Annotated in this window: 95 protein-coding genes, 4 tRNA genes and 1 other RNA gene (1 of these 100 cut by a window edge); 54 read left to right on the top strand and 46 right to left on the bottom strand. The window is 67.2% G+C overall.

The features are described 5' to 3' along the window. Positions 1 to 2,164: the 3' portion of a hybrid sensor histidine kinase/response regulator gene (locus tag ASF22_RS20440; RefSeq protein WP_082483883.1), read on the top strand. It extends 791 nt beyond the left edge of the window; only the last 2,164 of its 2,955 coding nucleotides appear in the window; its start codon lies beyond the left edge, outside the window; it ends in the stop codon at positions 2,162 to 2,164. 86 nt (positions 2,165 to 2,250) lie between these two features. Here the strand turns inward: ASF22_RS20440 and ASF22_RS20445 are convergent, their stop codons facing one another. From ASF22_RS20445 to ASF22_RS20470, 6 genes are all read right to left on the bottom strand, one after another. After that, complete coding sequence (locus tag ASF22_RS20445) at positions 2,251 to 2,721, bottom strand: YidB family protein (RefSeq protein ID WP_056267771.1); 471 nt, start codon at positions 2,719 to 2,721, stop codon at positions 2,251 to 2,253. Between the two features lie 99 nt (positions 2,722 to 2,820). Beyond that, positions 2,821 to 3,204: a CsbD family protein gene (locus ASF22_RS20450; RefSeq protein WP_056267773.1), complete on the bottom strand. Its 384-nt coding sequence runs from the start codon at positions 3,202 to 3,204 to the stop codon at positions 2,821 to 2,823. An 83-nt stretch (positions 3,205 to 3,287) separates the two neighbouring features. Continuing rightward, the gene (locus ASF22_RS20455; protein WP_056267776.1) at positions 3,288 to 3,491 is read right to left on the bottom strand and encodes a CsbD family protein; all 204 of its coding nucleotides are present in this window, start codon (positions 3,489 to 3,491) and stop codon (positions 3,288 to 3,290) included. A 229-nt stretch (positions 3,492 to 3,720) separates the two neighbouring features. Then, positions 3,721 to 4,065 (bottom strand): CsbD family protein, encoded by a 345-nt coding sequence (locus tag ASF22_RS20460; protein WP_056267942.1) that lies wholly within the window; start codon positions 4,063 to 4,065, stop codon positions 3,721 to 3,723. Between the two features lie 57 nt (positions 4,066 to 4,122). Next, entirely contained in the window at positions 4,123 to 4,308 is a 186-nt protein-coding gene (locus ASF22_RS20465) for a CsbD family protein (protein ID WP_056267779.1), read from the bottom strand. Between the two features lie 96 nt (positions 4,309 to 4,404). Then, the gene (locus ASF22_RS20470; RefSeq protein ID WP_056267783.1) at positions 4,405 to 5,862 is read right to left on the bottom strand and encodes a helix-turn-helix transcriptional regulator; all 1,458 of its coding nucleotides are present in this window, start codon (positions 5,860 to 5,862) and stop codon (positions 4,405 to 4,407) included. A gap of 415 nt (positions 5,863 to 6,277) precedes the next feature. On the opposite strand from ASF22_RS20470, the gene ASF22_RS20475 reads away from it, so the two are divergent. Continuing rightward, positions 6,278 to 7,360 (top strand): acetylhydrolase, encoded by a 1,083-nt coding sequence (locus tag ASF22_RS20475; RefSeq protein ID WP_244474362.1) that lies wholly within the window; start codon positions 6,278 to 6,280, stop codon positions 7,358 to 7,360. A gap of 95 nt (positions 7,361 to 7,455) precedes the next feature. Here the strand turns inward: ASF22_RS20475 and ASF22_RS20480 are convergent, their stop codons facing one another. After that, positions 7,456 to 8,190, bottom strand: coding sequence for a Crp/Fnr family transcriptional regulator (locus ASF22_RS20480; protein ID WP_056267786.1), 735 nt, complete (start codon positions 8,188 to 8,190; stop codon positions 7,456 to 7,458). Positions 8,191 to 8,341: 151 nt separating this feature from the next. On the opposite strand from ASF22_RS20480, the gene ASF22_RS24580 reads away from it, so the two are divergent. Beyond that, entirely contained in the window at positions 8,342 to 8,707 is a 366-nt protein-coding gene (locus tag ASF22_RS24580) for a hypothetical protein (protein ID WP_200918890.1), read from the top strand. 55 nt (positions 8,708 to 8,762) lie between these two features. Next, positions 8,763 to 11,294 (top strand): CheR family methyltransferase, encoded by a 2,532-nt coding sequence (locus ASF22_RS20490; protein ID WP_056267788.1) that lies wholly within the window; start codon positions 8,763 to 8,765, stop codon positions 11,292 to 11,294. A gap of 272 nt (positions 11,295 to 11,566) precedes the next feature. On the opposite strand, the gene ASF22_RS24260 is transcribed toward ASF22_RS20490, so the two are convergent. The 6 genes from ASF22_RS24260 to ASF22_RS20515 form a co-directional block, all read right to left on the bottom strand. Continuing rightward, positions 11,567 to 11,740 (bottom strand): hypothetical protein, encoded by a 174-nt coding sequence (locus ASF22_RS24260; RefSeq protein WP_156647882.1) that lies wholly within the window; start codon positions 11,738 to 11,740, stop codon positions 11,567 to 11,569. A 76-nt stretch (positions 11,741 to 11,816) separates the two neighbouring features. Further along, on the bottom strand, positions 11,817 to 12,221 hold the full coding sequence (locus ASF22_RS20500; protein ID WP_056267793.1) for a hypothetical protein: 405 nt from the start codon (positions 12,219 to 12,221) through the stop codon (positions 11,817 to 11,819). Positions 12,222 to 12,266: 45 nt separating this feature from the next. After that, positions 12,267 to 12,572, bottom strand: coding sequence for a helix-turn-helix domain-containing protein (locus ASF22_RS24265; RefSeq protein WP_156647883.1), 306 nt, complete (start codon positions 12,570 to 12,572; stop codon positions 12,267 to 12,269). A 74-nt stretch (positions 12,573 to 12,646) separates the two neighbouring features. Further along, positions 12,647 to 14,035, bottom strand: a complete 1,389-nt coding sequence (locus tag ASF22_RS20505) for a methyl-accepting chemotaxis protein (RefSeq protein ID WP_056267796.1) — start codon at positions 14,033 to 14,035, stop codon at positions 12,647 to 12,649. A 306-nt stretch (positions 14,036 to 14,341) separates the two neighbouring features. Next, on the bottom strand, positions 14,342 to 16,642 hold the full coding sequence (locus tag ASF22_RS20510; RefSeq protein ID WP_082483889.1) for an HWE histidine kinase domain-containing protein: 2,301 nt from the start codon (positions 16,640 to 16,642) through the stop codon (positions 14,342 to 14,344). Further along, positions 16,639 to 16,941 carry a SelT/SelW/SelH family protein gene (locus ASF22_RS20515; protein ID WP_056267799.1) on the bottom strand — a complete coding sequence of 101 codons (303 nt, stop codon included), beginning with the start codon at positions 16,939 to 16,941 and terminating at the stop codon, positions 16,639 to 16,641. The genes ASF22_RS20510 and ASF22_RS20515 overlap by 4 nt, the downstream gene beginning before the upstream one ends. A 214-nt stretch (positions 16,942 to 17,155) precedes the next feature. Here ASF22_RS20515 and ASF22_RS20520 point away from each other — a divergent pair, with 214 nt between their 5' ends. The 13 genes from ASF22_RS20520 (at position 17,156) to ASF22_RS20580 (ending at position 33,658) form a co-directional block, all read left to right on the top strand. Further along, positions 17,156 to 17,785, top strand: coding sequence for a LemA family protein (locus ASF22_RS20520; protein WP_056267801.1), 630 nt, complete (start codon positions 17,156 to 17,158; stop codon positions 17,783 to 17,785). Positions 17,786 to 17,791: 6 nt separating this feature from the next. Then, complete coding sequence (locus ASF22_RS20525) at positions 17,792 to 18,556, top strand: TPM domain-containing protein (RefSeq protein ID WP_056267804.1); 765 nt, start codon at positions 17,792 to 17,794, stop codon at positions 18,554 to 18,556. Continuing rightward, on the top strand, positions 18,546 to 19,172 hold the full coding sequence (locus ASF22_RS20530) for a TPM domain-containing protein (protein ID WP_056267807.1): 627 nt from the start codon (positions 18,546 to 18,548) through the stop codon (positions 19,170 to 19,172). The genes ASF22_RS20525 and ASF22_RS20530 overlap by 11 nt, the downstream gene beginning before the upstream one ends. A gap of 142 nt (positions 19,173 to 19,314) precedes the next feature. After that, a complete protein-coding gene (locus ASF22_RS20535) occupies positions 19,315 to 21,381 on the top strand; it encodes a carbon starvation CstA family protein (RefSeq protein WP_056175991.1) in 2,067 nt (688 codons plus the stop codon). A gap of 5 nt (positions 21,382 to 21,386) precedes the next feature. Further along, positions 21,387 to 21,611 (top strand): YbdD/YjiX family protein, encoded by a 225-nt coding sequence (locus ASF22_RS20540; RefSeq protein ID WP_056097260.1) that lies wholly within the window; start codon positions 21,387 to 21,389, stop codon positions 21,609 to 21,611. Between the two features lie 161 nt (positions 21,612 to 21,772). Then, a complete protein-coding gene (locus ASF22_RS20545) occupies positions 21,773 to 24,997 on the top strand; it encodes an efflux RND transporter permease subunit (protein WP_056267810.1) in 3,225 nt (1,074 codons plus the stop codon). Beyond that, the gene (locus ASF22_RS20550) at positions 24,994 to 26,271 is read left to right on the top strand and encodes an efflux RND transporter periplasmic adaptor subunit (protein WP_056267812.1); all 1,278 of its coding nucleotides are present in this window, start codon (positions 24,994 to 24,996) and stop codon (positions 26,269 to 26,271) included. Before ASF22_RS20545 ends, ASF22_RS20550 begins: the two co-directional genes overlap by 4 nt. Positions 26,272 to 26,363: 92 nt before the next feature. After that, the gene (locus tag ASF22_RS20555) at positions 26,364 to 27,536 is read left to right on the top strand and encodes an MFS transporter (RefSeq protein ID WP_056267815.1); all 1,173 of its coding nucleotides are present in this window, start codon (positions 26,364 to 26,366) and stop codon (positions 27,534 to 27,536) included. Between the two features lie 106 nt (positions 27,537 to 27,642). Continuing rightward, complete coding sequence (gene rpmG / locus ASF22_RS20560) at positions 27,643 to 27,810, top strand: 50S ribosomal protein L33 (RefSeq protein ID WP_018044575.1); 168 nt, start codon at positions 27,643 to 27,645, stop codon at positions 27,808 to 27,810. Positions 27,811 to 27,962: 152 nt separating this feature from the next. Then, entirely contained in the window at positions 27,963 to 29,345 is a 1,383-nt protein-coding gene (gene gor / locus ASF22_RS20565; protein WP_056267819.1) for a glutathione-disulfide reductase, read from the top strand. A gap of 126 nt (positions 29,346 to 29,471) precedes the next feature. Beyond that, on the top strand, positions 29,472 to 31,763 hold the full coding sequence (locus ASF22_RS20570; protein WP_056267947.1) for an FdhF/YdeP family oxidoreductase: 2,292 nt from the start codon (positions 29,472 to 29,474) through the stop codon (positions 31,761 to 31,763). Between the two features lie 67 nt (positions 31,764 to 31,830). Continuing rightward, positions 31,831 to 32,130: an RNA polymerase sigma factor region1.1 domain-containing protein gene (locus ASF22_RS20575; protein WP_056176006.1), complete on the top strand. Its 300-nt coding sequence runs from the start codon at positions 31,831 to 31,833 to the stop codon at positions 32,128 to 32,130. A 127-nt stretch (positions 32,131 to 32,257) separates the two neighbouring features. Next, entirely contained in the window at positions 32,258 to 33,658 is a 1,401-nt protein-coding gene (locus ASF22_RS20580) for a 3-deoxy-7-phosphoheptulonate synthase class II (protein WP_056267822.1), read from the top strand. A gap of 232 nt (positions 33,659 to 33,890) precedes the next feature. On the opposite strand, the gene ASF22_RS20585 is transcribed toward ASF22_RS20580, so the two are convergent. The 9 genes from ASF22_RS20585 to ASF22_RS20625 form a co-directional block, all read right to left on the bottom strand. Further along, on the bottom strand, positions 33,891 to 34,586 hold the full coding sequence (locus tag ASF22_RS20585; protein ID WP_244472980.1) for an NUDIX domain-containing protein: 696 nt from the start codon (positions 34,584 to 34,586) through the stop codon (positions 33,891 to 33,893). 16 nt (positions 34,587 to 34,602) lie between these two features. Next, positions 34,603 to 35,082, bottom strand: a complete 480-nt coding sequence (locus ASF22_RS20590) for a DUF983 domain-containing protein (RefSeq protein ID WP_056267825.1) — start codon at positions 35,080 to 35,082, stop codon at positions 34,603 to 34,605. A gap of 48 nt (positions 35,083 to 35,130) precedes the next feature. Then, positions 35,131 to 37,440, bottom strand: a complete 2,310-nt coding sequence (gene rnr / locus ASF22_RS20595) for a ribonuclease R (protein WP_056176019.1) — start codon at positions 37,438 to 37,440, stop codon at positions 35,131 to 35,133. Between the two features lie 158 nt (positions 37,441 to 37,598). After that, positions 37,599 to 37,925 (bottom strand): hypothetical protein, encoded by a 327-nt coding sequence (locus ASF22_RS20600; RefSeq protein ID WP_056176023.1) that lies wholly within the window; start codon positions 37,923 to 37,925, stop codon positions 37,599 to 37,601. A gap of 63 nt (positions 37,926 to 37,988) precedes the next feature. Continuing rightward, entirely contained in the window at positions 37,989 to 38,567 is a 579-nt protein-coding gene (locus ASF22_RS20605) for an NAD(P)H-dependent oxidoreductase (RefSeq protein ID WP_056267828.1), read from the bottom strand. Between the two features lie 29 nt (positions 38,568 to 38,596). After that, entirely contained in the window at positions 38,597 to 39,142 is a 546-nt protein-coding gene (locus ASF22_RS20610) for a lipocalin-like domain-containing protein (RefSeq protein WP_082483892.1), read from the bottom strand. Positions 39,143 to 39,226: 84 nt separating this feature from the next. Further along, complete coding sequence (locus tag ASF22_RS20615) at positions 39,227 to 40,390, bottom strand: PepSY-associated TM helix domain-containing protein (protein WP_056267831.1); 1,164 nt, start codon at positions 40,388 to 40,390, stop codon at positions 39,227 to 39,229. Between the two features lie 229 nt (positions 40,391 to 40,619). After that, entirely contained in the window at positions 40,620 to 42,032 is a 1,413-nt protein-coding gene (gene glnA, locus ASF22_RS20620; protein ID WP_056176032.1) for a type I glutamate--ammonia ligase, read from the bottom strand. 255 nt (positions 42,033 to 42,287) lie between these two features. Next, complete coding sequence (locus ASF22_RS20625) at positions 42,288 to 42,626, bottom strand: P-II family nitrogen regulator (protein ID WP_003600526.1); 339 nt, start codon at positions 42,624 to 42,626, stop codon at positions 42,288 to 42,290. 258 nt (positions 42,627 to 42,884) lie between these two features. On the opposite strand from ASF22_RS20625, the gene ASF22_RS20630 reads away from it, so the two are divergent. Beyond that, a complete protein-coding gene (locus ASF22_RS20630; RefSeq protein WP_056267835.1) occupies positions 42,885 to 44,390 on the top strand; it encodes a bifunctional ADP-dependent NAD(P)H-hydrate dehydratase/NAD(P)H-hydrate epimerase in 1,506 nt (501 codons plus the stop codon). Between the two features lie 9 nt (positions 44,391 to 44,399). On the opposite strand, the gene ASF22_RS20635 is transcribed toward ASF22_RS20630, so the two are convergent. Beyond that, positions 44,400 to 45,887: a multicopper oxidase family protein gene (locus ASF22_RS20635; RefSeq protein ID WP_056267837.1), complete on the bottom strand. Its 1,488-nt coding sequence runs from the start codon at positions 45,885 to 45,887 to the stop codon at positions 44,400 to 44,402. A 213-nt stretch (positions 45,888 to 46,100) separates the two neighbouring features. Between ASF22_RS20635 and ASF22_RS20640 the strand changes: the two genes are divergently transcribed. From ASF22_RS20640 to ASF22_RS20670, 7 genes are all read left to right on the top strand, one after another. Further along, positions 46,101 to 46,185, top strand: a tRNA-Leu gene (locus ASF22_RS20640). Positions 46,186 to 46,359: 174 nt separating this feature from the next. Further along, positions 46,360 to 47,802 (top strand): trigger factor, encoded by a 1,443-nt coding sequence (tig, locus tag ASF22_RS20645; RefSeq protein WP_056176040.1) that lies wholly within the window; start codon positions 46,360 to 46,362, stop codon positions 47,800 to 47,802. Between the two features lie 133 nt (positions 47,803 to 47,935). Then, entirely contained in the window at positions 47,936 to 48,562 is a 627-nt protein-coding gene (locus ASF22_RS20650; protein WP_026176059.1) for an ATP-dependent Clp protease proteolytic subunit, read from the top strand. Between the two features lie 223 nt (positions 48,563 to 48,785). Next, a complete protein-coding gene (clpX, locus tag ASF22_RS20655) occupies positions 48,786 to 50,057 on the top strand; it encodes an ATP-dependent Clp protease ATP-binding subunit ClpX (protein ID WP_056176043.1) in 1,272 nt (423 codons plus the stop codon). A 251-nt stretch (positions 50,058 to 50,308) separates the two neighbouring features. Further along, the gene (lon, locus tag ASF22_RS20660; RefSeq protein ID WP_056267839.1) at positions 50,309 to 52,735 is read left to right on the top strand and encodes an endopeptidase La; all 2,427 of its coding nucleotides are present in this window, start codon (positions 50,309 to 50,311) and stop codon (positions 52,733 to 52,735) included. Between the two features lie 122 nt (positions 52,736 to 52,857). Next, positions 52,858 to 52,933, top strand: a tRNA-Val gene (locus ASF22_RS20665). A 41-nt stretch (positions 52,934 to 52,974) separates the two neighbouring features. Beyond that, positions 52,975 to 53,232, top strand: coding sequence for a hypothetical protein (locus ASF22_RS20670; RefSeq protein ID WP_056267841.1), 258 nt, complete (start codon positions 52,975 to 52,977; stop codon positions 53,230 to 53,232). A 6-nt stretch (positions 53,233 to 53,238) separates the two neighbouring features. Here the strand turns inward: ASF22_RS20670 and ASF22_RS20675 are convergent, their stop codons facing one another. The 4 genes from ASF22_RS20675 to ASF22_RS20690 form a co-directional block, all read right to left on the bottom strand. Then, on the bottom strand, positions 53,239 to 53,625 hold the full coding sequence (locus ASF22_RS20675) for a CAP domain-containing protein (RefSeq protein WP_244474365.1): 387 nt from the start codon (positions 53,623 to 53,625) through the stop codon (positions 53,239 to 53,241). Between the two features lie 253 nt (positions 53,626 to 53,878). Then, positions 53,879 to 54,094, bottom strand: coding sequence for a hypothetical protein (locus ASF22_RS20680; protein WP_056267845.1), 216 nt, complete (start codon positions 54,092 to 54,094; stop codon positions 53,879 to 53,881). 177 nt (positions 54,095 to 54,271) lie between these two features. After that, positions 54,272 to 54,348 (bottom strand) — tRNA-Asp (locus ASF22_RS20685). A 77-nt stretch (positions 54,349 to 54,425) separates the two neighbouring features. Further along, positions 54,426 to 54,502 (bottom strand) — tRNA-Asp (locus ASF22_RS20690). Between the two features lie 223 nt (positions 54,503 to 54,725). On the opposite strand from ASF22_RS20690, the gene ASF22_RS20695 reads away from it, so the two are divergent. Together ASF22_RS20695 and ASF22_RS20700 are read left to right on the top strand one after the other, a co-directional pair. Then, complete coding sequence (locus ASF22_RS20695; protein WP_056267952.1) at positions 54,726 to 55,244, top strand: DUF2937 family protein; 519 nt, start codon at positions 54,726 to 54,728, stop codon at positions 55,242 to 55,244. A gap of 125 nt (positions 55,245 to 55,369) precedes the next feature. Then, positions 55,370 to 56,599 (top strand): hypothetical protein, encoded by a 1,230-nt coding sequence (locus tag ASF22_RS20700; protein ID WP_056267849.1) that lies wholly within the window; start codon positions 55,370 to 55,372, stop codon positions 56,597 to 56,599. A 42-nt stretch (positions 56,600 to 56,641) separates the two neighbouring features. On the opposite strand, the gene ASF22_RS20705 is transcribed toward ASF22_RS20700, so the two are convergent. Both ASF22_RS20705 and ASF22_RS20710 read right to left on the bottom strand, forming a co-directional pair. Beyond that, positions 56,642 to 57,016: a metallopeptidase family protein gene (locus tag ASF22_RS20705; RefSeq protein ID WP_244474366.1), complete on the bottom strand. Its 375-nt coding sequence runs from the start codon at positions 57,014 to 57,016 to the stop codon at positions 56,642 to 56,644. Between the two features lie 101 nt (positions 57,017 to 57,117). Then, positions 57,118 to 57,846: a pyrimidine 5'-nucleotidase gene (locus tag ASF22_RS20710; RefSeq protein ID WP_056267852.1), complete on the bottom strand. Its 729-nt coding sequence runs from the start codon at positions 57,844 to 57,846 to the stop codon at positions 57,118 to 57,120. A gap of 408 nt (positions 57,847 to 58,254) precedes the next feature. On the opposite strand from ASF22_RS20710, the gene ASF22_RS20715 reads away from it, so the two are divergent. Genes ASF22_RS20715 through ASF22_RS20730 form a run of 4 tightly spaced genes read left to right on the top strand, consistent with a single transcriptional unit; the run spans position 58,255 to position 61,779 of the window. Then, complete coding sequence (locus ASF22_RS20715; protein WP_056267854.1) at positions 58,255 to 58,806, top strand: SiaB family protein kinase; 552 nt, start codon at positions 58,255 to 58,257, stop codon at positions 58,804 to 58,806. A 14-nt stretch (positions 58,807 to 58,820) separates the two neighbouring features. Then, positions 58,821 to 59,207, top strand: coding sequence for a DUF1987 domain-containing protein (locus ASF22_RS20720; protein ID WP_056267856.1), 387 nt, complete (start codon positions 58,821 to 58,823; stop codon positions 59,205 to 59,207). Then, positions 59,204 to 60,088: a diguanylate cyclase gene (locus tag ASF22_RS20725; RefSeq protein WP_056267858.1), complete on the top strand. Its 885-nt coding sequence runs from the start codon at positions 59,204 to 59,206 to the stop codon at positions 60,086 to 60,088. Before ASF22_RS20720 ends, ASF22_RS20725 begins: the two co-directional genes overlap by 4 nt. Before the next feature lie 11 nt (positions 60,089 to 60,099). Beyond that, a complete protein-coding gene (locus ASF22_RS20730) occupies positions 60,100 to 61,779 on the top strand; it encodes a SpoIIE family protein phosphatase (protein WP_082483896.1) in 1,680 nt (559 codons plus the stop codon). 46 nt (positions 61,780 to 61,825) lie between these two features. Here ASF22_RS20730 and argB read toward each other — a convergent pair whose 3' ends face one another. After that, a complete protein-coding gene (argB, locus tag ASF22_RS20735; RefSeq protein ID WP_056176076.1) occupies positions 61,826 to 62,722 on the bottom strand; it encodes an acetylglutamate kinase in 897 nt (298 codons plus the stop codon). A gap of 142 nt (positions 62,723 to 62,864) precedes the next feature. Continuing rightward, positions 62,865 to 63,434, bottom strand: a complete 570-nt coding sequence (locus ASF22_RS20740) for a hypothetical protein (protein WP_056267864.1) — start codon at positions 63,432 to 63,434, stop codon at positions 62,865 to 62,867. A 276-nt stretch (positions 63,435 to 63,710) separates the two neighbouring features. Between ASF22_RS20740 and ASF22_RS20745 the strand changes: the two genes are divergently transcribed. Further along, positions 63,711 to 63,920 (top strand): hypothetical protein, encoded by a 210-nt coding sequence (locus ASF22_RS20745; RefSeq protein ID WP_056176079.1) that lies wholly within the window; start codon positions 63,711 to 63,713, stop codon positions 63,918 to 63,920. Between the two features lie 202 nt (positions 63,921 to 64,122). Next, positions 64,123 to 64,398, top strand: coding sequence for a hypothetical protein (locus tag ASF22_RS20750; protein WP_056176082.1), 276 nt, complete (start codon positions 64,123 to 64,125; stop codon positions 64,396 to 64,398). A 110-nt stretch (positions 64,399 to 64,508) separates the two neighbouring features. Here the strand turns inward: ASF22_RS20750 and ASF22_RS20755 are convergent, their stop codons facing one another. Continuing rightward, the gene (locus ASF22_RS20755) at positions 64,509 to 65,291 is read right to left on the bottom strand and encodes an MOSC domain-containing protein (protein WP_056267865.1); all 783 of its coding nucleotides are present in this window, start codon (positions 65,289 to 65,291) and stop codon (positions 64,509 to 64,511) included. Positions 65,292 to 65,530: 239 nt separating this feature from the next. Here ASF22_RS20755 and clpB point away from each other — a divergent pair, with 239 nt between their 5' ends. Both clpB and ASF22_RS20765 read left to right on the top strand, forming a co-directional pair. Continuing rightward, complete coding sequence (clpB, locus tag ASF22_RS20760) at positions 65,531 to 68,158, top strand: ATP-dependent chaperone ClpB (protein ID WP_056176087.1); 2,628 nt, start codon at positions 65,531 to 65,533, stop codon at positions 68,156 to 68,158. A gap of 202 nt (positions 68,159 to 68,360) precedes the next feature. Further along, the gene (locus ASF22_RS20765; protein ID WP_056176091.1) at positions 68,361 to 68,738 is read left to right on the top strand and encodes a hypothetical protein; all 378 of its coding nucleotides are present in this window, start codon (positions 68,361 to 68,363) and stop codon (positions 68,736 to 68,738) included. A 65-nt stretch (positions 68,739 to 68,803) separates the two neighbouring features. Here the strand turns inward: ASF22_RS20765 and ASF22_RS20770 are convergent, their stop codons facing one another. Both ASF22_RS20770 and phaZ read right to left on the bottom strand, forming a co-directional pair. Continuing rightward, a complete protein-coding gene (locus ASF22_RS20770) occupies positions 68,804 to 69,538 on the bottom strand; it encodes a SprT family zinc-dependent metalloprotease (RefSeq protein WP_056176093.1) in 735 nt (244 codons plus the stop codon). Between the two features lie 70 nt (positions 69,539 to 69,608). Further along, positions 69,609 to 70,877, bottom strand: a complete 1,269-nt coding sequence (gene phaZ, locus ASF22_RS20775) for a polyhydroxyalkanoate depolymerase (RefSeq protein WP_056267868.1) — start codon at positions 70,875 to 70,877, stop codon at positions 69,609 to 69,611. Positions 70,878 to 71,173: 296 nt separating this feature from the next. On the opposite strand from phaZ, the gene ASF22_RS20780 reads away from it, so the two are divergent. The 5 genes from ASF22_RS20780 (at position 71,174) to purQ (ending at position 74,554) form a co-directional block, all read left to right on the top strand. Further along, positions 71,174 to 72,568 (top strand): ActS/PrrB/RegB family redox-sensitive histidine kinase, encoded by a 1,395-nt coding sequence (locus ASF22_RS20780; RefSeq protein ID WP_056267958.1) that lies wholly within the window; start codon positions 71,174 to 71,176, stop codon positions 72,566 to 72,568. 30 nt (positions 72,569 to 72,598) lie between these two features. Then, complete coding sequence (locus tag ASF22_RS20785) at positions 72,599 to 73,201, top strand: ActR/PrrA/RegA family redox response regulator transcription factor (RefSeq protein WP_056176100.1); 603 nt, start codon at positions 72,599 to 72,601, stop codon at positions 73,199 to 73,201. A 108-nt stretch (positions 73,202 to 73,309) separates the two neighbouring features. Beyond that, complete coding sequence (locus ASF22_RS20790; protein WP_056176103.1) at positions 73,310 to 73,549, top strand: hypothetical protein; 240 nt, start codon at positions 73,310 to 73,312, stop codon at positions 73,547 to 73,549. A gap of 85 nt (positions 73,550 to 73,634) precedes the next feature. After that, positions 73,635 to 73,874, top strand: coding sequence for a phosphoribosylformylglycinamidine synthase subunit PurS (purS, locus tag ASF22_RS20795; RefSeq protein WP_056267870.1), 240 nt, complete (start codon positions 73,635 to 73,637; stop codon positions 73,872 to 73,874). Beyond that, on the top strand, positions 73,874 to 74,554 hold the full coding sequence (gene purQ / locus ASF22_RS20800; RefSeq protein WP_056176109.1) for a phosphoribosylformylglycinamidine synthase subunit PurQ: 681 nt from the start codon (positions 73,874 to 73,876) through the stop codon (positions 74,552 to 74,554). The genes purS and purQ overlap by 1 nt, the downstream gene beginning before the upstream one ends. 114 nt (positions 74,555 to 74,668) lie before the next feature. Here the strand turns inward: purQ and ASF22_RS20805 are convergent, their stop codons facing one another. The 8 genes from ASF22_RS20805 to gap all read right to left on the bottom strand — a co-directional run bounded on the left by ASF22_RS20805 (position 74,669) and on the right by gap (position 81,961). Next, positions 74,669 to 75,214 carry an adenine phosphoribosyltransferase gene (locus ASF22_RS20805; RefSeq protein ID WP_056267873.1) on the bottom strand — a complete coding sequence of 182 codons (546 nt, stop codon included), beginning with the start codon at positions 75,212 to 75,214 and terminating at the stop codon, positions 74,669 to 74,671. A 43-nt stretch (positions 75,215 to 75,257) separates the two neighbouring features. Continuing rightward, the gene (locus tag ASF22_RS20810) at positions 75,258 to 76,052 is read right to left on the bottom strand and encodes an inositol monophosphatase family protein (protein ID WP_056176116.1); all 795 of its coding nucleotides are present in this window, start codon (positions 76,050 to 76,052) and stop codon (positions 75,258 to 75,260) included. A 112-nt stretch (positions 76,053 to 76,164) separates the two neighbouring features. Then, entirely contained in the window at positions 76,165 to 77,205 is a 1,041-nt protein-coding gene (locus ASF22_RS20815; RefSeq protein WP_244472950.1) for a tetratricopeptide repeat protein, read from the bottom strand. A gap of 14 nt (positions 77,206 to 77,219) precedes the next feature. Further along, positions 77,220 to 77,879 carry a thiamine phosphate synthase gene (locus ASF22_RS20820; protein WP_056267879.1) on the bottom strand — a complete coding sequence of 220 codons (660 nt, stop codon included), beginning with the start codon at positions 77,877 to 77,879 and terminating at the stop codon, positions 77,220 to 77,222. A 27-nt stretch (positions 77,880 to 77,906) separates the two neighbouring features. Beyond that, positions 77,907 to 78,980 (bottom strand): class II fructose-bisphosphate aldolase, encoded by a 1,074-nt coding sequence (gene fba, locus ASF22_RS20825; protein ID WP_056176123.1) that lies wholly within the window; start codon positions 78,978 to 78,980, stop codon positions 77,907 to 77,909. Between the two features lie 182 nt (positions 78,981 to 79,162). Continuing rightward, complete coding sequence (locus tag ASF22_RS20830; protein WP_056267881.1) at positions 79,163 to 80,365, bottom strand: phosphoglycerate kinase; 1,203 nt, start codon at positions 80,363 to 80,365, stop codon at positions 79,163 to 79,165. 82 nt (positions 80,366 to 80,447) lie between these two features. Further along, positions 80,448 to 80,897 (bottom strand): hypothetical protein, encoded by a 450-nt coding sequence (locus ASF22_RS20835; protein WP_056267884.1) that lies wholly within the window; start codon positions 80,895 to 80,897, stop codon positions 80,448 to 80,450. 56 nt (positions 80,898 to 80,953) lie between these two features. Next, positions 80,954 to 81,961 (bottom strand): type I glyceraldehyde-3-phosphate dehydrogenase, encoded by a 1,008-nt coding sequence (gene gap, locus ASF22_RS20840; protein ID WP_056176130.1) that lies wholly within the window; start codon positions 81,959 to 81,961, stop codon positions 80,954 to 80,956. 402 nt (positions 81,962 to 82,363) lie between these two features. Between gap and ASF22_RS20845 the strand changes: the two genes are divergently transcribed. The 7 genes from ASF22_RS20845 to ASF22_RS20870 all read left to right on the top strand — a co-directional run bounded on the left by ASF22_RS20845 (position 82,364) and on the right by ASF22_RS20870 (position 86,784). After that, positions 82,364 to 82,687: a DUF4164 domain-containing protein gene (locus ASF22_RS20845; RefSeq protein WP_056267888.1), complete on the top strand. Its 324-nt coding sequence runs from the start codon at positions 82,364 to 82,366 to the stop codon at positions 82,685 to 82,687. 10 nt (positions 82,688 to 82,697) lie between these two features. Continuing rightward, positions 82,698 to 83,057 carry a cell division protein ZapA gene (gene zapA / locus ASF22_RS20850; protein WP_056267892.1) on the top strand — a complete coding sequence of 120 codons (360 nt, stop codon included), beginning with the start codon at positions 82,698 to 82,700 and terminating at the stop codon, positions 83,055 to 83,057. A 49-nt stretch (positions 83,058 to 83,106) separates the two neighbouring features. After that, positions 83,107 to 83,263, top strand: a non-coding RNA gene (gene ssrS / locus ASF22_RS23500) — 6S RNA. Beyond that, on the top strand, positions 83,253 to 83,843 hold the full coding sequence (locus ASF22_RS20855) for a 5-formyltetrahydrofolate cyclo-ligase (protein WP_056267894.1): 591 nt from the start codon (positions 83,253 to 83,255) through the stop codon (positions 83,841 to 83,843). Before ssrS ends, ASF22_RS20855 begins: the two co-directional genes overlap by 11 nt. Before the next feature lie 10 nt (positions 83,844 to 83,853). Then, the gene (locus ASF22_RS20860; protein ID WP_056176143.1) at positions 83,854 to 84,675 is read left to right on the top strand and encodes a TIGR00282 family metallophosphoesterase; all 822 of its coding nucleotides are present in this window, start codon (positions 83,854 to 83,856) and stop codon (positions 84,673 to 84,675) included. 134 nt (positions 84,676 to 84,809) lie between these two features. Next, on the top strand, positions 84,810 to 85,769 hold the full coding sequence (locus ASF22_RS20865; protein ID WP_056267897.1) for a MotA/TolQ/ExbB proton channel family protein: 960 nt from the start codon (positions 84,810 to 84,812) through the stop codon (positions 85,767 to 85,769). A gap of 1 nt (position 85,770) precedes the next feature. After that, positions 85,771 to 86,784 carry a peptidoglycan -binding protein gene (locus ASF22_RS20870; protein WP_056267899.1) on the top strand — a complete coding sequence of 338 codons (1,014 nt, stop codon included), beginning with the start codon at positions 85,771 to 85,773 and terminating at the stop codon, positions 86,782 to 86,784. Here the strand turns inward: ASF22_RS20870 and ASF22_RS20875 are convergent. Together ASF22_RS20875 and ASF22_RS20880 are read right to left on the bottom strand one after the other, a co-directional pair. Beyond that, entirely contained in the window at positions 86,771 to 87,808 is a 1,038-nt protein-coding gene (locus tag ASF22_RS20875; RefSeq protein WP_056267902.1) for a D-cysteine desulfhydrase family protein, read from the bottom strand. The two genes, ASF22_RS20870 and ASF22_RS20875, sit on opposite strands and share 14 nt — an antisense overlap. A gap of 8 nt (positions 87,809 to 87,816) precedes the next feature. Further along, entirely contained in the window at positions 87,817 to 89,658 is a 1,842-nt protein-coding gene (locus ASF22_RS20880; protein ID WP_056267905.1) for an ABC transporter transmembrane domain-containing protein, read from the bottom strand. Positions 89,659 to 89,861: 203 nt separating this feature from the next. On the opposite strand from ASF22_RS20880, the gene rpmE reads away from it, so the two are divergent. From rpmE to ASF22_RS20910, 5 genes are all read left to right on the top strand, one after another. Next, a complete protein-coding gene (gene rpmE, locus ASF22_RS20890; protein ID WP_018045309.1) occupies positions 89,862 to 90,116 on the top strand; it encodes a 50S ribosomal protein L31 in 255 nt (84 codons plus the stop codon). 196 nt (positions 90,117 to 90,312) lie between these two features. After that, positions 90,313 to 90,834, top strand: a complete 522-nt coding sequence (locus tag ASF22_RS20895; protein ID WP_056176159.1) for an invasion associated locus B family protein — start codon at positions 90,313 to 90,315, stop codon at positions 90,832 to 90,834. A gap of 40 nt (positions 90,835 to 90,874) precedes the next feature. Beyond that, the gene (locus ASF22_RS20900; protein WP_056267910.1) at positions 90,875 to 91,519 is read left to right on the top strand and encodes a hypothetical protein; all 645 of its coding nucleotides are present in this window, start codon (positions 90,875 to 90,877) and stop codon (positions 91,517 to 91,519) included. Continuing rightward, positions 91,494 to 93,605, top strand: a complete 2,112-nt coding sequence (locus tag ASF22_RS20905; RefSeq protein WP_244474364.1) for a glycosyltransferase — start codon at positions 91,494 to 91,496, stop codon at positions 93,603 to 93,605. Before ASF22_RS20900 ends, ASF22_RS20905 begins: the two co-directional genes overlap by 26 nt. A gap of 10 nt (positions 93,606 to 93,615) precedes the next feature. After that, on the top strand, positions 93,616 to 95,259 hold the full coding sequence (locus tag ASF22_RS20910) for a glycosyltransferase (RefSeq protein ID WP_056267913.1): 1,644 nt from the start codon (positions 93,616 to 93,618) through the stop codon (positions 95,257 to 95,259). A 3-nt stretch (positions 95,260 to 95,262) separates the two neighbouring features. On the opposite strand, the gene purC is transcribed toward ASF22_RS20910, so the two are convergent. Continuing rightward, complete coding sequence (gene purC, locus ASF22_RS20915) at positions 95,263 to 96,057, bottom strand: phosphoribosylaminoimidazolesuccinocarboxamide synthase (RefSeq protein ID WP_055955211.1); 795 nt, start codon at positions 96,055 to 96,057, stop codon at positions 95,263 to 95,265. A gap of 225 nt (positions 96,058 to 96,282) precedes the next feature. Then, the gene (nth, locus tag ASF22_RS20920; protein ID WP_082483893.1) at positions 96,283 to 97,017 is read right to left on the bottom strand and encodes an endonuclease III; all 735 of its coding nucleotides are present in this window, start codon (positions 97,015 to 97,017) and stop codon (positions 96,283 to 96,285) included. A gap of 20 nt (positions 97,018 to 97,037) precedes the next feature. On the opposite strand from nth, the gene ASF22_RS20925 reads away from it, so the two are divergent. Both ASF22_RS20925 and ASF22_RS20930 read left to right on the top strand, forming a co-directional pair. Beyond that, positions 97,038 to 97,559 carry a DUF2244 domain-containing protein gene (locus ASF22_RS20925; RefSeq protein ID WP_056267915.1) on the top strand — a complete coding sequence of 174 codons (522 nt, stop codon included), beginning with the start codon at positions 97,038 to 97,040 and terminating at the stop codon, positions 97,557 to 97,559. A gap of 2 nt (positions 97,560 to 97,561) precedes the next feature. Next, positions 97,562 to 98,059, top strand: coding sequence for a DUF3016 domain-containing protein (locus ASF22_RS20930; RefSeq protein WP_056267918.1), 498 nt, complete (start codon positions 97,562 to 97,564; stop codon positions 98,057 to 98,059). Positions 98,060 to 98,276: the final 217 nt, after the last annotated feature.

Here is a 98,276-nt window from a genome sequence, read left to right on the forward strand (position 1 = left end):
TACGGGGGAACTCCGCTGGATCGCCCGCCGGGGCGAGATCGAGCGCGACGGCACCGGCCGTCCGGTCCGCTTCTCCGGCGTGGCGCGCGACATCACCGAACAGCGCTATGCCCGCGATGCGCTGGCTACGAGCGAGGCACGGTACCGCGCGCTGTTCGAGGCCATCGACGACGGCTTCTGCATCATCGAGTTCTTCGACGGGCCGCACGGACCTGCGAGCGACTACGTCCACGTCGAGGCGAACCCTGGCTACGAGCGCCATACGGGCATCCCGAACATCGTCGGCCGTACCCTGCGCGATCTTGCGGCCGCCGAGGCGGATGGCTGGCTCGACCTCTACGGAGGCGTCCTGCGGACGGGCGAATCGATCCGGTTCGAGCGCGCCTTTCCGGCCGCCGGGCGCCACATCGAGGTTTCCGCCGCCCGGATCGAACCGCCGAGCCGGCGCCAGGTCTCCGTGCTGTTCCGGGACATCTCGGCACGGCGCGCGGCCGAGGACGCCCTGCGCGCCAGCGAGGCCGTGGCCCGCGAGAACGTCGAGCGCGTGCAACTGGCGTTGGCCGCCGGTGCGATCATCGGGACCTGGGTTTGGGATCTCGCCGCCGACCGCTTCAGCGTGGACGAGGCCTTCGCCCGCAGTTTCGGCCTCGATCCCACCGTGGGACGCGAAGGCCTGAGCCTCGCCCAGGTCATCGAGACCGTGCACCCGGACGACCGAGACGCCCTGACGGCGGCGATTGGCACGGCGTTGGCGCAAGGCGGGCCCTACGCGCACCAATACCGCACCAAGCGTGCGGACGGGCTCTACTACTGGCTGGAGGCGAACGGGCGTGTCGAGCATGCTCCGGACGGCACGCCGTTGCGGTTTCCGGGCGTCCTGATCGACGTCGAGGAGCGACGCGCCGTCGAGGCCGAGCGCGAGCGCGTCACCGAGCAGCTCCGCAGCCTCAACGAGACCCTGGAGCAGCGCGTCGTCGAGCGGACGGCCGAGCTGATGCGGACCGAGGAGGCCCTGCGCCAGTCCCAGAAGATGGAGGCCGTCGGGCAATTGACCGGGGGCCTCGCCCACGACTTCAACAACATGCTCGCGGGCATCGTCGGTTCGTTGGAGCTGATGCAGACCCGACTGCTCCAGGGCCGGGTCGGCGATATCGAGCGCTACATCGCCGCCGCACAGGGCGCGGCCCGCCGCGCCGCCGCCCTGACCCATCGTCTTCTGGCGTTCTCGCGTCGTCAGACCCTGGCCCCGAAGCCCATTGATGCGAACCGTCTGGTGGAGGGCATGGAGGAGCTGGTGCGCCGCACCGTCGGGCCGGCGGTCTCCGTCGAGGTCGTGGGGGCGGCAGGACTGTGGTCGACCCATGTCGATCCGAGCCAACTGGAGAACGCGCTCCTCAACCTGTGCATCAACGCGCGCGATGCGATGCCGGACGGCGGGCGCATCGTCATCGAGACCGGCAACCGCTGGCTCGACTCGCGCAGCGCCCGCGAGCGGGACCTGGAGCCGGGCCAGTACATCTCCCTCTGCGTCTCGGACAACGGCACCGGCATGACGCCGGACGTGGTCGCGAAGGCCTTCGACCCGTTCTTTACCACCAAGCCCATGGGGGAGGGCACCGGCTTGGGGCTCAGCATGATCTACGGATTCGCCAAGCAATCGGGCGGGCAGGTGAGGATCTATTCCGAGCCCGGCGAGGGCACCATGGTGTGCCTGTACCTGCCCCGTCATCTCGGGGAGGCGGAAGGGGTGGAGGTGGTCCCGGACCTGTCCGAGGCGGCACGGGCGCGGGCGGGCGAGACGGTGCTGGTGGTCGACGACGAACCGACCATCCGGATGCTCGTCACAGAAGTGTTGGAGGATCTCGGCTACGCGGCCATCGAGGCGGCCGACGGCGCTTCCGGGCTGCAGGTGCTGCAATCGGATGTGCGCATCGACCTTCTGGTCAGCGATGTCGGCTTACCCGGTGGCATGAACGGCCGGCAGATGGCGGAGGCGGCGCAACTCTCGCGGCCTGGCCTGAAAGTTCTCTTCATCACCGGCTACGCCGAGAATGCGGCCCTCAACCACGGCCACTTGGCACCCGGCATGCAAGTCATGGTCAAGCCGTTCGCCCTCGAAGCACTGGCCGCCCGAATCCGCAACCTCATCGAAGGCACGGGTTGAGAGGCAGGTCCGTCGCGTCGGCGTGACCGTCCCGCGTGAAGGGCCGGCACGCTTCTGCGCCGGCCCTTCACGCGCCCTGCGGGACGTCAGGCCGGCTGGCGGCCGTCCTGGGCGTAGCGGTCGATGGCCGAGGGCAGGTCGCGCGACAGGCGCGAGAGAATGTCGGCCCGGCTCAGCCCGGTCTGCTTCTGCAGCCCATCGAGGGTCTCGGCGCCGATGGCTTTCTCGAGGTCCGCTTCCGGGATGTCGCGGTTCTGGCCCTGGTTGATCCAGGAATTGGCCGTCTCGCCATGGCCGCCCTTGGTGAAATGGTCGACGAGTTCGCTCAAGCCGCTGGCGATGAGGCCACCGACGCCGGCCGTACCGACTCCGCCGAGCAGGCTGCCGAGATTCCCGAGGTTGCTCGACCCGCTGCCCTGTGGAACGTGCGGAACGGTGCCGTGCGCGGCACCGGCGCTGCCGCTCTTCAGCAGCTCGGCGATCTTGTCACGGTTCTGGTAGCCGGCGACAGCCAGCAGACCCAGAAGGGCGGTCATCGAGGGGTAGCCCTTGCTCATGGTGGTGTCCTTTTCGTCTGAACGGGATCGTCTCGGTGGCACGTCGGGCCCGAAAGGGGCGGGCGACGACGAGACCTTGGACTAGGATGGAGGACTGGATCAGCGAGACGGGCGCAGCAGCCAACCGGCGGCGAAGGCCAACGCGGCCAGGGCCAGCACCGTTGCGCCGCGATTGGCGTCGGCGTAACCGACCGCCTGTCGCCCGTAAGCCTCACCCCGGCGACGGGTCTCGCGGGCGTAGCGGCTGCCGTCGTCGAGAAGGCGCTCGCCGCGGCGGCGTGCCTCGTGAGCGAGGTGGCTGCCGTCCTCGATCCAATCCTTCGCACGGTCGTGGGCCTGTCCGTAGGCGTATTGCGCACCTCCGGCTACCTGATCGACGGCGCCGCGCACCTGACGCGCGGGATCACCCGTGATGCCGCCGAGGGTCGATTGCGCCCGACCCTTGAGATGGCGCGTGGCGCCTCGGAACTGGTCGCTGTTCATGGTCGGCTCCTATCGGGACAGGCAACTTCAATGGGCAAATCGTAAGGGCGGGACGGCGCGATGCCGTCCCGCGAGGCGCACGATCAGATCTTGCTCTTGACCTTGTCGGCGAGGTTCTGGGCGCCGTCCTTGACGTCGCCGACGGTCTTCTGAGCTTCGCCCTTCAGTTCCTGGGCCTTGCCTTCCGCGACGAGCTTGTCGTTGCCGGTGACGTTGCCAGCGGCCTGCTTGACGTTGCCGACGGCCTCGTTGGCCAGGCCCTTGATCTTGTCGGTGGTGCTGCTCATCGAAAAAAACTCCTGTGCTGCGAGGGGGGTGAACGGACCGGTCGATCCCAACCGGCGGAGGGTCCGGCCCCGGGGAACCGAGGCCGAAGGGATCAGGCGCGACGCGCGTCGTAGCGGTCGGCCACGGCGCCGTCGTCCTGGTTCTGGTCGTCGTCGGTCTGCGTCTTTGCCTGATCGCCCGGGATGCCCCGCCTCTTGCCGAGGGCGTCCCACGCGGCGGCGCCGGATATCAGCGACGGGAATGGATCAGGAGGGCGAGGCCGTAGCCGACGGCGCCGGCGATCAGGAGCGCGACGAGTGGGCTTTCCTCGACTCGGTGGGCCACGGCACACCGGCCTTCGCGAAGGTAGTGGCCGGAATTCTCGTAGGCGTCCTCGGCGTAAGCCTGCGCCTGGTCGGCTGCATGCCCGACGCTATCCTTCGCCTGGTCGTAGAGATTTTCGGCGCTACCCTGCGCTTCGCGGAAGCGGCCTTCGACGGAGTCGCTCTGAGACCCGATGAGATCACCGATGGTGCCCTGAGCCTTTCCGGCGAGTTCCCGGGCAGCACCCGTCACGCGGTCCGTATCGACCATGATGTTCATCCTGTTGGTTGTTGTTGCGTTGGAAGCATTCGCTTCTGGCGGTTCGGGCTACGACGAGCGCGCCGAGCCGGACTTTCCCTCGGGCGTCCCCTCGGGCTCGGAGGAAGTCTTTTCGGCCTTGCCCTCGGCTTCGACCTTCACATCACCGGTCAGCTTGCCGATGGCCTCCTTGATGGACGCCTTGGCGACGGAATTCTTCTCCTCCTCAGAGGTCGGCTTGCGCGTATCGGTCATGTCCGTCCCCAAGGGCGATGCACTGGTCACGATGGTCAGATGGACCTCTGTGGATTTGGCGCAATAATACGGATGTACTGGTATCTTGGCTTTTTGTTACGGTGCGGTGGGGTTCGGAAATCCGTTGTCGCGCCCCCACACGATTACCTCCGAGCGCTTGTGAAGACCGAGCTTGCGGTAGAGCGCGGCGGTGTGGTTGCGGACCGTGTTGCGCGAGAGGTTCAGGCGCTTGGCGATGGCGTCGTCGCTCAGTCCGGAGCAGACGAGGCCGAGCATCTGTCGCTCTCGGACCGTGAGGGTGAGGGTCGGATCGTCCCCAGTCCGCTCACCCGGCTGGCGCAGGTTCGCGAGCTTTTCGATGAGTCCGCGGCTGAACCACGACGTGTCGGCCATCACCGCCTCGATGGCGGTGAACAGATCGCGCTCGGAGCGTTTGCGCTCCGTGATGTCCTGCAGGACGATGAGCACGAAAGCCTCGTCGGCGATGGTCACCCGCTCCGCCGAGATCATGCAGTCGAGTTCGCTGGGCTCCTGGGAGCTCAGGCAGGTCTCCAGCCCGACCACGTAACCGGTTCGGGTCAGTGCCGCCTCGAATCGGACGCGGGCGGCTTCGTTGACCCAGAGGCCGATCTCCTCGGGGGTGCGGCCGGTGACCTTGTCCTGTCCGTAGCCGAACACCCGGCTGAAGGCTTCGTTGACGCCCGTGATGGAGAAGCCATCGGCCCGGCACAGCATGGTCGGAACGGGCGTGAGCTGGAATGCCTTGGCGAAACGCTCCTCGCTCTGCCGCAGGGCGGTCTCGGCTTTCTTGCGCAACTCGAGGTCCGCGAAGGTGAACAGCATGCAGGGCTCGTCACCCATCTCGATGGGCTGCCCGGCGACGATGACGAAGCGGGTCCCGCCATCGGGCAGGGTCAGGCACGCTTCCATCTGCGGAATGGTGCCGCCCGCGTTGAGCCGGGCAATGGCGAGGTCGCGGCTGCGGGCACCGGCCAACACGTCGACCTCGTAGACGTTGCGGCCGATCACGGCGTCGCGGGTGTGCCCGGTCATTTCGAGGAACCCGGCGTTCACCTTGACGTGGCGCAGATCCGACAGCCGGGTGATCACCGCGGGCGCCGGATTGGCATTGAAAGTTTTCTCGAATCGTTCCTCCGCCTCGAACTGATCGGACACGTCCTTGAGGATCAGGGCGAGGCAGCTCGGACGTCCCTCCCGGTCCGTGGCCACGAGGCTTCGCAGGGAGTGCACGAAGGCGACGTCCGGACGGTCGGTCCGCTTCACGTCGACCACGACATCATGGAACGTCTCGCCCGAAACGACGCGCTCCATCGGGTAGTGCTCGGGTGCACGGTTGTTGCGATAGCGGAGGGAGAAGCGCTCGCGGTACGCGTCCACGGTGGCGCCGAGTTCTTCCAGGGCGTCGGCGCCGTGCATCGCCAACGCGGCCTCGTTGGCGTAGGTGATCGACTGATCTGGCTCGACCAGGATCACGCCCTCGCTGAGGCCGGCGATGATCTGCCGGAGTTCATGTCTGTCGACGCCAGACGTCACGGGTCCGCTTCGCTCCCCGCCGCCAGGGTGGCAGCGGGCGTCCAACGGACCGCACCCGGGCAAGTTCCGAATCGCCTCAAGGAAATCTGGTACCTACGTATCAAACGCTTAGGACGCCTTGACGAAAGCGCCTCCGGCATCGGCCCTGTGCACCGTGGAGTTCCGGGGCTGGCGGACCGGCTCGGACAGACGGTTTGCCGGTCGCGCCGGGGTTGCGCTCGCCGGCCTGTCACCCGTTTCCGACACAGCCGGTGCGGGAGCACACCGCCCGGCACCGGCGGCTGTAGACCGCGTCGCCTTCGGCGTTCACCTTGGCCGTGAGGTTGACTGAATCCCTTCCGCGGATCCGGCCCCACCATTCCGCCGCCGCGAGGGTTTCGGAAGAGGCCAAGCTCGTTACAGGCCCGAGGCTAACGTGACCCACGCCGACGATGTCGCCCCCGTATCGCCGGCCGGTCCCGTGGGCCCACGCACGGGCAACGGGGGCCTGACGCGCCGTCGCGTCGGCGCCATGCTGCTCGGTGCCGGTGCGGGAGGGCTGCTCTCGGGGCTTCCAGCCGTGTCGGCGCCGGCATCGGACGTGACCCGGTTCGTCGATTTCGAATGGGTCGATCCCGCACGCGGCCGCGTGGTACCGGCGCGGCTGTACTGGCCGGGCGCCTCGGCCCGAAAGGGGCCGGTGCCGCTCATCGTGTTCTCCCATGGCCTCGGTGGCTCGCGGATGGGCTACAGTTACCTCGGCGAAGCATGGTCGGCGCAGGGCACGGCGAGCCTTCACATCCAGCACGTCGGAAGCGACCAGACCTTGTGGCAGGGCAACCCGATTCTGCTCCTCGACCGCCTCGACAGCGCGGCCGACGAACGCGAGGCCATCGAGCGGACGCACGACGTGAGCTTTGGCCTCGACCAGTTGCTCCAGCGCGGCAATCCCTTCCACGCCGCCATCGACCGGAAGCGCATCGTCGCGGCGGGGCATTCCTACGGGGCCAACACCACGCTGATCCTCACCGGCGCCCAGGTGGTGCGCGATGGAAAGCTCCTCGGCTTCCGCGACCCGCGCTTCTCGGCCAGCATCGTCATCTCGGCCCCGCCCTTCTACGGCGAGACCGACCTCGCGGCAGTCCTTGCCTCCGTCGACGTTCCCACGCTCCACGTGACCACGACGGAAGACACAATCCGCATTCCCGGTCGCTACTCCCCCGTCCAGGACCGCCTCGACGTCTATGCGGCGATCCCGACGCAGCAGAAGGCCCTCGTGGTGTTCCAGGGCGGCTCGCACAGCGTGTTCACCGACCGATCGTTGAGGAACGGTGGACCGCTGAACCCGCTGGTGAAGCGTGCGACGGCGGAGGTCGGCCTAGCCTTCCTCGATCTGGTCCACCGCTCCGCTCCCGTTCCGCTCGAAGAATGGGGTGCCACGTGGAAGCCGATCCTGGCGGCGGCACCGACGCCGTTTCCGGTTGCCGCACAATTGGCGAACCATAAGCGCCGGGCCTGAAGCGAGGTCGGATGCCGTCCCCGCGTTGCGGACGGAAACGGGAAACCCACTCACCGACGCGAAATCCACGCGCGCTCGATCACCCGGCCGCCCATTCAGGCATCGAACCGCGCGCCGACCCGGTCGAGATGCAGGTAGTTCGGGTTGAAGGACGCGACGCGTTCCAGGGCCGGCAGGTCCGGGATGGTCAGGCGGCGCCCCCTCAGTTCGAGCAGCCCTTGCCGACGCAGGGACTGCAGGGTCCGGTTGACGTGGACGGGTGTGAGGCCGGCGACCTCGGCGAGATCCGTCTGCGTCAATGGTAGATCGCAGCCTCCGTCCTGCATGTGGCCGATCCCGCGCAGGCGATAGAACAGCTCGCAGAACAGGTGGGCGAGGCGCTCCACCGCGTCCCGCCCGCCGAGGTTGAGGATCCACTCGCGTTGCGTCGCCGCGTTCACGAGGGATTCCCACCACAGCGCCCGCGTGACCCGTGGACGGGCTGTCATCATCTCCTCGAACGCGGGCGGCGGAATCTCGACGAGCGCGACGGGGCTCAGTGTTCCGATGGAGTGATCCATCTCGGACAACACGAAGACGTTGTGGTCGCATAGGTCGCCGGGCAAAAAAAGCGCCACGATCTGGCGACGTCCGTTGGGGAGTTGCTTGTAGCGGCAGGCCCACCCGGACAGGATGAGGCGCACTGCCCGCGGGGCCTCACCTTCGCGGACGATGTCCGCACGCGAGGCGAAGCGGCGAACCGGGCCCTCGGTGAGGATCTCGAGTGTCCGCCGATCTTCGTTGGACAGGCGACTGAACTGCTCCAATTTGGCGATCAGAGGGTGATCCACGGTCCGGTCCTCCGTTTCCGACTTCCATCCATGTGCGGAACGCGGACACTGCGCCGCACCTGATCCAGGTAAGGTCATCGAGCCATCACCTGTGTTAGCATTCTTTTGCCGTAACGCCGCCCGTGCGGCTCAGACCATCGCGAGCCCGCTCTTGCCACAGTTCCACTTCCACCTGCGTACGCCGGCCGGCCTCGACCCCGACGATGACGGCCTCGCCCTGGCCGACCTCGACACCGCTTACCTCGAAGTCTGTGCTTCGATTCCCGACATGGCGGCGGAATTCGCGCGCAAGGGGCTCAGTCCACTGCCCTACGCCTTCGTCATCGCCGATGCCGCCGGCATTCCCCTGATGGAAGTACCCTTCGCGGAGCGTTTGAACAGCCTGCGCAAGTCGGCCCGGCCCGGGCAACTGGCACGGGCGCGCCAGTTGTCGGGCGAGATCGCCGAAGTGATCCGTGCGGCGCGTGAAACCACGGAACGGTCGCGGGAGATCCTTGCCCGGTCGCGGGCGTCATGATGGCGCCCCGGTCGAGGGTGCCCGGCGAGCACGTGCCCCCCGTCGGAGACGCGTGATGATCGGGCCCGCGCGCTTCCCTGTGGTCGGCATCGGCGCTTCGGCCGGTGGAATCGAGGCGCTGGAGACGCTGTTCTCCGGCCTCGGCCTCGACGGCGACCTTGCCTACGTGGTCGTCACCCATGTCAGCCCGGACAGAGAAAGCTTGCTGCATGAGGTGCTTGGCCGCTTCACCAAACTCCCGGTGATCGTGGCGGAGGACGGGATGCCGGTGGAGCCGGGGCGCATCTATGTGCTTCCGGCCAGGATGCTGCTCGGCATCGCCGATGGCCGTCTCAGACTGCGCGAGCACGACCCGGTTCAGCGCGAGCGCAACCCCATCGACCTGTTCTTCAGCGACTTGGCACGGGCCTACGGCGAATACGCCGTCGGCGTGGTCCTCTCCGGCGGTGGCACGGACGGGACCCTCGGCATCAAGGCGATCAAGGAGCGTGGCGATTTAACCTTCGCGCAAGGATCGGACGGCACGGTGCCGCGTCATCCGGACATGCCGGCCAGCGCCATCGCCACCGGGCTCGTCGATTTCGAGTTGCCGGCCGACGCCATCGGCGCCCAACTCGCCGAATACGCCCGCAGCTTCGGTGTGATCGAGGGGTTGGAGACGGCGGCCGCCGAGGCGGCCATGTCCGAGATCCACGCTTTGCTGCGCGATCAAGTCGGACACGACTTTTCTGGTTACAAGCCGAAGACCTTTGCCCGGCGGGTCCAGCGCCGGATGCAGGTGGCCCGCCTCCACCGAATCGAGAACTACGTCGAGCGTCTGCGTGCGGACGGGACCGAAGTCACCGCGCTGTTCCGCGACCTGCTCATCAACGTCACCAATTTCTTCCGCGACGGCGACGCGTTCGAGGCCCTGAAGCTGCGGGTGTTGCCCCGCCTGTTCGAGGGGCGCGGAGCAGGCGACACGATCCGGGTTTGGGTGCCCGGATGCGCCACGGGCGAGGAGGTCTACTCCATCGCCATGTTGATGCGCGAGCACATGGACGGCCTGCGCGCCGTGCCGCGCGTACAGATCTTCGCCACCGACATCGACGATCCGGCCCTGGCCGTCGCCCGATCCGGACGCTACCCGGAGGCGCTTCTCGACACCGTCTCGCCCGAACGCCGTCGCCGGTTCTTCTCGGCCGAGGGCGGTTCCTACGTCGTGGTCAAGGCGGTACGCGAATTGTGCGTTTTCTCGCCCCACAGCGTGATCCGCGATCCACCGTTCTCACGTATCGATCTCGTCTCGTGCCGCAATTTGCTGATCTATTTCGGCCCGGTCGTGCAGGCGCAGGTGATCCCGATCTTCCACTACGCTCTGCGCCCGCGCGGGCACCTTTTCCTCGGTACGGCCGAGAACGTCAGCCAGTTCGGCGACCTCTTCACGCCGATCGACAAGAAGCACCGCATTTTCCAGGCACGCGACACCGAGCGGTCCGGCGCCGCGCTGCCGCTCGCGATCAGCGGCACGCAACTCGCCCCGTTCGCGCGGCGCTCCGGCCAAGCCGTGCGCCCGCCTCCCTTCAATCCAGAATCCGGCGCGTCCGTGCGGCAGGCGGTCGAGAGCCACGTCGTCGAGCGTTTCGCCCCGGCCCACGTCGTCGTCGACCGCGAAGGCGACGTGGTCCACTACTCCACCCGCACCGGAAAGTATCTGGAGGCGCCCGCCGGGCTGCCCAGCCGCCAGCTCCTGACCCTGGCGCGCCGGGGCCTGCGTCTCGATCTGCGCTCGGCCTTGCGCGAGGCGATCGAGTCGCACGGCCCCGCCTTCCGCTCGGATATCGCCGTCGAGGGCGAGGAAGGGCGTATCCAGGTCGTCTCGATCACCGTCGAGCCGCTACCCCTGCGCGAGGGTGCCGATCCGCTCCTCGTCGTGCTGTTCCACGATCAAGGGCCGTCCTTGAGCCGGAGCGACGCCGAGCAACGCGACGCGCGGCCGAAGCCCGGCTCGGACGCGCTGCAACTCGAACATGAGTTGCGCGACACCCGCGAGCGCCTGCAGACGCTGATCGAGGAATACGAGACCGCCCTCGAGGAGCTGAAGTCGTCGAACGAGGAGCTGGTTTCGGTCAACGAGGAGCTGCAATCGACCAACGAGGAACTGGAGGCCTCCAAGGAAGAGCTGCAATCGCTCAACGAGGAACTGCAGACGGTCAACCACGAATTAAGCGGTAAGATCGACGTCCTGGACCGGGCGAACAGCGATCTCCGCAACCTGTTCGACGCCAGCGGCCTCGCCATCGTGTTTCTCGACCGCGACCTCATCATCCGCACGTTCACGCCGGCGGTGGCGCGGTTCATCCCGATCCAGGACGGCGACCGCGGCCGGCACCTGACCGACTTCGCCGTACGTCCGGCCTACCCTGACCTTGCGGAGGACCTCGCCCGCGTCCTGACCGACGGCAAGGAGATCGAGCGCGAGATCGAGCAGCCCACGATCCGTGACGGCAACCGTCGCCACGTGGTGCGGATCTCGCCGTATCGGGCCTTGAATGCGGCGATCACGGGCGCGGTGGTGAGTTTCGTGACCGTCCCGGCCGTGGGGTAAGGAGCGAGCAGGATCCGCGCCATCGAAGCGCAACCGCCCTCCGTTTCGACCGGAAGAATTCCGACGGGCTCGTGAGCGCTTCGGATCGTGCGAGATCGCGCAGCCAACGCCGCACAGTCCTGCGGAAAGATGAAGCCAGGATGGTATCGGAGGATGAGTGGATCGCCCTCGATTGCCACACGGAACCGGTGCCAGCCGCGGTCTTGGTGTTGGAACGGAGCGCGCGCAGCAGGTGTGATCAACCTGTCGGCGCGTGCGCGCTGGAACGGATATCAGGCGAGGAACGCAATCTGACAGCTACGGCCCGCGGTCCTTTCAGGATGCTGGCGACGACCGGGCTCGTCATCAATGGCGATGGGTTCGTCGCCGAGCCTCCAGAGATGCTCGGCGGGCTGGAGTTCGAGCGCGTAGGGCGGCAGGTAGATCAGGCGTAGGCCTCTGGTCACGCGCAGACCGGGCTCCGAGTGCCAGCCGGCCCCGTCGAGAAGTGGGATAACGGTGCGTCGCTCGCCCGCCCAGACCTCAAGGGCGAACAGCGCCAGAAGGCCCTGAGAGCGGCTTGGAGACGCCGTTGCCGACGTACCAGTGGCTCTCGCCGCTGGCGGGCGCTGCGAAGGCGGTGACGTAGAGCCATTCGTAGCGGTGACGGCCGGGTTCGATCGGCCGTCGTCCGCGCGGCGGCCAGACCCGGCGCGTGATCGGCTTCAGCTCGACACGGTGCTCGTCCGTGCAGAAAAGCGCGACCGGCCGGCCGGGGTGGCGTGCCTCTTCCTCGGCGAGGGTGGCGGCGAGTTTCTTGAGGGTGGTCTGTGACTCGGAGCCGGGTTCCTCGGCCGTGGTGCCTGGATCGACCAGCCGATCGCCTGCAGCGCCTCCCAGGCGCGCTGCGGGTAGACCGAGATCAACCCGAGTTCGGTTGCCATCCACGCTGCGATCGTGGGCTTACTCCAGGGCCCACCATCGGGCGGAGGCCTAGCGAGGCCTACGCGACAGCTTGTCCAGAAGATCAGGGGGCAGAAGTCGCGGGGCCGTTCCCTTGCGGCGCCGCCGGTCGCCCAGCGCATCAGGACCGAACTGATTGTAGCGTTTTGCCAACTGTTCCAGCCAACGCTGCACGAAGCCGGTCGTGGCCGCGACATCCGCCAACGGCTTGCTCTGCGCCAGAAGCCAGATCGCCTGGTAATGCCGTGCCGCGCGCGGGTCGTCGCTGGTTCGAGCACGCCGACCCAGTTCCGCAAAACATAGATGATCGACGATGTGAGCTGGGTTCGCCTCCATGAGACATGACCCAAACCCTAACCATCACTCCGCTCGGCGAGAATCCCCGCCGCGTCAATCAGACGGAAACAGTTTTACGCGGTCTCGGTTTCTCCGAGCATGGTCCGGGTGGTGGCGAGCATCGCCTTCATCGCATCCGTCGCACCCCGATACGCCGGCGTCCCCACGTCCCAATTCTGCGTCGCGAGGGCTGCGATCATCCGTTCAGCCTCCTCCAGGGCTTTGGCTTCGGACTTGAGAAGGTCCGATAGAGCGGGGTGAGCGGCGAGGGGACCGGTCCGCAGGAGCGCGCCGAGGCTCGCTCCATTGTTCCACGGCAGCTTTGCGAGTCCGCGGTCGGGTTCGGCGAGTCCCACCAAGACTCGGGCCAGTTTGCGCTTCCAGGCTCCGATATCCGCCGGGAGGCGTACAAGTGCATAGGTGGACGGCTCATGACCGCTCGATGCCAGAGCCGTCTGCCCAAGGGCTTCGGCCTTCACCAGGCGATTGGTGATCAGCTCGATTTCCTCGTGGGTCTTCGAGGCCTTGCCGGCGATGTTCTGGACGCTGCTGGAGATTTCGGCCGTGGCCTGACGCTGCTGTCCGAGCATGTGTGCGATGGCTCGGTTGAGGTCGCTTGCCTCACCGATCCGTTCGTTGGCCTGCGAAACCCGTGTCTCGAGACCATCGACAATGTTGCGGCCCGTCGCGACGGCGACGCGGCTCTCGCTCACCGCCTGGGCGATGGAGCCCATCTCGACCGTGAGGGTGTTGAGCAGGGAGCGGATCTCGCCCGTGGATTTTGCGGTCTGGGCCGACAGCGACTTGACCTCGGCGGCGACGACCGAGAATCCGCGACCGGCTTCCCCGGCCCGTGCCGCCTCGATGGTCGCGTTGAGGGCGAGCAGGTTCGTCTGGCTCGAAATCGCCGCGATGGCGGTGGCCATCACCTCGATCTGGGCAATTGCGCGTTCCAGCACCACGACGCGGTCGGCGATCTGGACGGTCCGACCCTCGATCTCCTGCATCGCGTTGCGGGCTTGGCTGCCGTCGGTGATGCAGGTCTGCATGGCGGACAGCGCGTCGTCGGCGACCCTGACCACGGTGTCGGAGGTCTGGGCGACCTCGGCGATGGAGGCGGCGAGTTCCTCCGTCGCACCCGCGATGGTCTGGGTCGCGCGGGCCACTTCGCCGACGTCGTAGGTCATCCACCCCGTGTTGGTGGCGGCTTCGGACGCCTCCCGTGCCAGGCGGGCCGTGCTGCCGAGGGCACGGAGCGTGGCTCGATCGGCATCGACCCGGACCTGGCCCAAGGCGGTCTTCAGTAGACCGTCAGGGAGATCGATGGCATCGCGGTCCTGCGTCGTCATCAGGCGCTCGACCGCGCGTACCAGACGGGCATCGTCCGAGGCCGGCATCGCGGCCACGGGCTCTTCGGACGCGGCTCGGGTCTTCGTGGACCTGGCGAGGGGAAAACCGAGCATCGTGGGCGTCCTGTTGGTGGTGCCTAAAAATTAGTGTCCCCCAGTTAAGAAACGCTGAAGGCATGGACATCAATCGACTTGCATTCGAGTCCGGCATCTATCCTTGAGTTGTGCTTAATCTTGCGATGCAGCGCTCAGAACGTATTGGCAGGTTGTGTATCGCTACCATTGTGCGGTGCAAATCGAATTGCGATAGGGCGAGGTAAATACCGATAAACCATTTCCCCAAGCCTTTGCGATGCAATGGCATCACGGCGTCGCTTCGGAGCCGTACAAGAATCGTAGGAATGTGATCGACCCTCGGGGTCACGCCCGTGCTGCGATGCCGCCCGCGTCCGTTCCGACAGGGCCGGGCAAGGGGATGTCGACGGCCGGAAGAACAAGTCCGGCCTTGCGCTCCATGAGCGTCGGGGATGGCACCGGTGCCTCGATGGTGCAGACCACGCCGTCCGAGGCGTAGTGAAGCTTGACCTCTCCGGCGAGATCACGGGCGAGGCTGCGCTCGATCAGGCGGGAGCCGAATCCCGTCCGGGTCGGCGGCACGACGGGCGGACCGCCGCTCTCGCTCCAACGGAGGTGAAGGCGCAGCTCCGGATCCCGGATCGCCGACCAGGCGATCGCGACACGGCCGCCTTCGCGGGACAGTGCCCCGTACTTGACCGCGTTGGTCCCGAGTTCGTGAAGCGCCATGGCGATGGAGAGGGCGAAGCGCGGCGGTAGGCGCAGGGGTGGTCCGGTGACGCGGAAGCGGGAAGATTGCGGATCGCCATTCGGCCCGTACGCATCGAGCGGTGCGATGGCGTCGGCCACCACCGTGGCGAGTTCGGCCCCTTCCCAACTCTCGCGGGTGAGCACGTCGTGAACCCGCGCCAGGGCGAGGAGGCGTGCCTCGAACGCGGCACGGGCGGCGGCCGCGTCCTCACCCTCGAGCCGGCGCAGGGACTGGCCGGCGATGGATTGCACGGTGGCGAGGGTGTTCTTCACCCGGTGATTGAGTTCGTGGATCAGGAGCAGGAGATGCTCCTCGGCGCGCTTGGCGTCGGTGATGTCGACATTGCATCCGGTGTAGCCGAGGAACGTCCCGGTATCGTCCTGGCGCGGCACGCCCTCGCAGCGGAGCCAGCGGATGCGTCCCGTGCGGTCAATGACGCGGACCTCGCCACGGAACGGCTGGCGAGCCTCGAACGCCTCTCGGAACAGGGCCGAGAATCCGGGCAGGTCGTCGGCATGGACGATCCGGTGCCAGCCGTCGCCCGCGAGGGTGTGGGCCGCCGCACCGAAAAGATGCTCGAAATGCATGTTGGTGAAGCTGATCTCGGCCGACGCGTCGGTCATCCAGATCAGGGCCGGCGCCGAATCGGCCATGTGCCGGAACCGCGCCTCGCTTTCCCGCAAGGCGCTCAAGCCGCGTTCGGTCTCGGCCAGGGCCCGGTCACGTTCGGTAATGCGGGTCCGCAGGCGCTCGGAGGCCTCGGCGAGGACCTCGCCGAGGCTGCGGATCTCGTTGATCGGCGAGGTGATGCGCGGGATCGCCTCGCCGCGCGCCAGGGCCGGCCCCGTCGCCGCCAGGCGCCGCAGGGGGCGCGCCACCCGAGACCACAGGCTCACGGCCAGGACCGACGAGGTCGCCAGGACGAGGAGCCCGAAGCCGCAGAACGCCCAGATCCAGCCGTGCAGGCGTGCCTCGACGAGGGATTGCGGGATGACGGCGCCCACCGTCCATCCGGTGAGCCGGGCGCGGGCCTCGACGACGGTGACGGGCCGCATCGCCCGGTCCTTGCCCTCCCAGACCCCCGGGGTACCGGTCTGCTTCTGCCGCAGGGTCGCCAGGCGTGGCTGACCGACGATGGCGTCCGCATCGGGAATGCGTGTGAGCACGATCCCGTCCCGGTCGGAGATGCCCGTGGTCCAGCCGACGATGCTCTCCCGGGCGGTGAGGGCCTGCAGACGTCCCACGGGCGCGGTGAAGCTGAGGATGTAGGCGACTTCGGTGTCGAGCATCACCGGAACCGCAATGGCGTAGGTGGCCGCCCGCGGAGTCGCTCCGTGCAGCAGCCCGGACACGACGGCCCGTTGCCCGCCCGCCGTGATCTCCCGGTCGAATGGCAGGCTCCCCTTCGGCATCGGTGCGCCAATGGGAACCGCCGTGTTGACGAGTTGCTGCCCGTCGGGCCGGCGCAGGAGGAGGTCGAGACCGACGGCGTCGCGGACGAGGCGCGCCTGCGTGTCGAAATTCGCGAACTCCGAATCCCTCAGGCGTGGCGAGGTCGCGAGGGTCTGGAGCACGGAAACGAGGCCGGCCGTATCCCGGTCCACCGATAGGGCGATGCTCCGGACGTTCTCGCGGGCATCCTGTTCGAAGCGTGCCCGCTCGGTTCCGGCGTAGCGAACGAGCAGGATCGCGGTGAACAAGAGGCCCGGCCCGATCAGCGCGACGACGAGGGCGATGAGGTAGACCTGTGTCGAGACGTCCCGGCGCCAGAGATCGGGAATGAGCCGGCCGAGACGCTTCGAGCGCCGCCGGAATCGTCCGAACCGCGTTCGCTCGGGTGGGAAGCCACCGGGCACGTGCGTGCCATCGCCGGAATGCGGCTCGGGCTCCCTCATGGGCGATCGACGTGACCGAGATCGCGCGCCGGACTGACCCGGTCCCGCACCCGTTGCTTCAGGGCCTTCACGTCCGGAAAGCCGCCATCCAGCGTTCGGTCCCAGATGGTGTCGGGGCCGCAGGCGATGATGAATACGCCTCCGGTTCCGGGAATCAGGGCGACCTCCCCGATATCGTCCCGGAAGGAGGAGAGCAGTTCCTGGGCCATCCAGGCTGCACGCAGGAGCCACTGGCACTGCGTGCAGTAGGTAATGGAGACCCTCGGCTTCTCTTGCGGGGCGAGTGCAGTACCGTCCATGCCCGGCACAGCGCACCGAACCTCCCTGCCTTGTCAACAGCGCGACGGCGGCGGCGCGGAGGTCCGGAGGAGGTATTTTCGAGGTCGTACCGAGGCCTCCGGCACGCGTTTCCCGTGGCGTATGTCGGGCCGGGCCCTTCCCGTGCCTAAGGTCATGCCTATCTGTCGCAGGGTAGTGCGGTTCCGCACGTCGTTGCCCCCGGGAGTCTCGTTCATGCAGCCTGGCGCCGCCCTTTCGGCCGGACCCTCCGTCTTCGGTCGGATCCGCACGGCTTTCGTCGCCTTGGCGCTCGCGACCTCCCTCGCGGGATGCGGCGCCATCAACCGGGTGCCGACCCTCGAGGAGAGTGCCAAATCGTCGTGGAGCGAGGTGCAGAACCAGTACCAGCGCCGGGCCGACCTGATCCCCAATCTCGTTGAGACGGTGAAGGGCTACGCCCAGCAGGAAAAGGACGTGCTCGTCGGCGTCACCGAGGCGCGGGCCAAGGCTTCCAGCGTCAAGGTCGACGCCTCGACGGTGACCGATCCGCAGAAGTTCAAGGAATTCCAAGATGCCCAGAACCAGCTTTCGGGTGCCCTCGGACGCCTGCTGGTGACGGTGGAACGCTATCCCGACATCAAATCGAACCAGAACTTCCTTGCCCTGCAGTCGCAGCTCGAGGGCACCGAGAACCGGATCGCCGTGGCGCGCCGCGACTACATCGGCGCGGTGCAGGCCTACAACACCGAGGTCCGGACGATTCCCGGACGCTGGATCGCGGCGTGGTTCTATCCCGAAGCCAAGCCGATGGAGACCTTTACGGCGACGCCGAATTCCGAGCGGCCGCCGAACGTGAAGTTTTAGACGTTCATGCCGGTGATCCCGGGGCGAGGATTGCGTGCCGTCCTTCTTGGGCTCGCCCTCGTGTTCCAGGCGGGACTGGCGCTCGCGGCCGATCCGTCCTTCCCAGCACTGACTGGACGGGTCGTCGATGCGGCTGGTATCCTGAAACCGGAGGATCGCGCCGGCCTCGAATCGAAGCTCAAGTCCTACGAGGACAAGACCTCCGATCAGGTCGTGGTCGCCACGGTGCCGGACCTCCAGGGCCTGACGGTGGAGGATTACGCCAACCGGCTGTTCCGGTATTGGGCCCTCGGCCAGAAGAAGACCGACAACGGCGCTTTGCTTATCGTGGCACCCAAGGACCGCAAGGTTCGTATCGAGGTCGGATACGGTCTCGAGGGAGCCCTGACGGATGCCCTGTCGAAGGTGATCATCACCACGGCGATCGCCCCACGCTTCAAGGATGGGGATTACGTCGGTGGTCTGAACGCCGGCGCCGATGCCATGCTGTCGATCCTGTCCGGAGATGCCGAGACATGGCATCGCAAGGCCGAGATCCGCCGCGACGAGGCCGACCCCGGCCAAGTCATCGTCTTCATCGTCATCTTCCTGGTGATCCTGTTTCTCGCCTACCGGATGAATCGCGGGCGGCGCGGCGGCGGTTTCGTCATTCTTCCCGGCCCGTCCTCCGGCGGGTGGAGCGGCGGCGTTTCGGGCGGCTTCGGCGATGGTGGCGGATTTTCGGGTGGGGGCGGTTCGTCGGGTGGCGGAGGAGCCTCGGGTGACTGGTAAGCCGATCCTGGACTGCGCGGAACGGACGCGGATCGCCGAAGCCGTCAGCCGTGCGGAAGCCGCGACATCGGGCGAGATCGTCGTCCTGGTCGCGGCCCGCGCGGGATCCTACCGGTCGGCGCCCTTGGCTTTCGCCCTGGTCTGCGGCCTCCTCGTGCCCTGGCCGCTGATCCTGCTGACGCCGTGGAGCGCCGTCTCCATCGCCCTCGGGCAGGCCGTCGTCGTTCTCGCGGCCCTGGCGGCCGGTTTGCACCCGCGCCTGCGGATGGTTCTCGTGCCGCGCGCGATCCGCCGGGCCCGGGCGCATGAGGCGGCGCGGCGGGAATTCTGTTCGCGGGGGCTGGCACGGACGCCGGAGCGCACCGGGGTGCTCATCTTTCTCGCCTGCGCCGAGGGGCATGCCGAGATCGTAACCGATTCCGGGATCGCCGCTCGGGTTCCGTCCGCCGCCTGGAACGCTTCCATCGGTGCGCTGCTCGGAGCCCTGCGCCGGGGTGAGATGGAGGCTGGTCTCATCGCCGCCGTGGCGGATGTCGGGGCGATTCTCGCGGCCGAACTGCCGGAGCGCGGCGGCGGACCTGACCTCCTGCCGAACCGGGTGATCGTGGTCGATTGATCTGCCGGCCGTGGGCGAGCTGGTGACACTCTGCAAATGATGTTTGCGGATCGCGCGAGATGTCTGGCCCTCGCCGTCGAATTGCGTAACAAGGGGGCTTGACGATCTGCCAGCAAGGACAGGTCGCAGGAGCGAGACGTCGATGAGTGCGATCACCAAGCACGGGCCATGGGCCCTCGTCGGAGCGTTGGGCGCGGCCGCCCTCGCCATCGTTGCCACGACCCGGGGCGAGACGGTCAACGCTCTCTGGATCGTCGTGGCGGCGGTCTGCACCTACCTGATCGCGTACCGCTACTACTCGCTCTTTATTTCCAGCAAGGTCATGCGCCTGGACGATACGCGCCAGACGCCCGCCCACGTGCACAACGACGGTCTCGATTACGTCCCCACGAACCGCAACGTGCTTTTCGGGCACCATTTCGCCGCCATCGCGGGCGCCGGGCCCCTGGTCGGCCCCGTGCTCGCCGCGCAGATGGGGTACCTGCCTGGCCTGCTCTGGATCCTCGCGGGTGTGGTTCTCGCCGGCGCCGTGCAGGACTTCATGATCCTGTTCATCTCGATGCGCCGCGACGGCCGCTCGCTCGGTGAATTGATCCGCGCCGAACTCGGCACCATTCCGGGCGTCATCGCCCTGTTCGGCACCTTCATGATCATGGTGATCCTCCTCGCCGTGCTGGCGATGATCGTCGTGAAAGCTCTGGCCGAGAGCCCATGGGGCACCTTCACCGTCGCGGCGACGATCCCGATCGCTATGATGATGGGCCTCTATGCCCGCTACATCCGCCCCGGGAAGGTCGGCGAGGTCTCGATCCTCGGCTTCGTGTTGCTGATGCTCGCCATCGTGTACGGCGGCAACGTCGCGGCCGATCCGTATTGGGGCCCGTTCTTCACCTTCACCGGTACCCAGCTCACTTGGATGCTCATCGGCTACGGCTTCGTCGCTTCGATCCTTCCAGTCTGGCTGCTCCTCGCCCCGCGCGACTACCTCTCGACCTTCCTCAAGATCGGTACCATCGTCGGCCTGGCGCTCGGCATCGTCTACGTCGCCCCGCACATGAAGATGCCGGCGGTCACCAAGTTCGTCGACGGGTCCGGTCCGGTCTGGGCCGGCACGCTGTTCCCGTTCCTCTTCATCACCATCGCGTGCGGCGCGGTGTCGGGCTTCCACGCCCTGATCTCGTCGGGCACCACCCCCAAGCTCATCGAACGGGAATCCGACGCACGCTTCATCGGCTACGGCGGCATGCTCATGGAGAGCTTCGTGGCCGTCATGGCCCTGGTCTCGGCCAGCGTCATCGAGCCGGGTATCTACTTCACTATGAACTCGCCCGCCGGCCTCGTCGGCACGACGCCGGAGAGCGCCGCCGCCGCGGTGACGAAACTCGACCCGGCCTTTGCGATCACCGCCGAACAGATCGCCCAGACTGCAGTCGACGTCGGCGAGCACTCGATCATCTCCCGCGCCGGCGGTGCGCCGACCCTCGCGGTCGGCATGGCGCACATCATCTCCTCCGCCATCGGCGGCAAGGCCATGATGGCGTTCTGGTACCATTTCGCCATCCTGTTCGAAGCCTTGTTCATCCTGACCGCCGTGGACGCGGGCACCCGGGCCGGCCGCTTCATGCTGCAGGATCTTCTCGGGCTGATCTCACCGACGTTCAAGGACACCACGGCCTGGGCGCCCAGCATCCTGGCCACCGCGCTGTGCGTCGGCGCCTGGGGCTACTTCCTCTACCAGGGCGTCACCGATCCGCTCGGCGGCATCTACACCTTGTGGCCGCTGTTCGGCATCTCGAACCAGATGCTGGCCGCCGTGGCCCTGACGCTCGCCACCGTGGTGATCTTCAAAATGAAGCGCGAGCGCTACGCCTTCGTCACGATCATCCCCACCGTGTGGCTGTGCATCTGCACCCTCACCGCCGGCTGGCAGAAGATCTTCTCGGCGGACCCCAAGATCGGCTTCCTATCGCATGCCGACCGCTTCTCGGCGGCGATCGCCGAGGGCAAGGTGCTGGCTCCGGCCAAGAACATGGCCGACATGCACAAGATCGTCTTCAACGACCGCATCGACGCGGCCCTCGCGGTGATGTTCGTCGGGCTGGTGGTGGCCATCGGCGTCTTCGGCATCAAGGCTTGCGTGAAGGCCTATCGCGCCGATCGCTGGACAGCCCTGGAGAGCGGCGGCCCCGCCGCCGTCGCAGCGGAGTAGGCACCATGGCGCTGTCGTCGATGGAGTTGCGGGACCGTCTCAAGACCTTCTCGAAATGCGTCTGCGACGGCGCCCGCCTCATGGTCGGGCAGGGCGATTACGAGGCCTATGCCAGCCACATCCGCAGGACGCATGCGGATCAGGAGCCGATGAGCGAGCGGGAATTCTTTCGGAACCGCGAGAATGCCCGCTTCGGAGTGGGGAACCGGAACGGCTTTCGTTGCTGTTGAGACACCCCACCCGATCCGTATCTAGCGTACGGGCGCCCGATCGGGCGCCTGTGTCGCGCCGGTCAGCATTCATCCCGAAACAAATCCCCTGCATCCAGTATCCATGGGTCCCGGCTGGCAGCCTGTGCGACCACGGCTGAGCGCTCGTTCGTGGAGACGGCATGGGTCTCGTTCAATACGCGCTGAAGTTCCGGATCACGATCTACGTGCTCGCCGTGCTGATGATGCTCGGCGGGGCGGCGGCTGTGGTGGTGGCGCCGAAGGACGTGCTGCCCACCGTGGATATTCCGGTGGTCGTGGTGGTGTGGACCTATAACGGGCTCTCCACCTCCGAGATGGAACGGCGCATCACCACCTACGCCGAGTTCTCGCTCTCCAACAACGTCAACAACATCGCCCGTATGGAATCGACCACCCTGCAGGGTACGGCGATTCAGAAGATCTATTTCGACGGGGCCGTGAGCATCGATCTCGCCATCGCCCAGACCGTCTCGGCGATGAATTCCATCCGCGCGACCATGCCGCCTGGTGTTCAGCCGCCCATCGTCCTGCGATTCTCGGCCTCCTCCGTACCGGTCATCCAGCTCTCCCTCGCCTCCGACCGCGAGAGCCTGACCAAGGTCTACGACTACGCACAATACCGCATCCGCCAACGCCTGACCCAGGTGCCGGGCTCGACCCTTCCGTCGCCCTTCGGCGGCACGCCGCGCCAGATCATGGTCGATCTGGACCTTCACGCGCTCCAGGCGCTCGGGCTCACGGCACTCGACGTCACCAACGCCGTCACCGCTCAGAACCTCACGGTGCCCTCGGGCCTCGCCAAGATCGGCGAGCAACAATACCCGATTCAGCTCAATGCCTCGCCCGACGCCATCGACGCCTTGAACCAGATCCCCATCCGTGTGGTGGGTGGCCAGCCGATCCTGGTGCGCGACGTGGCTCACGTCCGCGACGGCGGTCCGCCGCAGGTCAATATCGTGCGCGCCGACGGTGTGCATTCGGTGCTGATGCGGATTTTCAAGAACGGAACCGCCTCGACCCTCGACGTCGTCAACAACGTCAAGAAGGCGCTCCCCGATATCCGCGCCGCCGCCCCCCAGGGCATGACCCTCAAGCCCCTGTTCGACCAGTCGGTCTTCGTCTCTGCCGCCATCGAGGGGGTGATCCACGAGGCGGTGATCGCCGCGGCGCTGACGGGCCTCACCATCCTGCTGTTCCTCGGCTCCTGGCGCTCCACCATCGTGGTGCTGGTCTCGATTCCCCTCTCGATCCTCACGTCGCTCGCCATCCTCGCCGCACTCGGCGAGACCATCAACGTGATGACGCTCGGCGGCTTGGCGCTGGCCGTCGGCATCCTCGTCGACGACGCGACGGTGGCCATCGAGAACACCTATCGGCTGTTCGAGGAGGGTGAGCCGTTCCGGAAATCCGTGGTCGAGGGTGCGGCCGGCATCGCCAAGCCGGCCTTGATCTCGACGCTGTCGATCTGCGCCGCCTTCGTGTCGGTCTTCGCGCTGACCGACACGCCCAAGTACCTGTTCACGCCCCAGGCGCTGGCGGTCGTGTTCGCGATGCTGACCTCCTACGTCCTGTCGCGCACCCTGGTGCCGGTGCTCATCGATGTCCTGGTGGCGCGCGAATACGCCGAGCGCCACGGCGGCGGCGCGCCTCCGCGCCGGGGCCGCATCGCTCGCGCCCTCGCTTGGCTCGGCCGTCCTTTCCTGCGGCTCGCCGGCTGGATCGGCCACGGGTTCGAGGCGCGTTTCACCCGCTTCCACCGCGGCTATGTCGGCCTCTTGCACGTCGTGCTGGCCCGGCGCGTCGCGACTCTCGCGGTGGTCGCCGGCGTGCTCGCGGGCTCGGCGGGCCTGTTCACCTTCGTCGGCCAGGACTACTTCCCGCAGGTGGCGTCGAGCCAGATGACCCTACATTTGCGCACCCGCCCGGGCATGCGGATCGAAACGGCGGAGCAGGTGTTCGCCGACGTCTCGCGCGTGGTCCGGGAAGTGATTCCCGAGGGTGAGATCGATCAGATCCTCGACAACATCGGCCTGCCGTCGAATAACTACAACTTCGCCTTCTCGGATGGTTCGTTCGTCGCCTACAACGACGGTCAGATGTTGATCAATCTCAAGGAAGGTCATGGATCCGTCGCCGATTATACGAAGCAATTGCGCGAGGTGCTGCGCGAGCGTTTTCCCGACGTGGTGTTCTACTTCCAACCTTCGGACATCATCACCCAGATTCTCAACTTCGGTACCCTGGCGCAGATCGACATCCAGGTTTCCGGTCGCAACACCGCGAAGGATCTGGAGGTCGCACAGAACATCGTCCGTCGGCTCAGGGCGACGCGCGGGGCCGTCGACGTCCATCTCCATCAGATCGTCGGTACGCCGCAATTCTTCGTCGACGTCGATCGCAAGCTCGCCTCGGAGCTCGGCCTGACCCAGCAGCAGATCGCGCAGGGGCTCAACGTCTCCCTATCGGGCTCTTTCCAGGTGACGCCGAACTTCTGGACAGACCCGAAGACCGGCATTCCCTATCAGCTCTGGGTCCAGACCCCCGAATTCCGCAACGACTCCCTCACCGCCCTCGAGAACACACCGCTCCTCGTTCAGGGCGGTCCGGAGGCGCCCGGCGTGCTGACGCTGCTCTCCAGCGTCTCGACCATGCGTCGCGAGGGCACACAGACGGTCATCAACCACGTCAACACCCAGCCGACCTTCAACGTCTACGCGGCGGTTCAGGATTCGGATCTCGGGTCCGTGGCAAAGGAGATCCGCGCCATCGTGGCGGACGAACAGAAGGGCCTGCCGGCGCCGGACAAGATCACCGTCCGGGGCCAGATCGAGAGCATGCAATCGGCCTTCACGCGGCTTCAGGTCGGCCTCGCCATCGCGCTGGTGGCCGTCTACCTGCTGATGGCCGTGAACTTCCAGAGCTGGGGCGACCCCTTCGTGGTGCTGGCGGCCCTGCCGCTCGCCTTCTGTGGTATCGTCGCCAGCTTGTTCATCACCGGGACGACGATCTCGATTCCCTCGCTGTTCGGAGCGATCATGTCGGTCGGTATCGCGTCGGCCAACTCGATCCTCCTCGTCACCTTCGCGAAGGAACACCGGGAAGCCACGGGATGCAGCGCGGTCGAGGCCGCGCTCATCGCCGGCGAGACCCGTCTGCGCCCGGTGCTGATGACGGCGGGCGCCATGTTCCTCGGCCTCATCCCCATGGCGCTCGGCACGGGGGAGGGCGGTGAGCAGAACGCGGCCCTCGCCCGCGCCGTGATGGGGGGCATCGCCGTCGGTACCCCCTCGACGCTGCTGTTCGTGCCGTTCCTCTACGCGCTCCTGCGCCGGGGCGAGGTTCGGCCCCTGGAGGATTACGCGTGACCTACAGCCCCCGCGACCCGTCCGACGTGCCGCCGCCGCCGCGCGCCGGCCCGTTCGTCCTCGTCGGCCTCGGGATCGCCGGGCTCCTGGCCTGGGGCGGCTACGGCCAGTGGCAGCAGCGCGCCGCCGCCACGGAAACCCAGCGCAGGATCGACACCCACGTGCCGCGCCTGCGCACGGCCACGGTGGATCGGGCCGACAAGCCCATGGAGATCACCCTGCCGGGCCAGACCGATGCCTTCGCGCGGGCGGCGCTCTACGCCCGCGCCACCGGGTACATCGCCGAGCGCCGCGTCGACATCGGCTCCCGCGTGCGCAAGGGCGACATCCTCCTGCGAATCGCCGCACCCGACCTCGACCAGCAGCTCGCGCAGGCCGAGGCGCAGGTCGGGCAGCTCGAGGCGCAACTCCTCCAGGCCCGCGCCATGGTCGATCAGGCCAAGGCCAACGTCGGCCTCGCCAACGTCACCAATTCCCGAACCTCGACCCTCGCCGGCCAGGGCTGGGCCTCGAAACAGAACGCCGACAATTCCCAGGCGAGCGTGCTGAGCCAGACCGCGACCCTCGCCTCGGCCCAGGCCGGCGTGAAGGTGGCCGAGGCCAACATCAAGGCGCAGACCGCCACGGTCGACCGCCTGAAGGCGCTGACGGGTTTCAAGGATATCGTCGCGCCCTTCGACGGGGTGATCACCACACGGGGTGTCGATGTCGGCGACCTCGTCCACGCCGACGGCACCGGGACGGCCCTTCTCGCCATGGACCGCGACGACGTCCTGCGCGTCTCCGTCAACGTGCCCCAGAGTGCGGCGGGGGGGATTCGCGAGGGATTGGATGCCGCCGTCCGCGTACCGCAGATGCCCAGCCGCGTGTTCTCGGGCAAGGTCGAGCGCAGCTCCGTCGCCCTTCTGTTGTCGTCGCGCACCCTCACCACGCAGGTCGACGTCCCGAACGCCGATCTGACGCTTCGCGCGGGCCTTTATGTCTCCGTGACCTTCAAGGTGCCGCGCACGCAATCCGTCGCGGTGATCCCGGCGGAGGCCATGGTTTTCAATCAGCGCGGCACCCAAGTGGCGATCGCGGGCGCCGACGGGCAGGCGCGCTGGCGCAACGTCCATGTCCAGCGCGATCTCGGCACGGTCCTGGAGATCGACCGGGGGCTGGAGGGTGGTGAGCAGATCGTCCTCAGCCCACCCGCCGACCTGCGCGACGGCCAGAGAATCGAGCGGCAGGTTCCCAAGACCGACGACAAGCCCGTGACGGCGGCGGCGCGCTGACGCGGCTCTGGCGGTTGCGCTCGTCCACCTCGGCGTAGAGAAAGCGGTCCCGAGGCCGCGGCGCGGCCCGCCCAGGACCGATTTCGCCGATCATGCTCGTTCAGGACCCGTCGCAGCCCGACGATCGCGCCCGTTTCGCCTCCATCACCGCCGCCATCGTCTGTGTCGCCGTCGTCGGCATCGGCCTCAGCCTCACCATCCCGCTCCTGTCCATCGAGATGGCACGGATGGGTGCGTCGAGCACTCTGATCGGCATCAACACCGCCGTGGCCGGCCTCGCCAGTATCCTCACGGTTCCGTTCGTGCCGCGCGTGGCCGCGCGCATCGGCGTGGTCCGTTTGCTGGTCCTGTCGTTGGGGCTCGGCGCTCTCATGCTCACGGGCTTCAAGCTGTTCCAGGACATCGCCTGGTGGTTTCCCCTGCGGTTCGTGTTCTCGGCCACCCTCGGCGTCCTGTTCGTCCTGTCCGAGTTCTGGATCAGCGAGGCCGCCCCGCCGGCCCGGCGCGGGTTGGTGATGGGCATCTACGCCACCGTGCTGGCCCTTGGCTTCGCCGTCGGCCCGACCCTGCTCGCCCTCCTCGGCACCGAAGGTTACGCGCCCTACCTCGCCGGGTCGTGCCTGTTCCTCGTCGCCATGGTCCCGCTGCTGCTGGCGCGCGGCCTCTCGCCGGAGATCGGGCACGGCGGCAGTCGTTCGATCCTGGCGTATCTGCGCCTCGCGCCGGCAGCGACCGGGGCCGCCCTGGTCTACGGTGCCGTCGAGACCGGGGGCTTCGCGATCCTGCCGCTTTACGGCCTGCGCCTCGGCTACGACGCGCAGACGGCGGCCGGTCTCGTCTCGGTCCTGGCCCTCGGCAACGTCGTGTTCCAGATCCCGTTCGGCTGGCTCGCCGACCGCATCGACCGGCGCATCGTCCTCCTGGCCTCGGCCCTGTGCGGAGCCGTCGGCTCGATCCTGATTCCCGTCGCCTCGGCGTCCTTTCCGACGCTCTTGGTGCTCCTCTTCGTCTGGGGCGGCTTGGCCGGCACGCTCTACACCGTGGGGCTGGCTCAACTCGGCGCCAGTGTGCGCGGGCCGGAACTCGCCGGGGCCAACGCGGCTTTCGTGCTTCTCTACAATGTCGGCCTCATGGTCGGCCCCCCGATTATCGGCGGCGGCATGGACCTCGTGCCGCCCCAGGGCTTCGCCTACAGCCTCTGCGTCCTGTTCCTCGCCTATGCGGGACTCGTGGCTTGGCGCCTGCAAGGCTATCCCCGGCCTTGACGAACCCGGTCCGATGGGGCAATCACGCGCCGGTATTCAGCCGGCTCGGGCCGGCCCTTTTGCGTTTCGCTGATGCGGAATGCCGCCATCACAGGAGCGCCGCGCCATGGCCAAGGCCGTCACCGTCAAAGTCAAGCTGATCTCGACCGCCGACACGGGCTACTTCTACGTCACGAAGAAGAATTCCCGCACGCAGACCGAGAAGCTCTCCATGAAGAAGTACGACCCCGTCGTGCGTAAGCATGTCGACTTCAAGGAAACCAAGATCAAGTAAGCCGATCGCCGCATCGCGCCGGCCATCGGGCCGCTTCCCCGCGAGGGGAGGCGGCCTTTTTGTTGGGCCGTGGCCAGACTGTCACGGTTGAAGCCGGGCGAGGTTCGGGCGATGGAGGGCGCACAACGCTGCCATTGCCGGAACCCGCATCCATGACTCAGGAATTCGACGTCGATCTGTTCGTCATCGGCGGCGGCTCCGGCGGTGTGCGAGCCGCCCGCATCGCATCCGGCTACGGCGCGCGGGTCCAACTCGCCGAGGAATACCGGGTCGGTGGCACCTGCGTGATCCGGGGCTGCGTCCCGAAGAAGCTCATGGTCTATGCCAGCCGATTCCGCGACGAGTTCGAGGATGCCGCCGGCTTTGGCTGGACCGTGCCCGAGCCGCGCTTCGACTGGAGCGTGATGAAACGGCGGCGCGACGCCGAGGTCCTGCGGCTGGAGGGCATCTACGGTACCAATCTGGGCAAGGCCGGCGTCGAGATCGTGCATGAGCGTGCGGTGATCGAGGATGCCCACACGGTGCGCCTTGCCTCCGGGCGGCGGGTGCGGGCGAAGGTCATCCTCGTCGCCGTGGGCGCGCATCCGGTGAAAGTCCCGGAGGTGCCGGGCTGCGAGCTCGCCATCACCTCCAACGAGGTCTTCGAGCTGGAAAGCCTGCCGGAACGCATCCTCGTTGTCGGTGGCGGCTACATCGCGGTGGAGTTCGCCGGCGTGTTCGCGGCGCTCGGCTCGAAGACCACCCTGGCTCATCGCGGCGACCGGCTCCTGCGCGGCTTCGACGACGAGATCCGCGACGCCCTCGACGAGGCTTACGCCAGGCGCATGGACTTGCGCCTCGGCATCAGCGTCGAGCGCCTGGAGCGCGTCGCTGGCGGCCTCGGCGTGACCCTGAGCGACGGCACGACGCTCGAGGTGGATCAGGTTCTCTACGCCACGGGCCGGCGCCCGAAGGTCGAAGGCCTCGGGTTGGAATCCGTCGGGATCACTCTCGACGAGGCCGGGGCGATCCCCGTCGACGCGTTCTCCCAGACCTGCGTGCCTTCGATCTACGCCGTCGGCGACGTGACCGACCGCGCGGCGCTGACCCCCATCGCCATCCGCGAGGGCCACGCCTTCGCCGACACGGTGTTCGGGGACAAATCGTGGGCCGTCAATCACGACCTCATCCCCACGGCCGTGTTCTCGACGCCGGAGATCGGCGTCGTCGGCCACAACGAGAGCACGGCGCGGGAGCGCTACGGAAAGATCGACGTCTACCGGTCGAGCTTCCGCCCGATGAAGGCGACGCTGTCGGGCCGCGATGAGAAGGTCCTGATGAAAGTGATCGTCGATTGCGCCAGCGACCGAGTGGTCGGCGTCCACATCCTCGGGCACGATGCCGGCGAGATCATTCAGGCGGTGGGCATCGCGGTCACCATGGGCGCCACCAAGGCTGATTTCGATCGTACCATCGCGGTCCACCCGACCGCCGGCGAGGAACTCGTCACCATGCGCTCGCCCGTGGTCACCAAGCATCCGGAAGCGGTCGGTTAGCGGGGTCGGCGCGCACCCGGCGTCGCAGCCGGGAACAGGTCGGGTCCGGGGCCGGTTCCCGATAGCGCTTTCGAGGGGCGCCTCCCCAGGGCGACCGCGCGAACCGGATATCCCATGACCGACAAGATGGCCGACCCGAAGATCGAACCCTATACCGGTCCGGCGGGCGGCTGGGGCTCTGCGTCGTCGCTGGCGGAGATCCTGCTGCGCGAGGAGATTCCCGTATCCGGCGCGGCTTTGCTCCTAAAGCAGAACAAGCCCGACGGGTTCATGTGCACGTCCTGCGCTTGGTCGAAGCCGAAGAAGCCAGCCGCCTTCGAGTATTGCGAGAACGGCGCCAAAGCGACCGCCTGGGAGCAGACCACGAAGCGCGTCGGACCGGATTTCTTCGCCGCGCACACGGTCACGGAACTCCTGGGATGGACCGACTACGCGCTGGAGGAGAAGGGCCGTCTCACCCATCCCTTGCGCTACGATCCCGTGAGCGACCGCTACGTTCCGGTCGAATGGGCCGAGGCCTTCGCCGAGATCGGGCGGGAGTTGCGCGCCTTGGATCCGAAATCCGTGGTCTGCTACGCCTCCGGCCGGGCATCCCTGGAAACCTCGTACATGTACGCGCTGTTCGCGCGGATGTACGGCAACAACAACCTGCCCGACTCGTCCAACATGTGCCACGAGCCGACTTCGGTGGGCCTCAAGGCCTCCATCGGTTCGGCCGTCGGCACCACGGTGCTGGAGGATTTCGAGAGCACCGACCTGATCCTGTTTTTCGGTCAGAACGTCGGCTCAAACGCGCCCCGGATGCTTCACCCCCTGCAGGATGCGCGCAAGCGCCGGGTGCCGATCGTCACCTTCAACCCGTTGCGCGAGCGCGGACTGGAGCGGTTCACCAACCCGCAATCGCCCGTCGAGATGGTGACCCGCAGCGAGACGCAGATCTCGACGCAGTACCATCAGGTCAAGGCCGGCGGTGACATCGCCGCCATCACCGGCATGTGCAAGGCCCTATTCGCCGCCGACGACGAAGCCCGGGTCGTGGGTCGTCCGCGAATCCTCGACGTGGCGTTCATCGAGGAGCACACCCATGGGTACGATGCGTTCAAGGCCTATTGCGAGCGCAAGGATTGGGCGACCCTGGAAGCGCATTCCGGGCTGACGCGAGACGCCATCGAGGCAGCGGCCGCGGCCTACGGCCGGGCGCGCGCCGTCCTTGGCGTCTACGGCATGGGCCTCACCCAGCACCGCAAGGGCACCGAGGCGGTGCAGATGCTCGTCAACCTCATGCTGCTTCGTGGCAATGTCGGACGTCCCGGCGCTGGCCTCTGCCCGGTACGCGGTCATTCCAACGTCCAGGGACAGCGCACGGTGGGCATCACCGAGAAGCCCGAACTCGCCCCCCTCGACGCGCTCGCCACCCAGTACGGTTTCGAGCCGCCGCGCGAGAAGGGTCTCAACACCGTCGAGGCCTGCGAAGGCATCGTCGACGGGTCGGTGAAGGCGTTTCTGAGCCTCGGTGGCAATTTCGTCCGCGCCATCCCGGATACGGTCCGGATGGAGGAGGCGTGGCGGCGCATGCGCCTGACCGTGCAGATCTCGACGAAGCTCAACCGCTCCCACCTCGTCAACGGGAAGGTCGCCTACATCCTACCCTGCCTCGGCCGCATCGAGATCGATGCGCAGGCCTCCGGCCCGCAGGCCGTGTCCATGGAGGATTCGACCTCGTGTTTCCATGGTTCGCGCGGCGTGACGAAGCCCGTCAGCGCGCATGTCCGTTCCGAGCCGTGGATCGTCGCCGAACTCGCCAAGGCGACGCTGGCTTCCAATCCCAAGGTGACCTGGGATGCCTGGGTCGGCGACTACGCCAAGATCCGCGATGCCATCGAGACGACCTATCCGACGGTGTTCCACGACCTGAACGGACGGATGTTCGACCCGGGTGGTTTGCACAAGCCGATCCCGGCCCGCGAGCGCAAGTGGGAGACGGAGACGGGCAAGGCCAACTTCATCGTGCCGGAGGGCCTCGACGAGAACCCGGACATGCCTTCCCGCGGCCCCGACATCCTCGATCTGATGACGCTTCGCTCCAACGACCAATTCAACACCACGATCTACGGCTACGACGACCGCTTCCGCGGCGTGAAGGGCACGCGCGCGATCCTGTTCATGAATGCCGGAGACATGGCCCGGATCGGTGTGAAGGATGGCGAGACCGTCGATCTGTCGACGCCGTCCGATGACGGCTTCGAGCGATCGGTGAAGGGCCTGCGGGTGATCCAGTACGATATTCCGCCGGGCAATTGTGGTGGTTATTACCCGGAGCTGAACCCGCTGATTCCGCTCTGGCACCACGACGAACAGGCGAAGACCCCGGCGGCCAAGGCGATCCCAGTGCGGGTCGCGCGCGCTGCCGCGTCTTGAGGCGCTCACGCATCCGGCCTAACCCTTACCCCTCGACGCACCGCTTGGCCGACCCATAACAACCCCCATGGAACAGCACGACGACGCGCACGATCGCCGTCAGGTGATCATCGACCGGATGCTGGCGGAGGCATTGCATCCGGTCGACGACTATCGCCTGCCGAGCCACGATGCCCTGCCGCCGGACATGCGCAAGGCGGTGGATACGCTTCTGGCCAAAGCGGAGGCGCAACGCATGCGCCGCCTGACCTACGAGGATCTCGAGGAGGCTTTGCCACCGCGCGACGTGACGTCGGAGGATCTCGAGGCGATCTTCTGGATCCTCTCGGAGCACGGAATCGCTATCGAGGACGGCGACGTCGCCTGATCCTCAAGCAGGGCAGACTGGTTCCCGGGCTAACTCGCCTCCTGCGGAAAACCTCTCTATAAGCCGCGCTTTCCACGCAGCATCGTGTTGCGCGTGAAAGCCGGCCAAGGGGTGGCGGGAGACGATCATGGGTGAGCGTTGGACATCGAAGACTGGTTGGACGCCGAAATCTTGGCGCAACCTGCCGATCCAGCAGGTACCGGCCTATCCGGACGCGGCGGCTCTCGAGACGGTCGAGACCCAACTCGCGAGCTTCCCGCCCCTCGTTTTTGCCGGTGAGGCGCGCAAGCTGAAGTCGGCCCTGGCGCGCGTCTCCACGGGCGAGGCCTTCCTTCTCCAGGGTGGCGATTGCGCCGAGAGCTTCGACGAGCATTCAGCCGACAATATCCGCGACTTCTTCCGCGTGTTCCTGCAGATGGCCCTCGTCCTGACTTTCGCGGGCGGATCGCCCGTGGTGAAGGTCGGGCGCATCGCCGGGCAGTTCGCCAAGCCGCGCTCGTCGCCGACCGAGACCCTGGGCGGTGTCAGCCTGCCGAGCTACCGCGGCGACATCGTCAACGGCCTCACCTTCACCGAGGAGGCGCGCATTCCCGATCCGCGCCGGCAGTTGGAGGCGTACCGCCAGTCGGCGGCGACGCTCAACCTGCTGCGCGCCTTCGCCACCGGCGGCTACGCCAACTTGGAGAACTCGCACCGCTGGATGCTGGGCTTCGTGAAGGATTCGCCGCAATCCGCGCGCTACGCCGATTGCGCCGAGCGGATGACCGAGACCCTCGACTTCATGCGAGCCATCGGAATCAATCCCGAGACGCACCAGGAGGTTCGCACCACGGACTTTTACACCAGTCACGAGGCCCTGCTGCTTGGCTACGAGGAGGCGCTGACCCGCGTCGATTCCACGAGCGGCGACTGGTACGCCACGTCGGGCCACATGCTGTGGATCGGCGACCGGACCCGTCAGGCCGACCACGCGCACATCGAGTACGCCCGCGGCATCAAGAACCCCATCGGCCTGAAGTGCGGTCCGTCGATGACGGCCGAGGGTCTGATCGGACTCATCGACCAATTGAACCCGGGCAACGAGGCCGGTCGCCTGACCCTGATCTGCCGCTTCGGCGCGGACAAGGTCGGCGATCACCTGCCGGGGCTGATCCGGGCGGTGGAGCGCGAGGGCCGAAAGGTCGTGTGGGTGTGCGATCCCATGCACGGAAACACCATCTCGGCCGGCGGGTACAAGACCCGTCCGTTCGAGCGGGTGATGCAGGAAATCGAGAGCTTCTTCGGCATCCATCGCGCCGAGGGGACCATCGCGGGCGGTATTCACCTGGAGATGACCGGCAAGGATGTCACGGAGTGCACGGGCGGCGCCCGGGCGCTGACGGCCGACGACCTGCAAGACCGCTACCACACCTATTGCGACCCGCGGCTCAACGCGGAGCAGGCCCTGGAAGTGGCGTTCCTCACCGCCGAGTTGGTGAAGCGTGAGCGCGCCGAGATCGAGCGGCCACGGCTCGACGCGGCCGAATGAGAAAAGGCCCCGCCGGTGAAGCGGGGCCTTCTTATTTTTTCCCGGTGCGAAATCTTCAGTGCAACCAGCCGGTGAAGAAGTAGATGATCAGAATGATCGGCAACGGAATGCCGATCAACCAAAGCAAACCACCTTTTAGCATGATGCGACTCCCGAGAAGATATCCACTTTTCAACGGGCTGGATCGGGACTCAGTTCCGGAATCGGCGTCGAGGGGTGGGGAAGGGTGGCGTTAAAGCACCTCTCGCTGTCCCTTGCCCCGACGCTCGTAATAAAAGGGTATCGGCAGGTACGGGGCGAGATTGCCTGCGACCTGCGCTTCGACATCGGCGAGCACGAGGCTCGTGATACGCGGCAGATCGAGGGCACGGGCTTCCGCGAACGTGACCCATACGATTTCCACCAGTTCTGAATCCGCCGTCACGACGCCGGGTGCCTCGCCCGCCACAGCCCTGCGGTCGACGGCGAAGAAGCGGGTGTCGAACCGGCGGGGCCGGTTCGGTGGGGTGATGGCGCGGGCCACGAGGTGCAGGGCTTCGAGGTCGGGCATGATCCCGGCCTCCCGGAACAACTGCCAAACCCCTTCGGGTGCCGAATCCGGTGGCCCGTACTCGCGAGTGCCGAGCATCAGGCCGGTTTCTTCGTAGGTCTCCCGGATGGCCGCGAGTGCCAAGGCGCGGCCGAGGCCATGCGAGGCACGCGGCACCTGTGCAGCCAGAGCGTCGCTGGCACGGGCCGAGAGCGCCCCGGCGACGGGCATGTGCCGGTCACCCGGCTCGATGCGCCCCCCGGGGAACACGAACTTTCCGGGCATGAACGCCAACGACGCGTGGCGCCGGCCCATCAGGACCTTCGGCGTCTTCTTCGAGCGATCGAGGATGATGAGGGTGGCAGCGTTGCGGGGCCGCAGGGCGGCTTTCTTCGCAATCCCCGACCTCGGGGCGTCAGGTTCGTCCGAGGCCGTGCTCGCGAGTGTCGCTGGGTCCACGCTGAAGCTCCTTCGGCGCCGAAACGGCCACGCTCGACCCCACGGGTAGCGTGGCGAACCCCCCCATGCCAAGGGCGTATTGCAGGCCGACGACGGCTCCCTTCACCGGCTGGAGCAACGCCAGGGCCGAGGCCAAGGTGATGAACGGCCAGAAGGTTAGCTGAAACCACAGCGGCACGTCGTAATTCGTCTCGAGTTCGAGGATGAAGTACCCGACGATGTGGCCGATGATGAAGATGACGACGTATGGCGGCAGGTCGTCGGCCCGATGGCTGTGCAGAGCAAGGCCGCACGTGCCGCATTCCGGCTGAACCTTGAGGAAGCGCCCGAAGATTCGGCCCTCCCCACAATGGGGGCAGCGGCCGACAAAGCCGCGCCCCATCGATCTCACGAGGCCCTTGCGTTCGCCAGGGAGGGTCTCGACGCGCGCGGTCATGCGGATTCCATCCTGTGCCTCGGGTCCCCCCAATTTACCCCACCCACCCTAGCGGCGCGACCCGCGGTGACGCGACCCGGTGTTGCGGATGCCGGGGGGACGCCCCGGTGCCCCGGACTTGCGGGCGGTCCGAGGCTTGCCCCCGGGCGATGACCGCTCCGGCCTGGCCTGGCCTTCCGAGAGCAGCTCGAACCGCAGAGCACCCGCCACGGCGGCCGCCTCCACAAGGCGCACCTCGACGCGGTCGCCGAGACGATGGGTCTCACCCGAGCGCTCACCCACGAGGGCGTGCCGGGCCTCGTCGTGCCGATAGAAGTCGGCGCCGATGGTCGAGATCGGCACGAAGCCGTCGGCCCCGGTCTCGTCCAGCTTGATGAACAGCCCCGAGCGCGTGACACCCGAGATCTGTCCGGTGAAGGTCGCGCCGACGCGGTCGGCGAGGTGGTGGGCGATGAGCCGGTCGATGGTCTCGCGCTCGGCCGCCATGGCACGGCGCTCGGCGGCCGAAATCTGCTCGCCGATCCCATCGAGCATCCCCACGGTGACCTCGGAAGACAACCCGTCGCGCCCGAGGCGGCAGGCCGCGATCAGGGCGCGGTGGACGATGAGGTCGGCGTAGCGCCGGATCGGCGAGGTGAAGTGAGCGTAGCGGCGCAGGTTGAGGCCGAAATGCCCGAGGTTCTGCGCAGCGTAGACCGCCTGGGCCTGGGACCGAAGCACCACCTCGTTGATGAAGATCGCATGTTCGGTCTCGGCCACTGAGCTGAGGATGCGATTGAACAGGGCGGGACGGAGTTTAGCTTCCTGGGGGATCTTGATGCCGATGGAGGCGAGCACTTCGCCGAGCGCGCGCATCTTCTCCAGGGCCGGCTCGTCGTGGACCCGGTAGATCAGGGGCTGCTTGGCCTGCTCCAGGGTCTCGGCGGCGGCGACGTTCGCCTGGATCATGAACTCCTCGATGAGCCGGTGCGCGTCGAGACGCGCCGGCACCACGACGCGATCCACGGCGCCCTCGGCCGTGAGCAGCACCTTGCGCTCGGGCAAGTCGAGGGCCAGCGGCCCGCGCGCGTCGCGGGCCGCCTTCAGGGCTTCGTAGGCCGCATAGAGCGGACGCAGCACAGGCTCGACCAGCGGCGCGGTGGTCTCGTCCGTGAACCCGTCGATGGCCGCCTGCGCCTGGGCGTAGGAGAGCTTCGCCCGCGAGCGCATCATCACACGATGGAAGCTGTGGCGGCGCTTCGTGCCATCGGCCGTGACGACCATGCGGACGGCGAGCGCCGGGCGGTCCTCGTTCTGCCGCAGGGAACACAGATCGTTGGAAATGCGCTCGGGCAGCATCGGCACCACCCGGTCGGGGAAATAGACCGAGTTGCCCCGCATCAGGGCCTCGCGATCGAGGGCCGAACCGGGGCGCACATAGGTCGCCACATCCGCGATGGCGACGGTGATCACGAAACCGCCTGTGTTGGCCGGATCGGGATCCGGGATCGCCATCACGGCGTCGTCGTGGTCCTTGGCGTCCGGCGGGTCGATGGTCAGCAACGGCTCGGCGCGCCAATCCTCGCGTCCGTCGAGCCCTACGGCTTCTACCGCATCGGCTTCGGCGAGGGTCGCTGCGGCGAAGACGTGGGGAATGTGGTGTAGGTGGAGCGCGATGAGGCTCACGGCCTTCTCGGAGCCGAGCGAGCCGAGGCGCTCCTTCACCCGGCCCTGGGGCAGGCCGAACTGGGTCTCGCGCTGCAGGCTGACGCTGACGAGGTCGCCGTCTCGGGCCTCGCCTTCTTCGCCCGCCGGGATCGCGATCTCGCGGCCCTGCGCCCGCTTCTCCACCGGGATGATGCGGCCGCCATCCTTGCCAGCGCGGTAGACCCCGATGATCTCGGCCTTGTTCTTCCCGACGACCTTGATGACCCGGCCGGAATAGCGCCCGGTCTCGCCCTCGGTGGGCTCGACGCGCAGGAGCACCCGGTCGTTGACGCCCGGTGCTGCGAGCCCTGGCTTCCGGCCGGGGCGTGGCGCGATCACGGTGATTTTCGGAGGTGGGCCCTTGGCTTGATCCCACTCGACCGGAATCGCCAGGAAATCGCCGTCGCGATCGCGGGACTTGATGTCGGCGAGCACCACCGCCGGCAGGCGTCCAGCCTCCGTCAGGCCGCCCTTACCACGCTCGATGGCCCCGTCCTCCTCGATTTCCTTGAGGATGCGCTTGAGGCCGATGCGGTCGGCGCCCTTGATGTTGAAAGCCGCCGCGATCTCGCGTTTGCCGACCTTTTCCGTCGCCGAGGCGATGAAGCCGAGAATCTCTTCGCGGGAGGGGAGGGCGGGACGTGCTGGATTCGGATTGATGCGTTTGGCCAAAGGCTCGGGCTCGCGGCGCGGGCGAAGGGCCCGACACTATAAGGTCTCGGCCGATCCCGGCGCGGGATCACGGCCTGTGCCCGTAACATGGGCCCGACTCCGCATTCGGGCAACGGCACGGTCGCGCCCCTCAACACGGTTTCGTCGGCCGCAGGGAATCAGCCCGTGGCGGCCGATCCGCGGATGCGCTCCACCGCCGCGTCGATGTCGAGATCGGGGGCGGCGATTTCCCTGAGGGTGAACGGGCATAGGGCCGGCAATCCGAACTCGACTTGACCCTCCGCCTCCCGAAACTCCGGCGCCTCCGCGTCACCCACGGCCAGGGTCCACATTCCGTCGATCTTGAGGTTTGCGACGGCGGACGGGTCGGCGAGGATACGGGCGTGGCTCTGGCGCGCCTCTTCGCGCCACAGGAGACTGGCGCGGTCGTCCCCCATCAGGGCCGCCTTCACGAGGCTGGAAAGGAGCGGTCTGACATCGTTCATGGGGCTCGTCCGTTGGCGAAAGCGGGTGCCGGAGGAGGGCAAGCCCCGCGCCAGACCGCGATCTCAATACGGCGTACCGCCCGCTCGCTTGGCCTGCAGCGCTTCGGCGTACCAGACCAATTCGTCGAGGAAGCGCGAAGCCGCCCGGGTCAGCCACGCCTCCTGCGGATTGCCCTCCGCGTCGAGGGCCTTGCTGATGCGCGGGATCGGCAGGAGCGACGGGATGCTCGACGCACCGAGTTCACCCATCATCGCCCGCAACTGCATCGCCGCCCGCACGCCGCCGTACTGCCCGGCCGAGTAGCAGCAGATCGCCGAAGGCCGCCAGGAATACTCCTCGAGGAAATGGTCGAGGGTGTTCGACAAAGCCGGTGGGATCGAGTGATTGTACTCGGCCGAGACCACCACGAAGGCATCCGAGCGGCGATAGAGCGTCGCCAGTTCCTCCAGAGCCGGCGGCGCCGAACCTTTGGGGTATTCTTTGTACATCTTGTCGAGGAGCGGCAGTTGCAACTCGGCCGGATCGACCAGGGGCGCCTCGACGCCGCGCGCCTCCAGTTGCGTCACCAGGAACCGCGCGGCGCGCAGGCCCTGGCGTTCGGTGCGGACGGAGCCGAGGATCACGGGTATCACGAGGGTCATGGCGTGCTCCGGTGTTGGGTTGGTCCAGGTCAGCCGTCGGTGGCGCGCTCGAAGGTGACGATGCTGCGGGTCTCGCCCTGCTTGGCCCAGTTCGGCATGATCCGCCACGGGGTGAGCACTGTGAGCCGCTTGCCGTCGAGCTTGAACGTGCGGGTCTGATCGGTGCCGATCCAGTCGGGATTCCAGGCTGTGTCGATGCGGGTCGTCCACTGGTCGCCGGTGGTGGTGAACTTGCCCGTGTAAGCCACGATGGTGTCGAGGAGGCGCGCCTTGCTCTCGGGGTCCTTGGCCGGCTTGCGATCCTCGCCCGTGAGGTTGAAGAACACCCGGCCCTCGGGCGTGAAATAGGCGTAGCCCGTGGGGTGCGCCCCCATCACCGGGTCCTTCTCGCCGCTGGAGCGCACCTCGACCTCGTAGGAGACGAGCTTCCACAGGCCGGTGATGCGGGCGTCGCCCTCCGCCCGGACGCCGGTCGCCGCGAGGCTCGTGAGAGCAAGGCTCGCGACGGCGCCAAGGAGCAGCGTACGGCCGCACCTGTAGGCGGTGACGGTCGGGGCGGAGAAGATGACGGGCATGGCGGACGGTCTCCCAGGCGGTGGGCATCTGCGGCCCGTTCCGCTCAATCTACGCGCGGGGGAGCGCGCCGCCAGCCCCTTCTGTCAAACCTTCAGAGGTCGAGCGGTTTCGAGACCGGGACTTGCGGATGTCGCGCGCCGGCGAGCGCTGCGTCGGCGCAGCGCGTAGAGGACGAGGCCACTCACCGCCAGGACCGGCATCAGCAGCGAGGCCGCGAAGAACACGAACGCGACGATCCCGCCGAAGAAGCGTCCGCGATGGACCTCCAGCATGTTGTCGGCCATGCGCTGGCCGAGGGGCTTGTCGGCGTCGCGGCTCACCGAGGCTTGCGCGCCGGTGGCCGCATCGAACGTGATGTCGTTGCGCGCTCTCGAATCGGGGGCGTCGCGGGTGAGGTAGCGGATGCGGATCGCGGTGGCGTCGGCGGCCGGAAGGGTGACGATGGCGAGGGTGGCACCGGCGCCTTCCCCGGCCTGGAACGCCGCCCAGGCCCGGTCGAGGGCAAGCGGTTCCGCCGGTCCGCTGCGGCCGGGCATGCGGCTAGGCCGCGTGCGCGGAGCCTCGCCGGTCAGCGCCCAGGTGGCGACCGTCCGGTACCCGTCGTAGGACCACCACAGGCCCGAGAGTGCGATCAGGGCATAGGCCGGCAGGAGCCCGGTTCCCGCGATGGTGTGGAGCGACCACCAGCGCGCGCGGCCCGGACGTGCGAGGCGGGGCCTCAGCCAGACCCGCCAGGAATGGATCTGCGGCCAGCGCAGGTAGAGGCCCGTTGCGAGAAACACCAGCAAGGCGATGGTGCTGGCGCCCGTGACGCTGCGGCCCCAGCCTTTGCCGTCGCCCGGCACGAGGAGCCAGCGATGCAGGTCGCGGATCGTCGCGAAGGCGGATTCGAGGCGCGGCGGGCCGAGGTCGCGTCCGTCGTAGGGATCGAGGTAGGCCGAGGGCGGCCGCGCGCCGGTCTTGGCGTCCGTGCTGAATCGGGCCCGCTGTGTGCGTTCCGGGTCGCCCGAAAGGGTGAGGGTACTCACCCTCGCGCCCGGTCGCTGCGCCTGCAGCCGTGCAACCATGGCCTCCGGACCGAGGCGGACAGCATCCTGAACCGGCATGAAGGCCCTGTCGCGGTCGGCCCATTCGCCGATCGCCTCCTCGTAGCTCATCAACGCCCCCGTGACACCGAGGACGACGAGGACGAGGCCGGCGGTGAGGCCGAGAGCCCAGTGAAGGCGAAAGAGGATCGTGCGGACCATGGGCACCCGCCCTATCAGATCGGACACGTCGAGACGATGAGCGGTGACGGAGAGCCCGCACTCGACCACGGATCGTCCGCGCAACCGGGCGGACATGTCCGATTGGACCGGACGCGGCCCGTTCGGTTCCGGTCGCCGCGGCGTCTCCGACGCGAAACGCCGGAGCCCCCTTCAGGGCTCCGGCGTCACGGTCGTCCGAAGGCCGGGCATCATGCCCGGCCGGCTCGTTTCAGAGCGAATAGTACATGGTGAACTCGACGGGATGGGGGGTCATCTCGTAGCGCATCACTTCCGTCATCTTGAGCTCGATGAACGAGTCGATCTGATCGTCGGTGAAGACGTTGCCCATCTTGAGGAAGGCGCGGTCGCGGTCGAGGTTCTGCAGGGCTTCACGCAGGCTGCCGCAGACGGTGGGGATCTTCTTCAGCTCGCGCGGCGGCAGGTCGTAGAGATCCTTGTCCATGGCCGGGCCCGGATCGATCTTGTTGAGGATGCCGTCGAGGCCGGCCATGAGCAGGGCCGAGAAGGCGAGGTAGGGGTTGGCCATCGGGTCGGGGAAACGGACCTCGACGCGCTTGGCCTTCGGGTTCGTCGTCCACGGGATGCGGCAGGAGGCCGAGCGGTTGCGGGCCGAGTAGGCCAGCAGCACGGGAGCCTCGTAGCCCGGCACCAGGCGCTTGTAGGAGTTGGTCGACGGGTTGGTGAAGGCGTTGAGGGCCTTGGCGTGCTTGATCGTGCCCCCGATGAACCACAGGCATTCCTGGCTGAGGTCGGCGTACTTGTCGCCGGCGAAGAGCGGCTTGCCGTCCTTCCAGATCGACTGGTGCACGTGCATGCCCGAGCCGTTGTCGCCGTAGACGGGCTTCGGCATGAAGGTCGCCGTCTTGCCGTAGCTTTGGGCGACGTTGTGGATGCAGTACTTGTAGATCTGCATGTGGTCGGCGAGCAGGGTGAGCGTGTCGAACTTCATGCCGAGCTCGTGCTGGGCGCTCGCCACCTCGTGGTGGTGCTTTTCCACCTTCACGCCCATGGACTGCATGGCGGCCAGCATCTCGCCGCGCATGTCCTGCGCCGAATCCTGCGGCGGCACCGGGAAGTAGCCGCCCTTCATCGGAATGCGGTGGCCGAGGTTGCCGCCTTCGTAGTCGGTGAAGCCGTTGATCGGCAGCTCGGTGGAATCGAGCTTGAAGCCGGTCTGGTACGGCTCGGAGGCGAACTTCACGTCATCGAACACGAAGAATTCGGCCTCGGGGCCGACATAGATGGTGTCGCCGATGCCCGTGGACTTCAGGTAGGCCTCGGCGAGCTTCGCCGTGCTGCGCGGGTCACGGCTGTAGGGCGCACCGGTCGAGGGCTCGAGCACGTCACAGACGATGGACATGGTGGAGGCCGAGAAGAACGGGTCCATGCAGGCGGTGGCCGGATCGGGCATGAGCAGCATGTCCGACTCGTTGATGGCCTTCCAGCCGGCGATGGACGAGCCGTCGAACATGGTCCCGTCGGTGAAAATCTCGTCGTCCACGAGGGAGACATCGAACGTCACGTGCTGCCACTTGCCGCGCGGGTCGGTGAACCGGAAGTCCACGTACTTGACGTCGTTGTCCTTGATCTCTTTCAGGACTTCGGCTGCAGTCTTGGCCATCCTCGGGGGTCTCCTTCGTGTCGCGGCATTCAGCCGTGGTTTTGCCGCCGGCCGCCAAAGGGCGGCCCGCGGTTGGTTCGGGTTTATAGGGTTTTCGCGCGGGGTGGACCCAGGCGGCGAGAAGAAAACGCCATCGCCGTGCAACTGGTCGACGATTCCGTCATCATGCCCGGGTCCGCGCAATCGACGCGCCGGGACTGGAAGGCGATGACACCTTCTTGTCGTACGGTTTCGCTGGACGTCAGGGGACGGACTTCAGATCGCGTCGGTGCCGGTCTCGCCGGTGCGGATGCGGATCGCTTCCTCGATGGTCGAGACGAAGATCTTGCCATCGCCGATGCGGCCGGTCTGGGCCGACTTGCGGATCGCCTCGACGGCGCCTTCCACCAGGGCATCCGACAGAACGATCTCGAGTTTCACCTTCGGCAGGAAATCGACCACGTACTCGGCACCGCGATAGAGCTCGGTATGGCCCTTCTGGCGGCCGAAACCCTTCGCCTCGATCACGGTGATGCCCTGCAGGCCGACCTCCTGAAGGGCTTCCTTCACCTCGTCGAGTTTGAAAGGCTTGATGATCGCTTCGATCTTCTTCATGCCGGGCGGGCCTGACCTCGATGCTGCTCTGAACCACTTTGGTATCATCGCCGCCGGATCGCCGCCACGCCGTTTTGACGATGGCAGGCGGAAATCTGCACAACGAATGTGCATGCCCTGCATATCGTTCGCGCCTTCGTCCCTCTTTGGTACGATCGAGGGCACGGCTGGGCGGGATGCGGGCAGGTTGCCAGCCGAAGCTTCGACGGCCAACTCGTCTTTCGCCACCTCCTTTTCGCGAACTCTTGGGGACTCCCGATGGACACGACGCGCCTGCTCACCGTCGAGGCGATGCGCCGGGTCGATGCCGCCGCGATTCTCGGCGGAACGCCGAGTTCCACCTTGATGGAGCAGGCCGGTGGCGCCGTCGCGGCGCGGGTGCGCGCCCATCTCCCGGAGGGCGGATGCGTGCTCGTCCTGTGCGGACCGGGCAACAACGGCGGTGATGGATTCGTCGCGGCCCGGCATCTCGCGGAGGGTGGAGTCCGCGTCGAACTCGCCGTACTCGTACCCGTGGCCGACCTCGCGGGCGATGCCGCCGGCGCAGCGGCCGGATGGACGGGCGCGGTCATGACGCTCGCCGATGTCGAAGATTTCGCGGCCTACGCCCTCGTCGTCGATGCCCTGTTCGGCGCCGGCCTGTCGCGCGACCTCGATGGGGAGGCCGCCGCGTTCGTGCAGCGCCTGGCGCGAGCGGCCGTACCGGTGATCGCCGTCGACGTCCCGAGCGGCATCGACGGCGACACCGGGGCGGTGCGCGGCGTCGCCGTGCGCGCCGTCGAGACCGTGACCTTCGTAGCGCTCAAGCCGGGGCATCTGCTTCAGCCGGGGCGCGCCCATTGCGGAGCCCTGCACGTCGCCGGGATCGGTACCGGCCCGGACGATCTGGCGGCCGGATTCGCAAGCGAGGCTCCGCTCTGGCGGAACGGCCCCGCTCTGTGGGGATCGACGTTCCCCCGCCTGGACGCGTCGAGCCACAAGTACACGCGGGGGCACGCCCTGGTCCTGTCCGGTCCGGCGCACCGCACCGGCGCGGCGCGGCTCGCCGCGCGCGGGGCGCTGCGGATCGGCGCCGGCCTCGTCACCGTGGCCTCACCCCCGGCCGCCCTGGCGGAGAACGCCGCCCATCTCACCGCGATCATGCTGCGCCCGTACGAGAGCGCGGACGATCTCGATGACCTCCTCGTGGACGAGCGCCTGAACGTCGTTCTGGCCGGGCCCGGTCTCGGGATCGGCGAGGCCACGCGCGACCTCGTCGCCGTGGCCGCCGCTGCCGGGCGCAGCCTCGTTCTCGATGCCGACGCGCTGACGAGCTTCAAGGCGCAGGCCCGGCTCCTCGCCGCCCACATCGCCGACGGCGACGCGCAGGCGGTGCTGACCCCGCATGACGGCGAGTTCGCCCGGCTGTTCGAGGGGACGGACGCGGTGGCCGAGGATCTGTCGAAGCTGGAGCGCGCCCGTCGGGCCGCGGCGGTGGCCGGGGCGGTCGTGGTTCTCAAGGGGGCGGACACGGTGATCGCCGCGCCGGATGGCCGGGCGGCCATCAACGACCACGGCACGCCCTATCTCGGTACGGCCGGTTCGGGCGACGTGCTGTCCGGCCTCATCGCGGGACTGCTGGCGCAGGGCATGGATCCGTTCGAGGCGGCGGCCGCAGCCGTCTGGATGCACGGCGATGCCGGCCGCCGCCACGGCCCCGGCCTCATCGCCGAGGATATGCCGGAGTTGATCCCGGCAGTGCTGCGGGGGCTGATCGAAGCCTGACCGAACGGTTCAGGTCACCTCGAACCAGCCCCACAGCCCGGTGTCGAACCGCTCCAGCACCGTCGCGCCGATCACCCAGCGGCCGGGATTGTCGGCCTTGAATGCGATGCGGGCGGTACGGCCTTCCAAAAGCTGGAAGGTGTCGAGCCAATAGGGCTCCCAGCCATCGTCGAGGGGGTGGAGCAGGCGGAAGGAATGGCCGTGCAGATGGAGCGCCTGGGGAAAGGCGGTGTCGTTGCGCAGGGCCAGAACCACCACCTGGCCGCGCTTCACCGTGAACAGGGGCGCCACGCCGGCATTGCCCCACGCACCGTTGACCGCCCAGACCTTCCCCGCATCACCCGTGTAGGCCGGTTCGGCCGCGGGCTTGTCCTTGTCGATGCGGGCGCCGCCCGTCAGCACCACGTCCCGGCGTAACGCGTTCTGGAGTCTTACCTCCGCCGGCAGGAGCTTGTTCTCGCCGATGGGCCCGATCGCCCCACGCTTGCCCGTGACCGGTTCGCCACTCGTCGTGAGGGTGGCGAGCGCCAGGCCGTTCCCAACCAGCGCGGTGATGCTGCCCGAGGCGCCGGCCTCCGCCGGCATGTCGAGCATGAGGTCGTAGCGCGTGCCGGGCGGGAACGGGAGGGTGGCGCGCAGCGGCTCGAAGGTGTCGGTCGGTTGGCCGTCCACGGCCGCAACGTAGACCTTGAGGTTGTCGAAGCGGATGCGGGTGCCGCGCGCATTGCACGCGTTGGCGAGGCGCAGGCGGACCCGGCTACCCGGGCGGACCGTGATGGCGTCGGGCACCGGCTTCCCGTTGACCGTGACGAGATTGCCCAGCCGTCCCGAACTCGCCGCGAATGCGGTCTGGCCGAAGGGCAACAGCGTTCCGTTGTCGGAAAGACGCCAATCCTGCATCAGGACCGTGAAGTCGTGGTCGACGGGGGGCGGCACGACCTCCTCGACCACCAGCATGCCGGCGAGCCCTCGGCCCGATGGCTCGCTCGATCCGCCCACCACGAGGGGCCGAATCAGGAAACTGCCGGCGTCGGGAGGCACGAAGGTGTAGGTGAAATCGCCGCCCGGCGGGATCGGAGCCTGGGTCAGGCCGCCGACGCCGTCCATGGGATTCTGGTTGCGCACACCGTGCCAATGCAGGGAGAGCGGCCTGTCGGTCTTGTTCTCGACCCGCAAGCGCACGGTCTCGCCGAGCTTCACCCGAACCACCGGGGGAACGGCCGCGCTGTCGAAGGACCACACCGGGGTCGCGACGGCCGGCTCGGGCTTCAGCCGCGTCGTACCGGGCACGGCGCTCAAAGTGCGGACTGGGGTTTCCGGTTTGGCATCGGGCTTGACCTCGGGGGCGGATTTTGCCGGCACAGCCGGGCGCGCCGGCGCCTGCGCGACGGCTTCCGTCGATCCGAGGGCGAAAGCCGCGACGCCACCGAGCAGGGTCCGGCGTGAGACGGCCGGGTCGGAGACCAACCCGATACGCGACGAGCGACGATGCGGCATGACACCTCTGGCGGAGGACGGAAGCGGTCCGTCGAACGGATCCGCGCTGCTTGTAGACTCAGGGCCAAGACCCGCCAACCGGTGTGCCGATCGCCGCCGACGGAGCCTTCCACGCGGAAATCGCACACCCCGACTTTTTTTGCTGCGGCCCGTTGCGCCCGTGCTATAGGACCGCGCTCTGGCGGTGGGATTACGCGCCGGAGGTCGTCGCTTGCGGGCGTGGCGGAACTGGTAGACGCGCTGGTTTTAGGTACCAGTGTCGCAAGACGTGGGGGTTCGAGCCCCTCCGCCCGCACCAGTCCATCGCCGTCGGAACGGATTGGCTCACCGCGAATGGCCGGCCGGGCCGTTCGTCGCGATTCGGCCTCTGGTTTTCGCGTGATATCCTGGCGCCGACCTTCCCCGGCCCCGACGGGTGGCGGGGAGCGAACGAAATTTGCGCCAACATACGCACGACAGCGGAAAGACGACCATGCAGGTGACCGAGACACTCTCCCAGGGGCTGAAGCGCGAGTTTCAGGTATCCCTTGCCGCGCATGAGCTCGAGGAGCGCCTGAACAGCGAGCTGTCGACCCTCAAGGACAAGGCCCAGATCAAGGGCTTCCGCCCCGGCAAGGTGCCGGTGGCCCACCTGCGCAAACTCTACGGCCGATCGGTGATGGCCGACGTGCTGCAGAACGCCGTCAACGAGGCCAACCAGAAGATCGTCCAGGACAACAACCTCAAGCTCGCCCTCGAGCCCAAGGTCGAGTTCCCCGGCGAGCAGTCCGTTGTCGAGCGCGCCCTCGACGCCAAGGCCGACCTGCAGTTCAACGTCGCCCTGGAAGTGCTCCCGACCTTCGAGCTCGCCGATCTCTCCGACGTCAGCCTGACCAAGCTCGTGGCCAAGCCCTCCGACACCGAGGTCGACGAAGCCATCACCCGCATGGCGTCGTCCAACCGCAGCTTCACGGCGCGCGACGAGGGTGCCGCCGCCGAGACCGGCGACCGCGTCACCATCGATTTCGTCGGCCGCATCGACGGCGTCGAGTTCGAGGGCGGCAAGGGTGAGGGCGTCGACCTCGAACTCGGGTCGGGCCAGTTCATCCCCGGCTTCGAAGAGCAGCTCGTCGGCGCCAAGGCCGGTGAGAGCCGCGTGGTGAAGTCGACCTTCCCCGAGGGCTACGGTGCCGAGGCATTGGCCGGCAAGGAGGCCGAGTTCGACGTCACCGTCACCGCCGTCCAGGCGCCGGGCGAGACCAAGATCGACGACGAACTCGCCAAGGGCTTCGGCATGGAGTCCCTCGATAAGCTGAAGGAGGCCGTGTCCACCGCCATCGGCGGCGACTTCGAGGCGCAGTCCCGGCGCAAGCTCAAGAAGGAACTCCTCGACGCCCTGGACACCAAGTATGCGTTCGAGCTGCCGCCCAGCCTCGTCCACCAGGAGTTCGCCGCCGTGTGGGCCCAGGTCGAGCAGGACCTGAAGACCCGCGAGAAGACCTTCGAGGACGAGGGGACCACGGAGGAGAAGGCCACCGCCGAGTACCGCAAAATCGCTGAGCGTCGCGTGCGTCTCGGCTTGGTGCTTGCGCAGGTCGGTGAGACCGCCGATATCAAGGTCAGTGACGACGAGGTCAATCAGGCCCTGATCGCCCGGGTCCGGCAGTTCCCGGGTCAGGAGCAGCAGGTCTGGGACTTCTACCGTAAGAATGCCCAGGCGCTCGCGGAACTGCGTGCGCCGATCTTCGAAGAGAAGGTCGTCGACCACGTGCTCGCGCAGGTGAAGCTCGTCGAAGAGCCCGTCTCCAAGGAGGCGTTGTTCGCCGACGAGGACGAATCCGAGGCGTCCGACGGGGCCTCCAAGACCGCGTCCGATAAGGACGAGACTGTTTCGACCGGCGACGAGGCCCTGCCTGCCGTCGCCAAGGCCGACTGAGCCCGGTGCTCCCTTCGTGGGCGGCGGGCCGAGAGTAGAGGCGACGTTCACCGTCGTCGGAGTTCGCTGAAATGTCCGGCCCGCGCCCGATTCGCGGCGCGGCCGGACCCCTCGAAGCCTGGGGCACGTGATGATGAGAGATCCGGTCGACTATTATAACTCCGCGCTCGTGCCCATGGTGGTCGAGCAGTCGAGCCGCGGCGAGCGTGCCTTCGACATCTATTCGCGCCTGTTGCGCGAGCGGATCATCTTCCTTACCGGCCCGGTGGAGGATTACGGCGCCTCGCTCATCGTGGCGCAGTTGCTCTTCCTCGAAGCCGAGAACCCGAAGAAGGAGATCTCCTTCTACATCAACTCGCCCGGCGGCGTGGTGACCTCGGGTCTGTCGATCTACGACACCATGCAGTTCATCCGTTGCCCGGTGACGACCCTTTGCGTCGGCCAGGCCGCGTCGATGGGTTCGCTTCTGCTCACCGCCGGCGAGCCCGGGCATCGCTTTGCCCTGCCGAACGCTCGCATCATGGTGCACCAGCCGTCGGGCGGCTTCCAGGGTCAGGCCACCGACATCCTGATCCATGCCCGCGAGATCGAGGCCCTGAAGAAGCGCCTCAACGAGATCTACGTGAAGCACACGGGACGGGACTACGACACCATCGTCCAGGCGCTCGAGCGCGACAATTTCATGACGGCCGACGCCGCCAAGGAGTTCGGCCTCATCGACGAGGTGATCCAGAAGCGTCCGGAACCGGCTGCCGCCTGATCCCGCCCGTAGGTGCCGGACCCCATTCCGGGGTCCGGCCGCGTCGTTTCGAGGCGGAGCGTCGTCTCTGCCTTGATCCGGCCGCGGCCGCGTGCTTGCATCGTCAGTCTGATCCGAAACCGGCAGATGCGCGCAGGTGACTGTTTCTTTAGGCCGATGCCATTAAATTCGAAGGATGCGTGTGCGCCCCGGACCGGCGCCATGCCCGCGAACGGAGACCGATATGAGCAAGACTGGCGGCAACGACTCGAAGAGCACGCTGTACTGCTCGTTTTGCGGCAAGAGCCAGCACGAGGTCCGCAAGTTGATCGCGGGCCCGACGGTGTTCATCTGCGACGAGTGTGTCGAACTGTGCATGGACATCATCCGTGAGGAATCCAAATCCTCCCTAGTGAAATCGCGCGACGGCGTCCCCACGCCGAAGGAAATCCGCCGCGTCCTCGATGACTATGTCATCGGTCAGGATTTTGCGAAGAAGGTTCTCTCCGTCGCGGTCCACAACCACTACAAGCGCCTCGCCCACGCGTCGAAGCACAACGACGTCGAGCTGGCCAAATCCAACATCATGCTGATCGGGCCGACGGGCTCGGGCAAGACGCTGCTCGCTCAGACGCTCGCCCGCATTCTCGACGTGCCGTTCACCATGGCGGACGCGACCACCCTGACGGAGGCGGGCTACGTCGGCGAGGACGTCGAGAACATCATTCTCAAATTGCTCCAGGCCTCCGACTACAACGTCGAGCGGGCGCAGCGCGGCATCGTCTACATCGACGAGATCGATAAGATCTCGCGCAAGTCCGACAATCCGTCGATCACCCGCGACGTCTCCGGCGAGGGCGTGCAGCAGGCGCTCCTGAAGATCATGGAAGGCACCGTCGCCTCCGTGCCTCCGCAGGGCGGCCGCAAGCATCCGCAGCAGGAGTTCCTGCAGGTCGACACCACGAACATCCTGTTCATCTGCGGTGGCGCCTTCGCAGGCCTCGAGCGGATCATCTCGGCGCGCGGCAAGGGGACCTCAATCGGCTTCGGCGCCACGGTTCAAGCTCCCGACGATCGTCGCACGGGCGAGATCTTCCGCAACGTCGAGCCCGAGGATCTGCTGAAGTTCGGCCTCATCCCCGAGTTCGTCGGCCGCCTGCCTGTGCTGGCGACCTTGGAAGATCTCGACGAGACCGCCCTCAAGCGGATTCTTCAGGAACCTAAGAACGCTCTGGTCAAGCAGTACCAGCGCCTGTTCGAGATGGAGAACGTCGACCTGACGTTCCAGGACGAGGCCCTGTCCATGGTTGCCCGCAAGGCCATCGAGCGGAAGACCGGTGCACGTGGCCTGCGCTCGATCCTCGAGACCATTCTCCTCGAGACCATGTACGATCTGCCGGGTCTCGAATCCGTCGAGCAGGTGGTGATCGGCCCCGAGGTCGTCGAGGGCAAGTCGCGTCCTCTCTACATCCATGGGGACCGCAACAAGGAAGCCCCGGCCAGCGTCAGCGCCTGAGCGCTGCCTGACCCTGTCCGGCTCGCGTCATGATGGCCGGCCTCGGGGCGGATGCTTGAAAACATCCGCCCCCGCTTCCATCTGAATTCAGACGCGCGATGGCCGCACGCTCGCCTTTCGAGGTGCGGTGTCCCGCCGCCAGCCGCTTCTCCGATAACACTTCCGACCCCTTCGCGGCCCGGTCGGCCCCTGGCAGGTTGCTTGCTCCCCGGAGGAGCGACTGCCCGGCGTCCCTCATGAGGAAGTCCGACATGACTCAACCGAAATCGCGCCAGCCTGTGGTCCCGGGCTCGACGGGCTCTTATGCCGTCCTGCCGCTTCGCGACATCGTCGTGTTTCCGCATATGATCGTCCCGCTCTTCGTCGGTCGCGAGAAGTCGATCCGCGCCCTTGAGGAAGCCGTGCGGACGGATCGCCACATTCTTCTCGCGACCCAGATCAACGCCAGCGACGACGATCCGGCGACCGACGCGATCTACAAGATCGGAACGCTCGCCAGCGTGCTCCAACTCTTGAAGCTGCCTGATGGTACCGTGAAGGTGCTGGTCGAGGGGGCTGGTCGCGCCAAGATCACCCATTTCAATAAGTCGGACTCTTATTATGAGGCCGAGGCCGAGACTCTCACCGATGAGCTCGGTGACAGTGTCGAGGCGGAGGCGCTCGCCCGCTCGGTCATCGCCGAGTTCGAGAACTACGTGAAGCTCAACAAGAAGATCTCGCCCGAGGTCGTCTCCGCCGTCACACAGATCGACGAGCCCTCGAAGCTCGCCGACACAGTCGGCTCCCACCTGGCGGTGAAGATTGCCGACAAGCAGGCGATCCTGGAGATTCCCACGGTCGCGCAGCGCCTGGAGCGGGTGCTGTCGCTGATGGAGAGCGAGATCTCCGTGTTGCAGGTGGAGAAGCGCATCCGGACCCGCGTGAAGCGGCAGATGGAGAAGACTCAGCGCGAGTACTACCTGAACGAGCAGATGAAGGCGATCCAGAAGGAGTTGGGCGATTCCGAGGACGGCAAGGACGAACTCGCCGAACTCGAAGACAAGATCGAGAAGACCAAATTCACCAAGGAGGCCCGCGACAAGGCGGTGGCGGAGCTGAAGAAGCTGCGTCAGATGTCGCCCATGTCGGCGGAAGCCACCGTCGTGCGCAACTACCTCGACTGGATGCTCGGCATCCCGTGGGGCAAGCGCTCGAAGATGAAGAAGGATCTGCTCGGCGCGCAGGTGATGCTCGACGAGGATCATTTTGGCCTCGACAAGGTCAAGGAGCGCATCGTCGAGTATCTGGCCGTGCAGCAGCGGGCCAACAAGCTCACCGGACCGATCCTGTGCCTCGTCGGTCCCCCCGGCGTCGGCAAGACTTCGCTCGGCAAGTCCATCGCCAAGGCGACGGGCCGTGAGTTCGTTCGTATGTCGCTCGGCGGCGTGCGCGACGAGGCCGAGATCCGCGGTCACCGCCGGACCTATATCGGTTCGATGCCCGGCAAGATCGTGCAGTCCATGCGCAAGGCCAAGACCTCGAACCCGCTCATCCTCCTCGATGAGATCGACAAGATGGGCATGGATTTCCGGGGCGATCCCTCGGCCGCCCTGCTCGAGGTCCTCGACCCCGAACAGAACTCGACCTTCAACGACCACTACCTCGAGGTCGATTACGACCTGTCGAACGTGATGTTCGTCACAACCGCCAACACGCTGAACATCCCCGCGCCCCTCATGGACCGCATGGAGGTGATCCGCATCGCCGGCTATACCGAGGAAGAAAAGCTCGAGATCGCGCGGAAGCACCTGATCCCGGGCGCGGTCAAGAAGCACGGCCTCGACGCAAAGGAATGGCAGATCGACGACGCCGCGCTGCTGATGCTCATCCGCCGCTACACGCGGGAAGCGGGCGTCCGTAACCTGGAGCGCGAGATCTCCAACCTCATCCGCAAGGCGGTGAAGGAGATTCTCATCACGAAGGTGAAGGCGGTTGCCGTTACCGAGGAGAACCTGCCGGTGTTCCTCGGTGCTCCGAAGTTCCGCTACGGCGAGATCGATGAGGAGGATCAGGTTGGTGTGGTCACGGGCCTCGCGTGGACCGAGGTCGGTGGTGAGTTGCTGACCATCGAAGGCGTCATGATGCCCGGCAAGGGCAAGATGACCGTGACGGGCAACCTGCGCGACGTGATGAAGGAGTCGATTTCCGCTGCGGCGAGTTACGTCCGCTCGCGGGCCGTCGATTTCGGCATCGAGCCGCCGCTGTTCGAGCGTCGGGACATCCACGTCCACGTTCCCGAGGGAGCGACCCCGAAGGATGGCCCGTCCGCCGGCATCGGCATGGCCACCGCCATCATCTCCACCCTCACGGGCATCCCCGTGAAGAAGGATGTGGCGATGACCGGAGAAGTGACACTCCGTGGCCGGGTGTTGCCCATCGGCGGTCTGAAAGAGAAGCTGCTCGCGGCTCTTCGTGGAGGCATCAAGACGGTGCTGATCCCCGAGGAGAACGCCAAGGACATCGCCGAGGTGCCCGATAGCGTTAAGAACGGGATGGAGATCATCCCGGTCTCGCGGATGGATCAGGTTCTCAAGCATGCCCTGGTGCGGGTACCCGAACCCATCGAGTGGGAGGAGCCGGCCCCGCCGGTCCGCCCGGTGATCGGTGAGGACGAGACCGCCACGGTCATCGCGCACTGAACCGCTGACAGGCGAAGAGGCCCCGGAGGAAACTCTGGGGCCTCTTTCTTCGTGCGGCTTCCCATCCTCGTGAGGCTACGGGTTGCGTGCCGACGGCCGCTTCGGTACGACACGGCGCGCCTGGGCGGTTAGCTCAGTTGGTAGAGCGTCTCCTTTACACGGAGAGGGTCGGCGGTTCGAGCCCGTCACCGCCCACCAGGCCCTGTCCCGTCTCGCGGGACGACATCGGATCGCCTGACATGACCGAGCCACGCGGATTTCCCACCCCTTGGCTCGTCGTCGAGAAAGCGGAAAGCTTCTGCGTCGAGGATGCCGCCGGCGTGGCCGTCGCGTGGACCTATTGCTCGGACGATGAGGCTTCGCGCACGGCAACCGGCGCGATGACCCGTGACGAGGCGCAACGGATCGCGAAGGCGATCGCGATGATCCCCGAGATGCGAACCATCATTCGAACCCTGCAGGACGGCCTGGCCGAGGCCGACACCGGCGAGAGCTGACGGCACTCAGCCGCCGGCGAGGACCAGGGCCCAGAAGCGCTTGTAGCGAGTGCCCGGCGCATCGACGCGGGCGATGCCGACGCGCTTCAGTTGCGGCATCAGCATGTTCTTGTTGTGCTCCGGCGAAGACTTCCAGCGCGCCAGCACCTCGTCGAAGGTGTTCGAGCCTGCACTGAGATTCTCCGCCGCGTAGGCGCGGCCGAAGCCCGCCTCCGCCATGCGTGCATCGAAGGTGCCGCCGATCTCGTGGCTGAGACGGCCGGCCTTCGCATTGGAAGCCGCCTGATACGACGCGGCCCGGATCAGGCTGGTGTCGATCACCACCGGCCCGAGACCGTGCTGTGCCCGGTAGCGTGAGATGGCAGCGGCCGCTGCCTGCTCATCGAGGATCATGACGCTGGTCGGCGTATCGGGACCGAGGAAGGTGGGTGCGCTGCAACCGGCCAAAGTCACCGCGACGGATGCGGCCACGACGTAAGCGAAGGCGCGTGAGGATAACTTGGGCATCGGCTCATGGGCTCGGGCGGGATCGGCTCCATGCTTTTCCCGGTTCCATGCCCCTTGCGGCCCCATGCGGCGAAAACGCGGCAACGGTCCCACGCCGATCCGTTCGCTCGTCACCGTGGCATGCTGGGCACGCCCCGGCTCAGATCCGCGTACCCGGATCGCGTAACGGCGCACCGCAGCGCCATCCGGTGATGCGATAGTCCGGATGCGTCCCGACCCAGCGCGCCAGCTGCGGCTGTGCCACGTGGTGGCAGGCACGCGCGTCGGCGACGTCGAGGGCGAGCCGCCGCGCTTCGCAGGTGTCCGGCGCGTTGGTCATGCAGGCTGTGAAGTAGAGGAAGAAAAACCCCGGCATCGTTCACCCTCCGCAAGCCTTGACCGACGACACGAGCATCTTCCGGCCGGTTGCGTTCGATGAGCTTAGGATTCCCACAAGCGAAAGCGAGCCGGCGCAACGTCGCCGCCGCGGGCAGGCGGGACCTTGGGGACGCGAAGTCCTTGCAACACAATGCAGATTGTCGGGGAATAAAAATGGCGCGGGCGACGGGACTCGAACCCGCGACCTCCGGCGTGACAGGCCGGCACTCTAACCAACTGAGCTACGCCCGCGTGGCGTGGAAAGCGATCCGCACAAGACACGTTTCGCGTCACGCGAGATCGGACTTTCGGAATGGTAGGCTTGTAAATGGCGCGGGCGACGGGACTCGAACCCGCGACCTCCGGCGTGACAGGCCGGCACTCTAACCAACTGAGCTACGCCCGCGTGGCGTCCCGCCTCGTCTCCGCTGCGGTGTCGGGGGTTTATGTTCGGCCGCCCGGGCTGTCAAGCAGCCTGCGGCGGCATCCCGCAAGATCGTTCGAGCGTACACGTGACCGCTTCTGTGGCCCCCTCCGGACGAAGCCGACGTCGCGCCTCGATCGAGGGCGGGGAACACCGGGGCCGCCCCGCGGCTTGTCCGAGCGTCGAACCCGTGTGGGAGGTGCCCGTGTTTCGTGTCCTCCGCACCTTGGGCCTCGCAATGGGCGTGCTTGCGGGCATCGTTGGGGCGCAGGGACCTGAGTTCGCTCAGCAGTATGGCCAGCGGTTGGCTGGGACCGTCGAGGAGTTGGGCCGCGTGGTCGCCGGGTTCGAAGCCGATGCACAGGCGACGGGACATACCCGTGACAGTGCCATTGCGCGGCTGCGCGGCGATTCCGATGCTCTTGTTTCTCGACGTGGGGCAGCCGCGCGAGCGGATCTCGACCGGCTCGCCACCCTAACGGCACGCCGCGCCGCCCTCGACACCGCCGGTGGTCCTCTCGGCCGACTTGCGGCCCTGATCCGCGACCCCGACCTCCATCTCGCGCGGGCGACCTACGAGGACTATCGCCCCGCGATCCCGACGACCGCCGATGGCTTGGTGGCCGGGCTCCTCGGGTTCCTCGCCGCGTGGGCGGGATGGCGGGTTCTGTGCGACTTCGGGCGGCGTCTGATCCATCGACCGTCCGTCTCGGTCACCGCCTGAACCGTGTCCGCCAGGGCACAGGTGTTGCACGGCATCTACAGCCCGACCAGGACGAGTGCACTACGACTGACGCCGTAGCGCGCGGGTCAACTCGTGGCGCCGGTTCACGGTCGACAGTCGCAATCATGGCGCGTGCGTCCCACCCTTCTGTCGATCCGGCCCTCGATGCCGCCGCGCTCCTGCGGCGCATCGGGTTCTTCGGCCTGTTCGTCCTCGTGCCGGTGACGACGCAGATGGGTCGCCGCGCGGCCGTCATTCTGGCGCCCATCGCCGTGGTGCTGCTTGTGCTGGCCAGCGCCATCGACGGCAAATCCGGGCCCTGGAGGCCAGCCGCTGGGCGCCTGCTGCGGATGCCGGCCTTCCTCGCCGGGCTCCTCGTCATCCTGTGGGCGGCTCTGTCCCTTGTGTGGACGCCGTTCCTCGATCTTGCCGCCGAGCGGTTGCTCAACCTGATCGCGACGATCCTTCTGACCTTCGCGGGCTATCTCGCCCTGCCGGAGCGGATGCGTTCGGCTAACCTCTACCTCCTGCCCGTGGGCACCGCGGCCGCCGCCCTCGTGGCGATTCTGCTCGGCCTGTTCGGGCATCGTCTCCCCGGAACGCCAACGGAGATCGATGGAACTCTGGACCGTGGATTGACGCTTCTCGCGCTCCTGGTCTGGCCGGCCGTGGCGTGGCTGCGCTCGCGCGGGCGCGACCTCGAATCCCTAGGCCTCGCGCTCCTCGTGGCCGTGGCCCTGGTGGTTTCGCCGAACGCGCTTCAACTCGCAGCCTTGGCGGTGGGCGCCGCCACCTTCGCCCTCACCAGTCTCCGGCCGTTCCTCGGCGTACGCGTCGCAAGCCTCGGTGCGGCAGCCCTCTTGGTGGGGGCGCCCCTGCTGCCGTTCCTCGCTCGACCCGTCGCCTCTACCCTGCTCGGCCCGGCTTCGCCCGGCGCCCTGTCGCTCAAGACCTGGCAGAAGATCGTCACCACGGAGCCGTTGCGCCTCGTCACGGGGCACGGTTTCGAGACGGCGCTGCGGGGCAGGATCGTCAATCTCCTCCCGGCCAATGCGCCCACCACGCTGCTGTTCGAGTTGTGGTACGAACTGGGCGTCGTCGGCGCAGTCGCCGCGGCGTTCGCGCTTCAGGCCGCGATCCGCCGCAGCGGACGGGGGACGCCCGTCCTCGTCCCCGGCGCCATGGCGGCCTTCGCCGCCGCATTCACCATCACCTGTATCGGTGTCGGCCTGACGGTGATGTGGTGGCTCACCACCCTGACGGTCGTGATCCTGGCCTTCGTCGCCGTGGCACGCGGCCAGTTCCGCACCCGCCGCCCGAAGGCGAGCCAGATCGGTCACCCGGAGACACTCTGAGCCTCCGGCGCGGCGCCTGTTTCGTAGGCCACCGCTCCAGGCTCAACCGTCGGAACGTGCCTCGATGCCGGTCATGTCGTCGTCCGACAGGCCGAAATGGTGCCCGATCTCGTGGACGAGGACATGGGTGACGAGGTGCCCGAGGGTTTCCTCGTGCTCGGCCCAATAATCGAGCAAGGGCCGGCGGTAGAGCCAGATCTGGTTTGGCATCTGGCCGGTCGTGAACTCGCCCGATTGCGCCAGTCCGATGCCCCGGAACAGGCCCAGCAGATCGAATTCGCTGGCGCAGTCCATCTCGATCAGAGTGTCGTCGTCGGGAAAGTCGTCGACATGGATGACGATCCCCGGGCAAAGGGCACGAAACGCAGCCGGGAGATCTACGAACGCCGCATGAGCGAGCGCTTCGATGTCGTCCAGGGACGGAGCATGACGTTCGGCCCAAGGCTCTTGCCGTGTGTCCTCTTGCCGTGTGTCCCCCTGCTGCGTGTCCTCCAGACTATGGTCGTCCTGCAGGCCGCTCACCGGATCACCGGTAGGACGCGGTGCGTGAGGAAGCCCGCGAGATCGCTCGTGATGTGGTCGATATGCGCTTCCTGCACCGCTTCCTGCTCGAACGCCTCCCGGAACGGATCGAGGGTTCGGGGCACGACCAACACCGTCGCCATGCCGATCTCATGCGGCACTACGAGATTGCGGGCGATGTCCTCGAACAGAACCGAACGGCGCGGATCGACCCCGTGGCGGAGGAGAAAACGCTCATAGGTCGAGCGTTCGGGTTTGGGCACGAAATCCGCGTCGGCGATATCGAACACGTCTTCGAAATGGTCGAGGATTCCGAGTTTTCGCGCCACGCTCTCGGCGTGCCGACGCGATCCATTGGTGAGGATGAGCTTGCGGCCGGGCAACTCGGCGATGGCGGTCCCCAGGGCCGGGTGGAGGCTGATGCTCGAATGGTCGATGTCGTGAGCGAAATCGAGAAAATCGTGCGGATCGATGGCCGCCTCGATCATCAGCGCTTTCAGGGTGGTGCCATAGCGATGGTAGAAATACTTCTGCAGGGCACGCGCCGAGAGCCCATCGAGACCGTAGAGGCGCATCACGTAGAGGGTGATCCGCTCGTCCACCTGTGGCCAAACCCGTGCGTCGCTCGGGTAGAGCGTGTTGTCGAGATCGAACACCCAGGTGTCGACATGATCGAACCCACGGGATCGGACGGAGGTGAAATGGTTTTCGCCGGGAAGGAACAAGGCGCTTCGACTTAAGGGTTGGGCCGGATGATCCGGCCGGGACGGCTAAGATGGGGCATGGCGCCGAAATTGGAAGCGCCAAGGTTCGCCAATGGCCCGAATGGTGCATCACGGTCTGATATGGGACAGGGCCATCGTTCACCCTGGAATCTATCGAAGCCTCGTACGTCGAGTTTGTCTTCGACTTGCGCATTCGCGCGCCAAGGATGCTGTTTATTTCGTCACCACCTTCCTGTATTCGCTCATGGACACGAAGACCAAACCCCTGTCTAGCGTTTGTCGATCCGGCGCAAATGGGTAGGCTTGGCGCTGTTTTTAAACATTCATATACGACCCCAGTCTTAGGTTGGGTTCAGCCCGTCTCACGACGATCCCAATCGACACGTCGAACCCTTTGGGAGGGATGCATTGCTCGCCCGAGATTTTCGGAGCTTCTTCAACGCGTCGCGACGTGAGGGCGTGATCCTGTCGTTCGGCGGTGATCTCTCGGAGAACGTTCTTTTTTCCCTCGGGGAAGTGCTGAAATTGCGCATGGGCCAAGATGCGACGCATTCGAGTGTCACGAAGCGCGTCTTCGGTATCTTCGTCGAGCAGGCGCAGAACATCATCCGCTACTCGGCCGACAAGGTCGCCGAGCCAACGGGTTCCCGCGGTCTGATCAGCGCCGGCATGATCGTCGTCGGGGTCGCTGGCGAGCGGTTCTACGTGGTGTGCGGCAACGAGGTCCCGGACAGCGATGTACCGACCCTGCGCGCGCGCCTCGATCACTTGACCACGATGACAGGTGACGAGTTGAAGGCGTTCTACCGTGAGAAACTCCGTCAGCCGCCCGACGAGGGAAGCCTCGGCGGTAGTATCGGCCTCATCGAGATCGCCCGCCGGTCGAGCGCGCCCGTCGAGTACGATTTCCAGGAACTCGGCGATGGGCGGAGCTTCTTCTGCCTCAAAGCCTACATCTGAACGGCGCCGGACCGATGGATACCATCAGCCTTCCCGCGACCGAGCGGTCGCCGCGCATCGATTTCGATTTCGGGCGCGGCCACCTCGCCTTGCGCGGCGAATCCTATCCCGAGGACGCCGCGGCGTTCTACGGACCGCTTCTTCAGGCCCTCCGGGGATATCTCGCCGAGGCCGCCACCGATCCCATCGTGTTCGAAGTCGGGCTCGCCTACTTCAATTCCTCGAGTGCCAAGGCGCTCATGAATCTGTTCATGCCCCTGGAGGATGCCGCCGCCGAGGGTCGGCCGGTGACGATCCGCTGGTTCTACGCCGATGGCGACGAGACAATCGCGGAAGCCGGTGAGGATTTCGCCGCCGATTTCTCCCATGCCCGCTTCGAGATGGTCGAGGAGCTCGCATGACGTCGGTGCCCAAGGCCGCGCCCCGTGCCGCCACGGCCCGCCCCGCGAGCGACGCCTTCAGCCTCTACGATGCCGAGGAAGCCGTGATCCGGCAAGCTGAGACGATGCTGGCTGGGCTTTCCGATGCCGCCGCCGGCGTCAACGCCTTGGCGGAAGCGTACCGCCGCGGCTACCGCGAGCAGCAACGCCTCGTCCGCATGAGCGACCGGATGCAACTCGATTTGCAGAAGGCCAATCACTGCCTCGCCGAGCAGCGTCGCGATCTCCAGGCGCTCAACGAAGCGCTCTCCAGGGAGATCGAACACCGCTCGCGCCTCGAAGCCGAACTACGCCGCCTCGCCGACACCGACGACCTGACGGGTGCCCTGGCCCGGCGGCGCTTCATGGAGATGAGCGTCCGCGCGTGGCAGCGCCATGCGACCGACGGCACGCCGATCACCGTCATGATGCTCGATCTCGACCGCTTCAAGCTCGTGAACGACAGCTTTGGGCACGCCGCCGGTGATGCGGCTCTCGTCGCTTGTGTGGCGGCCTGCCTGGCGAACCTGCGTCCACACGATATCATCGGCCGCACCGGCGGCGAGGAGTTCGCCGTTCTGCTTCCGAACACCGCCCTCGACGCGGCCCTGGCGATCGCCGAACGTCTGCGGGTCGCGGTCGCATCGGCCGCGATCGAGACGCCGGGCGGGACCGTCATCCTGTCCGTCAGCATCGGCGTCGCCGAGGCCCGACCCGGTGAATCCCTCGAAGCCGCCATGCAGCGCGCGGACGCCGCCCTCTATACGGCCAAGGACAGCGGACGCGATCGTGTGCGCAGTGCCCCCGATGCATTGGGCTCCGCCCCCGGTCGACCGATCCGCATGACCCCCGAGGGCCCATGATTCCCGAGGGCATGCCGAGCGCCGAAGCTGCGCCGGTTCGGCGCGGCGGTTCCCTGAGGGGTGCCGGCCCACGCCGTAGCAGCGACTTCCTCGAAGCCGCCGGGTTCACCGATATGCCGCTGGCCGAAAGCGCCGCCGGCCCGACCATGAGGCCCGGATCCCTGCGCGGGTCTGCCCGAGGGCGCGACCTCGATAGTCTCGCCCATACCCTGTTCCTGCGGATCTACCCGGTCATCGCCGTCGTCGTCCTGGTGACGCAGATCGGCATCGCCTGGGTGAACTACAGCGACCAGATCCGGCTCTACACCGAGCGGGCAAAGCTGCTCGCCGCCCTGACCGCAAGTGCCGTCGCTCGGCCAGATTGGAGTACCCGGCCCGAGATCTACCGGCATCAGGTCCAGGCCCTCACCCTGGATCCGGCGTTCCGGGCGGTGGTTCTGCGCAATGCAGCGGGGGCCGTGGTCATGTCGCTGGGTGACATGCCGCGTGGTCGGTCCTGGGACATGGTCGTCGCGCAGGCTGATCTCTCCCTCCCATCCGAGCCCAAACCCGTTGGACACCTCACCCTGGCCATCTCGGCCGAGGCGTTGCGCGGCAACGCCGAAAAGCAGGCGATTCTGGCCCTCGTGACCAGTCTCATCCTGATGCTCGCCTTCGTGTTGACCCTCCACGCCAATGTACGGGCGCACGTTCTGGCACCCCTCAAGCGCCTGCTCCTCGCCATGCGCGAGGTCGAGCACAAGAACTGGGTCACCGTCGAATCCGGTGCCCGTTTCAGGGCCAGCAACGAAATCGACGTGATCTCTCAGGCGTTCAACCGCATGGTCGAGGGTCTGCGAACGGGCGACGAAGCGAAGCGGCTGCTACAGGAACTCGAGACGGCGCATGCCAAGCTCGCCGAGGCCAACGGCCTCGTCATGGAGAGTATCGGCTACGCACGACGCATCCAGAGTTCGGTTTTGCCCGACCGCGCGGCGCTCGTGAGCACCGGCCTCGAGGTCGGGGTCCTGTGGGAGCCGCTTCACGTCGTCGGCGGCGACTACTTTTGGCTCGAGAACATCGACGGGCTCGGCATCATCGTGGTGGCGGATTGTACCGGTCACGGCGTCCCGGGGGCCTTCCTCACCCTCATCGTCGCCACGGCCCTCGACCGCATCCTGCACGAGCGGCGCCTGCGCGACCCCGTCGAGGTGCTGCGTGCCCTCGACTCCATGGTCCGGGTGCAATTGCGCCAGGACGGTCGGGGCGCGGTTTCCGATGACGGCCTCGATTGCGGGATTTGCATCTGGGATCGGCAAACCGCGACCCTGCGCTTCGCCGGGGCCGGCCTCTCCCTCACGAGTGTCACGGATGGGACCGTCACGCGCATCCGTGGCGCGAAGAACGGCCTCGGCTATCCTCGGCGGGCAGGGGAAATCTTTGCGGTGGACGAGATCGTCGTCCCGACCTCGGTGGAGACGACGTTCTACCTCATGACCGACGGGATCACCGACCAGATGGGCGGAGAGAGGCGTCGACTGCTCGGTCATCGCGGTGTCGCCGACATCCTCATGGCGCGATCGCATGACGGCCTCGGCGATCAGGTTGCGGCCCTGCAGCAGGCCCTTGCCGATTACCGTGGCAGCGAAGCGCGCCGGGACGACATGACTCTGGTGGCGTTTCGACCGATCCCGCAATCGCTGTCCGCGTGACTGCCCTCGTCTCGGTTCGCCCTGCCGGGCGAACCGGGTCACGGTGTCAGCTCCGGCGGATCAGGGTCCCGGCACCGTAATCGGTGAACAGTTCCAAGAGCACGGCGTGGCTGACCTTGCCATCGAGGATGACGACCGCCTCGACGCCCTGCTCCAGGGCGTAGATACAGGTCTCGACCTTCGGGATCATGCCGCCTGTGATGGTGCCGTCGGCGATGAGCCGGCGGCAATCCTCCAGAGTGAGTTCGGGGATCAGCTTCTTGTCCTTGTCGAGGACGCCCGGTACGTCGGTGAGCAGCAGCAGGCGCTTGGCCCGCAGCGCCCCCGCGATGGCGCCCGCGAAGGTGTCGGCGTTGACGTTGTAGGTCTGTCCGTCGGCGCCGAAGGCCACAGGAGCGAGGACCGGGATGAGTTCGGCCTTGAGCACCGCATCGAGGACGCCGCGCTCGACGTGATCCGGTTCGCCGACGAGGCCGAGATCGACCTCTTGCTCGGTCTGGCTCTCGGGATCGATGATGGTGCGTGTGGCCTTCTTGGCCCGCACCATATTGCCGTCCTTGCCGCACAGGCCGATGGCCCGTCCGCCCTCGGCCGAGATCCAGCCGACGATCTGTTTGTTGATGGAGCCGGCCAGGACCATCTCGACCACCTCGACGGTGGCTTCGTCGGTGACCCGCAAGCCGCCCTTGAACTCCGACTCGATGCCGAGCCGCCCGAGCATCCGGCCTATCTGCGGGCCGCCGCCGTGGACCACGATGGGCTTGAGGCCGGACTGCTCCAAGAGCACGATGTCCTCGGCGAAATCCTCCGCCGCGGCACGGTCGCCCATGGCGTGGCCGCCATACTTGATGACCACGATCTCCTGGTCGTAGCGCTGCATATGCGGCAGGGCCTGAACCAGGACTTCGGCACGCACGTGCACGTTCGGCAACGGGTCTTTCATCGTGGGGCTCGTTCCTCGATGCGTGCCGGGCGGTCGTGCACGGCGCCGGGCTTCTACCGCAGGCATGTGACCCTGCGAAGCAGGCAGCGGGCAATTTTTGCGCCCAGCCACGCGGCAGCGGGCGCAACCGCCGGTCTGTCCGTCAGATGACGGCCTCGATCAGGCCGAGGCCGCGGGCCTCTTCGGCCTCGATGTACCAGTTCGAGGGGGCGCGGGTCAGCACTTCGTCGAGGCTCACCGTCGATCCCGCGACGAGGTTGGCGAACCCTTCGTTCTGAATCTCGATGGAGCATTCGAGTTCGTGCAGGGCCGCCGTCACCGTGGCGATGCAGGTGGTGAGCGGACCGTCGATGTGCAGCTTCTTCGAGATCTTGCGCTCGTGGATCATCAGGCGGGTGCCGCGCGTCAGGTAGCGGTTGGAGCGGGCGAAGAAGCTCATGAAGGTGGTGCCGGCCGAGTAGATCGCTGCTTTTCCGAGAAAGACGATCCGCCGGTGCGGATCGACCTCGCTGGCGAAGCGGATGTCCTCGCCCATCATCCGAGCCACTTCCGGATCACCGCCAAGGGTCGAGAGTTCGACCACGACGAAATCCTGATCCGACGCCGCATCGAACTGCTGGCGGAAATCCTTGTACATCGACTGGTCCACGGGACCGGAGAGCAGGATGGCGGGAGCCTTGAAGGCCGGGGCGGGAAGCGGCGTCGTGTCCATGGTGTCCTTCGGGGGAAACGTCATCGGCCGCGTCCGGGAAGGCGTCGCGGGACCGGCTTGTGAGACGCTCACCGTCCCCCTGGAGTTCCGCGCTCCGATGCGACGACGGGCCGATCTTCATCTGCGGGTGCGACCGCATGCCGAAACACAATCCATCGGACACTCCCGGAAGCGTGATGATTGGAGGGAACTGATTTCCGCTGGAGGCACCGGGCCTTTAACGTCCGCTTAACTTTGAATCGTGATCCTGGGTCCCGTCGATCAGGGACTAAGCCGTTGTCCAACTCCGATTCTTTCACCCCCCGCCAGACCCTGACGAATCCGGGCCTGCTTGCCAGCGCGCTGCACCGGATCGGCACCGAGGCCGCCTCGACGGCCGAGGTCTGGCGCCGTCTCACCGAGCATTACATCGTCGATCTCGACGCCGTGGCGGCGCTGCTGCCGCGCGCCGAGCCCGAGCCTCTCTGGCTTCAGGGCCGGGACTGAGGGTGGCCCAAGCGTCACACACGGGCGCGATGCGTCTCGAGAATCCGCCCCTGGCATACGGTGTGCGTGGGGAGGATGAACACCAAGACCAATAACCCGAAACCAGATCTTCGAGGAACGCCCCAGACAACAATCACGCGGCCGCTCGAACGCCAGAGCCACTCCGCGGACCTTCTTCGCCATCTCGAACAAGAGGTCCGTCATGTCCGAATTGCTGTCCGTCGCCCTCGTCTGCATGCAAACCATGCTGGTTCAGAACTGCTCCCGCCAAACTGCCCTCGACGTGATCATCGCGCCCGCGAGAACACCGATGGAATGCCTGATCCACGGACAGGCCATGGCGGCGTCGGCCGGGTTGCCCGGAGGCGACGATCGCTACCTCAAGATCACCTGCGAGCGCCGCCACGCCGATCTGCGCCATCTGAGGCGCGCCGGCTACGCGGCAGCCGTTGTCCTGGTCCCCCGCGACGCCATCTAACGCCGAAGGGGCCGATCGCGAACCCGGTCGATCCCCACTTCGTCGCATCACTCGCAGCACGGCTGCTCCGTCGACGCACGGTTTCGGCTGGCGTCGGACGGTCGGCCTACTCAGACGTTCGCCGGCTCGAGCGTGAGGCGATCGCCGGTCCGCAAGGTGCCGCCGGCCACCACCTCTGCGTAGACTCCGCAATCCGTGTGGCCAAGGTGCTGCGACAGGGCGCGGGGGATCGTGAGGTCGCGAATGCCCGTGACCGGATCGACGTTGGTCGCCGCGCAACGCTCCGTGCGTTTGAGAACGCGCAGCGCGACCCCGCCGTGCGTGACGAGCGTGCGCCCGACGAGGTCGAGTTCGGCCCAAGGCGCCAGACCCGAGACGTGGAGATTCGCTCGGAACCGCAGGGGATCGACGGCAGCACCCGTCAGGGTCTCGACCGCCGCGACGCTGGCGAGATTGAGGAGCGAAACGAAGCCACGAGGCGAATCGGTGAAGCGGAAGCCGTCGGGCGCGCCCAGCACCTTGGGCGGGCCGCGTAGGGCGTCGGGCAGGTACCCGGCCAGGAAGCTTTCGATGGCGCCGCGTCCTTCCGCCGTGCCGAGATCACCCTGCGCCGCGACGCCGCCATCACCGTGGATCGTCAGGACGTTCGTATGCCCCTCGTAGCGTGCGTCGAGGCGGGCCAGGGCTTCGTGGCGCATGAGCATCAGGAATTTGATCTTGGGCTGATGCACGGGTGCCGCCGGATCGAAGCCGGACGGGCCGTTCTCGACGGCGAACAAGCGATCGCCGGGAAAGTAGTCGCCCGCCTCCAGATCGACGCTGTCGAGCCGTTCGGGCGAGAGGCCCTTCACGGGGTAGCGATGGAGAGCGTCGAGGTGCAGTTCGTTCGTCATCGGAAGAGCATGGACCGGTGACGAAGCCGCTTGCAAGGGTCCGGAAGATCCCGCCCCCACTTCGATCCGGACCCCCTTGTGGTGCGTATTTACAACACCACATCCGTGTCACCGGCGGCTGGATGGCGCCGGGGTTCTCGCAGTGAAGGTATGGGACCGGAGCCGGGGAACGACGTCTCGGAACGGCCGCGCCGCCTCATGCGGGCGGGACCGGACCGACACGGGGAGGTGGAAAGAGCATGAATTTCGAGATCTACACCGAACGCGCCCGCGGCTTCGTCCAGTCGGCGCAGACCCTGGCCATGCGCGAGGGTCATCCGCAATTGCAGCCGGGTCACCTCCTGAAGGTGCTTCTCGACGACCCCGAGGGCCTGTGTGCCGGCCTCATCGACCGTGCGGGCGGGCAGTCCCGCGTCGCCCTCGCGCAGGTCGAGACATGGCTCGCTAGGCAGCCCAAGGTGTCCGGCAATTCGTCCCAGCCCCAGGCGACGCGCGAACTCGTGCGCCTGTTCGACACCGCCGAGAAGGCGGCCGAGAAGGCCGGCGATTCCTACGTCACCGTGGAGCGCCTGCTCCTGGCGCTCGCCGTCGAGAAGGACACCGAGTCCGGCAAGGCTCTCGCCGCCGCGGGCGTGACGCCGGCGTCGCTGAATGGGGCCATCAACGCCCTGCGCAAGGGCCGCACTGCCGACAACGCCACGGCGGAGAACGCTTACGACGCCCTGAAGAAATACGCCCGCGACCTCACGGAAGCCGCCCGCGAAGGCAAGCTCGATCCGGTGATCGGCCGTGACGAGGAGATCCGGCGTACGATCCAGGTCCTGTCCCGGCGCACTAAGAACAATCCCGTGCTCATCGGCGAGCCCGGCGTCGGCAAGACCGCCATCGTCGAGGGGCTCGCCCTACGCATCGTCGACGGCGACGTGCCCGAGAGCTTGAAGGACAAGAGCCTGCTCGCCCTCGACATGGGCTCGCTGATCGCGGGCGCCAAATACCGCGGCGAGTTCGAAGAGCGCCTGAAGGGCGTGCTGTCCGAGGTGACGGCGGCCGAAGGCGGCATCATTCTGTTCATCGACGAAATGCACACCCTCGTGGGCGCCGGAAAGGCCGACGGGGCGATGGATGCCTCGAACCTCCTGAAGCCCGCCCTGGCACGGGGCGAACTGCACTGCGTCGGCGCAACAACCCTCGACGAGTACCGCAAGCACGTCGAGAAGGACGCCGCCCTGGCGCGGCGCTTCCAGCCCGTCTTCGTGTCCGAGCCCACCGTGGAGGATACGGTCTCGATCCTGCGCGGCATCAAGGAGAAGTACGAGCAGCACCACGGCGTGCGTATCCAGGATGCGGCGTTGGTCGCGGCCGCCACCCTGTCGAACCGCTACATCACCGACCGTTTCCTTCCCGATAAGGCCATCGACCTCATGGACGAGGCGGGCTCGCGCCTGCGCATGCAGGTCGATTCGAAGCCCGAGGAACTCGACAATATCGACCGCGAGATCGTGCGCCGGAAGATCGAGGGCGAGGCCCTGAAGAAGGAGACCGACACCGCCTCCCGCGACCGCCTCGTGCGGCTGGAAAAGGAGTTGGCCGATCTTGAGGAGCAATCCTCGGCCATCACCTCGCGCTGGAAGGCGGAGAAGGACAAGCTCGGGGCAGCGGCCGACTTGAAGAAGAAGCTCGACGAGGCCCGCACGGAACTCGCCAACGCCCAGCGCCAGGGTCAATACCAGCGCGCCGGCGAACTCGCCTACGGCGTGGTGCCGGGCCTGGAGAAGCAGCTCGCCGAGATCGAGGCGGCGGCCGAGTCTGCGGTCAGCCGCGACGGCATGGTCGAAGAGGCGGTGACCCCTGCCCACATCGCCGGGGTTGTCTCGCGCTGGACCGGCGTGCCCGTGGACAAGATGCTGGAGGGCGAGCGCGACAAGCTGCTCGCCATGGAATCGGCTTTGGCGAAGCGCGTCGTCGGCCAGCGCGAGGCGGTGGAGGCGGTCGCGACCGCCGTGCGCCGGGCCCGGGCCGGCCTGCAGGACCCCAACCGGCCCATCGGTTCGTTCATGTTCCTCGGGCCCACGGGCGTCGGCAAGACCGAGCTGACGAAGGCGCTCGCCGGGTTCCTATTCGACGACGACACGGCGCTCGTACGGATCGACATGTCGGAATACATGGAGAAGCACGCCGTTGCCCGCCTCATCGGTGCGCCTCCGGGCTACGTTGGCTACGAGGAGGGAGGGTCCCTCACGGAGGCCGTACGACGCCGGCCGTATCAGGTCGTGTTGTTCGACGAGGTCGAGAAGGCGCATCCGGACGTGTTCAACGTCCTCCTGCAGGTGCTCGACGATGGGCGCCTGACGGACGGGCAGGGGCGCACGGTGGACTTCCGCAACACCCTCCTCATCATGACCTCGAACCTTGGCTCCGAGTACCTCGTCAACCAGTCCGAGGGCGATGATACCGATGCCGTGCGCGACGAGGTGATGGGTGTGGTGCGCCATCACTTCCGGCCGGAATTCCTGAACCGGATCGACGAGATCATCCTGTTCCACCGCCTCAAGCGGTCGGAGATGGGCGCCATCGTCGACATCCAGCTCGGGCGTCTCCAGAAGCTTCTGGACGAGCGCAAGATCACCATCGACGTCGAGCCCGATGCCCGCGACTGGCTCGCGGACAAGGGGTACGATCCGGCCTACGGGGCGCGTCCGCTGAAGCGGGTGATCCAGAAGGCGGTGCAGGACCGCCTCGCCGAGCAGCTCCTGTCCGGATCGATCCACGACGGCGAATCGGTGCCGGTGCGGCTCGGGCCCCTCGGGTTGACCGTGGGCGATACCCTCGCGGCCGAGACGCGCCCGCAGAACCGCCTGCTGAACTGACACGGATGTGACCGGACCGTCGCTCGCGAGCGGCGGTCCGATGCGATCCATCGACTGCATACCGCGTTGATCCGCATGGTTAGCGAATTCTTAACGGGTTTGGCCGAAGGCTTGTCCCGGAATCGATGTTCCCGCAGTGGACTATCGCTAGGGGCAGCCAGGCCTTAATCCTGACGGCTACGCTTCAACACGGACGAACGCCATGCGATTCTGCGCCCTTCCCGCACTGATGCTCCTCGCCGGGATGGCGCAGGTGGAGGCCGGGTCGCTTCCGGTCGACGAGACCACCTATGTCGAGAACTCCCTGAACCGCGACGGCCGTCTCGTCGTCGAGCATCGACCCATCGCCCGGACGCCGGGTGGGCGTCAGTCCGGCTCGTCCGCCGAACTCGCCGGCTTCTGCCACGAGGGTGGCATCATCCGCCGCCGGGACGAGTTCGGCCAACCCGTGATTCTGCGTCAGCGCGAAGTCTGCGACAGCGTCGCGCCGCGCACCCTCGCGCCGGGTCAGGTCGATGCCCGTCCGACTTGGCCCGAGGAGCCCGGTTCGCGCCGCCGCGTTCTGCGGGTGAAGGGCTGACGAAAAGGGTCCTGCCTCTCCGTCGTCTCGTGCCGAAGCTGGGTGAGCGTTCGGGAAGTACGTCCTCAGCCGTAACGATGCAGGCTCGATCCATTGCGCTTGAGCCAGCGTTCCGCCTCCTCGACATGCGGGCAGATGGCGCCGACGAGACTCCAGAACCGGGCCGAGTGATTCATCTCCTTCAGGTGCGCCATCTCGTGGGCGACGAGGTAGTCGAGCACCAGCGGCGGGGCCAGGATCAGCCGCCACGAAAAATTAAGGGCACCCTGGGCCGTGCATGAACCCCAGCGGCTGCGGGTGTCGCGTACGGTGATGCGCGTCGGCGCTTGTCCGATGGCTCCCCCATAGCTCTTCACGGCCGCGGTCAGATCCCGGCGCGCTTCCCGTTCGAGGAAATCGCCGATGCGCCGGGCGATGTGCGGTGCCTCGCAGGCAACGGAGATCACGGGATCGTCCGCCGTCGCCTCGACCCGTGTCAGGCCGCCCGTCGACGACCGGTGAACGATGCGATGGGGGATGCCGCGCAGGGGAAGCACCGCGCCATCCACGAAGGCGATTCGCTCCGGCAGCTTGGCCAGCCGCAGGGCGATCCAGCCGCTATGGCTGATCGCGAATTTCTGCGCCACCGCCAGCGAGGTCCGCGCCGGTAGGGTCATCACCACCTCACCGGTGGCGCTCGACACGCGCAGCGTCAAGCGACGCGCCGTCGGTCGACGCCGCAGGGCGATGCGGAAGGTCTCACCCTCGTGGGCGATATCGAGATGGTCCGGGTCCGGCCCGCGCAGCAGCGCCAATCGCATGCGGGCAGCTTAGCGGTGCCGCCGCCGCGCCGCCATCGTCGGGAAGGCGAATTGCTGGGGGCAGGTCGCCTCAGTCCGCCGGTTCCTGGGCGATGGCGGGGCGGGCCTGCATCGCGCGGATGAATTCGGCGATGCGCGGCGCGATCACGGTGCGATAACGGGAGCCGTTGAACACCCCATAATGCCCGACGCCCTTCTGCAGGTGATAGGCTTTTCGTTCGGGCGGCAGGTTCGGCGTGAGATCGAGGGCCGCCTGCGTCTGCCCGACCCCCGAGATGTCGTCGTTCTCGCCCTCGATGGCGAGGATCGCGCAGGTGCGGATCGCCCCGAGGTCGACGCGCGTGCCCGCGTGCATCATCGTGCCCTTCGGCAGGGCGTGATCGACGAAAACGGTCTTGATCGTCTGCAGGTAGAAGTCCGCCGTCAGGTCCATCACCGCGAGGTACTCGTCGTAGAAGTCGCGGTGCTTCTCGGCCGAATCGCCGTCGCCGGTGACGAGGTGGTCGAACATCTCCGCGTGGGCGTCGACGTGACGATCGAGGTTCATCGACATGAAACCGGACAGCTGGAAGAAGCCCGGATAGACGCTGCGCCACGCCCCCGGATACCCAGCCGGCACGGTCGTGATGCAGTTGCACTCGAACCACTTCGTGCCGCGCTCCTGGGCGAGGCAGTTCACGGCGGTGGGCGAACGCCGCGTGTCGATGGGGCCGCCCATGAGGGTCATGGAAGTCGGCACGGTGGCGTGCCCGCGCGCCTCCATCACCGCGATGGCGGCCAGCACCGGCACCGCCGGCTGGCACACGGCCATGACGTGGAGGTCGGGCCCGAGCATGGTGAACAGGGCGATGAGGTAGTCGATGTAGGTGTCGAGGTCGAAGCGCCCGGCGCTCAGCGGCACCATGCGAGCATCGGCCCAATCGGTGATGAAGACCTGATGGTCCGGCAGCATCGCCTCCACGGTGCCGCGCAGGAGAGTGGCGTAATGCCCGGACATCGGCGCCACGATGAGGAGCTTCGGCTGTGGCTGGCTCGGACCGCGAACAAAACCACGGTCGAAGGTGATGGCCCGGCAGAACGGCCGCTCCCACACCACGCGTTCGCTCACCGGCACGCTGTGGCCCTCGATCCAGGTGCCGGTGAATCCGAAGCCCGGTTTGGCGTAGCGACGCGTCATCCGCTCGAACATCTCGCAGGCCGCCGCGACGCTGCGGGCATAGGGGCCGTACGACAGCGGATTGGCTGGGTTCTGAAGGCTGTGCTTGACCATGTCGGCGGCAACCCGCGCCGGCGTCGTCATGATCCGGGCGGTCTCATACCAGTAGTAGGACAGGTTCACGATGGCCTCCCCCTGTTCCGGAACGCAGCGCCTGCCTGATGCATGAAGAATGGCGCATGGTTCGTGCCGCGCCATTCAGCCCGGGCTTGTCTCCGACTTAGGGCGCAACCTGCGGCGACAAGTCCCGTGCGTGACGTTCCGGCCGCTTTGCCGCCTCCGACGCGGGAGAGCGAAGTCCTGTCACGGATCGGCGTGGCGATGCGAACGAAAGCGTCCGCTTCGAACCAGGCGCGGAAGACTTGATTGCCCACGATGGGATGGACGTTGGATCACGCGGCCCTATCGTTCTGATGGACATGATGGACATGAGCACCACCGGCTTCGTGCGCGACGCCCGGCACCTCCGGCTCGATACCTTCGTCCGCCTGCGCTGGCTCGCGATCACCGGCCAGAGCGCGGCCGTGGTCGGCGCCCAGTTCGGCCTTGGGCTGCCACTGCCGTTCGGCTGGTGCTTCCTCGTCATCGCTGCCTCGTCGTGGCTGAATCTCGCCCTGCGTATCCGGTTTCCCGCGAGTTACCGCCTCAGCGACGATTCGGCTGCACTGTTGCTGGCGTTCGACATCATCCAGCTCGCGGCCCTGCTGTTCCTAACGGGTGGCCTGCAGAACCCGTTTTCGCTCCTGTTCCTCGCCCCTGTGCTGATCTCGGCCACAGCCCTGCCGCCCGAGCGGACCCTGGCCCTTGGGCTCCTCGCCATCGGCCTCGCGACCCTGCTGGCCCTCATCCACCGGCCGCTGCCGTGGTTCGCCGATGGCCGCCTCGAACTGCCGTTCCTCTACATTTCCGGGGTATGGACCGCGATTCTCCTCGGTACGGCCTTCACCGGTGTCTACGCCTGGAAGGTCTCCGAGGAGACCCGGCTCCTGGCCCAGGCGCTTGCCGCCACCGAGCTCGTGCTCGCCCGCGAGCAGCACCTTTCGCAGCTCGATGGTCTGGCGGCGGCGGCGGCGCACGAGCTCGGCACACCGCTCGGCACCATCATGGTGGTGACGAAGGAGCTGAGCCGTCAGCTCGCTCCGACGGCGTCGCCAGGCGTACGTGAGGATCTCGCGCTCCTTCGCGATCAGGTCGACCGCTGCCGCAGCATTCTGTCGAAGCTCACATCACTCGATGGGGATGGGGGGGGCTTCCTCCAGACCGTGAGCCTGAGCCACCTCGTCGAGGAATTGGTGGCGCCCCAACGCGCTATGGGCATCATCCTCGACGTCACCAGCAGGGGGGAGGGGCAGGAGCCCTCGACCCGGCGCAACCCCGGCGTCCTGTTCGGGCTCGCGAACATCGTCGACAATGCCGTGGATTTCGCCAAGACCCGCGTCATCATCGAGGCGCGCTGGACTTATGAGCAGGTCTGGCTCGAGATGCGCGACGACGGTCCCGGCTTCTCCGGCGAGGTGCTGCTTCGCGCCGGCGAGCCCTACGTGACCACTCGGGGCAACGACCGGGCGAAATCCGGCGCGACCACGGGCGCAGGCCTGGGACTGGGTTTGTTCATCGCCAAAACCCTCATCGAGCGCTCAGGTGCGCAACTCACCTTGTCGAACGCGCCCGATCCCACTGCGACGGGCGCCGTCGTGCGCGTGTCCTGGGCGCGGCACGTGTTCGAGCGCGGCATCGCGGTTGCGCGTCATGCACAGAATGGAGAGCTGGCAACCCCTGATCAGGACCGTTCCGGCGCCTATATAAATTCCTGAAGACTTACAGGAACGCAGGAGACGCGTCGAATGCAGACGCAGACCGGTACAACGGCGCCTGGCGCCGATATCATGCAACTTGGCGATAACGATCCGCTGGCCGCTTTCACCGATCGTAGCCTGCTAATCGTCGATGACGACAAACCGTTCTCGACCCGCCTCGCCCGCGCCATGGAGATGCGCGGCTACGAGGTCCACGTCGCCGAGAGCGTGGCCGAGGGGGTCTCGATGGTGGATGCGCGGGCGCCGGCCTTCGCGGTCATCGACATGCGTCTCGGCGATGGGAACGGCCTCGACGTCATCGCCCGTCTCAAGGAGCGTCGCCCGGAGGCCCGCGGCGTGATTCTTACGGGCTACGGCAACATCGCCACGGCGGTCACGGCGGTGAAGCTCGGCGCGTTCGACTATCTCGCCAAGCCCGCGGATGCCGACGAGATCCACGGCACCCTCATGGCACAGCCGGGCGAGCGCGCCGATCCGCCGGAGAACCCGATGTCGGCCGACCGGGTGCGCTGGGAGCACATCCAGCGGGTCTACGAGCTGTGCAGCCGCAACGTCTCGGAAACGGCGCGTCGCCTCAACATGCATCGCCGCACCCTGCAGCGCATCCTGGCCAAACGCGCGCCGCGCTGACGACGGGAAGGGGCGAAGTTGCGTGGTCCGACCAGATCGCGCTACTTCCCTCGACCCCCGCGCAACGGGATCGCGCGGTCACGGAACGACAATCGGGATGCCACGCCAGTGAACACGCGCAACCTCATCACGATCGTCAGCATGATGGTGCTGGTGGGCACGGAAGTCTTCGCCGTCGCCATTGCGGCCGGCTGGGCGCTGGCGGGCATCTTCGAACTCGGCGACACCGTCGGCCACGTGCTGATGGCCGTCTTCAGCCTCTTCGCCGCTTGGGTGATGTTGCAGCTCTGGCGTCGGGCCATCAGCATCGAACCCCTGCGCGCCGCCCCCGCCGTACAGCGCCGCTAGACGAGCAGGGTCCCTCCGCGTTGCCAGGGCGGCGTTTCCCGATTATCGCGGGGACGCCCCGCCACGCGCAGCCGAGTTCGACCCCATGAAAGCACGCATCACCGTCACCCTGAAGACCGGCGTGCTCGATCCGCAGGGCAAGGCGATCGAGGCGGCGCTGACGTCGTTCGGCCTGTCCGGCGTCGACGGTGTGCGCCAGGGCAAGGTCTTCGACGTCGAACTCGCGGGCGGTGACCGCGCCGCAGCCGAGGCCACCCTCAAGGCCGCCTGCGAGAAGCTCCTGGCCAACACCGTGGTCGAGAACTACGCGATCGAGATCGCCTGATGCGCGCCGCCGTCATCGTCTTTCCGGGCTCCAACCGTGACGCGGATGTCGCCCGTGCCCTGACTCAGGCCGGGGCCGAAGTGGTCAAGGTCTGGCATGCCGACACCGAACTGCCGGCGGGCACTGACCTCGCCGTCCTGCCGGGCGGCTTTTCCTACGGCGACTACCTGCGCTGCGGCGCCATCGCGGGCCGCGCGGCGGCCATGGATGCCGTGCGCGCGCACGCGGCGCGCGGCGGCTTGGTGCTGGGCATTTGCAACGGCTTCCAGATTCTGTGCGAGTCGGGTCTGCTGCCCGGCGTCCTCATGCGCAACGTCGACCGGCGCTTCATCTGCCACCGGCAGCTCCTGCGCGTCGAGCGCGCCGATACCCGCTTCACCACGGCCTACACCAAAGATCAGGTCATCGACGTGTGCGTGGCGCACGGCGAGGGCAACTACTTCGCGGATCCCGACACCATCGTGCGCCTCGAAGGCGATGGCCGCGTGGCGTTCCGCTACTGCGACGCGTCGGGCGCGCTGACGGTGGATGCCAATCGCAACGGCTCGCTTAATTCCATCGCGGGCATTTATTCCGAGAAGCTCAACGTACTCGGGCTGATGCCGCACCCGGAGAACTTCGTCGAAGATCTCGTCGGCGGCACGGACGGGCGCGGCCTGTTCGCGAGCTTGGCTGCATAGGGCCTTCGACCCTCCCTCTGTGTCGGGGAGGGCGGTCGCGGAGCGGGAGGTCGAGGGAGACGACCTCCGCGCAGCGAAGGCATTCCCTCTTGCAGGACCGTGCGTCTTACGGACCTAGTGCCCGTCGAACTCCATCAACGTCCGCACCGGGACGTCGAGATTTCGCAGTTTCTGCGCCCCACCGATCTCGGGCAGATCGATGACGAAGCAGGCGGCCACGACCTCGGCACCGATCTGACGAAGCAGGTTCACCGCCGCGCAGGCCGTCCCGCCGGTGGCGATGAGATCGTCCACCAGAAGCACCCGGTCGCCCGGCTTGATCGCATCGACGTGGATTTCCATTTCGTCGGTGCCGTATTCGAGGGCATAGGCGATCGACACGGTCTTGTGGGGCAGCTTGCCTTTCTTGCGGATCGGTACGAAGCCCGACGAAAGCTGGTGCGCCACTGCGCCACCAAGGATGAACCCGCGCGCCTCGATGCCGGCGACCTGATCGATCCGGCCGCCCGCGAAGGGATGCACGAGGGCATCGACCGCCCGACGGAAGGCACGCGGATCGCTCAATAGCGTGGTGATGTCGCGAAACACGATACCGGGCTTCGGGTAGTCCGGAATCGAGCGGATCGACTCTTTCAGCGCGATATGGCGGCGGGAATCCATGGCGGCGGCCTTCGTCGAGTTCGATGATGAGTGGGCGTGGGTTTCAGGCGTTGGCGCGGCGCAGGAGCTTCACGAGATCCCCATGCAGGTTCTCGTTGCCGGCGGCCACCGAACGCGCGGCGAGGGGCTCGGCGCCGCCATCGGCGCTGGAGACGAAGCCGCCGGCCTCGCGCACCAGGATGATGCCGGCCGCGATGTCCCAGGTCTGCAGGTCGCGCTCCCAGTACAGGTCCGAGCGGCCGCAGGCGACGTAGGCGAGATCGAGAGCCGCCGAGCCGAACCGGCGGATGCCCCCGCTCACGGCCATCACGGCCGCCACCTCGCGCAGGAGCTTCGGATGATCGCCGCGCCCAAGGTAGGGTGAGCCGTAGGCCACGAGGGCATCGGCCATGTCGACACGGCCCGAGACGCGCAGCCGGCGGTTGTTGAGGTAGGCGCCCTTGCCGCGTTCGGCCACGAACAACTCGTCCTTTGCTGGATCGTAGATCACGCCGGCGACGATCTGGCCCTCGCGCTCCAAGCCCACGGAAATCGCGAAATGCGGGATGCCGTGCAGGAAGTTGGTGGTGCCGTCGAGGGGGTCGACGTGCCAGGTGTGGCTCTTGTCGGCGCCCTCGACGATGCCGGACTCCTCGAGCACGAGGCCGTAGCCGGGCCGGGCCTTCATCAGAGCGTCGCGCAGGACTTCCTCAGCCTTGCGATCGGCCGCCGAGACGAAGTTGCCCGGTCCCTTGCGCGAGACTTGAAGGTTCTCGATCTCGCCGTAGTCGCGCTTGAGGCCGCGGGCGGCCTTGCGGACGGCATCGACCATGACGGTCATGAGGGGTGAGCTGATCATCGCTTGAAGGGTCCGGGTCGATTCAAAGAGCGTCGGAGACGCGAGAGGTCTGAGGGGGCCATAGCACGTTTGGCGTCGGCCTCATCCCCGTCGGAGCACGGGCGGGATGCGCCTACTTCACGTTGGCGCGTTCGGACGCCATCTGCTCGGCCCGGGTGCGCTCCTCGGGGCTGAGTCCCGTCAGGGTCTGGTCGAGCCATGCGTCCGAGAGCCCCTGCGCCGCGGCGGCCAGGTTCCAGGCCGCTGCCTCCACGAGGTTCTTCGGTACGCCGCGACCGTTGGCGTAGAGGCGTGCGATCCGGTTCTGCGCGATGGCGTTGCCGCGCGAGGCGGCATGGAGGAAGTAGCGGGCGGCGCGGCCCTCGTCCTTGGCGATGCCGGTCCCGTTGAACAGCAGGATGGCGAACTCGACCTCGCCGGCGAGATCGCCGTTGTCGGCCGCCCGGCGGAACAGTTCGGCTGCCTGCGCCGGGTCTTTCGCGACCCCGCGGCCCTGAAGATAAAGGACGCCGAGGCCGTGCTGGGCGGCGCTGATCTCGCCGTTGGCCGCCTTGCGGAACAGGGTCGCGGCCTTGGCTTGATCGGCCTCCGTGCCCGAGCCGAGCAGGATCAGCGCCAGATTGTAAGAGGCGGTGGCGTCACCCTTGTCCGAAGCCTGTTCGAGCCAGCGCCGACCGGCCTTAAGGTCCTTGGGGCCCCCGCGTCCATCGATGGACATGAGACCGAGGGACGCCATGGCGTGGACATCGCCCTGGGCCGCGGCCAGACGGTACCACTCGGCGGCCTTCACCGGGTCCTGCTTGATGCCCAGGCCCTGGTTGTTGAGTTCGCCGAGCAGCGTCATCGCCGCCGCGTCCCTCGAATTGGCCGAGAGCCGCTTCGTCGCCTCGCGGAGGGCGGTGGTGTACTGGCCGCGCTGATAGGCACCGAACGCGACATCGGTTTCCTTGTTCGACGTCGGCGGGTTCGCACCCATCACGCCGGGCGTATAGGGCGTCGGCAATTCCTTCAGCGGCGCTGTGAAGACTTCCTTCGACGCCGGTTTCGGGACCGGTGCCTGCGCGTTCGCCCCCGGGACGATGGGCATCACCGGCTGGGGCGACTGTGCCAGCGCGCTTCCGGGGCCGGCCAACGCCAGGACCGACGCAAGCAAACGGGCGGCACTTCTCACGAAGCCGACCCCGCGGCGTTCACCATCGCCTGGATCGCGGCCACGTCCGCGTCGTTGCCCATCCACAGGGCGCTTTCGAGTCCGAGGAATTCCGCGCCCGTCGCGGCGAGGGCCGCCACCTCCCCGACTTCGTGGGCGACGGCGATGCAGGGCGTTTCGAAGATCTCCGTCCACCACGTCGTCCGGTCGAGGATCGTGGCCGCTTCTGGCGCGATCCCGTCGGCGTACAGGCCGCCGAACATCACGTAGTCGACGCCGGCCTCTCCGGCCTCCATGGCCGCGTGTTTCTGCTCGTGGCCACCAGCCCCGAGGATGCGCCCGGCGTCGAGGCGTCCGCGCAGGTCCGCCAGGGTTCCATCCTTCGGCTTGTCGAGATGGACTCCATCGGCGCCGCCACGCGCCGAGACGCTCACCAGATCGCCCGGGAAACCGGTGCAGGCAACGACCAAGGCCGCACCCGTGCCCTGCGCCGCGGGGGCGAGACGCTTGACGAGGTTGACGAGGCTGCGCTCATCGGCGGGAGCGAGGCGCAGGATCACGGCCGCGACGTCGCCGGCGGCGCACGCGGCTGTCAGGGCTGCCGCGAGGACGTCGGCGTCACCCGCCTCGATACGGTGCGGGGTGAGGAGGGCGAGGCGGGTACGGGGCTCGGCCATAGGGATCCTTCAGGAAGCGTCGGGCGCTCAGCGTGCCGCGCCGATCTTCGGATCGAGGGAGCCGTCGGCGTAGCGCTTGGCCATGTTGGCGACGGAGATCGGGCGAATCTTCGAGCCCTGACCGGCGGTACCGAACTCTTCGAAGCGCTGGCGGCAGAGCTTCGTCATCGCCTCCATGGCCGGCTTGAGGTACTTGCGCGGGTCGAACTCGGCCTTGTTCTCGGCCAGGATTTTCCGGATCTGACCGGTCATCGCCATGCGGTTGTCGGTGTCGATGTTGATCTTGCGCACGCCGTGCTTGATGCCGCGCTGGATTTCCTCGACGGGCACGCCCCAGGTCGGCTTCATCTGGCCGCCGTACTGGTTGATGATGTCCTGCAGGTCCTGCGGCACCGAGGAGGAGCCGTGCATCACCAAGTGTGTGGTGGGCAGGCGCCGATGGATCTCCTCGATCACGTTCATGGCGAGCACGTCGCCGTCGGGCTGCCTCGTGAACTTGTAGGCGCCGTGCGAGGTGCCCATGGCGACGGCGAGGGCGTCGACCTTGGTGGCCTCGACGAACTTAACGGCCTCGTCCGGGTCGGTGAGAAGCTGGTCGTGGCTCAGCACGCCTTCGGCGCCGTGTCCGTCCTCGGCCTCGCCTTCGCCGCTCTCCAGGGAGCCGAGCACGCCGAGTTCGCCCTCGACCGAGACGCCGGCCCAATGGGCCATCCTGGTGACGTTGCGGGTGATCTCGACATTGTAGGCGTAGTCGGCCGGCGTCTTTCCGTCGGCCTTGAGGGATCCGTCCATCATCACCGAGGTGAAGCCGTACTGGATCGCCGTGGCGCAGGTGGCCTCGTCGCTGCCGTGGTCGAGGTGCATGCAGACGGGGATGTGCGGATAGACCTCGACGAGACCGTCGATGAGCTTGGCGAGCACGATGTCGTTGGCGTAGGCGCGCGCCCCCTTGCTTGCCTGGAGGATGACCGGCGAATCGGTGGCGTCCGCCGCCGCCATGATGGCGAGACCCTGCTCCATGTTGTTCAGGTTGAACGCCGGCACGCCGTACTCGTACTCGGCGGCATGGTCGAGGAGCTGCCTCAGGGTGATGCGGGCCATGGGTTTCTCCTCGATTTCGACCGCCGTCGGGGCAGTTCGCTCAGACGCGCCGGATAGCGCCTTCCTTCAGAATTCGTCGTCTTCTCAAGCCAGAACGGCGCGACTGCAACCGTAATCGGCCTTGTCGATCGTTTCGCCGGGATAAAGCCGGTCGGAACCGTCACGACCACGTGGGCGGACGCTCAAGCTCTGATGCGCAGGGCCTCGACGCCGGGCAATTCCTTGCCTTCCAGCCATTCGAGAAAGGCGCCACCGGCCGTCGAGACGTACGAGAAGGTCTCGCGCACGCCCGCGTGGTTCAGGGCCGCCACGGTGTCGCCGCCGCCCGCCACGGAGACCAGCTTGCCGGCCGTGGTCCGCTCCGCCGCGTGACGGGCCGCCGCCACGGTGGCGGCGTCGAAGGGGGACAACTCGAAAGCGCCGAGCGGGCCGTTCCAAACCAGGGTCGCGGCGGTGTCGATGGCCGCGTTGATCTCGGCGACCGTTCTGGGGCCGGCGTCGAGGATCATGCCCGCCTCGGGCACCGAATCGACGGCGACGGTCTCGTGCGCCGCGTTGGCCCTGAACTCGCTGGCCACGACGGCATCCACCGGCAGGACGATGCGGCAGTTCGCAGCCTTGGCGGCCTCGACGATGCGAAGGGCGGTCTCGGCGAGATCCTTTTCGCAGAGGGACTTGCCGACCCCGAGGCCTTGCGCGTGCAGGAAGGTGTTGGCCATGCCGCCGCCGATGACCAGCATGTCGACCTTGGCGACGAGGTTCTGAAGCAGGTCGATCTTCGACGACACCTTGGCGCCGCCCACGAGGGCGATGACCGGCCGGGTCGGCGCTTCGAGACCCTTGGTCAGGGCATCGAGTTCCGCCTGCATCAGGCGCCCGGCATAAGCCGGCAGAACGTGGGCGAGCCCCTCCGTGGAGGCGTGGGCGCGGTGCGCCGCCGAGAACGCCTCGTTGACGTAGAGGTCGCCGTTGGCCGCGAGTTCGGCAACGAAGGCCGGATCGTTCTGCTCTTCGCCGGCATGGAAGCGGGTGTTCTCGAGGAGAAGCACCTGGCCGTCCTTCAGGGCACCGACGGCCTCGGCGGCGGCGGGGCCGACGCAATCTTCGGCGAAAGCCACCGGCCGGCCGAGGTGCGCGGCGATGGTCGCGACCACGGGCTTCAGGGATTCGCTCGCAACCGGCTTGCCCTTGGGACGGCCGAAATGCGCCAGCAGCACCACGCGCCCGCCCTTGTCGACGATCTCCCGGATCGTCGGGACGATGCGCTCGATCCGGGTCGCATCGGTGACGCGACCGTTCTCCATAGGCACATTGACGTCCACGCGAAGGAGAACGCGTTTGCCGTTCAGGGCGCCGGCATCGTCGAGGGTACGGAAAGCGTTCATCGGGGCCTTGGTCTCGGAAAGTACCGGCGTCCCGCGAGTAGGTCTTGGTCTCGCGGGCAGGAATTGGGCGGCGATTCGAGGGTCAGCGCGGCGGAATGAGTGCGTCGAGGTGGAAGCGCTGGGCGGCGATGGTGAGCGCTACGGTCAGCACCGCCGTGATGATCGCCGTCAACACCAGGGCGCCGGAACCCGGCAGACCCCGGGTTCGGTCGCCGATGGCGCGGACTTCGCTGCGCAGGGCGGCGAGATCGGTCTGTCGGGCGGCCTCGTTCATGCGCGCGGCAGCGCCTTCGATCTTTTCCTCGACACGCGACAGCAGCGCCTCCGAGCGAGCGTATTTGTCCTCGATACGGGCGCACTTGTCCTCGATGCGGGCAAGCTGATCGCCACCCGGAGCCGCGGTTGGAGACAGCGTCTCGGTCTTGCCCACGACGACCGGCGTGGACGCCTGGGGCTGGGGCGGGGCCACCGACGGCCCGGCCGGAGGTGTGCCTGGGATGAAGTCGCGTCCGGTGGGGGAGGTCTCTGTCATCTCGGGCACACCATCGTGTTTCTTCAAGGAGCGGACGATCCGTCAGTCCGCACGGATCAGAGCAGCTTGCCCATGGCCACGGCCGTGTCGGCCATGCGATTCGAGAAGCCCCACTCGTTGTCGTACCAAGCGAGAATCCGCACGAAGGTGCCGTCCATCACCTTCGTCTGGTCGAGGTGGAAGGTCGACGAGTGGGGATCGTGGTTGAAGTCGATGGAGACGTTGGGCTGGTCCGTGTAGGCAAGCACGCCCTTGAGCGGGCCGTCGGCCGCAGCCCGGATGGCGCCGTTGATCTCATCCACGGTGGTGGCGCGCTTGGCGGTGAACACGAGGTCCACGGCCGAAACGTTCGGGGTCGGCACGCGGATCGAAGTTCCGTCGAGCTTGCCCTTCAGCTCCGGCAGCACGAGGCCGACGGCCTTGGCCGCGCCCGTGGAGGTCGGGATCATCGACAGGGCGGCGGCGCGGGCCCGGTAGAGGTCCTTATGCATCTGATCGAGGGACGGCTGATCGTTGGTGTAGGAATGGATCGTGGTCATGAAGCCGCGCTCGATCCCGATGAGATCGTTCAGCACTTTGGCCACCGGCACGAGGCAGTTGGTGGTGCACGAAGCGTTGGAGATCACGAGGTGATCGGCGGTGAGCGCCTGGTGGTTGATGCCGTAGACGACCGTGAGGTCGGCGCCATCTGCGGGAGCAGAGACGATGACGCGCTTGGCGCCTGCATCCAGGTGGGCCTTCGCCTTGTCCTTCGAGGTGAAGATGCCCGTGCATTCGAGGGCGATATCGACGCCGAGCTCACGATGAGGCAGCTCCGCCGGATTGCGCACGGCGGTGACCCGGATGCGGTTGCCGTCGACGACGATGAACTCGCCATCCACCTCGACCTTGGCGTTGAAGCGGCCGTGGATCGAATCGAAGCGCAGGAGGTGGGCGTTGGTCTCGACGGGGCCGAGATCGTTGATGGCCACCACCTCGATGTCCTTGCGACCGGCCTCGTGGATGGCGCGCAGAACGTTGCGACCGATACGTCCGAACCCGTTGATGGCTACCTTCACCGACACGGCGTGAACCCTTCCGTTAAACGGACACCGACCCTGCGGCGCCCTCCAGCATGGAGATCGAAGCGGCCGGCCCGAAGGACAAGCCCCGATTTATCGCTCGCTCTGTGCGAATCCAGTTTGAACGCACGATGAATTGCGACCGCCATCCGGCCATTCGGGATCATCCGGGAACCGGACGATGCGCGCGAGGGGCCTGAACTTGTCACGGAATGCTGTATCCGGTTTGGCGGGCGGCCGGTCTCTACCATGCTCGATCTGCCCGGCAAAGGTCGGTCGGGCCTTGCGGGCATTGCGCGCACAGGCACGGGAGCCTGTTTGTCATTCGACTCCATTCCCGAGCCGGATGCTAGCTGTGCCGCGCGGCGCACGTCATGGTATCGGGATGGTATCGGGGCGTGTCGCATGTGGTTGCAGACCGATGCGGAGCTTTGGGAGACGCGTTTCGTGAGTGAGGCCATCGACGACGCCCTGTCGCGGCTCGAGACTGCCTTGGCCCGCCTGGAGGCGGCCGTGGGGCAGCGGTTCGAGGCCGAGCGTGATCCCAGCGACCTCGAAACCGAACTCGCCATCATGGGAGAAGACCGTGCTCGCCTGGGCGCGGAGCTCGATGCCGCCAGCGCCCGTCTCGCCGCGGTGGAGGCCGCCTCCGACGACGTCGGGCATCGCCTCGGCCGGGCCATCGCCGCCGTCGAGGGCGTACTGGTCCCATCCTCCCCCGCGCGCTAGCCTGGATTCGATGCCCCAGATCAACGTCACCATCGATGGCAAGAATTACCGTATGGCCTGCGCCGAGGGCGAGGAGCCGCATCTCACCGCCCTCGCGACGGAGCTCGACGGGCGCATCACCGGTTTGCGGGCGTCGTTCGGCGAGATCGGCGACATGCGCCTGCACGTCATGGCGGCGCTGTTGCAAGCCGATGAGCTCGACGAGACGCGGCGTCGGCTCGCCGCCTTGGAGGCCGAGACCACCGGCCTGCGCGCCCAGGTGGAGACCGCCGATGCGACCCGTGCCGCGGAGGAGACCCGCATCGCCGTCGGCCTCGGCCGTTGCGCCGAGCGGATCGAGCATTTGGCAAAGACGCTTTCGGCTGGTTGACGCCACCATGCCCCTGGCGCCAGCCATTGGCCGACGCTACATAGGTTTTGCGGGGCTGCCGCGTTCGTCAGGAGAACTTTCCCCGGGGCCTTATCGACTCCCCAGGGAGCTGTCCCTGGCCCTGTCCCTGGACTCGGCCAACACGGCGCCCACCTACACTGTAGGTTTCCCGGGATCGACACTCCAACGGCTCATGTGGCTCCGCACTCTCACTCGCACGCTTCCTTGAAAGCGTCCCTTCGCCAAGCGGCCCTCGGGCGGCGCGATGCCCTCGATCCTGAGGTGCGGCGTGCCGGTGCCCGGGCGATTGCCGATGCCGTGATGCGCATCGATGGCCTTGCCGAAGCCCCCATCGTCGGAGGTTTTTGGCCGATCCGCAGCGAGGTCGATCCCCGACCGCTCATGGAGCGCCTGTTCGCGCGCGGCCAGCGGGTCGCTCTGCCGAAAGTGACACCCGACGGCCTCGTCTTCCGTGAATGGCGCGCCGGTGACGCCCTGGTGCGTGGCGGCTTCGGCCTGAGCGAACCGGACGACAGCCTGCCGCCCCTCGATCCCACCGCGCTCATCGTGCCGCTTGCCGCCTATGACACGCGCGGGCACCGAATCGGCTACGGGCGCGGCTATTACGATCAGGCCATCGCGCGCCTCGGGCGAAACGGACCGGTGCTGACCATCGGGATCGCGTTTTCCGTGCAGGCGGTGGACGAGGTCCCTGCCGAATCGCACGATCAGCCCCTCGATCATCTCATCACCGAAGCGGGCCCGGTCCCGCTGAAACGAGCCTGACGAACAAGCGATGCGTCTTCTCTTCCTCGGCGACGTGGTCGGCCGGCCCGGCCGCCACGTGATCACCGACCGCCTGCCGAAACTCCGGGAACGCTGGCGTCTCGATTGCGTCGTGATCAACGGCGAGAACGCCGCAGGGGGCTTCGGCCTCACCGAGGCCATCTGCGACGAGTTGCTCCAGGCCGGTGCCGATGCCGTGACCCTCGGCAATCATTCGTTCGATCAGCGCGAGGCCCTCGTCTTCATCGCCCGGCAGTCGCGCCTCGTGCGCCCGGCGAACTACCCGCCCGGCACGCCGGGGCGCGGTGCCACCGTGGTCGAGACGGCCAAGGGCGCCCGGGTCCTCGTCCTCAACGTCATGGGCCGCATCTATATGGACGCCCTCGACGATCCGTTCGCGGCGGCCGAGCGCGAACTTACCGCTTGTCCGCTTGGTGAGGTCGCCGATGCGGTCATCGTCGATGTCCACGCCGAGGCGACGAGCGAGAAGCAGGCCTTCGGGTATTTCCTCGACGGCCGTGCCAGCCTGGTGGTCGGCACTCACACCCATACCCCGACGTCCGACCACCGCATCCTGCCCGGTGGCACCGCCTACCTCTCGGACGCGGGCATGTGCGGCGACTACGATTCGATCCTCGGCATGCAGAAGGACGAACCTCTGCGCCGCTTCCTCCAAAAGACGCCGGGCGCGCGCTTGGAGGCTGCGCACGGGGAGGGGACCCTGTGCGGCATCGCGGTGGAGACGGACGACCGCACCGGCCTCGCCACGGGCGTCTGGCCCGTGCGCCTCGGGCCGCACCTCGAGGAAACCTGGCCGCGCGGCTGGGATTAGCTCGCCAACGGGGGATGTTCACCGCAGGCGGGTTGATCGACGCTCGACCTACAGCCAATGTGCGGCCGGGATTGGCCCAGTGTCCGCTCGGTCGAGCAGGCACTTAAGTCTTTGCGTGAAGAGTGTCCGAGCCGATGGCGACCCCTCCCGCGACCGCGACGCTCGCCAAGCCCGGCATCTACCTCGTGCGGATGTTGGTGTTCCTCGCCCTCGTGGGCTTTCTCGCTTTCGTTCTGTTCCGGCAGATCACCCCGGCCTTCCTCGCCAATCCGGGCCTGAACGGCCTGATCCTCGGCGTTCTGTTCATCGCCGTCCTGCTCGCCTTCGGGCAGGTGATCCGGCTCTATCGCGAGGTCGCCTACGTCAACGTCGTGGCGGCCGGCGAAACGCCCACGAAGGCGCCGTCTTTGCTGGCGCCGCTTGCGTCCGCGCTGGCCGCCCGACGGGACGGGATCACGCTGCCCGGCACCCGCGCCTTCCTCGATACCGTGGCGGCGCGCCTCGACGAGGGCCGCGAGATCCTGCGCTACGTCGCCGGGCTCCTCATCCTGCTGGGCCTGCTTGGAACATTCTGGGGCCTCATCGACACGCTCAGCGCCGTGGGCTCTGTCATCAAGACCATGCGCGGCGGCGGCGAGGCGGCGGCGATGTTCGACGAGCTCAAGAATGGGCTCGCCGTGCCGCTGTCGGGCATCGGCCTCGCCTTCTCCGCCTCCCTGTTCGGCCTCGCGAGCTCCCTCGTCACCGGGTTCCTGGATCTTCAGGCGGGACAGGCGCATGCCCGTTTCCACAACGAACTCGAGGATTGGCTCGTTTCCGGCGAGACCGTGGCGGTCGCGCCGACGAAAGCCCGGGAGCCGGCCTCCGCCCGTGAACTGCAGGAAGCGGTAGACCGCCTCACGGCTGTCATCGCCGAGGGCGCCAACGGCCGGGTGGCGACACAGGCGATGACCAACCTCGCCGAAGGCATCCAGGGCCTCGTTCAGCACATGCGGGCCGAGCAGCAGATGATCCGCGACTGGGTCGAGGCGCAGGCCACCCGCGAGCGTGAACTGAAGCAGGTTCTCGACCGCCTCGGCCGCGAGCGCAGCTGAGATGGCCTCGCTCCGCACACGGCGCGACCGGTCCCTCAACGTCTGGCCGGGCTACGTCGATGCCCTCGCGACCCTGCTGCTCGCCGTCGTCTTCCTGCTGACCATCTTCGTCGTCGGCCAATTCTTCCTGTCGCAGGAGATCACCGGCCGCGATTCGGTGCTGACTCGCCTCAACCGCCAGATCGCCGACCTCACGGATCTCCTCGCCCTGGAACGCTCGACCCGCAAGGCGCAGGAGGCCACCGCCTCTTCGCTGCGCAATACGTTGCTCGGCGCCGAGGCCGAGCGGGACCGCTTCCGGTCTCAGGCCGAATCGGGCCAGGGCGCCAGCGCCAAGCAGGGCGACGTCGACCGGCAACTCGCTGCCGAGAGGGCGGGCTCGGCCCGCGCCGCCACCCAGATCGATCTGCTGAACGAACAGATCGCGGCGATGCGCCGGCAGCTCGCCGCCTTGGAGGATGCCCTCGCGGCCTCCGAGAATCGCGACAAGGAGAGCCAAGCCCGCATCGCCGATCTCGGCAGTCGCCTCAACGTGGCCCTCGCTCAGAAAGTGCAGGAACTCGCTCGCTACCGATCGGATTTCTTTGGCCGTCTGCGCCAGATCCTCGGCACACGCACGGATATCCGCGTCGTCGGCGACCGCTTCGTTCTGCAATCCGAGGTTCTGTTCCCGGCCGGATCCGCCACTCTGAAGCCCGAGGCGGGACCGGAACTCGACCGCATCGCCGGTGCGATTCTGGAACTTTCCCGGCAGATCCCCGCCGATATCCCGTGGGTGCTGCGGGTCGACGGACACACGGACGCCCGGCCCATCGCCAGCGCCCAGTTCCCGTCGAACTGGTCCCTCTCGGCGGCCCGCGCCATCGCGGTGGTGCAGGCCATGGCGGCCAAGGGCGTCCCGCCCCAGCACCTCCTCGCCGGTGCCTTCGGCGAGTTCCAGCCCCTCGATTCGGGAACGACCGAGGAGGCCTACGGGCGCAACCGCCGAATCGAGATGAAACTCACGGAGCGGTAGTTTGCTCAACCTGTCCGGTGAGCACGTCCGGGTAGGCAAACAGGCCCGGTACGCCGCCCGTCATCACGAACAGCACGTTCGCTCCCGATGGGTAAAGGCCTCCGCGAACGTCGTGGAGCAGACCGGCGAACGCCTTGCCGCTGTAGACGGGGTCGAGGAGCAGGCCTTCCGTGCGGGCCAGGAGCCGGACCGCTTCCAGCATGCCGGCCGTGGGGATACCGTAGCCCGGCCCGCGATGCGCGCCGTCGATGACGATGTCGTCGGATGTCAACATCAGGCCGGGCGCCAGAATTGCCAAAGTCGCGTTGGCCTTGTCGAGGGTGATCGCCCCGGCTCGCTCACCCGTTTCCAGCACCGCGTAGGACTTGGCGAGACGCGGGTCGTGCCCGTCCGCCCGTAGGCCGGCGGCGAGGCCTGCGTGGGTGCCGCAGCTGCCGTTGGGAACGATGATCTGGTTCAGTGACAGGCCCATTGCGTCCGCCTGGGCGAAAATTTCACCGGCACAGGCCGCATAACCCAGGCAGCCGATGGGACTGGATCCGCCCGAGGGGAAGACATAGACGCGGCGCCCCGCTGCGCGGAGCTCATCGGCGCGCCGTTCCGCCAACGCCAGGGCATCGCCTCCGGCGGCGAGCTCGTGCACCGTCGCGCCGAACAGGTCGTCGAGGAGGCGGTTACCATTGTGCGCATAGGCGTCGTCCGTGCGCGGTACGCTCCGGGTCAGGAACAGTTCGCAGGCGAAACCCGCCCGGGCCGCCGCGGCTGCCGTGAGGCGGGCGTGGTTCGACTGAATCGCCCCGACGGTGATCACCGTGTCGGCGCCCTCGGCCCGGGCCGCGCCGAGAAGGTATTCCAGCTTGCGCAGCTTGTTGCCGCCGAGCCCGAACCGCGCGAGGTCGTCGCGCTTCACCCAAAGGCGCACCCCGGCGAGACCATCGCCGAGATGGCGGGCGAGCCCGTCCAGTGGCTCGATGGGGCTCGGCAGGTCGAGGAGCGGCAGACGGGGGAACCGCGACAGGTCCATGGCGAGTCCTACTCGGCCGGCAGCGCTTCGCGGCGCGGCTCGCGGCTGCGGGCGGTATCCTCGAAGGCGTCGGTGAACTGGAGGGCGGCGAGTTGGGCGTAGAGCGCACCGCGCGCGAGCAGGGTCTCATGGGTGCCCGATTCGACGATTCTTCCGCCGTCGAGGACGAGGATGCGGTCCGCTGCCCGGATGGTGGCGAGGCGGTGCGCGATGACGAGGGTGGTACGCCCGCGCATGAGGGTGTCCAGTGCGGTCTGCACGGCCCGCTCGCTCTCGGCGTCCAGTGCCGAAGTCGCTTCGTCCAAGAGCAGGATCGGAGCATCCTTGAGAATGGCCCGGGCAATGGCGACGCGCTGGCGCTGGCCGCCCGAGAGGGTGACGCCGCGCTCGCCGACCGTGGTGGCGTAGCCCTGGGGCAGGGCGCGGATGAACCCGTCGGCATGGGCGAGTTCGGCGGCGCGCTGGACTTGCGCTTCCGTCGCGTCCGGACGGCCGTAGCGAATGTTCTCCAGGACCGAGCCTGAGAACACGGTCGGATCCTGGGGGACGAGGGACAGGCGTTCGCGCAGGGCATCCGGGTCGGTGCGTGTGATGTCGATGCCGTCGACGCGGATCGTGCCGCTCTGGGGGTCGTAGAACCGCAGGAGCAGTTGCAGCACCGTGGTCTTGCCGGCCCCCGAGGGCCCCACGAGGGCGACGCGTTCGCCGGGGGCGATGGTAAAGCTGATTCCGTCGAGCGACGGATGCTCGGGTCGGGTCGGGTAGAGGAAGCGGATGGCCTCGAAGGCGACCTCGCCGCGCGGCGGGGTCGGAAGGGCGACGGGGTCCGCCGGCGCTTCGATGGCCGGCTTGGCCGCCAGGATTTCGCCGAGGCGCTCCGCAGCACCGGCCGCCTGGGCGAGTTCACCGTAGACTTCCGACAGCTGGCCCAAAGCGCTCGCGCCGAACACCGCGTAGAGCACGAACTGCGAGAGTTGACCCGCCGTCATGGTGCCCGCGAGGACGCCTTGCGCGCCGTACCACATCACCCCGACGACGCTCGCTGAGATGAGGAAGATGGCGACCCCCGTGAGAAGCGCGCGGGCCTGAATCGAACTGCGGGCCGCGCCGTACGCGTTCTCCGAAGCTTCGGCGAAGCGTGCGGCTGCGGAGCGACCCATGCCGAAGGCCTGCATGGTCCGGATCGCGCTCACCGCCTCGGAGGCGTAGGCCGAGGCATCGGCGAGCCGGTCCTGCGCAGCGCGCGAGCGACGACGCACGCCGCGTCCCGACAGGATCAGCGGGAACACGATGAGGGGGATCGCCACGAGAACGAGGATCGAGAGCTTCGGGCTTGTGATCACCATCATGGCGATGGCGCCGGTGAACAGGAACGCGTTGCGCAGCAGGATGGAGATGCTGACGCCGAACACCGCCTTCACCTGCGTGGCATCGGCGGTGAGCCGTGAGATGATCTCACCCGAGAGAGACCGGTCGAAGAAGGCCGGATCGAGTTCGGTGAGGCGGCGGAACACGGCGCTTCGCAGATCTGCGACGACACGCTCGCCCAGCGTGACCACGGTGTAGTACCGGGCGGCGCTCGACATCGCTAAAACGGCGACGACGCCGATGAGACCGCCGAAATAAGCGTTGATGACGCTCTGACCTTCCGGCGAGAACCCGTGATCGATGACCCGGCGCAGCGCCAGGGGAACCACCAGGGTCGCCAGCGAGGCCATCAGCAGGGACAGGAACGCGGCGAGGATGCGCCCGCGATAGACGGCCGCGAACGGGACCAGCGGACGCAGGGAGCCGAGGGGCGCCCTGGGCCGTCCCTCGGCGGATGCCTTCTTCTTCGAACCGCGTGCCATCATGCCTCGTCGGTGTTGGGGACGCCGGTTGTCTGGACGTCGCTGCTCTGGACTTGGAATTCGACGGCCTTGCGATTGCCCGGGACGGCGCGCTTGTCCAGCGGCGACGCCTGGGGTATAGGCGCGCCTTCATCCGATTGCGCGTGATCTATGGCCGCGGGCCGCCAGACGAGCCGGTCGGCGTGGCACTTCAAGGATTCGTCATGGCAAAGAGTGCGGCCGACAAGGCCAAGGGTACCGAGCATCCCGACTATCATTTCATCAAGGTCGTGATGACCGACGGGTCCGACTACATGACCCGGTCGACCTACGGCAAGGAGGGGGACACCCTCAACCTCGACATCGATCCGAACACGCACCCGGCCTGGACCGGTGGCGAGCAGAAGATGCTCGATCGTGGTGGTCGTGTCTCGCGCTTCAACTCGCGTTTCGGCGCGCTGTCGTTCGGCAAGAAGTAACGTTCATCGGCCGACCGATCTCGGTCAGGTCCGGAATGATCGAACAGGCGGCGCGGTGGCGCCGCCTGTTCGCGTTTGGAGAGCCTCGCGGCACGGTCATCGCTTGACAGATGCGGCGTCCGCATGGTCCCAACGCCCCGGGATTTCGCCGCGCCCGACGCGGCACGAAAGGGTTTGGCGCGTGGAGTTTCGAGCAATGCTGCGACGCGAAGGTGCCGTCGCCCGCTGGTTCGGCTTCGCCCTGGCGGCCGGTTTCCTGGGCGCTGTGCCCGCCTTTCCCGCCGCCGCTCAGGGCATGGTCCGCAACACCTTCGGGGACTGGCAGTTGCGCTGCGAGACGCCGGCCGGCGCGAAAGCCGAGCAATGCGCCATGGTGCAGTATCTCGCCGCCGAGGACCGCCCCAATCTGACCCTCGTGGTGATCGTTCTGAAGACGGCCGACAATCGTGGCTACCTGCTCCGGGTGGTGGCGCCGCTCGGCGTGCTTCTGCCGTCCGGCCTCGGGCTCAAGATCGACAAGACCGATGTCGGCCGCGCCGGGTTCGTGCGCTGCCTCACCACGGGCTGCGTCGCCGAGGTCGTGATGGACGAAGGCCTGATCAAGCAGTTCAACGCCGGTGCCCAGGCGACATTCATCGTGTTCCAGACCCCGGAGGAGGGCGTCGGCATTCCCCTCTCCATGAAGGGGTTCGGCCAAGGTTTCGAGAGCCTGAAGTAACGGGACCGGGCAGTCCGCCGGCACCAATCGGGAACGGATCATGTCGAAGCATGCCAGCCAGATCGCTCTGCGACTCCTGATCGTAGGTCTTCCGGTTCTCGTCGCCGCGGACGGGGCCGGGGCACAGGAAGGCAACGCCTTCTCGAACCTGTTCAAGTACGGCGGTACCACCGTTCCGCCCTCGCAGCCCGCGCCCCTCGACGAGGCCTATTGCCCGACGGTGGATGTGCCCGAAGGCGGCGCGGCCCTGCGCAATCCCCCCAGTGCGACGGGCAGCGCCGGATTGCGAAGCCAGACCACGCTCGGGCGCCTCGCCCGCGAATGCAACCGGCTCCAGGACGGCTCGATCCGTGTGAAGGTCGGTATCGAGGGCCACGTGCTCCTCGGCCCCGCCGGGGCGCCGGGCCGGTTCGAGGCACCGCTGACGGTCTCCCTCAAATCCTCGGGCAAGACGATCGTCTCCCGCGCCCGCCGCGTCTCCGTCATCGTCCCGCCGGGTGAGGCACAGGGTCTGTTTTCCATCATCGAGGACGACCTGATGGTGCCCGTCGCCCAGACGGGTGATTACGACATCGAGGTTCGTCTCGGGGGTGGGACGCCTCAACGCGCGCCGGCCAAGCGCAAGCCGGCGCCGCCGCTGGCGACCTCCGAGGCGCCGGTTGCTGTTCCGGCGACGGCCGAATGAGCACTCCGCCGCCAGGGCACGGCTCCTGAGCGCACGGGACGGCACCACGCCGCCGCGCGGTGGATGGCTCGGCCGTGCCGCGGCCTTCACCCTCGAGCCCCAGGATGATCCGGTCTTCGGTCGGCGCCTGCGCCTGCGCCTGCATGGGTCGCCGCGCGGATGCTGGATCGTGCTGACCTACCGCGAGCGGGCGGTGGCGCGCCCGCTCCGGCCCCTGCTCCGCCTTATCCGCGGACCAGCCCGGTACGAAGACTTTGTCTTGCCGGGGTCAGCGCTCGGGGCGGCGTCCTGGCTCGGTTACCTGCCGCAGGATTGTACCGATCTTCACCTCGCCATCGATCCTCGCACGGAGTTCGTGCTGGAGCGGGTCGGCCTACGCACGCATCTGAGCGTGACGGCCGAGTGCCTCGGCAAGCGTCCATTGCGTGCCGCGGCGGCCCTCTACAATGCGATGCGTGGTGACGAGCGCCGCTTTCGGGACATCCTCCGCGGTACTTGTGGCGCGACACCCCGGGCGCGCTACGACGTCTGGGCCGAGTCGCGGCGAAGGGGAAACGCCGTCCTCCCAGTCGGCACCTCGGCATTGCCGGTCTGCCTGATCCTTCCGGCGCGGCACGCCGATCACGCCCGGGTCGCCGAGACCCTGCGCTGCCTCGCCGCCCAGGTCGGAGCCGATTGGCGCGCGGTCGTCGCCTGGGTCGACGGACCGGATGTGGACGCGGCGACCGATCCCCGGGTAACCCACGTGCAATGGCCCGCGGGCGGAACCCTTCGGAATCTCGTCGCCGATGAGATGGGCTGTGTCGGGGTTCTCAGCCCTGGGGAATGCCTGCAGCCGGAGGCCCTCGCGCTCCTCGCCAGAGCTCTGGCATCGCCCGATGGCGGCGAGATGGCTTACGCCGACGAGGAAACCGGCGATGCCCTGTTATGCCCGCGGCTGAAACCAGACTGGAGTCCCGATCTCGCTCTGGCGCAGGGTTATGCCGGCTTCACACTCCATAAGGGTGTACTCCTGGCGCAGCTGCTGGATCTGCCCCTCGGCGCGCCCGAGGATTGCCGGATCGATCTCGGCGTTCGTGCCGCGGCGACGGTGTTGCCTGCGCGTGTCGCCCACGTGCCGCGGGTCCTTCTTCGCGGGCCCGCCAACGATTCCACGGCGCGGCACACCGAACGCCTCGAGGAAAATCTGATGGCGGTCGAAGTTCCGTCGCGCCCGCGTGTCGATCCAGCCATCGCCGATCTGCTCTGGCCCCTTCCCGAGCCCGCCCCGCTCGTCAGCGTGGTCGTTCCTTCGCGAGACCGGCTCGACTTGATCCGTATCGCCGCCGACGGGGTTCTCGGCGCCACCGCCTATCCGGCGATCGAACTCGTCATCGTCGACAACGGCTCCATCGACGCGGACGTCCACGCCTACTACGAGCGTCTGCGACGTGATCCGCGTGTCAGGATCCTCGACTGGTCGGCTCCGTTCGACTTCTCCGCCATGACCAATGCGGGGGTCGCGGCGGCGCGGGGCTCGGTCGTCGTCCTGCTGAACAACGATATTGCGGTTCTGCGCGACGACTGGCTCGACGCGCTTGTCCGGCAGGCCTGCCGGCCGGAGGTGGGTGCCGTCGGGGCGAAGCTGCTCTACGCCGACGGCACCCTCCAGCATGCCGGCGTCGTCGTCGGCCTCGGCGGGCGCGCCGGACATATCCTGCGCCGGCGCCCCTCGGACAGCCCCGGGCATCTCGGACAGCTGCGGGTCGCCCACGAGGTCTCGGCCGTCACCGCCGCATGTCTCGCCGTGGAGAAGCGCAAATTCGACGCGGTCGGCGGCCTCGATGCCGAAACGTTTCCCATCGACTTCAATGACGTCGACCTGTGTCTTCGCCTGAACGCAGCGGGTTACAAGACCGTCTGGACGCCCCACGCCGTCCTCGCCCATCTCGAATCCACGAGCCGCGGGCCATCCATCGGCCCGGCCCGCGCCCGGTTCGAGGCTGAGGCCGATCGCTTCGTCGCGCGCTGGCGGGACACCATCCGGCACGACCCGTTCTATCATCCGGGTCTGTCGCTCACGACCTTCGGCGAGGATCTCGAATGACGGCGCCCCGGTGGGAGAGTGTCCCCTGACCGACGAGCACCGCGATGCCCTGCTGTTCGCCCACCGCATCCGTCCGGGCTTCCTCGCGCGCCTTCGCATGGCCGTCGCGATCCTCGCGCAGCACCCCAGCGCCACCCTCGCCATCGCGAAGGCGCGGCTCATGGGCAAACGCGTCCGTGCTGCACAAGCCCGGGCCGCGCTGCTGGGGCTCGATCACCGGAAACTCTGGCTGACGCGGCGGGACCGGCGCATCGCCAATCTCCTGAGCGAGGTCGTGCCGGTGATCGAAGAGAGGGACCTCGTCGTTCTCACCACCCCCGGCCACACTCTGGTGTCGGGCTCCCAAGAACGTTTGGTTCGCACCTTCGCGGCGCATCCGCACCGTGTTGCCCTCTATGGCGATGCCCTCGACGTGTCGGGGTCCAGGATTATGCCCCTCCTTCGGCCTGCCTTCGATGCAGAGTATCTGAGGGCGGTGGATTACATCGGCCCCGTCGTCGCCGTGCGCCGCACTGCCCTGGACGCGATCGGCGGCATCATCGATCTCGATCCCGAAGCGCCGGCTCTCGATGCTCTGCTGCGCCTCGCTGGACGGTTCGGCTCCGACAGTATCGGCCATCTCCCGCAGATCCTGTCCATTGGCGCGGCGGTTGCGGCAGGGGAGGGGGGGCGGAGCCGCCGCGCCGGCCGCCTCGCGATTGTCCGCCGAGATCTCGTGCGCGCGGGGGAGGGCGATGTCGCGACGCGGATGGACGAGGACGGCGTCATCACCCTCTGGCGCTCACTACCCGACCCGGTACCGAGCGTAAGCCTCATCGTCCCGACCCGCGACCGCCTCGATCTCCTGAGACCCTGCCTCGACAGCCTGATCCATCGCACCGACTGGCCGGACCGCGAGATCCTGGTGTGTGACAATGACAGTCGCGATCCAGAAACCATGGTCTATCTCGGCGATCTCGCAGCCGGAGGCGTCATCCGTGTCGTACCGTGTCCCGGCCCGTTCGATTTCGCGGCCATGAACAACCGGGCGGCGGCCGTCGCAAAGGGGCGGGTTCTCGCCTTCGTCAACAACGACGTGACCGTCACCGATCCGACCTGGCTCGACCGAATGGTTCGCGAGGCCCTGCGGCCAGAGATCGGCGCCGTCGGTGCACGGCTCATCGACGGGCGCGGGCGCATCCAGCACGGCGGTGTGATTCTCGGCCCCGGCGGCCTCGTCACCCACGCGCATCGGTACTTTTCCGGGGACGCTCCGGGCTATTTGTCCGGCTTGCTCGCCACCCGTGCGGTGTCAGCGGTGACGGCGGCCTGCCTTGTGATCGAGGCGCGAAAATTCGCAGCCGTCGACGGTTTCGACGCCGCCGCCTTCGCGGTTGATTTCAACGATGTCGACCTGTGCCTGCGTTTGAACGAGGCCGGTTACCGCACCCTCTACGTCGGCGGCGCGATCCTGATCCACGACGAAGCGGCGAGCCGCCGCTGGACGCCCGAGGCCAGGGCACGGCATGAACGCGAGGTCACGGCCTTCAAAAAGCGATGGGGGCCGCTGCTGGCGCAGGACCCCCATTATCATTCCGGGTTCGACCCCGATCTCGGCACCTACACGCGGCTGCGATCCGGCTGGCCGATGACCGGCCCGGTCGCGCCGCGCTGACGGCTACTGGACGAGGCGCGGACCGCCCGTCTGCACCTTCTCGTTCTCGGACATGATGCCGAGACGCTTGGCGACTTCGGTATAGGCTTCGATCAGACCGCCGAGATCCTTGCGGAAGCGATCCTTGTCGAGCTTGTCCGACGACTTGATGTCCCACAGGCGGCACGAATCCGGGGAGATCTCGTCGGCCACGACGATGCGCATCATGTCGCCTTCCCAGAGACGGCCGGTCTCGATCTTGAAGTCGACGAGGCGGATGCCGACACCGAGGAAGAGGCCCGACAAGAAGTCGTTGACCCGGATCGCGAGCGCCATGATGTCGTCGATCTCCTGGGGCGTGGCCCAGCCGAACGCCGTGATGTGCTCCTCGGAGACCATCGGATCGTTGAGCGCATCGTTCTTGTAATAGAACTCGATGATCGAGCGCGGCAGCTGTGTGCCCTCCTCGAGGCCGAGGCGCGTGGCGAGCGAGCCGGCGGCGACGTTGCGCACCACCACTTCTAGGGGGATGATCTCGACTTCGCGGATCAGCTGCTCGCGCATGTTGAGGCGGCGGATGAAGTGCGTCGGCACGCCGATGTCGTTGAGGTGCTGGAAGACGAACTCGGAAATCCGGTTGTTCAGCACGCCCTTGCCGTCGATGACGTCGTGCTTCTGTGCGTTGAAGGCGGTCGCATCATCCTTGAAATGCTGGATGAGCGTTCCCGGCTCCGGACCCTCGTAGAGGACCTTCGCCTTGCCCTCGTAGATGCGACGGCGGCGGTTCATAGGCGTGTACCGTGGTTTGAGGAAGTCCAAGGGCCGTGGCTTCTTTCAGCGAGAGACGATGCGGAATCCGCGGCGTGGTGACTGCCGAAGCGGTCGGGCCGTGAAAACGCATCGTTCGTCGAAAGCCTCCGCGACCGTGGCGCAAACTACCCGAAGCGGCGTGTCAGCACAACGCGTTGGCCGGATGGGTGCCATCCGCGCGGGGGAGGGCTGGCCCCATGTTTCGGGCGGCACGGTGAATGGAACATGCCGCGCTCAGAGGGCCGCAGTCTTCGCTGGATACCGGCACAGGTCTGCGATGGGGCAGATTGGACAGTCGGGCTTGCGTGCCTTGCAGACGTAGCGGCCGAACAGGATCAGCCAGTGATGGGCATTGAGCCGGTAGGGCTCCGGCACGATAGCCTCCAGCCCGGCCTGAACCTTGTCCGTCGTCGGCGCGATCACGAGGGGGATGCGGTTGGAGACCCGGAAGATGTGCGTGTCGACGGCGATGGTCGGAACCCCGAAGGCGACGTTGAGGACGACGCTCGCGGTCTTTGTGCCGACACCGGGAAGCACTTCGAGGTCTTCGCGGGATTTCGGCACCTGACCGCCATGCCGCTCCACCAGGATGCGCGACAACGCGATGACGTTCTTCGCCTTGGTGTTGAACAGCCCGATGGTTCGGATGAAATTCCGCACCCGCTCCTCGCCGAGCGACAGCATCTTCTCCGGTGTGTCCGCGATGGCGAAGAGCGGGGCGGTGGCGAGGTTCACGCTCCTGTCCGTCGCTTGGGCCGACAGCACGACGGCCACAAGGAGCGTATAGGCGTTGCCGAAGACCAACTCGGCGCGCGGCTCGGGATCCGCGGCACGCAACCGCGCGAAGATTTCCGCAAGCACATCCGGCGGCACGACCGAGCGGACCGGTTCGGCGTCTGCGACGATCGGTTCGACCAGGGCGGCAACAATTCGGGGGTTCTTAGGCGAGGCCGTCTGTCGGGTGCGCATCCGAGCCTTATATTGCCCGCATGGCGAGCGGCAACATCCCGATGCACCCTGACGGCCTCGATCCCGACAGCTTCGACCGTCCGGTGTTCCGGGCGACGATCCGGCCGAACCAATCCTTGAGTCCTCAAGGCTTCCGGAACGTGATGATCGGGTGCGGGCTCGTCTCCCTTGTCACCTCCATCGCCTGCATCCGGGCCGGATTCTGGCCCGTGGCCGGGTTCTTCGGCCTCGATATGATCGGCCTCTACCTTGCCCTCCAGGCAAGCTTCCGTCGGGGACGGTCGTTCGAGGAAGTGATGATCACGCCCCTCGTGGTGATGCTGGCCCGTGTCACCCATCGGGGCGAGCGTCGCGAGTGGCGCTTCAACCCCCTGTGGACGAAGCTGACCCGGATCGAGGACGAGGAGTACGGCCTTCAAACCCTGACCCTGGTGTCGCGCCGTGAATATGTGGTTGTCGCACGCGACGTCTCGCCGATCGATCGCGAGGAGATCGCGCAGGAACTCACGCGGGCGCTGGCTCAGGTGAAGAAGGGGTTCTGACGATGCGCACCGGCCTGATGCTTCTCACCCTTGCTTTGACCCTCTGGACCAATGCAGCCACGGCGCAGGTCACTGTCCGCTTCATCGAGCCCGAGCGCTACACCGATGCGGAGAACCGTTTCGGGTCGGGCGTCACACTGCGGGTCACGCTCGGGGAGATCCGCCGCATTTTCGAGGGGCTCGCGACATGGGGATTGCCGCCGGGCCGGACCCTCGCCATCGACGTTCTCGACATCGACCTCGCTGGCATCGAACGGCCGGGTGCCAACGTGCCGTTCGGCCTACGCGTCGTCAGCGACATTTCTCCGCCGCGGTTTCGCCTGCGCTACGTCTTGATAGAAGGTCGCCGTCGCTTGGCCGCCGCCGAGGAGACGGTGACGGACATCAATTTCCTGTTGCGGGCATCGCGCTTCGCCAATGGAGCGTTCGACCACGAGCGTGACCTGCTGCGGGATTGGTTTCGGCGGCGCATCGTCGAGGGCCGTTCACCCACGGGCTGATGCCGGCCCGAAGCCATGACGGACCGGAACGGCGTTTCCCTACGTTTAGAAGGCCTTTGGCTGGGGTGTCGTTGATCTGTCGCGAAAATCGCATCGTTCGGTCATTTGGCCGTTGACGGTTGGGCTATGGGCCCGTAGAAGCCTGTTCATCGGCGGCGGCCAGCGGGACTTTGGTCTTGGCGGCGGCGCTGGTTATCTTGGAGGCGTTATCGGATGT

It is taken from the genome of Methylobacterium sp. Leaf87 (assembly GCF_001422775.1).
Taxonomy (GTDB): domain Bacteria; phylum Pseudomonadota; class Alphaproteobacteria; order Rhizobiales; family Beijerinckiaceae; genus Methylobacterium.

Coding starts and splice junctions, on each gene's coding strand:
- ASF22_RS20445 (WP_056267771.1), bottom strand. CDS start 2,721: ATGAGCAAGGGCTACCCCTCGATGACCGCCCTTCTGGGTCTGCTGGCT.
- ASF22_RS20450 (WP_056267773.1), bottom strand. CDS start 3,204: ATGAACAGCGACCAGTTCCGAGGCGCCACGCGCCATCTCAAGGGTCGG.
- ASF22_RS20455 (WP_056267776.1), bottom strand. CDS start 3,491: ATGAGCAGCACCACCGACAAGATCAAGGGCCTGGCCAACGAGGCCGTC.
- ASF22_RS20460 (WP_056267942.1), bottom strand. CDS start 4,065: ATGGTCGATACGGACCGCGTGACGGGTGCTGCCCGGGAACTCGCCGGA.
- ASF22_RS20465 (WP_056267779.1), bottom strand. CDS start 4,308: ATGACCGATACGCGCAAGCCGACCTCTGAGGAGGAGAAGAATTCCGTC.
- ASF22_RS20490 (WP_056267788.1), top strand. CDS start 8,763: ATGATCGGGCCCGCGCGCTTCCCTGTGGTCGGCATCGGCGCTTCGGCC.
- ASF22_RS24265 (WP_156647883.1), bottom strand. CDS start 12,572: ATGGAGGCGAACCCAGCTCACATCGTCGATCATCTATGTTTTGCGGAA.
- ASF22_RS20505 (WP_056267796.1), bottom strand. CDS start 14,035: ATGCTCGGTTTTCCCCTCGCCAGGTCCACGAAGACCCGAGCCGCGTCC.
- ASF22_RS20510 (WP_082483889.1), bottom strand. CDS start 16,642: ATGAGGGAGCCCGAGCCGCATTCCGGCGATGGCACGCACGTGCCCGGT.
- ASF22_RS20515 (WP_056267799.1), bottom strand. CDS start 16,941: ATGGACGGTACTGCACTCGCCCCGCAAGAGAAGCCGAGGGTCTCCATT.
- ASF22_RS20520 (WP_056267801.1), top strand. CDS start 17,156: ATGCAGCCTGGCGCCGCCCTTTCGGCCGGACCCTCCGTCTTCGGTCGG.
- ASF22_RS20525 (WP_056267804.1), top strand. CDS start 17,792: ATGCCGGTGATCCCGGGGCGAGGATTGCGTGCCGTCCTTCTTGGGCTC.
- ASF22_RS20535 (WP_056175991.1), top strand. CDS start 19,315: ATGAGTGCGATCACCAAGCACGGGCCATGGGCCCTCGTCGGAGCGTTG.
- ASF22_RS20540 (WP_056097260.1), top strand. CDS start 21,387: ATGGCGCTGTCGTCGATGGAGTTGCGGGACCGTCTCAAGACCTTCTCG.
- ASF22_RS20545 (WP_056267810.1), top strand. CDS start 21,773: ATGGGTCTCGTTCAATACGCGCTGAAGTTCCGGATCACGATCTACGTG.
- ASF22_RS20555 (WP_056267815.1), top strand. CDS start 26,364: ATGCTCGTTCAGGACCCGTCGCAGCCCGACGATCGCGCCCGTTTCGCC.
- rpmG (WP_018044575.1), top strand. CDS start 27,643: ATGGCCAAGGCCGTCACCGTCAAAGTCAAGCTGATCTCGACCGCCGAC.
- gor (WP_056267819.1), top strand. CDS start 27,963: ATGACTCAGGAATTCGACGTCGATCTGTTCGTCATCGGCGGCGGCTCC.
- ASF22_RS20570 (WP_056267947.1), top strand. CDS start 29,472: ATGGCCGACCCGAAGATCGAACCCTATACCGGTCCGGCGGGCGGCTGG.
- ASF22_RS20575 (WP_056176006.1), top strand. CDS start 31,831: ATGGAACAGCACGACGACGCGCACGATCGCCGTCAGGTGATCATCGAC.
- ASF22_RS20580 (WP_056267822.1), top strand. CDS start 32,258: ATGGGTGAGCGTTGGACATCGAAGACTGGTTGGACGCCGAAATCTTGG.
- ASF22_RS20590 (WP_056267825.1), bottom strand. CDS start 35,082: ATGACCGCGCGCGTCGAGACCCTCCCTGGCGAACGCAAGGGCCTCGTG.
- ASF22_RS20600 (WP_056176023.1), bottom strand. CDS start 37,925: ATGAACGATGTCAGACCGCTCCTTTCCAGCCTCGTGAAGGCGGCCCTG.
- ASF22_RS20605 (WP_056267828.1), bottom strand. CDS start 38,567: ATGACCCTCGTGATACCCGTGATCCTCGGCTCCGTCCGCACCGAACGC.
- ASF22_RS20610 (WP_082483892.1), bottom strand. CDS start 39,142: ATGCCCGTCATCTTCTCCGCCCCGACCGTCACCGCCTACAGGTGCGGC.
- ASF22_RS20615 (WP_056267831.1), bottom strand. CDS start 40,390: ATGGTCCGCACGATCCTCTTTCGCCTTCACTGGGCTCTCGGCCTCACC.
- glnA (WP_056176032.1), bottom strand. CDS start 42,032: ATGGCCAAGACTGCAGCCGAAGTCCTGAAAGAGATCAAGGACAACGAC.
- ASF22_RS20625 (WP_003600526.1), bottom strand. CDS start 42,626: ATGAAGAAGATCGAAGCGATCATCAAGCCTTTCAAACTCGACGAGGTG.
- ASF22_RS20630 (WP_056267835.1), top strand. CDS start 42,885: ATGGACACGACGCGCCTGCTCACCGTCGAGGCGATGCGCCGGGTCGAT.
- ASF22_RS20635 (WP_056267837.1), bottom strand. CDS start 45,887: ATGCCGCATCGTCGCTCGTCGCGTATCGGGTTGGTCTCCGACCCGGCC.
- tig (WP_056176040.1), top strand. CDS start 46,360: ATGCAGGTGACCGAGACACTCTCCCAGGGGCTGAAGCGCGAGTTTCAG.
- ASF22_RS20650 (WP_026176059.1), top strand. CDS start 47,936: ATGAGAGATCCGGTCGACTATTATAACTCCGCGCTCGTGCCCATGGTG.
- clpX (WP_056176043.1), top strand. CDS start 48,786: ATGAGCAAGACTGGCGGCAACGACTCGAAGAGCACGCTGTACTGCTCG.
- lon (WP_056267839.1), top strand. CDS start 50,309: ATGACTCAACCGAAATCGCGCCAGCCTGTGGTCCCGGGCTCGACGGGC.
- ASF22_RS20670 (WP_056267841.1), top strand. CDS start 52,975: ATGACCGAGCCACGCGGATTTCCCACCCCTTGGCTCGTCGTCGAGAAA.
- ASF22_RS20675 (WP_244474365.1), bottom strand. CDS start 53,625: ATGATCCTCGATGAGCAGGCAGCGGCCGCTGCCATCTCACGCTACCGG.
- ASF22_RS20680 (WP_056267845.1), bottom strand. CDS start 54,094: ATGCCGGGGTTTTTCTTCCTCTACTTCACAGCCTGCATGACCAACGCG.
- ASF22_RS20700 (WP_056267849.1), top strand. CDS start 55,370: ATGGCGCGTGCGTCCCACCCTTCTGTCGATCCGGCCCTCGATGCCGCC.
- ASF22_RS20720 (WP_056267856.1), top strand. CDS start 58,821: ATGGATACCATCAGCCTTCCCGCGACCGAGCGGTCGCCGCGCATCGAT.
- ASF22_RS20725 (WP_056267858.1), top strand. CDS start 59,204: ATGACGTCGGTGCCCAAGGCCGCGCCCCGTGCCGCCACGGCCCGCCCC.
- ASF22_RS20730 (WP_082483896.1), top strand. CDS start 60,100: ATGCCGAGCGCCGAAGCTGCGCCGGTTCGGCGCGGCGGTTCCCTGAGG.
- argB (WP_056176076.1), bottom strand. CDS start 62,722: ATGAAAGACCCGTTGCCGAACGTGCACGTGCGTGCCGAAGTCCTGGTT.
- ASF22_RS20740 (WP_056267864.1), bottom strand. CDS start 63,434: ATGGACACGACGCCGCTTCCCGCCCCGGCCTTCAAGGCTCCCGCCATC.
- ASF22_RS20750 (WP_056176082.1), top strand. CDS start 64,123: ATGTCCGAATTGCTGTCCGTCGCCCTCGTCTGCATGCAAACCATGCTG.
- ASF22_RS20755 (WP_056267865.1), bottom strand. CDS start 65,291: ATGACGAACGAACTGCACCTCGACGCTCTCCATCGCTACCCCGTGAAG.
- clpB (WP_056176087.1), top strand. CDS start 65,531: ATGAATTTCGAGATCTACACCGAACGCGCCCGCGGCTTCGTCCAGTCG.
- ASF22_RS20765 (WP_056176091.1), top strand. CDS start 68,361: ATGCGATTCTGCGCCCTTCCCGCACTGATGCTCCTCGCCGGGATGGCG.
- ASF22_RS20770 (WP_056176093.1), bottom strand. CDS start 69,538: ATGCGATTGGCGCTGCTGCGCGGGCCGGACCCGGACCATCTCGATATC.
- ASF22_RS20780 (WP_056267958.1), top strand. CDS start 71,174: ATGATGGACATGAGCACCACCGGCTTCGTGCGCGACGCCCGGCACCTC.
- ASF22_RS20785 (WP_056176100.1), top strand. CDS start 72,599: ATGCAGACGCAGACCGGTACAACGGCGCCTGGCGCCGATATCATGCAA.
- purS (WP_056267870.1), top strand. CDS start 73,635: ATGAAAGCACGCATCACCGTCACCCTGAAGACCGGCGTGCTCGATCCG.
- purQ (WP_056176109.1), top strand. CDS start 73,874: ATGCGCGCCGCCGTCATCGTCTTTCCGGGCTCCAACCGTGACGCGGAT.
- ASF22_RS20805 (WP_056267873.1), bottom strand. CDS start 75,214: ATGGATTCCCGCCGCCATATCGCGCTGAAAGAGTCGATCCGCTCGATT.
- ASF22_RS20810 (WP_056176116.1), bottom strand. CDS start 76,052: ATGATCAGCTCACCCCTCATGACCGTCATGGTCGATGCCGTCCGCAAG.
- ASF22_RS20820 (WP_056267879.1), bottom strand. CDS start 77,879: ATGGCCGAGCCCCGTACCCGCCTCGCCCTCCTCACCCCGCACCGTATC.
- fba (WP_056176123.1), bottom strand. CDS start 78,980: ATGGCCCGCATCACCCTGAGGCAGCTCCTCGACCATGCCGCCGAGTAC.
- ASF22_RS20830 (WP_056267881.1), bottom strand. CDS start 80,365: ATGAACGCTTTCCGTACCCTCGACGATGCCGGCGCCCTGAACGGCAAA.
- ASF22_RS20835 (WP_056267884.1), bottom strand. CDS start 80,897: ATGACAGAGACCTCCCCCACCGGACGCGACTTCATCCCAGGCACACCT.
- ASF22_RS20845 (WP_056267888.1), top strand. CDS start 82,364: ATGTGGTTGCAGACCGATGCGGAGCTTTGGGAGACGCGTTTCGTGAGT.
- zapA (WP_056267892.1), top strand. CDS start 82,698: ATGCCCCAGATCAACGTCACCATCGATGGCAAGAATTACCGTATGGCC.
- ASF22_RS20860 (WP_056176143.1), top strand. CDS start 83,854: ATGCGTCTTCTCTTCCTCGGCGACGTGGTCGGCCGGCCCGGCCGCCAC.
- ASF22_RS20865 (WP_056267897.1), top strand. CDS start 84,810: ATGGCGACCCCTCCCGCGACCGCGACGCTCGCCAAGCCCGGCATCTAC.
- ASF22_RS20870 (WP_056267899.1), top strand. CDS start 85,771: ATGGCCTCGCTCCGCACACGGCGCGACCGGTCCCTCAACGTCTGGCCG.
- ASF22_RS20875 (WP_056267902.1), bottom strand. CDS start 87,808: ATGGACCTGTCGCGGTTCCCCCGTCTGCCGCTCCTCGACCTGCCGAGC.
- ASF22_RS20880 (WP_056267905.1), bottom strand. CDS start 89,658: ATGGCACGCGGTTCGAAGAAGAAGGCATCCGCCGAGGGACGGCCCAGG.
- rpmE (WP_018045309.1), top strand. CDS start 89,862: ATGGCAAAGAGTGCGGCCGACAAGGCCAAGGGTACCGAGCATCCCGAC.
- ASF22_RS20895 (WP_056176159.1), top strand. CDS start 90,313: ATGCTGCGACGCGAAGGTGCCGTCGCCCGCTGGTTCGGCTTCGCCCTG.
- ASF22_RS20900 (WP_056267910.1), top strand. CDS start 90,875: ATGTCGAAGCATGCCAGCCAGATCGCTCTGCGACTCCTGATCGTAGGT.
- nth (WP_082483893.1), bottom strand. CDS start 97,017: ATGCGCACCCGACAGACGGCCTCGCCTAAGAACCCCCGAATTGTTGCC.
- ASF22_RS20925 (WP_056267915.1), top strand. CDS start 97,038: ATGGCGAGCGGCAACATCCCGATGCACCCTGACGGCCTCGATCCCGAC.
- ASF22_RS20930 (WP_056267918.1), top strand. CDS start 97,562: ATGCGCACCGGCCTGATGCTTCTCACCCTTGCTTTGACCCTCTGGACC.